The 115,343-nt window shown below is 45.4% G+C and carries 98 protein-coding genes and 1 other annotated feature (2 of these 99 cut by a window edge); of the genes, 60 read left to right on the top strand and 38 right to left on the bottom strand.

Annotated elements, in window-relative coordinates:
- Positions 1-943: the 3' portion of an ExeA family protein gene (locus L5L98_RS10465; protein WP_263140543.1), read on the top strand. The gene continues 731 nt to the left of window position 1, outside the view; only the last 943 of its 1,674 coding nucleotides appear in the window; its start codon lies beyond the left edge, outside the window; the stop codon is at positions 941-943.
- On the top strand, positions 943-2,025 hold the full coding sequence (locus L5L98_RS10460) for a general secretion pathway protein GspB (RefSeq protein WP_263140540.1): 1,083 nt from the start codon (positions 943-945) through the stop codon (positions 2,023-2,025). Before L5L98_RS10465 ends, L5L98_RS10460 begins: the two co-directional genes overlap by 1 nt.
- 107 nt (positions 2,026-2,132) lie before the next feature.
- Here the strand turns inward: L5L98_RS10460 and nhaD are convergent, their stop codons facing one another.
- From nhaD to L5L98_RS10440, 4 genes are all read right to left on the bottom strand, one after another.
- Positions 2,133-3,380, bottom strand: coding sequence for a sodium:proton antiporter NhaD (nhaD, locus tag L5L98_RS10455; protein ID WP_028760859.1), 1,248 nt, complete (start codon positions 3,378-3,380; stop codon positions 2,133-2,135).
- Between the two features lie 798 nt (positions 3,381-4,178).
- Positions 4,179-5,471, bottom strand: a complete 1,293-nt coding sequence (hemL, locus tag L5L98_RS10450; RefSeq protein WP_198572147.1) for a glutamate-1-semialdehyde 2,1-aminomutase — start codon at positions 5,469-5,471, stop codon at positions 4,179-4,181.
- A 26-nt stretch (positions 5,472-5,497) separates the two neighbouring features.
- Positions 5,498-6,517: an aspartate carbamoyltransferase gene (locus tag L5L98_RS10445; protein WP_105249881.1), complete on the bottom strand. Its 1,020-nt coding sequence runs from the start codon at positions 6,515-6,517 to the stop codon at positions 5,498-5,500.
- Between the two features lie 276 nt (positions 6,518-6,793).
- Positions 6,794-8,518 (bottom strand): chloride channel protein, encoded by a 1,725-nt coding sequence (locus L5L98_RS10440; RefSeq protein ID WP_263140535.1) that lies wholly within the window; start codon positions 8,516-8,518, stop codon positions 6,794-6,796.
- A 74-nt stretch (positions 8,519-8,592) separates the two neighbouring features.
- On the opposite strand from L5L98_RS10440, the gene L5L98_RS10435 reads away from it, so the two are divergent.
- Complete coding sequence (locus L5L98_RS10435) at positions 8,593-9,396, top strand: DUF6776 family protein (protein WP_105249880.1); 804 nt, start codon at positions 8,593-8,595, stop codon at positions 9,394-9,396.
- Positions 9,389-9,739: an iron-sulfur cluster insertion protein ErpA gene (gene erpA, locus L5L98_RS10430; RefSeq protein ID WP_263140531.1), complete on the top strand. Its 351-nt coding sequence runs from the start codon at positions 9,389-9,391 to the stop codon at positions 9,737-9,739. The genes L5L98_RS10435 and erpA overlap by 8 nt, the downstream gene beginning before the upstream one ends.
- 115 nt (positions 9,740-9,854) lie before the next feature.
- Here the strand turns inward: erpA and L5L98_RS10425 are convergent, their stop codons facing one another.
- The 3 genes from L5L98_RS10425 to aqpZ form a co-directional block, all read right to left on the bottom strand.
- The gene (locus L5L98_RS10425; protein ID WP_263140529.1) at positions 9,855-10,304 is read right to left on the bottom strand and encodes a hypothetical protein; all 450 of its coding nucleotides are present in this window, start codon (positions 10,302-10,304) and stop codon (positions 9,855-9,857) included.
- A gap of 25 nt (positions 10,305-10,329) precedes the next feature.
- Complete coding sequence (locus tag L5L98_RS10420; protein WP_028760853.1) at positions 10,330-10,710, bottom strand: DUF2750 domain-containing protein; 381 nt, start codon at positions 10,708-10,710, stop codon at positions 10,330-10,332.
- A gap of 164 nt (positions 10,711-10,874) precedes the next feature.
- On the bottom strand, positions 10,875-11,570 hold the full coding sequence (gene aqpZ, locus L5L98_RS10415) for an aquaporin Z (protein WP_263140527.1): 696 nt from the start codon (positions 11,568-11,570) through the stop codon (positions 10,875-10,877).
- Between the two features lie 690 nt (positions 11,571-12,260).
- On the opposite strand from aqpZ, the gene L5L98_RS10410 reads away from it, so the two are divergent.
- Positions 12,261-15,287: a TonB-dependent receptor domain-containing protein gene (locus tag L5L98_RS10410; RefSeq protein ID WP_219250076.1), complete on the top strand. Its 3,027-nt coding sequence runs from the start codon at positions 12,261-12,263 to the stop codon at positions 15,285-15,287.
- Positions 15,288-15,665: 378 nt separating this feature from the next.
- On the opposite strand, the gene L5L98_RS10405 is transcribed toward L5L98_RS10410, so the two are convergent.
- Complete coding sequence (locus tag L5L98_RS10405; protein WP_263140526.1) at positions 15,666-18,071, bottom strand: prolyl oligopeptidase family serine peptidase; 2,406 nt, start codon at positions 18,069-18,071, stop codon at positions 15,666-15,668.
- Between the two features lie 305 nt (positions 18,072-18,376).
- Between L5L98_RS10405 and L5L98_RS10400 the strand changes: the two genes are divergently transcribed.
- On the top strand, positions 18,377-20,524 hold the full coding sequence (locus tag L5L98_RS10400; RefSeq protein WP_263140525.1) for a winged helix-turn-helix domain-containing protein: 2,148 nt from the start codon (positions 18,377-18,379) through the stop codon (positions 20,522-20,524).
- A 15-nt stretch (positions 20,525-20,539) separates the two neighbouring features.
- Here L5L98_RS10400 and L5L98_RS10395 read toward each other — a convergent pair whose 3' ends face one another.
- Both L5L98_RS10395 and L5L98_RS10390 read right to left on the bottom strand, forming a co-directional pair.
- Positions 20,540-21,649, bottom strand: a complete 1,110-nt coding sequence (locus L5L98_RS10395) for an anhydro-N-acetylmuramic acid kinase (RefSeq protein WP_263140522.1) — start codon at positions 21,647-21,649, stop codon at positions 20,540-20,542.
- Between the two features lie 20 nt (positions 21,650-21,669).
- Positions 21,670-23,076, bottom strand: coding sequence for a peptidoglycan DD-metalloendopeptidase family protein (locus L5L98_RS10390; protein WP_263140521.1), 1,407 nt, complete (start codon positions 23,074-23,076; stop codon positions 21,670-21,672).
- A gap of 126 nt (positions 23,077-23,202) precedes the next feature.
- Here L5L98_RS10390 and tyrS point away from each other — a divergent pair, with 126 nt between their 5' ends.
- The gene (gene tyrS, locus L5L98_RS10385; RefSeq protein WP_212599974.1) at positions 23,203-24,396 is read left to right on the top strand and encodes a tyrosine--tRNA ligase; all 1,194 of its coding nucleotides are present in this window, start codon (positions 23,203-23,205) and stop codon (positions 24,394-24,396) included.
- A gap of 99 nt (positions 24,397-24,495) precedes the next feature.
- Here the strand turns inward: tyrS and L5L98_RS10380 are convergent, their stop codons facing one another.
- The 8 genes from L5L98_RS10380 to gltB form a co-directional block, all read right to left on the bottom strand.
- Positions 24,496-24,924 carry a hypothetical protein gene (locus tag L5L98_RS10380; protein WP_028760848.1) on the bottom strand — a complete coding sequence of 143 codons (429 nt, stop codon included), beginning with the start codon at positions 24,922-24,924 and terminating at the stop codon, positions 24,496-24,498.
- A 126-nt stretch (positions 24,925-25,050) separates the two neighbouring features.
- On the bottom strand, positions 25,051-25,542 hold the full coding sequence (locus L5L98_RS10375; protein WP_028760847.1) for a nuclear transport factor 2 family protein: 492 nt from the start codon (positions 25,540-25,542) through the stop codon (positions 25,051-25,053).
- 1 nt (position 25,543) lies between these two features.
- Positions 25,544-26,170: a trimeric intracellular cation channel family protein gene (locus L5L98_RS10370; RefSeq protein WP_105249873.1), complete on the bottom strand. Its 627-nt coding sequence runs from the start codon at positions 26,168-26,170 to the stop codon at positions 25,544-25,546.
- Positions 26,167-26,544 carry a DUF2721 domain-containing protein gene (locus tag L5L98_RS10365; protein WP_263140582.1) on the bottom strand — a complete coding sequence of 126 codons (378 nt, stop codon included), beginning with the start codon at positions 26,542-26,544 and terminating at the stop codon, positions 26,167-26,169. Before L5L98_RS10365 ends, L5L98_RS10370 begins: the two co-directional genes overlap by 4 nt.
- A 56-nt stretch (positions 26,545-26,600) precedes the next feature.
- Positions 26,601-27,590 carry a cobalamin biosynthesis protein gene (locus tag L5L98_RS10360; RefSeq protein ID WP_263140518.1) on the bottom strand — a complete coding sequence of 330 codons (990 nt, stop codon included), beginning with the start codon at positions 27,588-27,590 and terminating at the stop codon, positions 26,601-26,603.
- Between the two features lie 22 nt (positions 27,591-27,612).
- Positions 27,613-28,323: a 5'-methylthioadenosine/adenosylhomocysteine nucleosidase gene (locus L5L98_RS10355; protein WP_263140516.1), complete on the bottom strand. Its 711-nt coding sequence runs from the start codon at positions 28,321-28,323 to the stop codon at positions 27,613-27,615.
- A 321-nt stretch (positions 28,324-28,644) separates the two neighbouring features.
- A complete protein-coding gene (locus L5L98_RS10350) occupies positions 28,645-30,051 on the bottom strand; it encodes an FAD-dependent oxidoreductase (RefSeq protein ID WP_263140514.1) in 1,407 nt (468 codons plus the stop codon).
- A gap of 6 nt (positions 30,052-30,057) precedes the next feature.
- A complete protein-coding gene (gene gltB, locus L5L98_RS10345; RefSeq protein WP_263140511.1) occupies positions 30,058-34,506 on the bottom strand; it encodes a glutamate synthase large subunit in 4,449 nt (1,482 codons plus the stop codon).
- A gap of 588 nt (positions 34,507-35,094) precedes the next feature.
- Here gltB and L5L98_RS10340 point away from each other — a divergent pair.
- From L5L98_RS10340 to oxyR, 3 genes are all read left to right on the top strand, one after another.
- Positions 35,095-36,024, top strand: a complete 930-nt coding sequence (locus L5L98_RS10340) for a TIGR01212 family radical SAM protein (RefSeq protein WP_173246136.1) — start codon at positions 35,095-35,097, stop codon at positions 36,022-36,024.
- Between the two features lie 204 nt (positions 36,025-36,228).
- Complete coding sequence (locus tag L5L98_RS10335) at positions 36,229-36,594, top strand: Hpt domain-containing protein (RefSeq protein ID WP_028760840.1); 366 nt, start codon at positions 36,229-36,231, stop codon at positions 36,592-36,594.
- Positions 36,595-36,876: 282 nt separating this feature from the next.
- A complete protein-coding gene (gene oxyR / locus L5L98_RS10330) occupies positions 36,877-37,788 on the top strand; it encodes a hydrogen peroxide-inducible genes transcriptional activator OxyR (protein WP_028760839.1) in 912 nt (303 codons plus the stop codon).
- 55 nt (positions 37,789-37,843) lie between these two features.
- On the opposite strand, the gene L5L98_RS10325 is transcribed toward oxyR, so the two are convergent.
- Both L5L98_RS10325 and mutH read right to left on the bottom strand, forming a co-directional pair.
- Positions 37,844-38,911, bottom strand: a complete 1,068-nt coding sequence (locus L5L98_RS10325) for an adenylate/guanylate cyclase domain-containing protein (protein WP_263140505.1) — start codon at positions 38,909-38,911, stop codon at positions 37,844-37,846.
- 122 nt (positions 38,912-39,033) lie between these two features.
- On the bottom strand, positions 39,034-39,705 hold the full coding sequence (gene mutH / locus L5L98_RS10320; protein ID WP_131523041.1) for a DNA mismatch repair endonuclease MutH: 672 nt from the start codon (positions 39,703-39,705) through the stop codon (positions 39,034-39,036).
- 690 nt (positions 39,706-40,395) lie between these two features.
- On the opposite strand from mutH, the gene rppH reads away from it, so the two are divergent.
- From rppH to L5L98_RS10270, 10 genes are all read left to right on the top strand, one after another.
- Positions 40,396-40,920, top strand: a complete 525-nt coding sequence (rppH, locus tag L5L98_RS10315) for an RNA pyrophosphohydrolase (RefSeq protein ID WP_006080762.1) — start codon at positions 40,396-40,398, stop codon at positions 40,918-40,920.
- 22 nt (positions 40,921-40,942) lie between these two features.
- Positions 40,943-43,177, top strand: coding sequence for a phosphoenolpyruvate--protein phosphotransferase (gene ptsP / locus L5L98_RS10310; protein ID WP_263140500.1), 2,235 nt, complete (start codon positions 40,943-40,945; stop codon positions 43,175-43,177).
- A gap of 52 nt (positions 43,178-43,229) precedes the next feature.
- Positions 43,230-44,030: a sulfite exporter TauE/SafE family protein gene (locus tag L5L98_RS10305; protein WP_028760835.1), complete on the top strand. Its 801-nt coding sequence runs from the start codon at positions 43,230-43,232 to the stop codon at positions 44,028-44,030.
- A 42-nt stretch (positions 44,031-44,072) separates the two neighbouring features.
- Positions 44,073-44,882, top strand: coding sequence for a prolipoprotein diacylglyceryl transferase (lgt, locus tag L5L98_RS10300; RefSeq protein ID WP_263140496.1), 810 nt, complete (start codon positions 44,073-44,075; stop codon positions 44,880-44,882).
- The gene (gene thyA / locus L5L98_RS10295) at positions 44,879-45,673 is read left to right on the top strand and encodes a thymidylate synthase (RefSeq protein ID WP_105249861.1); all 795 of its coding nucleotides are present in this window, start codon (positions 44,879-44,881) and stop codon (positions 45,671-45,673) included. The genes lgt and thyA overlap by 4 nt, the downstream gene beginning before the upstream one ends.
- 117 nt (positions 45,674-45,790) lie before the next feature.
- Complete coding sequence (gene nhaA / locus L5L98_RS10290; protein WP_028760832.1) at positions 45,791-46,960, top strand: Na+/H+ antiporter NhaA; 1,170 nt, start codon at positions 45,791-45,793, stop codon at positions 46,958-46,960.
- 2 nt (positions 46,961-46,962) lie between these two features.
- On the top strand, positions 46,963-47,349 hold the full coding sequence (locus L5L98_RS10285) for a hypothetical protein (protein ID WP_212599984.1): 387 nt from the start codon (positions 46,963-46,965) through the stop codon (positions 47,347-47,349).
- A gap of 115 nt (positions 47,350-47,464) precedes the next feature.
- Complete coding sequence (gene nhaR / locus L5L98_RS10280) at positions 47,465-48,373, top strand: transcriptional activator NhaR (protein ID WP_028760830.1); 909 nt, start codon at positions 47,465-47,467, stop codon at positions 48,371-48,373.
- Positions 48,374-48,458: 85 nt separating this feature from the next.
- Entirely contained in the window at positions 48,459-48,707 is a 249-nt protein-coding gene (locus L5L98_RS10275; protein ID WP_173246130.1) for a succinate dehydrogenase assembly factor 2, read from the top strand.
- A complete protein-coding gene (locus tag L5L98_RS10270; protein ID WP_263140491.1) occupies positions 48,688-49,128 on the top strand; it encodes a protein YgfX in 441 nt (146 codons plus the stop codon). Before L5L98_RS10275 ends, L5L98_RS10270 begins: the two co-directional genes overlap by 20 nt.
- A gap of 34 nt (positions 49,129-49,162) precedes the next feature.
- On the opposite strand, the gene nadB is transcribed toward L5L98_RS10270, so the two are convergent.
- Complete coding sequence (nadB, locus tag L5L98_RS10265) at positions 49,163-50,776, bottom strand: L-aspartate oxidase (protein WP_168823426.1); 1,614 nt, start codon at positions 50,774-50,776, stop codon at positions 49,163-49,165.
- Between the two features lie 190 nt (positions 50,777-50,966).
- Between nadB and rpoE the strand changes: the two genes are divergently transcribed.
- From rpoE to L5L98_RS10205, 12 genes are all read left to right on the top strand, one after another.
- Complete coding sequence (gene rpoE, locus L5L98_RS10260) at positions 50,967-51,545, top strand: RNA polymerase sigma factor RpoE (RefSeq protein ID WP_028760826.1); 579 nt, start codon at positions 50,967-50,969, stop codon at positions 51,543-51,545.
- 41 nt (positions 51,546-51,586) lie between these two features.
- Entirely contained in the window at positions 51,587-52,213 is a 627-nt protein-coding gene (locus tag L5L98_RS10255; RefSeq protein ID WP_028760825.1) for a sigma-E factor negative regulatory protein, read from the top strand.
- A 12-nt stretch (positions 52,214-52,225) separates the two neighbouring features.
- A complete protein-coding gene (locus L5L98_RS10250) occupies positions 52,226-53,158 on the top strand; it encodes a MucB/RseB C-terminal domain-containing protein (protein ID WP_028760824.1) in 933 nt (310 codons plus the stop codon).
- Between the two features lie 10 nt (positions 53,159-53,168).
- Positions 53,169-53,642 carry a SoxR reducing system RseC family protein gene (locus L5L98_RS10245; RefSeq protein ID WP_105249858.1) on the top strand — a complete coding sequence of 158 codons (474 nt, stop codon included), beginning with the start codon at positions 53,169-53,171 and terminating at the stop codon, positions 53,640-53,642.
- A gap of 166 nt (positions 53,643-53,808) precedes the next feature.
- A complete protein-coding gene (lepA, locus tag L5L98_RS10240) occupies positions 53,809-55,599 on the top strand; it encodes a translation elongation factor 4 (protein ID WP_028760822.1) in 1,791 nt (596 codons plus the stop codon).
- A gap of 183 nt (positions 55,600-55,782) precedes the next feature.
- Positions 55,783-56,700 (top strand): signal peptidase I, encoded by a 918-nt coding sequence (gene lepB / locus L5L98_RS10235; protein ID WP_263140487.1) that lies wholly within the window; start codon positions 55,783-55,785, stop codon positions 56,698-56,700.
- A 1-nt stretch (position 56,701) separates the two neighbouring features.
- The gene (rnc, locus tag L5L98_RS10230; RefSeq protein WP_012088603.1) at positions 56,702-57,382 is read left to right on the top strand and encodes a ribonuclease III; all 681 of its coding nucleotides are present in this window, start codon (positions 56,702-56,704) and stop codon (positions 57,380-57,382) included.
- On the top strand, positions 57,379-58,395 hold the full coding sequence (era, locus tag L5L98_RS10225) for a GTPase Era (protein ID WP_028760819.1): 1,017 nt from the start codon (positions 57,379-57,381) through the stop codon (positions 58,393-58,395). The genes rnc and era overlap by 4 nt, the downstream gene beginning before the upstream one ends.
- Before the next feature lie 28 nt (positions 58,396-58,423).
- The gene (gene recO / locus L5L98_RS10220) at positions 58,424-59,134 is read left to right on the top strand and encodes a DNA repair protein RecO (protein ID WP_263140481.1); all 711 of its coding nucleotides are present in this window, start codon (positions 58,424-58,426) and stop codon (positions 59,132-59,134) included.
- A 70-nt stretch (positions 59,135-59,204) separates the two neighbouring features.
- The gene (gene pdxJ, locus L5L98_RS10215; RefSeq protein ID WP_263140478.1) at positions 59,205-59,942 is read left to right on the top strand and encodes a pyridoxine 5'-phosphate synthase; all 738 of its coding nucleotides are present in this window, start codon (positions 59,205-59,207) and stop codon (positions 59,940-59,942) included.
- On the top strand, positions 59,942-60,322 hold the full coding sequence (acpS, locus tag L5L98_RS10210; RefSeq protein ID WP_198572131.1) for a holo-ACP synthase: 381 nt from the start codon (positions 59,942-59,944) through the stop codon (positions 60,320-60,322). Before pdxJ ends, acpS begins: the two co-directional genes overlap by 1 nt.
- 212 nt (positions 60,323-60,534) lie before the next feature.
- Entirely contained in the window at positions 60,535-61,059 is a 525-nt protein-coding gene (locus L5L98_RS10205) for a DUF962 domain-containing protein (RefSeq protein WP_212599989.1), read from the top strand.
- A 130-nt stretch (positions 61,060-61,189) separates the two neighbouring features.
- Here L5L98_RS10205 and L5L98_RS10200 read toward each other — a convergent pair whose 3' ends face one another.
- Positions 61,190-62,464 (bottom strand): HlyC/CorC family transporter, encoded by a 1,275-nt coding sequence (locus L5L98_RS10200; protein ID WP_113940661.1) that lies wholly within the window; start codon positions 62,462-62,464, stop codon positions 61,190-61,192.
- Positions 62,465-62,563: 99 nt separating this feature from the next.
- The gene (locus L5L98_RS10195; RefSeq protein ID WP_028760813.1) at positions 62,564-63,352 is read right to left on the bottom strand and encodes an inner membrane protein YpjD; all 789 of its coding nucleotides are present in this window, start codon (positions 63,350-63,352) and stop codon (positions 62,564-62,566) included.
- A gap of 289 nt (positions 63,353-63,641) precedes the next feature.
- Between L5L98_RS10195 and ffh the strand changes: the two genes are divergently transcribed.
- From ffh to L5L98_RS10140, 11 genes are all read left to right on the top strand, one after another.
- Positions 63,642-65,015, top strand: a complete 1,374-nt coding sequence (ffh, locus tag L5L98_RS10190; protein WP_263140469.1) for a signal recognition particle protein — start codon at positions 63,642-63,644, stop codon at positions 65,013-65,015.
- Between the two features lie 217 nt (positions 65,016-65,232).
- Positions 65,233-65,484 carry a 30S ribosomal protein S16 gene (gene rpsP / locus L5L98_RS10185; RefSeq protein WP_006080788.1) on the top strand — a complete coding sequence of 84 codons (252 nt, stop codon included), beginning with the start codon at positions 65,233-65,235 and terminating at the stop codon, positions 65,482-65,484.
- Positions 65,485-65,504: 20 nt separating this feature from the next.
- On the top strand, positions 65,505-66,035 hold the full coding sequence (gene rimM, locus L5L98_RS10180) for a ribosome maturation factor RimM (RefSeq protein ID WP_006080789.1): 531 nt from the start codon (positions 65,505-65,507) through the stop codon (positions 66,033-66,035).
- Positions 66,036-66,050: 15 nt separating this feature from the next.
- Positions 66,051-66,797, top strand: coding sequence for a tRNA (guanosine(37)-N1)-methyltransferase TrmD (gene trmD / locus L5L98_RS10175; RefSeq protein ID WP_263140465.1), 747 nt, complete (start codon positions 66,051-66,053; stop codon positions 66,795-66,797).
- Positions 66,798-66,831: 34 nt separating this feature from the next.
- Positions 66,832-67,185 carry a 50S ribosomal protein L19 gene (gene rplS, locus L5L98_RS10170; RefSeq protein WP_006080791.1) on the top strand — a complete coding sequence of 118 codons (354 nt, stop codon included), beginning with the start codon at positions 66,832-66,834 and terminating at the stop codon, positions 67,183-67,185.
- Positions 67,186-67,445: 260 nt separating this feature from the next.
- Positions 67,446-68,537, top strand: a complete 1,092-nt coding sequence (locus L5L98_RS10165) for a 3-deoxy-7-phosphoheptulonate synthase (RefSeq protein WP_173246114.1) — start codon at positions 67,446-67,448, stop codon at positions 68,535-68,537.
- A 27-nt stretch (positions 68,538-68,564) separates the two neighbouring features.
- The gene (tyrA, locus tag L5L98_RS10160) at positions 68,565-69,704 is read left to right on the top strand and encodes a bifunctional chorismate mutase/prephenate dehydrogenase (protein ID WP_263140459.1); all 1,140 of its coding nucleotides are present in this window, start codon (positions 68,565-68,567) and stop codon (positions 69,702-69,704) included.
- 216 nt (positions 69,705-69,920) lie between these two features.
- Positions 69,921-71,585 (top strand): hydroxylamine reductase, encoded by a 1,665-nt coding sequence (gene hcp, locus L5L98_RS10155; protein ID WP_263140456.1) that lies wholly within the window; start codon positions 69,921-69,923, stop codon positions 71,583-71,585.
- 74 nt (positions 71,586-71,659) lie between these two features.
- Positions 71,660-72,835 carry a hybrid-cluster NAD(P)-dependent oxidoreductase gene (locus tag L5L98_RS10150; protein ID WP_173246109.1) on the top strand — a complete coding sequence of 392 codons (1,176 nt, stop codon included), beginning with the start codon at positions 71,660-71,662 and terminating at the stop codon, positions 72,833-72,835.
- Positions 72,836-72,991: 156 nt separating this feature from the next.
- The gene (locus tag L5L98_RS10145; protein ID WP_028760805.1) at positions 72,992-73,327 is read left to right on the top strand and encodes a hypothetical protein; all 336 of its coding nucleotides are present in this window, start codon (positions 72,992-72,994) and stop codon (positions 73,325-73,327) included.
- Between the two features lie 43 nt (positions 73,328-73,370).
- Positions 73,371-74,666 carry a cation:proton antiporter gene (locus L5L98_RS10140; RefSeq protein WP_173246106.1) on the top strand — a complete coding sequence of 432 codons (1,296 nt, stop codon included), beginning with the start codon at positions 73,371-73,373 and terminating at the stop codon, positions 74,664-74,666.
- Between the two features lie 174 nt (positions 74,667-74,840).
- On the opposite strand, the gene L5L98_RS10135 is transcribed toward L5L98_RS10140, so the two are convergent.
- Positions 74,841-76,835 (bottom strand): chorismate mutase, encoded by a 1,995-nt coding sequence (locus L5L98_RS10135; RefSeq protein ID WP_173246103.1) that lies wholly within the window; start codon positions 76,833-76,835, stop codon positions 74,841-74,843.
- Between the two features lie 41 nt (positions 76,836-76,876).
- Positions 76,877-76,993: a sequence feature (Phe leader region), on the bottom strand.
- A gap of 1,637 nt (positions 76,994-78,630) precedes the next feature.
- Positions 78,631-78,987 (bottom strand): ribosome hibernation-promoting factor, HPF/YfiA family, encoded by a 357-nt coding sequence (gene hpf / locus L5L98_RS10130; protein ID WP_173246100.1) that lies wholly within the window; start codon positions 78,985-78,987, stop codon positions 78,631-78,633.
- Between the two features lie 299 nt (positions 78,988-79,286).
- Between hpf (L5L98_RS10130) and L5L98_RS10125 the strand changes: the two genes are divergently transcribed.
- On the top strand, positions 79,287-79,979 hold the full coding sequence (locus L5L98_RS10125; protein ID WP_113940655.1) for a cytochrome b/b6 domain-containing protein: 693 nt from the start codon (positions 79,287-79,289) through the stop codon (positions 79,977-79,979).
- 73 nt (positions 79,980-80,052) lie between these two features.
- On the opposite strand, the gene L5L98_RS10120 is transcribed toward L5L98_RS10125, so the two are convergent.
- Complete coding sequence (locus L5L98_RS10120) at positions 80,053-80,502, bottom strand: c-type cytochrome (protein WP_028760800.1); 450 nt, start codon at positions 80,500-80,502, stop codon at positions 80,053-80,055.
- A gap of 190 nt (positions 80,503-80,692) precedes the next feature.
- Here L5L98_RS10120 and trpR point away from each other — a divergent pair, with 190 nt between their 5' ends.
- A complete protein-coding gene (trpR, locus tag L5L98_RS10115) occupies positions 80,693-80,968 on the top strand; it encodes a trp operon repressor (protein ID WP_028760799.1) in 276 nt (91 codons plus the stop codon).
- Positions 80,969-81,032: 64 nt separating this feature from the next.
- On the opposite strand, the gene L5L98_RS10110 is transcribed toward trpR, so the two are convergent.
- Together L5L98_RS10110 and slyD are read right to left on the bottom strand one after the other, a co-directional pair.
- Positions 81,033-81,404 carry a hypothetical protein gene (locus L5L98_RS10110; protein ID WP_028760798.1) on the bottom strand — a complete coding sequence of 124 codons (372 nt, stop codon included), beginning with the start codon at positions 81,402-81,404 and terminating at the stop codon, positions 81,033-81,035.
- A gap of 237 nt (positions 81,405-81,641) precedes the next feature.
- Complete coding sequence (slyD, locus tag L5L98_RS10105; RefSeq protein WP_028760797.1) at positions 81,642-82,298, bottom strand: peptidylprolyl isomerase; 657 nt, start codon at positions 82,296-82,298, stop codon at positions 81,642-81,644.
- Positions 82,299-82,939: 641 nt separating this feature from the next.
- Here slyD and thrA point away from each other — a divergent pair.
- From thrA to L5L98_RS10075, 6 genes are all read left to right on the top strand, one after another.
- Positions 82,940-85,408, top strand: coding sequence for a bifunctional aspartate kinase/homoserine dehydrogenase I (gene thrA, locus L5L98_RS10100; RefSeq protein WP_263140446.1), 2,469 nt, complete (start codon positions 82,940-82,942; stop codon positions 85,406-85,408).
- Positions 85,405-86,367, top strand: coding sequence for a homoserine kinase (thrB, locus tag L5L98_RS10095; protein ID WP_263140443.1), 963 nt, complete (start codon positions 85,405-85,407; stop codon positions 86,365-86,367). The genes thrA and thrB overlap by 4 nt, the downstream gene beginning before the upstream one ends.
- Before the next feature lie 71 nt (positions 86,368-86,438).
- Positions 86,439-87,722, top strand: a complete 1,284-nt coding sequence (gene thrC, locus L5L98_RS10090; RefSeq protein ID WP_028760794.1) for a threonine synthase — start codon at positions 86,439-86,441, stop codon at positions 87,720-87,722.
- Positions 87,723-88,006: 284 nt separating this feature from the next.
- Complete coding sequence (locus L5L98_RS10085) at positions 88,007-88,300, top strand: hypothetical protein (protein WP_028760793.1); 294 nt, start codon at positions 88,007-88,009, stop codon at positions 88,298-88,300.
- A gap of 280 nt (positions 88,301-88,580) precedes the next feature.
- Complete coding sequence (locus L5L98_RS10080) at positions 88,581-89,438, top strand: substrate-binding periplasmic protein (RefSeq protein ID WP_263140441.1); 858 nt, start codon at positions 88,581-88,583, stop codon at positions 89,436-89,438.
- A gap of 347 nt (positions 89,439-89,785) precedes the next feature.
- Positions 89,786-93,070, top strand: a complete 3,285-nt coding sequence (locus L5L98_RS10075) for a S41 family peptidase (protein WP_263140439.1) — start codon at positions 89,786-89,788, stop codon at positions 93,068-93,070.
- 106 nt (positions 93,071-93,176) lie between these two features.
- Here the strand turns inward: L5L98_RS10075 and L5L98_RS10070 are convergent, their stop codons facing one another.
- The 5 genes from L5L98_RS10070 to L5L98_RS10050 all read right to left on the bottom strand — a co-directional run bounded on the left by L5L98_RS10070 (position 93,177) and on the right by L5L98_RS10050 (position 96,760).
- A complete protein-coding gene (locus tag L5L98_RS10070; RefSeq protein ID WP_212600000.1) occupies positions 93,177-93,617 on the bottom strand; it encodes a hypothetical protein in 441 nt (146 codons plus the stop codon).
- A gap of 224 nt (positions 93,618-93,841) precedes the next feature.
- Positions 93,842-94,279, bottom strand: coding sequence for an OsmC family protein (locus tag L5L98_RS10065; RefSeq protein WP_263140434.1), 438 nt, complete (start codon positions 94,277-94,279; stop codon positions 93,842-93,844).
- A gap of 87 nt (positions 94,280-94,366) precedes the next feature.
- Positions 94,367-94,717, bottom strand: a complete 351-nt coding sequence (locus L5L98_RS10060; protein WP_113940646.1) for a DUF3325 domain-containing protein — start codon at positions 94,715-94,717, stop codon at positions 94,367-94,369.
- Positions 94,714-96,384, bottom strand: coding sequence for a PepSY-associated TM helix domain-containing protein (locus tag L5L98_RS10055; RefSeq protein WP_173246078.1), 1,671 nt, complete (start codon positions 96,382-96,384; stop codon positions 94,714-94,716). The genes L5L98_RS10060 and L5L98_RS10055 overlap by 4 nt, the downstream gene beginning before the upstream one ends.
- Before the next feature lies 1 nt (position 96,385).
- A complete protein-coding gene (locus tag L5L98_RS10050; RefSeq protein ID WP_131523016.1) occupies positions 96,386-96,760 on the bottom strand; it encodes a DUF3649 domain-containing protein in 375 nt (124 codons plus the stop codon).
- Positions 96,761-97,188: 428 nt separating this feature from the next.
- Here L5L98_RS10050 and L5L98_RS10045 point away from each other — a divergent pair, with 428 nt between their 5' ends.
- Positions 97,189-98,757, top strand: a complete 1,569-nt coding sequence (locus L5L98_RS10045) for a methyl-accepting chemotaxis protein (protein WP_105249832.1) — start codon at positions 97,189-97,191, stop codon at positions 98,755-98,757.
- Between the two features lie 248 nt (positions 98,758-99,005).
- A complete protein-coding gene (gene hpf, locus L5L98_RS10040) occupies positions 99,006-99,362 on the top strand; it encodes a ribosome hibernation-promoting factor, HPF/YfiA family (protein ID WP_028760784.1) in 357 nt (118 codons plus the stop codon).
- Positions 99,363-99,455: 93 nt separating this feature from the next.
- On the opposite strand, the gene L5L98_RS10035 is transcribed toward hpf (L5L98_RS10040), so the two are convergent.
- Together L5L98_RS10035 and L5L98_RS10030 are read right to left on the bottom strand one after the other, a co-directional pair.
- Complete coding sequence (locus L5L98_RS10035; RefSeq protein WP_263140430.1) at positions 99,456-100,106, bottom strand: response regulator transcription factor; 651 nt, start codon at positions 100,104-100,106, stop codon at positions 99,456-99,458.
- A 29-nt stretch (positions 100,107-100,135) separates the two neighbouring features.
- The gene (locus tag L5L98_RS10030) at positions 100,136-101,329 is read right to left on the bottom strand and encodes a sensor histidine kinase (protein ID WP_263140429.1); all 1,194 of its coding nucleotides are present in this window, start codon (positions 101,327-101,329) and stop codon (positions 100,136-100,138) included.
- A gap of 183 nt (positions 101,330-101,512) precedes the next feature.
- On the opposite strand from L5L98_RS10030, the gene L5L98_RS10025 reads away from it, so the two are divergent.
- On the top strand, positions 101,513-102,019 hold the full coding sequence (locus L5L98_RS10025) for a DUF2141 domain-containing protein (RefSeq protein WP_263140428.1): 507 nt from the start codon (positions 101,513-101,515) through the stop codon (positions 102,017-102,019).
- A gap of 18 nt (positions 102,020-102,037) precedes the next feature.
- Positions 102,038-103,690: a carotenoid oxygenase family protein gene (locus L5L98_RS10020; protein WP_263140425.1), complete on the top strand. Its 1,653-nt coding sequence runs from the start codon at positions 102,038-102,040 to the stop codon at positions 103,688-103,690.
- 65 nt (positions 103,691-103,755) lie between these two features.
- On the opposite strand, the gene L5L98_RS10015 is transcribed toward L5L98_RS10020, so the two are convergent.
- Positions 103,756-104,478, bottom strand: a complete 723-nt coding sequence (locus tag L5L98_RS10015; protein ID WP_028760779.1) for a YebC/PmpR family DNA-binding transcriptional regulator — start codon at positions 104,476-104,478, stop codon at positions 103,756-103,758.
- A gap of 435 nt (positions 104,479-104,913) precedes the next feature.
- On the opposite strand from L5L98_RS10015, the gene L5L98_RS10010 reads away from it, so the two are divergent.
- Both L5L98_RS10010 and L5L98_RS10005 read left to right on the top strand, forming a co-directional pair.
- Positions 104,914-106,482: a methyl-accepting chemotaxis protein gene (locus L5L98_RS10010; protein WP_263140424.1), complete on the top strand. Its 1,569-nt coding sequence runs from the start codon at positions 104,914-104,916 to the stop codon at positions 106,480-106,482.
- Between the two features lie 332 nt (positions 106,483-106,814).
- A complete protein-coding gene (locus L5L98_RS10005; RefSeq protein WP_028760777.1) occupies positions 106,815-107,039 on the top strand; it encodes a TIGR02922 family protein in 225 nt (74 codons plus the stop codon).
- 176 nt (positions 107,040-107,215) lie between these two features.
- Here the strand turns inward: L5L98_RS10005 and L5L98_RS10000 are convergent, their stop codons facing one another.
- Positions 107,216-107,797 carry a TetR/AcrR family transcriptional regulator gene (locus L5L98_RS10000; protein ID WP_263140422.1) on the bottom strand — a complete coding sequence of 194 codons (582 nt, stop codon included), beginning with the start codon at positions 107,795-107,797 and terminating at the stop codon, positions 107,216-107,218.
- 133 nt (positions 107,798-107,930) lie between these two features.
- Between L5L98_RS10000 and L5L98_RS09995 the strand changes: the two genes are divergently transcribed.
- Positions 107,931-108,998 (top strand): alkene reductase, encoded by a 1,068-nt coding sequence (locus L5L98_RS09995; RefSeq protein WP_263140421.1) that lies wholly within the window; start codon positions 107,931-107,933, stop codon positions 108,996-108,998.
- Between the two features lie 72 nt (positions 108,999-109,070).
- On the opposite strand, the gene L5L98_RS09990 is transcribed toward L5L98_RS09995, so the two are convergent.
- Positions 109,071-111,488, bottom strand: a complete 2,418-nt coding sequence (locus tag L5L98_RS09990) for a Lon protease family protein (protein WP_263140419.1) — start codon at positions 111,486-111,488, stop codon at positions 109,071-109,073.
- Between the two features lie 519 nt (positions 111,489-112,007).
- Between L5L98_RS09990 and L5L98_RS09985 the strand changes: the two genes are divergently transcribed.
- Both L5L98_RS09985 and L5L98_RS09980 read left to right on the top strand, forming a co-directional pair.
- Complete coding sequence (locus tag L5L98_RS09985) at positions 112,008-114,728, top strand: putative bifunctional diguanylate cyclase/phosphodiesterase (protein WP_263140418.1); 2,721 nt, start codon at positions 112,008-112,010, stop codon at positions 114,726-114,728.
- Positions 114,729-114,827: 99 nt separating this feature from the next.
- On the top strand, positions 114,828-115,343 hold the beginning of the coding sequence (locus L5L98_RS09980) for a DEAD/DEAH box helicase (protein ID WP_263140416.1). Its footprint extends 723 nt past the window's final position; the window shows 516 of its 1,239 coding nt (coding positions 1-516); it begins with the start codon at positions 114,828-114,830; its stop codon lies beyond the right edge, outside the window.

Genomic DNA, 115,343 nt, shown 5'->3' with positions numbered 1-115,343 from the left:
AGGCTATGCACAATCGCGGGTGCCCATAGATCATCATATGGTGCGGCAAGCCGCGGCTGAAGTATTAGGTGAAGAAGAACCGACTCAAAATAGGTATTTGTGGCCGACAGCAACCGCTGCGGCGTTATGTGTTGCGTTTGGTGTGTCTTATTGGTTATTTACTGATAAGTCAGTCAATACGGCGCCAGCGTCCAATTTGGTTACTGAGTCTGTGCCAACAAATGTGGCGTCATTAAATGCTCAAACCTTGGGTGGTGAAGGCGTCGCTGATAAGTCAGTAAAACCGACTAATCAACCAAGCGGTCAGACTTCCATTCCCGATCCTAATCAACGTCTGTTAAACGAGGCGATTAATCAGAGTCGCAATATCGATACTGCTTTTGCAGGTTTGTTTAGCGTGTGGGGCAAAGTGCCCTATAAAGGCTTGACGGCTTGCCAATCGGCGGTTGAGCAAGGATTAGCTTGCTATCAACAGCAGGGTAACTGGATGTCACTGACTCGGCTTAATTATCCGGCTGTCGTGTATTTGGTTGATGACAAGCAACAAGATTTTTATGGTGCAGTGCTTGCGGTAGAGGGGGAACAATTACTGATGCAACTGGGTGAGCAGCAACTTTGGGTTGATAGAGCTTGGTTTAATCAACATTTCAGTGGCACCTTCGAAATATTATGGCAAGCACCTAATTTGCCTATGATGGATATCAGTCAAAAATCGAGTCCTGGTCAATTACAGTGGTTAGAGAATGCGTTAGCCCATGTGAATGGTCGTAGCCCCCGTCGGGTTAATCAATTTGATGTGCAATTGGAAAATGATCTTAAAACCTTCCAAAGTCAGCATGGATTAAAAGCCGATGGTATTGCAGGGAATCAAACATTAGTGAGATTAAATTTGTATTTAAGTCAGCAAGGCCCACGGTTAACTGATGATGGGGCGCGCAGCTGATGTCCATTTTACTCGATGCCGTAACCCGCAATAAACAACAGCAACAATCACCGTTACCTGATGCTGTGATGACGCCAAGGGCGAATTATCCACAGCCACGTAAATCGGGTGTGCCGATAGGAAAACTGTCTATATTAGTCGTTGCAGTTGCCGCAGGAATTGGTGTGGCTTGGGGATTAAGCGTTTGGGATAAAACTCGACCTCCCCAAAGTGATACTGTGGCAGTGGCTAACGTACTACCATCAACTTCATCATTGCCCGCTTCGACTGCGATTAAAAATGAGCTTCAGTCTACGGTAGGAGCTGCCTCTGAGCTCCAAGTTGAGCCCAGGGCTGCTTCAGGTGTTCGGCTTGCTGGGAAAGTGGCGCTTCCTCGGACGCAGACTTTACCCGAGCTAACGGTATCGCCGCAATTTCAGGCTGAGACTGTAGTATCAAATGTGCCTCAAATGAATGCTAGCGCGAATATAACGACCAATTCTGTTGGCATGCCGGCTCAAAGGGATAGCAATTCGGGTTTTAGTGATTCAAGCTACGCAGATTATATGTCGACGTCAGCCCAAGTCGATGCGGCAAGTCAGGAAGCGGTTGTGCCAGCAGAGACGCAAGCACAGCAGCCTATGATGTTAGGTGCTAATGCCAATGAGTCTGGTCTAGCGAGTCTTGAAGCCCTGCGTCAGCAAGTCAGTGCCGCGGCGGAAGATGTCGGTTTAGAGACCAATAAAAGTCGCGATGAAGATAAGTTAGTGGCTTCCTTTCAAAATGCATTAAAGGATGTGGAATATGTTAATGCTGCAGAGACGAATGTCACTGAAGCTAAATTAGATCCTATTCCTAAAACTGCTGCGGATGAAATTCCGAAATACGGCCAATTACCTGCAGGTCTGCAATTGCAAGTGCCTGAATTTAATATCGTTGCTCATGTTTATTCCAGCGACCCTGCCCAGAGATGGCTGAATGTAGACGGTGCCGAGTTACAAGAAGGGGATATGATTGCTGGTAAGCTGAAAATCATCTCTATTCGTCCAAGGGACATAGTATTAGATATTCAAGGAACCCAGTTTAAGGTGCCCGCAATCTAATCAGGTATTACGATAAGTCATGCTAGCGGTTATTTGTGGTAACAATAAATAAGTCGTTGATAAAAAAGGCGCACTAGGCGCCTTTTTTGATCTTAGCCAATCTCAACTTAATCAAACAGTCTGTTGGCTAAGAATAGGGTCAGTGCGTAACCGACGCTGTAGCAGAGGAAAAGTGCAGGAACATATTTCAAGTAGCTCACAAAAGTCAGTTCTTTCACTTTACTCATGGCTACAATACCTGATGCTGAACCGATAATCAGCAGTGAACCACCGACTCCGACGCTGTAAGTCAAGCCAAGCCATTCAGGAGTACTCAGTACTGGATTGGCTTTTAACAATGCCGCCGTTAGCGGTACGTTATCAATTAAGGCTGAGCCCATACCCGTGACGAAGTTAGAGATGTTTGGATTAAACTGAGTATAAGCTTCAGTCAACATGTCTAAGGTGCCAATTTCTTTAAGCATACCAACGAGCAGTAAAATACCTAAGAAGAACAACAGGGTGTCGTATTCAACTTGGCGAATATACTCTAGGATCTTGATTTCTTCTTTATCACTGCGCGTGGTATGGCCAATCAGGAACATAATTGATAGACCCGTTAAGAAGGTTAACACTGGCGGGATACCAAACAATATGTTGAGTAGCATGGTCATTAAAATGGTGCAGAAGAAGACGAGGGCAATCAATACATCAACGGTTTGATAAGTATGTTTGATTGGCGTCGTGCTCACAACACCTTCGGCTTTGAGTGAGAATAGGGTTGCCAGTAAAATCACGCTGACGGCTGAAGGGATAAACAACATCAATAGTTCAGACATATGCACATGTCCAGCTAAGAAGATCATCAGTGTCGTCACATCGCCAGTGATCAGGGCTACACCGCCTGAGTTCACCGCGAAGATAATCAACACTGCCATTCTACGGCGCATTTGCTTATCGAGTTTAAAGGTGGTTAATAAACCTAAAGACACTAACGTCGCGGTGACGTTATCACAAAATGCTGAGAGCACGAGTGCAAATAGAGCGACTTGGATCATTAACATACGCACTGATACTTTCTGCGGAAACAGCTTTTGCACCATGATTTGGATCATACCCTTAGCATTCAAATATGCTACGAAGGTCATGGTCGACATCAGAAAGAGCCAAAGTGTGGCAATCTCGAGCAAATTTTCATTGAGCTGATGGGCAACGATTTTCTCATTAGCCGGTTCCCCTGCAGCCATAAACAGCGCTACCCAAGAGATACAACCAAAGAATAAGGTGGTTTTTGCTTTATTAAGGTGGGTCACTTCTTCGAAAATAATACTGAGCAATGCGAGCACGGCCAGTAAGATGAGAAAGGTATTTAACATAACTGCAATTCCAACTGCTGTTTTGATGTCGTAGGGCGACTTGAGTCAACCTAAAGATTGGGCATATCAAGGCTAAATTAAGCTAGCCGTGTTAGCGCGTGCGGATCAGAACATAATGGGCTAGAGAACGCAACTGTTAGCTGTAACTCAATTTAATGCTTCTTTGTGATGTCTATCTCATGCTTTTGGGTTGCTAATTAGTTTTATATATTGGTTATTGTGATTATTGTAGCGTTATTAACTGTATTGTTTGATTTGATTACCGCGTTAAAAGTGAGATCTACGATTAAAGTCTAATCAGTTAGTTTGCATATTCTTCAATTAATTTTTATTCAGGTCGTTATTCCTGAATTGTCATGCCTATGTAGGCAGGCATTTTTAATGCTTGCTTTTTGAATGAGTGCCACTCGGAAGTAGGGTGCTCTTAGCACTCAGTCCTGCAGAATTCTGCGTCTTGAGCTTGTTTGGGTATCAATACTGGATATTGTGTTTTTGAAGTAGAGGAAAATGAGATTTGTTATCTGGAGTCTTTTGCTTTTAGGCTCACTCGTTTGGTTAATATATTGTGGCAAGCAGCTTATTGCGCTGGGCGTGATGGGGTGGCCTTAGCACGTTATTGAGCATATCCACTTGACCTTACAATTCATGGAGGCTGGGATAATATTTAAATCGGCTTTAGGTTCTAAAAAGTCTGATCGTTATTAAAGCGACACAAAGCTAACTAAATCGAATAAAAGCAAAGGGACGCATTGGCGTCCCTTTGTTATGTTTAAACGGCTTAAATACTAAAGCTTAGGCTTAGCTTGCCGCTTTCATGCTAGCCAATACGCGATCAGCCGCTTCTAAGGTTAAGCGCATCTCTTCTTCGCCATGAGCCATTGACAGGAAGCCAGCTTCATAGGCACTTGGCGCTAAGTAAACACCTTCATCTAGCATGCCGTGATAGAAAATACGGAACTGTTCGATATTACATTGGGTCACTTGATCGAAACGAGTGATCTCGAGTTGTTCCGTGAAGAAGAAACCGAACATGCCACCAACATAGTTGATCGCCATTGGAATACCGTGCTTATCCGCAGCCGCTTTAAAGCCTTCTGCAATACGTTTGGTTTTCGCGCTCAGTGCTTCGTACAGACCTTCTTCACACAGGGCTTCCATTTGTGCCAGACCCGCTGACATCGCAATGGGGTTACCCGATAACGTACCCGCTTGGTAAACCGGACCCGTAGGGGCGATAAATTGCATCACATCTTTACGGCCACCGAAAGCCCCCACTGGCATACCGCCACCAATCACTTTACCAAGTGTGGTTAAGTCTGGTGTGACGCCGTAGTAACCTTGAGCACCACTTAGTGATACGCGAAACCCTGTCATCACTTCATCGATAATCAACAGCGCGCCAAACTCATCACACATATCACGCAGGCCTTGAAGGAAACCTGGGACAGGTGGAATGCAGTTCATGTTGCCAGCAACGGGCTCGATGATGATGCAAGAAATCTCAGTTGGATACTGTTCGAACAGGGTTCTAACTGAATCTAAATCGTTATACACAGCGGTTAAGGTGTGCTTGGCAAAATCTTCAGGAATACCGGGTGAGCTAGGTTGACCTAACGTTAACGCGCCAGAACCGGCTTTCACTAACAGGCAATCTGCGTGGCCGTGGTAGCAGCCTTCAAATTTTAAGATCTTGTCACGATTGGTAAAACCGCGTGCTAAACGAATGGCGCTCATAGTGGCTTCAGTGCCTGAACTCACCATACGCACTTGCTCGATAGAAGGCACCATAGAGATGACTTTTTCGGCCATTTGCACTTCAAGCTCAGTTGGCGCACCAAAAGATAAGCCATTTTCTACCGCTGCTAATACAGCTGCACGGATTTTAGGATGGTTGTGGCCGAGGATCATCGGGCCCCAAGAACCGACATAGTCGATATAAGCTTTGCCATCGGCATCGTAAATATAAGCGCCGTTAGCTTTTTCAATAAACAGGGGCGAACCGCCTACACCATTAAATGCACGAACCGGAGAGTTAACGCCGCCGGGGATGGTTTTTTTAGCCTGTTCAAATAGCGCTTCGGAACGGGTCATGTTTAGTCCTTAAAGTCTGTAGCCAATTAGCGATCGGCTTTACGTGAATACCAATTAACCGGACACTCATATTTTTCGAGTTGATTATCAACGCCGAGTGTCAATGCAAACAAAGCCATGCGAATTAACAGCCCATTATCTGCCTGTCTGAAGATGGCGAGATTGGGATGGCTGTTCAAATCATTATCTAACTCATTGGCTTGCGCGCGTGAATCCCTTGGAAGCGGATGCATAATGACAGTGTTAGATTTGCAATGCTGAGTGTAAATACTGCGATTTAAGCGGAACTTGCCGCGATACTTATTTGCTTCTTCCTGTGAAGGGAAGCGTTCTTCTTGAATGCGAGTGAGATACAAAATATCTGCTTGATCTAAATGGCCTTCAAGTTGGTCGGTTATTTTGATGCTATGGCCAGCATTTTCAATGTCGGAGATCACATAATCAGGCATAGCTAATTCAGCGGGTGAAATCAGTGTGAAACTGATGTTTTTATACATGCAGAGTAAGCGCGACAGTGAATGCACAGTACGGCCAAATTTTAAGTCGCCGACCATAGCGATGTGCATGCCATCGATACCGCGGCCAGCACACTTGAGTTCTTTTTGGATAGTGTATAAGTCGAGCAAGGCTTGGGTCGGATGCTCGTTCGAACCATCGCCGCCGTTGATCACTGGGACGCGGCTGCCTTCAGCAAACTCTTTGACCGAGTAAGAGTCTGGATGGCGCATGGCAATGACATCAGAATAGGTGGATAACACCCGCGCCGTATCGTACAGGGATTCACCTTTAGATAAAGACGATGAAGCCATGCCTGTGGTTTCACGTACATGGCCGCCGAGCAAGTTAAAGGCACAGCCAAAACTCACGCGGGTACGGGTACTCGGTTCGAAAAACAGGTTACCTAAAATGGCGCCATCGAGCACATTATTGCGCTTCTCTCGAAGTGCATAGGGCATCATGCGGCTAGCGACATTAAAAATAGTTTGGATTGAGTCAAGATCTAACTGGTTTACGGAGAGGATATGGGATCCTTCGAACTGATTCATCAGCCTGTTTTCCAATTTGCTAGGGGGCATTTTAAGCTGCGGTATCGCGCTTATCTGCCCTGATGTTATGTAGGGTGGCTGAGGCGCGATTGTAGCAGAAGCACAGGGGCAACGAAATAGCCACATTGCCACTGTGTTAGATTTTTGCGATGAAGCCCAAAGCTTTTAATCTGCCGCCTTAGGTTTGGCATCAAGGTTTGGCATCGATATTAGGTTTTGCATCACTATCAGATTTTAAATTGATATCAGGTTTTAAATTGATGTTATTAATTGGCATTAGGCTTGGCCTGAACGAATCTCCTGTTGTAGGTTCGACCAACTGATCACCCCAACCACATTGTCTGGTGTATCTTGATAGATAAACACCTCACCGCAGCGTTTGGGCGACAATAGTGAATAGACTTCATTGAGGGTGGTGCTGTCGCTTAGCCCTTGCATGGGATGGCGTGATAGCGTGGTACTGTCATCATAGGATTGCATTTCAAGACTAAGCATTTCGATAATGCCATCGGCATTGCGGACTAGCACAGGGCGACCTTCGGCGCGTTTTAGCACTTCGAGTAACAATTCATCGTTGTTATTGACGATAACAAAGCGTTTATCCATTAAGGCTCGCACGCCTTTTTTCTGCAGTGCTAAATTCACGGGGGCGACCTTATAACCTAGTCCCATAATTTCTAATTGCTTAAAGAAAATGGAGTCTGTCTTAAAACCCTGATAAGCAATTAAAAAAGCCGGAATTGTTACAAACATTGCCGGTAAAATAATGCTGGCGTCATTAGCCATTTCTAACAGGGCGACTAAGGCGGCCAGCGGCGCGCTTAAACACACGCCCATCATGGCTGTCATGCCGATTACAGTGTAAAGCCCTACATAAGGGGCGATGGAGGGAAATAAGATAGCGCTGATCAGCGCCAAAATCGCCCCGAGCAGCGCGCCGATACCATAAAGTGGACCAATCAAACCACCGGGAATACCTAAGCCAATCGCCGCAATAGTGGCGATGGTTTTGGCAAATAACAGGGCGATTAACAGCAACAGGCTTGGATGTTGGCTAATGGCTTCGCTAATGGCGAGATCGCCCGTGCCAAGGGCTTGCGGCAACACGAGACCGATTAGTGTGGTGACACTGCCCGCCAGTAATAGTCGGTAAATCAGTGGCCAGTTTTGCCCCGTCGCGGTAACTTTTAAGAGTGAGTAATTAAACAGCGCCGCAGCGCAGCCTAATACTACGCCGCCGATGGCGAGAATAGGGTAGTGATCTAAGGGAATGTGGATCACTTGAATACGGTCAAATTCGTGCACATTACCAAACACCAGTTGGCTTGAAACTGCGCCACAAATTGCTGATAGCATAATTGGGAAAAAGTAATGGATTTTGTATTCACGTACTATCACTTCGAGTACAAAAATCACCGCCGCCAAGGGCGCGTTAAACGTTGCGGCAATCCCTGCTGCAATGCCACTGGCACACATGATGCGTACGCTATTATCGGGAAGATTGAATTTTTCAGCAAGAAAACTGGCGCTGACAGCACCCAGATGAATGGCTGGACCTTCACGGCCGACTGAGAAATTTGTGCCAAGGGCAAAGAGTGCTTGAAAAAATTGCCCAGCGGCGGATTGTAGGGGGATTTTACCATAATGCAGTTTAACTCTATGTAACACATAGGCTATTCCCATACGTTTGTAGCGTTTGGAGCCTAATTTCGCCACTATCCAAATTAATATTGCGCCTAAAAGGGGTAACAGGGCTCGCCAGTCGGCGACGTTCCCCGTAAAATCCTGCGCCTGTATTTGGGTGTAATGATTAGCCCAAACGAGCAAGAGTCGAAACAGTAAGATCACACAGGATGCAAAAATAGCAAATAACAGTGCCAGTATGCACAGCTGTGCACTAATGCGGGCTTGAGATAAATGGTCACGTAGCTCATTGGTTAAATACTTTTTGGCTGTGACTATGGCATGTTGGATAGCGACTTTATTTATCGTTAATTGCACTACATTGGCCTGAGTTGTATTGTATCGAACTCGTTCTTGAGTTGATTGTATTTTATATAAGGGGCTGTTACCTAATGCCAAATTATCATCGTTGGCTAGATCGGCTGCAAGTGATGGATCTCAAGTATCGTCCATCTTCAGTGTATTTATCGCTTTTAGTGTTAGTTTCTATTCTTTTTGGGGCTTGGATAAGTTTTCTGCTATTAAGCAGCGATGAGCCTGTTGTTAAGCATATCAGCAGCAAGACTCAACGCTTGACCGCTGAGTTAGAGGCACAGACCCAACTACTTGCGACCCGAAATTTAGAGCTGTCCGTCGAGCGCGAAGCTAATACCCAAATGCAAGAAATGTTTGGCCAGCAAATGAAAAAGCAAAAAGAATTGGAGCATGAGCTGGCATTTTACCGCAGCATTATGACACCGGATGATAATGCTGAAGGTGTTGCTATTCACGGACTTGAAATGACGCCGGGCGCTTTGGCCGATGAATATCATCTCAAGTTGGTGTTGACTCAGTTGCAAAAGCGTAAGCAAGCTATTCAAGGTCGAACTGAATTGACGCTCATTGGTGTGCAAGATGGAAAATCTGTTAGCTTGAGTGTGAACAAACTCACGGGTTCTAAGTTGGAATTTGATTTTCGTTATTTTCAAGTCATAGATACCAAGGTCACTGTTCCTGCTGGCTTTAATTTACAACAAGTGAAAGTCAAAGTGCTGGTGCCTTCGAGCCGCTGGACTAAGAATTCGCAGACCGAACATGTCTATAGTGCCCCTGAGTTATTACAGGGTGAAAAAGAACCACGGGTAATACTTGAACAAAACAGTCAGGTAAAGGATAATTTGCCCCAGAAAACTGATGTAAGAGGTAGTAATGACTGATCAAGCTGATACAGCAATGCCAATCCAATTTACCGATGCGGCAGCCGCTAAGGTGAAAGGTTTGCTGGAAGAAGAGCAAAATCCTGAGCTTAAGCTACGAGTCTATGTGACTGGTGGTGGTTGTTCTGGATTTCAGTACGGCTTTACCTTTGATGAAAAGGTCAATGACGGCGATTTTACGATAGAAAAACAAGGCGTTCTCTTGGTTGTTGATCCTATGAGCCTACAATATTTAGTCGGTGGTGAAGTGGATTACACTTCAGGACTGGAAGGTTCTCGCTTCTTCGTGAAAAACCCTAACGCAACCACAACCTGTGGTTGTGGTGCCAGTTTCTCTGTGTAAAAAGTTTTTCTGTTTAATGATGACTAACTTTGCATCTTTTTAGGTGTGGAGTGAGATCAAAAAAGCCGTCGCAATGACGGCTTTTTGTTGGGCTAAATTTATTTTCTACAAGAGCTTAGCTCATGATGTTCAGGTTAAGCTTAGGTTTAAACCATGCCTTTACTTTTTTATCAAAGGCTATCCAAACTTGCAGTAATGACAAGACGATCAAAGCGATAAAAATCACATAGTCAGGCAGTTTTCCCTGCCATTCACCTAGGTACACTGTCGTTGGACCTACCACTAAGTTGCCCGGATCGTACATGATCACTGGCAGCAGGCTAATCAATCCAAGCTGCACGACTGTGTAGCCGCGCAGCATGATAAGCCCTGCTTTTTGCCGACCGATAATGGCAATCACCATCAGGAGGGTTAGCAGACAAAATAACCCCCCTTGTTTAGCGATTAAGCCACTCACTGACGCAACAACATACACTAGCAATAGGGCAATGAGTCGTTTCGGAAAGTGCTGACTCAGGGCTGTACTTGCCTCTGGTGTCGGTATCGCCGATTTTTGCTCGCTCATAGGCATTCTCGTTTAGCGATAGCGATTAGTGGCTTTGCTTAGGCGCTAATCTTTGATCTAACTCATAAGGCGGGATTACCACACCTAAATCATCTAATACTGGGAATACGGCGACAAAGAGGTCGTCATCTTCCATGCCTGGCACCCATCTTTCGTGAAATTCGTCGAGTGGAATCGCTAATGTTTGGCAATCACTCCATTCATCCACAGCCCAAGAATCAGCGGCTTCTTCGGTTGGCCACATTGGGATGCAATCTTCTTCTTCAGTGGTTAACATCACGCAACCGTCTTGATCTTGTAATGTCCAAAGTATTTTGTGTTCTTTAACTTGTTCAACGAGGTAATCGTAACGGGCTTCTGGCGTCATTGCTGCTGTCTCAGCGAGGTTTTTAACAGTCTTGCTCATGAAAAATATCTCTTTTGCTTGGATAGGGCGAAGCCTGTTGTGTCTCTAATGTAAAAACCTAGGGCACAGCAAAATTCGCCAGTTGGCTAAATGGTAACATTAGAGCGGGATTAGAAAAAGAACAACAGCGCCAAGAGAGCGCTGTTGTGTTAGATCTTTGGCTTTTATTCTACCGAGCGGAAGTAGCGATAGATAAAGCCTGCCAAAATGGCGCCGACAATCGGTGCTACCCAGAACAACCAGAGTTGTGATACCGCCCAGTCACCGACAAACAGTGCAGGGCCTGTGCTACGCGCTGGGTTTACTGAAGTATTGGACACAGGAATACTAATAAGGTGAATTAAGGTTAAACCTAACCCTATGGCAATTGGGGCAAATCCCTTAGGTGCTCGCTCATCGGTGGCGCCTAAAATAATAATCAAGAAGAACAGTGTCATAACGATTTCGCAAATCATCACCGACAGCATGCTATAGCCACCCGGTGAGTGCTCACCAAAACCGTTAGAGGCAAATCCGCCCGCGAGTGAAAATCCCTCTTGTCCTGAAGCGATGAGATACAAGATGCCAGCGCCCACAATTCCACCCGCGACTTGGGCTATGATATAGGGCAATAATTCTGCTGCCGGAAAACGTCCCCCAGCCCAAAGGCCGAATGACACTGCAGGGTTGAGATGACAACCTGAAATATGGCCAATCGCAAAGGCCATGGTTAATACAGTTAATCCAAAAGCTAAAGCGACGCCGAGTAAGCCTATGCCTACTTCTGGAAATGCGGCTGCAAGTACAGCACTACCACAGCCTCCAAGGACTAACCACAAGGTGCCGAGAAATTCTGCCGCCATTTTTTGTGACATGTTCATTGTTTGATTTCCTATTTAGTCGATTTATGTCTGTGTGGCTTTTTGACGCCATTACATAAACCCTTGTTTATCTGGCTGATTAAGTTTAGCTAGATAAATAACTATTCCCTTAATTGAAGTTTTGCACGCCCAGATTGTTCATGCCAAAGCTGGCCATAACAATCAGAGTGTTGTGTTTTTACTGCTTAGTTAACAATCACTTTAGTTCGTTTACATGGCACAACTGTGATCAAGCATAGATGGCTTTTTATATTGTGCATTTTTGATAATGCTTTATAGGGACAATTTGCTCCGTTTTTAGGGGAGGCTTCAAGCTTATCCTCTTACTCGCTTGGGGTTTCGTTGTAAAAAGGCGTTTATTTTTGAGTTAGGCACTATCAGTTTCTAAGCATTTCATAATCGATTTATTGTCTTTTTATTCTTTAATTATTTGAAAATAAAAGAATAGATATTTAATAGATATAAAACGGGGAAATAAACGAGGGTCATTTCGTTGCTGCTCTTCACTAAGCAAAGTAAAAGAAAAAGGTTACTTAAATGTTAATCATGTATTTGCGGTGTTGCTAACCCATGGTTAATCCAAAAACCTAGGAGATGAAAATCGCAGGCTAAGGCATTGGGCTAATTTAAGTAACCGCTCTACATAACAACAAAAATGGTTTGCGATGTCTAAAAGTGAAGGTGGGAAGGATGAAGAAGAAACTATTGACCTTAGCAATACAAGTATCGATGTTTGGTATTGTTCCTTCGGTAGCTTGGGCTGCCGATCCTATAGAAGTGAATACAGTTAACGAAAATGCAGCTCGAGTTGAGGTTGAAGGCGCGGATAAGAACGACGGTATAGAAAAAGTCACCGTAACGGGTTCGCGTATTAAGCGAGATAGTTTTTCCTTAAGTACGCCTTTACAGGGCCTTGACGCAAAGGATATTGCAGATAGTGGTATCGGCTCATTGGCGGATATTTTAGTTGATCAAATTCCGGCATTGGCTGAAGGGGTTAGCAGCACCAATAGCCAATCGAGTGTGCAAAATACCGGCTTATCAACCATTGATCTACGGAACTTAGGCACAGATCGTACCTTAACGCTTATTGATGGTCGTCGTGTTGTTTCTAACAGTTACAGTGGCAACTATGTCAGTTTAAGCACTATTCCTGCGGCCATGGTCGATAAGGTCGAAATCATCACCGGTGGTGCGTCAGCTGTGTATGGTTCGGATGCGATTGCAGGTGTGGTCAATATTATCACCCAGCAAAACAAGACTGGGTTTGAGATTAATGCCCGTGGTGGTGAAACGACTGAAGGTGGTGGCCGTGAAACCACAGTAGATGTGGGTTATGGAGCTGATTTCAATAGTGATAAGGGTTATATTTACGCAAGTGCCACCTATGACAAACAGCATGGATTATTCGCCACTGACAGGGAACGAGCCCTGTATGAGTCGAGCTTTGCTTACGATGAAAAGCAAATGTGTAACACCATGAATACCGTTGATGGCTATCAATGTATGCGGGATATTACGCGGGACGATTGGCGTGAGCGCAGCAATGACATCGTCGGCGGCCGCTTTAAGTCGAATGCTTGGTGGTACGATGGTACAGAACTTAAAACTGACTTTAAAGAAGAGCGTGATGGTTATAACGGCTATACCACTGGTCTGCTAAAGGTACCAGAGGATACTTTAGCCGCAGCGGTCAAAATGAACTATGACCTTAGTGAAGATGTGCGCGCCAATGTACAAGTACAATTCAGCCGTAATACCGCGTTTCGCCGTACCGACGCAGAAGGTCAAGACTATAACGATGCTGAGCTGTATATCGATCCAATCACTGGGTTACCAGGGATGATTGATGCGGGTAGTATTTTAGCCAATAACCCTTATATACCAGCTGAAATTGCAGCGACAGGAGGGGGTAAGAGTATTACCTGGGATCGTCGTTTCGAAGAAGTTGGGCCTGTTGAAAGTGATAACGAGCGTACCACGCTTCGTACTTGGGCGGGTTTACAGGGGGATTTGTTTGAAACTTGGACTTGGGATGCGTCAGTAGGTTACGGCCAGTTCGAGCAGCGTCAACGCCGTAGCAATGAGATCAGCATTCGTCGTTTAAGAAATGCTTTGAATGCTGTATATGCCGCTGATGGTGTCACTATTCAATGTGCCAGTGAAGCAGCCAGAGCTGAAGGCTGTGTGCCCGTCAATATTTTTGGTGAAGGCTCTATCAGCAAGGAAGGGGCTGACTATATTCGCGCTAATCCCTATATCAATACCGATATAACTCAATTCAATGCGTTAGGGTATATTTCTGGCGAGTTGTTTGAGCTACCCGCAGGTGGTGTGCAATCGGCATTCGGGATGGAGTATCGCCGTGATACTCAAGCTGTCGATACCGATAAGGCGATGCGTGGCGATGCGATTACCTTTAACGATGTTCCTCCCTTTGAAGGTAATGTCACAGTATGGGAAGCCTTTGGTGAGGCGAATCTGCCACTGTTAAGGGATATGGATTTCGCCAATAAGCTTGATGTGGATGTGTCCTTGCGTCTTGCGGATTACAGTCAGAAAAACATTGATTTAATGTCGAGCTACCGTACAGGCATACTGTGGGAACCCATTGCAAACTATGCTTTACGTGCCAACTACTCTCGTTCACAACGTGCGCCGAATATCACTGAGCTTATCTCTCCACCCCGTGGTGATTACGACAGTATTCGCGATATTTGTAATGGTGTGACGGCAACCTCAACAGGCGCTGGACATGATAGTTGTCGTCTCGATCCTGGGATTGCTGCTGCCATTGCGAGTACTGGCACCTTTAAGGCGGAAACGGGCTCTAAGTATTCTCCTAACGCAGGTAATGAAAACCTGACCGAAGAAACGGCGGATACCTACACCTTAGGCTTTACCATGGCGCCAGCCTTCCTTGAAGGCTTTAATCTGGCGGTTGATTACTACGATATCAAAGTCGCTGATGCTATTGGTTCATTAAGTAACGAGGATATTCTGGCTGAGTGTTATAACTCGAGTAATCCCTATGGAGCCGATAATGAGTACTGTCAGGCTATCACGCGCGATACCGAGGGCCAAATCACCCAGATTATTCAGCAGGAACTGAACCTGAATGACATAGTTACTCGTGGTATCGACTTCGCAATGGCCTACGAGTGGGAACTGGCTGATTACGGTGAACTGAGCTTAAACACTAACTGGACCCATGTGTTGGAATACAGCTCAAGTTACTACGGTGCTGATGGTATAGTGGAAGAGGATTATGTTGGTGAGCTTGCCAGTGGGATTTTTGAAGACAGAGGCACGCTTTCATTAACTTGGAGTAACGATGATTGGCGTGTGCGTTGGAGCGCGAAGTATAAGAGCGCTATGGTCGATAGTCACGACAGAGTCGAAGAATGGAACACCCTGCAAGCACTGAACCAAACTAAACTCGATGCCGGTGATGTAAGCGCTGTGGCGAATCCTGAAACACCAGCCTTCCTGTTCTATGGCTCGTATATCACTCATGATTTGTCAGTGTCTTACACCATGGACGTGAGTCAGGCTGAATTACGTTTATATGGCGGTTTACGCAATATTTTCGACAATCAAGGTCCTTGGGTAGCTGATGGTGGCGACTTAATTGAAACCGGTAATGGTAACTACAGCAGTGCCTACGGCGGTGGTGTAGGGCGTTATGCCTACCTAGGTGCAGAGCTTAAGTTCTAAAGGTCAGTTAACTTAAGTTGGTTAAACCGCATGTGGCTCCCTGCATGCGGTTTTTTTATTGGCAATTAAATGGCTTAAGCAAGAAAGGAACAGTTGTTGGCTATGGTTCCATCAGATAGTTAAGCGGTTTTAACGGGGAGTTTACGCAAAAGTTTTAGCTAAGCGAGTTCGGCTGGTCAGTTAAGTTGGGGCTGGGGGCAAAATGGTGTAGGTTCAACAATACACTTTAAGCTAATGTTTTTACAGGCTTGATGGTATGAACTGATATTACCCTTAGCGGCGAGTATGTATGCCGCCAGGGTATCGTTGGGAGCTATCTTGACAATATGTTAAGCGTTAATGCGAACTTATCGATTCATTACAGCATTGAATGACAAGTTACTTGGAGGGTAAATTCGCCTTTAAGAACTGGCTTTGTTCAAACAGTAGATGTTCTAGGGATTCCTTAGCCGTATAACTGTGCCCTTCAAATGCTAAGATAACTAATCTCGCTTTCCCTCCCAATCCTTGAATCGCATCAAACAGACGCTCAGATTGCAGCGGGAAAGTGCCCGAGTTTTGATCCATTTCGCCATGAATAAGCAGCAAAGGCGATTTGATCTTATCCGCATAATTAAATGGCGACATTTGTTGGTAAATATTATTGGCTTGCCAGTAGGTGCGTTCTTCATTTTGAAAACCAAATGGCGTTAGGCTGCGATTATAAGCTCCGCTACGGGCGATACCTGCATAGAATAAATCCGTATGCGCCAGTAAGTTGGCGACCATAAAGGCACCATAGGAATGCCCGCCAACGGCAATTTGCTTGCGATCAGCAATACCTAAATCGACTAAGGTATCGATAGCGGCTTGTGCGTTGGCCGTCAATTGCTCCCGAAAGGTGTCATTAGGCTCTTTATCCCCTTGGGCAATGATAGGCATTGAGACTTTATCAAACACCGCAAAGCCTTCAGCGACCAAAGGTATTGGGCCCCTTGGGCTGATGGTGGGATATTTATTGGCGCTAAAGCTAATTTGGCCGGCAACCTCGGGATCGTTAAATTCCCGCGGGTAAGCCCACATCAATACGGGTAAGGTTCCTTGTTCCTTGGTGTAATTGGCGGGTAGGTACAGCGTCCCTGAAAGAGGTACACCATCTGCTCTTTTGAAGGTTATAAGCTGTTTTTGCATGCCCAGATAAGAACTCAGTCCATCGGGTTGCTCGTAAAGTACGCTTTCTTTGGTGCCATTGAGTAGGACAAGGCTAGGGGGGGCTGTTGGGCTTTCACGATTGATGATGAGTTGTAATGGGTCAAGATTTAACACATAACGCACTGATTCTAATCTGTTGGATGCGGATTGCCATAGTAGTGATGACTCAGTTGTTATGAGTGAAGTGCGCTTTAAAAAAGGCTTGTCGCCCTGTGGGGTGGCACCTTGACCATAGTGAATTAGTCCTGTGGTTTTAGCCCCTTGTTGCAAACTAACGACTTGTCCTTTTCCTGGATAATAGTGTTTTGCAAAGAGTCCTAGGTCTTGGTACTTATCGCGCAGATTACGCTCGTTTAAGGTATGCAGTGAGCTTTCCCCAAGACGGGTGTTTAGACTGCTGAGTCTGATCTGTTGAGCTTTACTATTACGCTCAGTGATTAAGGTTAAGTGGTTTTCAGCCCAGTCAATATCTGTAATCCTCCACTGGGTTTGTGCAACGCGAGTGGCTTGTTGAGTAAAGGGGGCGTCGAGTAGCCAAAGGCTATCACGCAGTGGCGCATCTCGCTGGCTATCTCCCTGATCTAGGGCTTTGGTAAACGCTAAGGTTGCCGCTTGACCTTGTACCCAATGCAACATACGCGGACCAGGCAGGACTGAATCTTTTCCCTGTGGTCGAGATTCCCCTCCTTGGCTCTGGTGTAACAGGGTAATCAGTTGGCCATTAAGGTTATAAATCTCTGTTAAAGTTGGAAAATCATCATACTTTACCTGAGTTGAGAAGGGCGTTGTGATTTGGCGGCTCAAAATATACTGGCCATCGGGAGACACCGAGAAATCTTCAATAATCCCCGGCGCCCCGATTTTCGTGAGTTTGCCTTCTAAATCTACTAGCGCAAGTTGACTGGTAGTCAGGCTGCTAAATAACTGCTTATCTGCCGAGGTTTTCAGTAAGTCTTGATAGGTGCGCTGCGGACTATTTTTGCCTGATGTTTCCTTGGTTTTCGGGCTGATGGAAACGTGGGGCTGACTTGCGCTTATGTCTTGCGCTATTACAAAGCGAGCAAGCAGAGTTTTATTATTAGCCCATTGATAATCAAGACTAATAGTGCCGTTTAAACGCTCATTTGACAGCTGTTGATGACGATCTTTAGCGATATTATAAACACATAAATAGCCGCCCTCGGGCGTTAAACTTACGTAAGAGAGATTACGGCTATCGGGAGAAAACCTAAGTTCAGTAATATCATATCCACCTGGCAAGGTGATGACTCGGTGCCCGTTGTCTTTGATATTGATAAGCGTGAGCTGATGATAACGCTGGGTAATACGGCTCGGTAAAAATTGCTCTGCTGCGATACGTAGCCCCGCCAGTTTGTGCTCTGGCATAGCAAGGGTAGCAATGCTAGGGGCCGAAATGGGACTGAGCAATGCCAGCCATTGGTTATCGTTTGAGAGTCGAGTCGTGAGGCTGGTACTGTGGGTAATGGTTTGCTGCAATGCTGGGGAAGGTTTTTGGTAGTCCTGCGCTAAGGTTTTTGGCGTAAAAATAGGGCAGAGCATCATCCAGATGCAAATCAAGGCTAAACGAAGCATATATGGGTTCCTACAAAGGGCATATCCCCTGCTACATAAATGATCGGCAGGAGTAAGGCTTTGACTCTTATGTTTTTATTGGTCATGCAGTTGTAATCAATCTGTTGCTTAGTCGCAATCTTTCCTGGCTCGATTCTATATTGTTTAAATCTCTTTTTTAGATTTTTAACAAGCTAATATTTTGAATTTTAAATAATTACTTTAAATCATTAGATTGCCAACCTTGTTAAGTCTTAGGTAGTATTTAGCGACATGATGTACTCATTACCGTAACCATAAAATGAATAACAAGGGTGTGAGAAAATATGAAGGATAAGAGTAAGTTGAGTTTTTGTTTGGGGCGTTGTCGTATTGATCCTTCTGATAACTCAATTTCATTTCAAACGTCGGGCGATGAACTTCACCAAAACGAATTCGCTAAAGTCTCGCTTCAACCCAAGTTTATTGAAGTTCTTAGCTATCTTGCCCTTCGTTATCCTGATGTGGTTACCCGCGATGAGCTGATTGATAAAGTATGGGAGGGCAACGTCTACGTGGGAACTAAGGCGCTCACCAACGCGATTTGGCATTTACGGCAGCAATTATCCCCCTTCGCTCAGGAAAGCGGTGTGATTGAAACCGTGCGTAAAACCGGATATCGATTGTTATTGCCGCCTATTTACGACACCTTTGATGACGGTGAAGAGCAACGACAAACTACCGAGGCTAAATTGCTGCATACGACTCAGCGTATGCGCTTGATGGCGATGCTAATGGGAGCCGTTATTTTAGTCTCAGGCGTATTTATTAGTGTACATTTGTACCAAGATAAACAGAGGATGACGGATACTCAACTTACCGTGCTCACCCGAGACCCTGGGTCTGAACGTTACCCCCGACTATCTCACGATAGACGTTGGCTAATATATGGAGCGAGTCGACCTGGAGCCACCTCTAGCCTTTATCTTAAAGATTTTAAACGTGAAGATATTCCCGCTCGCCAGTTAACGCCTTCAACGTCCTCTGAGCTGCGCGCAGTTTGGAGCCTAGATGATACTGCATTATTTTTTGCATCCCGCAGTCATGCCACAGGAAAGTGCACCATCACTCAGCTGATTTTAGCGACCAATGAGATGTTGGCTTTAGCACCCTGTAGTTCGGATATGACAGCGATAGATATTTCACCCGACGGTCAATATCTTACTTATATCTCTGCCCATGAGTTAGATAAGATTGGCGGAATTTATCGTTTATCTCTTAAATCAAACGAAGCTACAGCAGAACGATTATCCTGCGATACCCCCTGTAACTATGAAGATCGGGATTTAGCGTACAGCCCCGATGGACGCTGGCTGGCGATAGCAAGGCGCTTTAGTAATATCTCGGAAGATATTTTTATTAGGGACTTAGCTAGTGCCCATGAAAAACGCCTCACACAAGGGTTAGAAGATATTCGTGGTTTAAGCTGGACACTCGACAGTCAGGCGTTAGTCTTCGCGACAGAAGATTCTGGCAGCCGCAATGGCTTTACCATTGATATTGACACTGCGCGTATTCGCCCACTTGATGTGGAAGGAATGAGTTATCCCAGTAGCGTGTCTGAAGAGGGAGAGCTGGTTTATCACCAATATCGTCGCCAATTCCAGATGGCCTATTTTTCCCTCGGCGATACTGTACCGGGGAGCTTGTTTCCGCTGCTGTATTCCAGCATCAGCCACCGTAATCCAGATTATTCTCCCGAGGCGAAACGGATAGTGTTTGTTTCTAGTGAGACGGGTTATAACGAGATTTGGACCTCAGATATCAATGGCCAAAAACTAGAACAACTTACTCAACTTAAGTCACGAGTCGCTTATCCACGCTGGTCACCCGATGGTTCTAAAATCGCATTTATTGCTCCAGATGATCGAAATGAAGGCAATCGAATTTTTATTTTAGATTTAGCCAATAAAAACATTACCGCGTTAGCCTCGAGTTATCACAACCATGGTCGTCCAAGCTGGAATTGGCAGGGGACTGCTGTGTTCGCCTCAACCTCTGATGGCATTACGGAGTTTTACTTAGACAATCGTGCACCTAGGGTGATTAGTTCATTGAGTATGGGGGTGGGGTTTGCAAAATCGGCCACCGAATTGGTCTTTAGCCGTGATGGTGAGAATGGACTGTGGCAGATTAATTTAGCGCATCCCGAGCACGTTGAGCAGTTAATATCAACCAAAGCGTTTCGCGCGGGTAATAACTGGGTGCTTACGGCAAGCGGGGTTTATTTTAAATCGAGTAATGGTAACGAGCAGTTATTGAATTATTGGGAGGCGAACAGTCAACAGGTGACACCACTCCTGAGGGTTCCACGTTCGAGCTTAAGCGGTTTTGGCTCCATGACGTATATTCCGGAGGCAAACCGCTTAGTGATGACGCTCGATGGATTCCCACAGCGTGATATCATCTTACTTAAACACAAGTTACTTAAATAACGTGCGTTCTGTGGATTACTTAGCGCTAAATCGTCCGCCGAGTACGGCTTCGCGGGAGGCGCCTGTTACTGCAGGGAGATTAGCGGGTAAACCTAAGTGATTGCGCATGGCGAGCCAGGCAAAGGCGATGCCTTCTGCCCACTTAGGATCGACGCCAAGGGCCGAGGTAGTATCCAGCTTATAACCTGGTAATAAGGCTGCAAGACGCTGCATCAGTTGACCATTAAATGCACCGCCGCCACAGACGAATAATTCTCCTTCATTGGATAGTTTTATAATGTCTTGGGCTATGCTGTGGCAGGTTAAATCCAATAAAGTTGATTGAATATCTTCTTCATCTAAATGATTAAAGGGTGATAATTGCTGCTCTAACCAAGCTTGGTTAAACAGTTCGCGACCGGTGCTTTTAGGGTAAGCAAGGGAGAAATACGGATGCGAAAGCAGCTGAGTTAATAAGCTTTGATCAGTTTTTCCGGATGCAGCCCATTCGCCATTTTTATCGAAGGGCTCACTTTTAACCTGTTGCATCCAGGCATCAATTAAGGTGTTGCCTGGCCCTGTATCAAAGCCTAAGACTTCTTCGCTATTGCCCGGCAGATAGGTGATATTGGCAATACCACCAATATTGAGGATGACACGTTTTTTACCGACTTGGGCAAAGGTTTGCTGGTGGAATGCGGGTACTAAGGGCGCGCCTTGCCCACCAAGGGCAATATCTTTGCGACGAAAATCGGCAATGACATCTATGCCTGTTTCGGTCGCAATAGTATTAGGATCGCCAATTTGTAAGGTAAAACCCACTTTGAGGTTTGGCATATGGCGCACAGTTTGACCATGGCTACCAATGGCGATGATATCTTCTTTCGCAATAGCACATTTAGCCATCAGATTATTGACTGCTAAGGCAAACAGCTGACCCACATTTCGATCTAAACGGCCGAGGCGATTAATTTCATCTGAGCTGGGTAAGCACAGGCGCTGTAGACCTTTGAGTAAATGGCTCGGAATAGCTTCGGTATGACTGGCGATAAGCTGCGGCTGTGCGCCTGAAAAGTCGACCAATACTGCATCGACACCGTCCATGCTGGTGCCTGACATAAGTCCAATATAATAAGCGTTTTTCATTGGGAGGAATCCATCCGTCGTTATTGCATTGCCAATTGCGTTTGCTTGTTTTGCGAAAGTGTAGTCATCAATTGCTTGCTAAGTGCATCGAATTGATTTTTTTCTTTTCTCGCAATTGATTCGGATTTCGGTAGCGTAATCGTTCTCGGGTTGCGGTGTACGCCATTGACGATAAATTCGTAATGTAAATGAGCCCCTGTGACACGGCCTGTTTTACCTAAAGTACCAATAATTTGTCCTTGCTTAACGTTGGCGCCTTTGCTGACATTACGTTTTGTGAGGTGTAGATATTTGGTGGTATAGGTATCGTTATGTTTGATAAACACATAGTTACCGTTGAATTGATTATAACCAGACTCAATAACGCGTCCACTACCCGCAGCTTTAATGGGCGTGCCAATGGCTGCGACATAGTCTACACCGCGATGGGCTTTGACTTGGCCTGTCACTGGGTGCAAACGTCTTGGGTTAAAGTTGGAGCTGACATACTTAAAATCGACCGGTGAGCGCAGGAAGGCTTTACGCATACTAGTGCCATTTTCGGAATAGTAGTTACCGTCGGTATAGCGAATGGCAGTATAGCGCTCATCTTGGTTAACAAATTCTGCAGCTAAGATATTGCCATTACGTAAAAATTCACCATCGGCATATTCTTGCTCGTAAATAATGGCGAAGCTGTCGCCTTCGCGTAAGTCTAAGGCAAAGTCGATATCCCAGCCGAATACGGTCGATAATTGTAATATCTGGTTGGCAGACATGCCCGCATCCACGGCGGCATTCCAGAAATTGCTCTTAATTTTGGCACTGGTGAAATGGTTGCGGATTTCCACATCCTTTTCGGAGATTTTTTCGTTGTATTGCTCTTGGCTTTTAGTGATGACTAGCGTGGAAATAGCATCGACCCGATAACGTACTTCAGTCAAATTACCGTTTGCATCCTTTGAAATCACAATTTCTTCGCCCGGCATTATCTTAAGTAAGTTTTGCTTGGCTAAAGGCAACTGAGTGATTTCATAAACGTCTTTGCTGGTTAAGCCAGCGCGGTCAAATACCGCGGCTAAAGTATCACCATTTTTGACGTTAAAATGCTCGACATCTCTGTGGAGAGCGCTTTCGTGGGATCCTGCGGCTTGATTATTAGCTCCACCTGCAGCGAGCGCATCGGGTGAGGATAACGGTTCAGCCGTTGTCGGAGCATTATCTGTTTGACCTTCTGGCAACTCAGGGCGTTCAGGCGAGCGAAAAGCTAAGGGCACATCATAACGGGTGTTGATTTGAGCTTGGTCATCAATGCTAGTGGTTTGTCTTGAAGCTTGCGCTTCTTCAGAAGGTAGAAGCATGGTTATCATTGTGATAACTGAAAGAATGCTAAGGAGAATTTGATGCTTTTTAGGCAACAATTTAAATAACGTTATAACCTTTCCCATTGACGCCGATACCAATAACCAGAGACTTAAATAATCCCGTTAGTGTACACACTTTCAATTGTGGTGGCTAACAAGTAACATAAGTCTCTTCATTTTATGATCATGGCCTTAGGAGTCCCTGCCGAGATGGCTGATTTAGACCAAGTATTAGCAGAAATTAGACGTGGTACCGATGAGATTTTACTCGAAGCGGATCTGCTGGAAAAACTCAAAGAAGGACGTCCACTCCGTATTAAGTTAGGCGCTGACCCTACCGCTCCGGATATCCATCTTGGACATACAGTAATCTTAAATAAATTAAGATTATTCCAAGAGTTAGGTCATGAAGTCATTTTTTTGATTGGTGACTTTACTGGTATGGTGGGGGACCCAAGTGGTAAAAATAGCACACGTCCGCCGCTCACCCGTGAACAAGTTTTAGCGAACGCAGAAACCTATAAAGAACAGGTTTACAAGATCCTCGATCCTGCTAAGACTCGTATCGAATTCAACTCTAGCTGGTTAGAGCCATTGGGCGCCGCTGGTATGATCCGTCTCGCGTCTAAGCAAACTGTGGCTCGTATGATGGAGCGCGATGACTTTAAGAAGCGATATGCTTCGGGTCAGTCGATTGCGATTCATGAGTTTATGTATCCTTTACTTCAGGGCTATGACTCAGTTGCGCTACAGGCCGATGTTGAGCTGGGTGGTACAGATCAAAAGTTCAACCTGTTAATGGGCCGTGAACTGCAAAAAGCCGAAGGCCAAAAGCCACAAGCTGTGATCATGATGCCGCTGCTTGAAGGTTTAGATGGCGTGAAGAAAATGTCTAAATCGGCGCATAACTATATTGGCGTGAGCGAACCTGCCAATGAAATGTTTGGCAAGCTGATGTCAATTTCGGACGACTTGATGTGGCGCTACTTTGAGCTGTTATCATTCCGCCCATTGGCTGAAATTGAACTGTTTAAGCAAGACGTGGCGAATGGGTCTAATCCACGTGATACTAAAATTGCCTTAGCTAAGGAAATTATCACACGTTTCCATGATGCAGCGTCTGCCGAAAGTGCGCATCAAGCCTTTGTCGATCGTTCTAAGGGCATGATCCCCGATGATATCGAAGAAATTGAGTTAGCTGCGGGTGAAGGTATTGCGATTGCCAATCTGTTGAAAGACGCTGACTTAGTGTCATCGACTTCAGAAGCGATGCGGATGATTAAGCAAGGCGCGGTGAAGATGGACGGCGAAAAGCTAGAAGATAGCCGTATGACTTTGTTCGCGGGTACTGTTGCTGTATTCCAAGTCGGTAAACGTAAGTTTGCCAAAGTGACTTTGGTATAGTGACGTTGGTTTAGTTAGGTTTACGCTACAGTAAGTTTAAACGAACAAAAAGAGCGCCTTAGGGCGCTCTTTGTTTTTGAATCTTTTCACAAAACAAGATTAAGGCGCTGTATTGGCCTCATGCTCGGCGATATTACATCTGTCGGTGCCAAAGTGTTGCCCACCACTGCATTTCCATGCCAATTGGGCCGAACTTACCTGCCAAAGTTTAGCGTTTTGTTTTAGTGAGATAATCAACAGCATCTGTGGATGCTGCTTGGAAAGCTCGCTCACTTGATAGGTTAAAATGCCGTCTTTATTGGTTTGAGTTCGCACTAAGGTAAATTTGTTGCCTGCATATTGGCTGCTGATTTTATTGGGATCTTCCGACCAAGGCTGATGTTGCGCCTGAGCGGTACGTAGTTGTTGATTAAAATGGCTTACTGGCTGAACAGCGTAGGAAACTATAATGGGCTGTAAGGCCTGTGCTTTGGGGGCCAGTATTAAGCCATTAAGGGCGAGTAGGGCTATCAATCCAAAAAACTTCATACAAACCTCATTGAAACGAAACGGCTCAGTCAATTTTTCAAAGGTGAAATACGCAGTGGTATTGACTCATTGTTAGTTTCGACTCGTTTTTAGGGATCAAGTTTCAAAGACGGATAAATTTTGTGACTACTGCATTGCTAATTGGTCTGACATGGTCTGGTAATCGATTAGGTCGACATGTTCCGTTACTCTGCGATTGAGCATGTCGATCTTAAGGCTTGTCACACCAGGTATCGCAACATCGATGATTTTCCCCGGTTTGCCAAATTGTTCACCTGGACCCTTGAAATGATAGTTACCTATCATCACTACTAAAGAGCCTGCGTTATACATATGTTCTATGTTGAAGTTGTACTCGAGCACGCCCTCGTGGGCGCGCTCAAGGAAGTCGATGATGAAGCGACCGCCAGTGTATTTACGGTTGGCTGTTTTGTCGAAGAAGACGCTTTCGCGGTTATAGAATTTTCGCAGTGTCTTATAGTCGTGTTCAGTCAGCGCATTCATATATTTTACGGCTAACTGCTGTTCTTGTGGCATTTCACCTGAGTTGGCTTGCGCCGCAGCAGGATTGAGGGCTGGAACAAAAATGAGGCACAAAATAAAACACAATATTCGCAAACTATTCCCTCTTGGTCTTGAGATCAAAGGCCGGTAATGAAAGATGCCACTTGATGGCACTTAAGCGGATTAACAGGGCACTGGCCATCGCCAGAAACAGCGCCATTTTTTCGCCCATACCGTAGGCTAAGCTCACGGTATAGCCGATACCACCTATGATCGAAGCTGTGGCATAGACTTCTGTGCGTAAGACCATAGGAACTTGTCTACACAGTAAGTCTCGAATAATGCCTCCTCCCACGCCAGTGATCAAGCCCATTACGACGGCAATCATCCCACTCAAGCCCATATTGAGGGCCTTTTCAGCACCTATCACGGTAAAGAGGGCCAATCCAAAGGCATCTGCGACGGGTAAAATATACTCGGGTACCTTACGAGGGCGACGGACTAATAGCAAACAGACGAGCACGGTCGCGAGGATCACTATGATGTAATTCGGGTCGCGGATCCAGAACACTGGCGTTGCACCAATTAAGGCATCACGAATACTGCCACCACCGACAGCGGTAACCGAGGCGAGCACGATAACGCCAAAGGGGTCCATTCTATGGCGTCCAGCGGCAAGTGCGCCGGATAATGCAAATACAGCGGTACCCCATAAATCAAAAAAGTAGATCCACTGGCTCATTTACTCATCTCTTTGATATGGATATTTAATGTGTCAACAGAGATGCGGATTTCAATCACAGATAAAATCAGTGAATAGAGCAAGAGCAGTAGGCTAGCGCCAAAAATCACTGAGCCGGTTTTATTAAAGCCGATATAGATAAAAATCATACACAGTACACATAGGGCAAAGCTTGACACGCCTGCTTCCTGCATTCGACGAATGATGGTAATACGCTGGCTCAGGTTCTTAATTTGATCTTTATGTACGGGTTTTTCACCATTGCTTAAATTTCGGATTAATGCGGCTAAGGCAAAAAAACGATTGGTATAAGCTAATAGTAACAATGAGATAGCAGGAAATAACAACGCAGGTGTTGTTAATGAAACATGCATGTTTTCGAGCAAGATGGTCAGCCTTTAACTTCACGTTGAGATAATGCGGCATCATATCACAGGCTTTGTAACCAACGTAAACTTGCCCATAACAAGGGCAGTATAATGATAAAGCTAAACCAGATAGCACAGGCACGTGAGGTCAGCTTAATTGCAGGCGTGATGTCATCACAGGTTGGCTGCGGACCGTAGCACAATTTATCCACATTGATACGCACGCCAGCAAACTTCTGTGGTCCACCGAGCTCGATTCTCAAAATACTGGCCACGAGATTCACACTGAGAACATAACCTCGAATAGCGTGATGATTTTTAGGGGCTCTAAAAAGTTTTGCAAACGCCTTAGGCCCGCCTTGAATGGCGAGCGACAGGCTCCACAACCAAGCCGGAATCGCCAGCAAGATAATGGATACACCATTCACAGTACTGCAGAAATGTTGATACTTTGGTTGAATGGGCGGCCAGCTCAATTCGAGTTGTTTGAGCATTCGCACAGCTAGCACTAGCGGTGCTCCAGCAATAGCGAAAAAGAAAATGGTCGATGCTGTGCCGTAAATAGGCGCTGTGGCGAGTTTTTCTATGGTGGCTTTGGCTAGGCCGATTTCCGACAAACTATCGGTATCGCGCACCACCCAAGGCTGTAAAAGCTTTTTTGCGCTGGCATTATCTCCACGTTTTAAGGCCTTAGCGATTTCATCGGCAACTTGGCTAAACCCTGCATCGGTTAAACACAGATAAAGCACCAAAAATTCGAAAAACCATGGAAAGGCAGCCAGTTCGAGCAAAAAGGTGATAATGGCCCAAAATGGAAACAGCAACAGCAACATAGCTAAAAAGCCTGCTGTGGCTTGTTGGCTTGGAGATCGTTCAGGGCGATTCACTTTGGCTGCGAGTTGCTTAGCTAAATGGCTAAACCAAATAAGCGGCTGCATTTCCCGTGGCAATGGCGCTAACCGCGCCAATAACAAAGCAAAAAAAAGTACCAAAAAGCCTTCAAACAAAGCGCCATCTATCTCGACAAGTTGTTGATAAAAAGAGGTGTGCATTCGGTACTATCCACTTAAGTGATTATTTTATTACGCTAGGATTCAGTTGCTCAAGCAGCAACATCACCATCAGAGCCGAGTGATAACCCGCTTTGACAATATAAGAGTCGAAATCCACTGGCGAGTCATTGTTGGCGTTATCCGATAAAGAGCGGATCACCACAAATGGCACTCCAAACTGATGACAAACTTGAGCGATTGCCGCACCTTCCATCTCACAGGCGGCCATAGTCGGGAAGTTTTTGAGCATGGCTTGGGTGCGAACAGGATCGCAAATAAAGCTGTCGCCAGTACAAATTAAACCTTCAATCGCTTTGACTTCACCCAGTTGAGCAATCGCTTTGTTGGCTGCTTTAACTAAATGTGCGGCAGGAATAAACGCAGCTGGTTGCTGCGCCATTTGGCCAATTTCATAACCAAAGGCGGTGACATCCACATCATGGTGACGCACTTCAGAAGAAATCACGATATCGCCAATGGCCAGCGAATCCACAAAACCACCGGCAGAACCAGTATTGATCACCGCATCCGGCGCATATTTTTCGATGAGTAGCGTGGTCGCAATACTTGCGGCGACTTTACCTATGCCTGAGCGAGTCACGACTACGTCTTTACCCGCGAGAGTACCAGCAATAAATTCAATACCAGCAATGGTTTGCGATGTCGCATTTGTCATGGCGGCGATCAGGTGAGCGACTTCTGGCTCCATTGCGCCAATAATTCCAATTTTCATGGGAGACCTTTTTGATTCAACACTTAAAGAGTGGGACACGGGAATGCTGGCTAATATACCACACAGTTTTATGCAGTCGTTATGGCGAGATTGGGATTGCTTGATAATCGCGGGGTAAAACGCGGGAGGGTTAACGGAAAAGTGCGCTCCTAAGATGCGCGCTTTATCTATCTATTTTATCCATCAACCGATTGCGATAAGCCACAAGCAAATGGCTGAACTCGTTTGCACGAGTCCAGCCATTGGAGTGCTTGTTAAAATGACAAGGGTAAAATATTTTTTACCTGTAAAACAAACACGTTGGCGCTTAATCTATAGCGCTTAGTCTAAGTAGTTAAGAATACCTTGGGCGGCATCGCGACCTTCGGCAATGGCTGTCACGACTAAGTCAGAACCACGCACCATATCACCACCGGCAAACACTTTCGGGTTTGTGGTTTGGAATGGGTTTTCGTCTAACTTGCTCGCTTTGACTCGGCCCCATTGATCGAGCTCGATACCGTGTTCGGCAAACCAAGGTGCTGGGCTAGGTTGGAAACCAAAGGCAATAATAATCGCATCGGCTTCGAGCAACTGTTCGCTACCGGCAATCGCTTCGGCCCGTTGACGACCACTTGCATCGGCCTTGCCCATGGCTGTTTCAACGCATTCAATGCCGATCACTTTGCCATCTTGGGTTTTAATCGCCACAGGTTGACGGTTAAACAGGAAGTTAACTCCTTCCTCCCGCGCATTTTGCACTTCGCGACGTGAGCCCGGCATGTTGGCCTCGTCCCGGCGGTAAGCACAGACTACGCTGCTGGCACCTTGTCTGACGGCTGTGCGCACACAATCCATCGCAGTATCACCACCGCCTAATACCACCACACGTTTACCTTCAAGGTTCAGATAGGGCGTTTCAGCATTCTGAGTGCCCATTAAATGATGGGTGTTACCAATCAAATAGGGCAGGGCTTGGTATACGCCTTGGGCATCTTCACCCTCAAGGCCTGCTTTCATCGCGGTATAGGTGCCCATACCGAGGAAGACGGCATCGTACTCTTCGAGCAGTTTAGTAAATGGGATGTCCTTACCTACAGTGACACCGAGTTTGAACTCAATGCCCATGCCTTCTAATACACTGCGACGGGTCGCCATAACGGCTTTGTCGAGTTTAAAAGACGGAATACCGTAGGTGAGTAGGCCACCAATTTGTGGATATTTATCAAAGACCACAGCTTTAACACCGTTGCGAGACAGAATATCCGCGCAGCCTAAACCTGCTGGACCCGCACCGACAATCGCCACTCGTTCAGGGCGTGGCGTGACCTTGCTCATATCGGGGCGCCAGCCTTGGGCGATCGCTGTGTCGGTAATGTATTTTTCGACATTACCGATAGTGACAGCGCCAAAGTCATCGTTCAGAGTACAAGCACCTTCACAGAGTCTGTCCTGTGGACAAACACGGCCGCAGATTTCGGGCAGAGTGTTGGTCTCATGCACTAAATCTGCCGCTTCCATGATGCGGCCTTGTTCCGCTAGCTTGAGCCAGTTAGGAATATAATTGTGTAGCGGGCACTTCCACTCACAATAAGGATTGCCGCAATCTAAACAGCGGTCCGCTTGCTCAGCTACTTGAGGCTGAGCAAAAGGCTGATAGATCTCAATAAACTGAGTCGCACGTTTAGCCGCAGGGTGTTTAGCGGGGTCTTTACGACCCACTTCAATAAATTGAAAATCGTTACTCATGCGCCATTACCCCGCTTTTACAACTAATTCTGGGCTCGATTTCTCTAATTTGAGCAGATCGGCCACGGCAATATTTTTAGGTTTTACTAATACGAAGCAATCTAACCAGTTACCAAAATCACTTAAGATCATCTTGGCATGTTCGCTGCCCGTTTCGGCCACGTGGGCTTCAATCAGACCTTTTAAATGTTGTTGATGGATCGGTGATTCGAGTTTTTGAGTATCGACAAGCTCAGTATTCACACGGCGATTGAAGCGGCCGAATTGATCGAACACATAGGCAAAACCACCTGTCATCCCAGCGCCGAAGTTCACCCCTGTTTTACCAAGGACAACCACAATGCCGCTGGTCATGTATTCGCAGCCGTTATCGCCAAGCCCTTCGACCACTGCAATCGCCCCAGAGTTACGGACTGCAAAACGCTCACCCGCTTGACCCGCGGCGAAGAACTTGCCGCCCGTCGCGCCGTAAAGACAGGTGTTACCGACAATGGCGCTACGCTCACTTTGGAACGGGCTGCCAATTGGCGGGTAGATGACGATTTGGCCGCCAGACATGCCTTTACCGACATAGTCGTTGGCATCGCCGCAGAGTTTTAACTCAAGGCCAGGGCTGTTCCACACGCCAAAGCTTTGGCCTGCACTGCCGTTAAAGCTCAGTTTGACAGGCGCTTTGGTGCCTTTCACGCCGAGCGTGCTCGCGATATAGCCTGACAAGGTCGCGCCAACGGAGCGGTCGGTGTTGTTGATGCTGTAAGCGGCATCGAAACACTCGCCCTTATCGACGGCGCTTTGGCACTCGTTTAATAAATGTTGGTTCAGCAGTCCTAAATCCGCCGGTGGATTGGTTTCTTGCCAAGTGCGTGAAGAGGTTGCAGGCACCTTGGGTTGATACAAAATCGGCGATAAGTCGAGCCCTTGTTGCTTAGCGGTTTGACCTTCGAGGGCATATAACCATTCGCTGCGACCGACTAAGTCTTCAAACTTGCTCACCCCTAAGGTCGCCATCCATTCACGTACTTCCTGTGCAACAAACTCAAAGTAAGTCATCACTCGCTCTGGCAGACCATGGTAATGGTTGTCACGCAGGTTTTTATCTTGAGTTGCTACGCCAGTCGCGCAGTTGTTCAAGTGGCAAATACGCAGGTATTTACAACCTAGGGCGATCATAGGCACAGTACCAAAACCAAAGCTTTCGGCGCCTAATAACGCGGCTTTAATCACATCGGTACCGGTTTTTAAGCCGCCATCGACTTGCAGGCGAATTTTATGGCGTAGACCGTTTTCCACTAGCGATTGATGCACTTCGGCTAACCCTAGCTCCCATGGACTGCCCGCATATTTCACTGAGGTAATTGGGCTAGCACCTGTGCCGCCGTCATACCCTGAAATCGTGATCATGTCCGCATAGGCTTTGGCCACACCAGTGGCGATCGTGCCGACACCGGGTTCTGATACGAGTTTCACTGAAATCAGTGCTTTAGTGTTGATTTGCTTCAAGTCGAAAATCAGCTGGGCTAAATCTTCGATAGAGTAAATATCGTGGTGCGGCGGCGGTGAAATCAAGGTCACACCAGGACGTGCATGACGCAGTCCGGCGATTTCAACACTCACTTTATGGCCGGGTAACTGACCACCTTCACCGGGTTTTGCCCCTTGGGCGACTTTAATCTGCAACACATCGGCATTAACTAGATAATGCGCCGTGACGCCAAAGCGTGCCGAGGCAATCTGTTTAATTGCTGAGTTGCGTTCAGTATTAAAGCGGCGTGCATCCTCACCACCTTCACCTGAGTTCGAGCGGCCACCTAAGCGGTTCATCGCGATAGCCAGTGCTTCATGGGCTTCAGGGCTCAAGGCGCCGATACTCATGGCGGCGCTGTCAAAACGTGAATATAGATTTGATGCCGCTTCTACATCGGCGACATCAATCGATGTTTGCGCGCCCTTAATACCGATTAAGTCACGCAGTGTGGCCACGGGACGATTGTCGACGAGTTCGGCGAATTTTTTATAGCTCGCGAAGTCTTTGTCAATCAATGACGCTTGCAAGGTGTTGACCACATCAGGGTTGAAGCAGTGATACTCGCCGCCCTCAACGTATTTCAGCAGGCCACCTTGCGGTAATGGCACATGGGCACGGTAGGCCGCTTTGTGCAGAATAGCTTGGTCTTGGGCGATGTCTGCAAAGCCTGCACCCTCGATGCGGCTAATTACGCCTTTAAAACACAGTTCGATCACTTCGCTGGCAATGCCTATGGCTTCAAATTGTTGGCTGCAACGATAGGAGCCGACAGTGCTGATGCCCATTTTGGACATGATCTTACGCAAGCCTTTTTCGATGCCGTAGCGGAAGTTCAACATCAATGCCGTGGTATCGGTTAAGTCATGGCGTTTTGCCAGTTCGGAAATTGACTCATACACTAAATACGGATAAATCGCCGTGGCACCAAAGCCAAGCAATACAGCAAAGTGATGCGGATCTCGCGCCGATGCGGTTTCAACAATAATGTTGGTGTCGCAGCGCAGGCTCTTATTCACCAGCATTTGTTGCACAGAACCGACCGCCATGGCCGCGGGGATCACTTGCGCCGTTTTACCTATGGCTCTATCCGAAAGGATCAACAAAGTCGTGCCGCTGCGGGCTAAACGCTCGGCTTCGGCTGTGATACGGCGAATGGCACTTTCTAAGCCTTCCTGTGGTTCGTAATTTAAATCGACAATATTGGCGCGATAGTAAGTGCTATCTAATCCCAGTAACTGGTTAAAATCACTGAATAATAAAATAGGTGAATTGAACATTACCCGGTAAGCATGCCCAGTCGTTTCATTGAAGAGGTTCTGTTCACGGCCAATACAAGTGGTCAACGACATGACGTGCTTTTCACGTAAGGGGTCGATAGGTGGATTCGTTACTTGAGCAAATTTCTGCCTAAAATAGTCATACAGTGAACGTGACTTTTTCGACAATACCGCCATAGGTGTGTCGTCGCCCATGGAGCCTGTGGCTTCTTCACCTTGCTTCGCCAATACCCAAATGACTTGTTCTAATTCCTCACGGGTATAGCCAAATTGTTTTTGGTATTGCAGCAATAGTTCAGGGCTTAACTCGCTGGCACCGTGCTGCTCTGAGGCTAAATCTTCCGCTGGCGTTAAAGTACGGCTGTTTTTCGCCATCCACTCTTTGTAAGGGTGGCGGCGTTTAAGATCGTTATCAATTTCAAAAGATTGGTACAGGCGGCCGTTCAAGGTATCTAATACCAGCAATTCGCCAGGCCCAACACGGCCTTTTTCAATCACTTCATCGGCGGCGTAATCCCAAATTCCGACTTCGGAAGCTAAGGTCAAAATACGATCTTTTGTGATCACATAACGTGATGGACGCAGACCGTTACGGTCTACGGCGCAGGCGGCATGGCGACCGTTGGTCATCACAATACCAGCCGGACCATCCCAAGGCTCCATGTGCATAGAGTTAAAGTCGTAGAAGGCTTTTAATTCGTCATCCATTTCTGGATTACTTTGCCAAGCAGGCGGGATCAATAGACGCATGGCACGGTATAAGTCCATGCCACCAGATAACAGCATTTCCAGCATGTTATCTAAAGATGAAGAGTCTGAGCCTGTTTCATTCACAAAGGGAGCGGCCTGCTGCAAATCTGGCAGTAGCGGCGAATTAAACTTATAGGCACGGGCGCGGGCCCATTGACGGTTACCCGTAATCGTATTGATTTCGCCGTTATGGGCTAAATATCTAAACGGCTGAGCTAATGGCCATTTAGGAGAAGTATTTGTTGAGAAACGCTGATGGAATAGGCAGATAGAGCTTTTTAAGCGAATGTCCGCGAGATCGGGATAAAACGCGGGCAAGTCTACAGGCATCATCAGACCTTTATAGACGATAACTTGGCCTGACAAACTCGCGACATAGAAGTCTTTGTCGTCGATGATCTGCTGCTCTAGGCGGCGACGCGCCATATAAAGGCGACGTTCCAAGTCTTTTTCACGCCAGCCAATGGGGGCGTTGATCAGCACTTGATAGATTTGTGGCAGGCTAGCCTTGCCAATTTCACCTAACACATCGGGATTGACAGGCACCTTGCGCCAGCCTGCAATACTTAAGGTTTCACGCTCGAGTTCGCGCTCAAGAATAAACTTGGCTTGGTCAGCCAGTTCATCATCTCGACTTAAAAACAGCATACCTACGGCAAATTTTCTGCTCAAATGCCAATCATTTTCCGCGGCAATCGCTTCAAAAAATTGCACGGGTAATTGCATTAATAAACCACAGCCGTCGCCAGTGCGACCGTCGGAGGCAATGCCCCCTCGGTGCTTCATGCGATCTAGACCATGGATTGCCGTGCGCACTATACGGTGGCTGGCTTCGCCATCCATCTGTGCTATCAACCCAAAACCACAATTGTCCCGCTCAAAACTGGGATGATATAAGCTCATACAAAAACCTCCCTAGACCTCAACTGATTACTACTCGGGGAGAAAATGTAAAGACTTTCTATAGATATGCACCCGAACCACCCAAATTAGCCTGAGATTCAATAAAGGTCAAACCAAAAATTTGCATAAAACATGGGTATTAATTCATGTTTCATACACAAATCACAATTGCCTTACGTTAACGTCAACAGTAAAATGTGCCGTATAACATTATGAATAAAAAGAATTTTAAAAACTATCAAACTCAATATTTACCAAGGTGTAACATGCTGGTGGGATTGTTTTTGATTTAGAAATAGTGATTTTTATTGCAAACACAGTAAATAGATAAAAAATTAAAATTGTTGAATTGTTATTCATTTTTGATGTGAGCAAGATCTCAGCGGTAAGCTGGCTAATTTGAGGATGCGCACATTTATGATAATAACGGTATGAGTCAGGCGGGAATTTGATGTAGCGCCAAGAAAACTCTCGCTACCTTATTTACACTAAGCTTTTTCTTCTATTTGTTCACGTATTTTCTTTTCTATTTGTGATTTTATCTTGGTTATTCTCAATGAAGCGATATGAAATTTGGTGGGTGCTCTGATGGGGCTTGATGCATATGTGAACACCTTTGGTGCCGTTTGTAAGGCGCGATATGGCACCCGACTGCGAAAACTCACTATAGATGCCAAGTTTACTTGCCCTAACCGTGACGGCACTTTAGGGCGCGGAGGTTGTACTTTCTGTAATGTGGCGTCATTTAGCCATCAAACCGCCGAACTATTGAGTATTACTGAGCAACTCGAACAGGGTAAGAGCCGCTATCGTGAGGCGAAGCCTCAGGCACAAGCCGATAAATTTATTGCTTATTTTCAAGCTTACACTAGCACTTATGATGAATATCAAGTGTTAATGGCTAAGTACGATGAAGCGGTTAAAGATGGCGAGATAGTCGGTTTATGTGTTGGAACTCGCCCCGATTGTGTGCCGAATAATGTACTGGATTTACTGGCGCGTTATCAGGCAAATGGTGTCGATGTGTGGTTAGAACTCGGGTTGCAAACAGCCAAAGATGAAACACTGCGTAGAATTAACCGTGGCCATGATTTCGCCTGTTATTGTGACACTGTGTCTAGGGCGAGAGCTCGCGGTCTTAAGGTGTGCACTCATCTCATTCTTGGTTTACCCGATGAAACCCATAGCGATTATATGGCGACTTTAGCTGCTGTATTGCAGCATGGCGTTGATGGCTTGAAGCTACATCCTTTGCATATCGTCGAAGGTAGCACTATGGCTAAGTCGTGGCGAAGTGGGCGCTTACCTTTATTGAGTCTTGAGGATTATGCCCACAGTGTCGGCGAGATGATCCGCCATACCCCCCTAGACGTGATTTTTCACCGTGTCACCGCTTATGCGAAAAAGCCTATGCTATTAGCACCCGATTGGTGTGCCTATCGTTGGGATGGATTGGTGGCGATTGTGGATAATTTGCAGCATTATGGTGGACAAGGGCACGCATTAGCGCAACGATAGAGGCAAGTTAGTGGGATAAATTTACTCCCTAAATGTTATGTCGTCGCTATTATTTCGTAAGCGTTTATTTACGACTATTAGTTTGTTTTTTGTTAATTTTAATCTGAATTAGACCATGAATATCGCTATAAGTTGCACTGACAATTTTAGTGGGTATCATGTGATAAATTCGTTTTAAGCATTGAACCACTTAAGGGAGGCCTTATGGCCACAGTTGAATTAGAAGCAATCCTAGATCTCAATACTCTCGAACAGTACTGCAGCGCCATTGGTGCCGGTACCTTACTCAAGAGTGTGGTGTTATTTGAGCAGTTAATGCCTGAATATGTTGGAAATCTAGTGAAAGCTAACGACGCAGCAGACAAAGATACCTTATGTTCAGAAGCACATAAATTTAAAGGTGCTGCAGGTTCTGTGGGGTTAAAACGTATTCAGCAGATCGCCCAGTTATTACAGCATGGCGAAGAAGCAAGATGGGATGCTGAACATGGCTCTTGGGTTGCTGACATCGTTGAACACGCGAGTGCAGATTTACAACAGTTAAAGTTATTCCTCCAAGCCAAAGCATAAAATATTACTTGCTAAGGTAAGTTAAGGCGCAGCGATAATGTCTATTGTTGCGCTCAATTGAGTGAATCTTGCATTGGTTTTACGATTAAGTTTATTGTTTTCGACATTTTCTTGTTAGCGCTTTTCCCATCTTATTTTGTTACTCCCACTTAAGTTTTACGGCGAACCGATTGAATATCGATTCGGGTCACAATCCTGATATCTTATGCCGCGTTATTGCTCATCACTTATGCTAAAGTAGATTTAATTTCTTAATTCATAACCTTCATGGCAATCGAGAAAATGAAAAGTTTACCTAGCTTAAAAAACTTATTCTATTTGGTGAATCTCCATCAAGAGCAGAATTTTAACCGCGCCGCTAAGGTGTGTTTCGTCAGTCAATCAACACTTTCAAGTGGGATCCAAAACCTAGAAGAGCAGTTAGGGCATCAGTTGATTGAGCGAGACCATAAGTCATTTATGTTTACCGCCATTGGTGAAGAAGTGGTGCAGCGCGCCCGTAAAATTCTCACTGATGTGGATGATTTGGTGGAATTAGTGAAAAATCAAGGTGAGCCGATGACGGGGGATATTCGCTTAGGCTGTATTCCAACCATAGCGCCTTTCCTATTGAGTCGTGTGATCCGCCAGTGTCAGCAATCTTATCCGGCGATGAGTTTATTATTGAAGGAAGATACCACTGAGCGTTTGTTAGATGCTTTGGGGAAAGGAGAGCTGGACTTATTAATCCTAGCGCTACCCGTTGATACTAGCGGTTACCACAGCATGAAAGTGGGCATAGATCCTTTCAAAATGGTGGCCCACAAAGATTTAGCGGGTGGCATACATCAACCTATTGATTATCAAACTCTGCCGGACGAGAGTATTTTTCTTCTGCAAAGTGAGCATTGCATCACAGGCCATGCTATTACTGCATGTCAGCTAGGTGATAGTGCGAAAGTCAATCCGTTTGCCGCCACCAGTTTGCATACTTTAGTGCAGATGGTGAACAGTAAACTGGGCACCACGTTTCTTCCGCAAATGGCCATTGACGCGGGTATTTTGAATGACACAGATTTAGTGGTGATGACGCCACCGGGTGAGGCACCTTACCGTGATATCGGCCTTGTCTGGCGTCAAACCACCAGTCGGATCTTAACTTTCCGCACTTTAGGTTTAATGATCCAAAAATTATTAGCTAAGGACGAGGAATAAACTGACTGTAACTGCAAAGCATTAATTCAAGCTAAAGCTTAAAGTCGATTACAAATCAGAGCGGGGAAACGCCAAACACTTCAATTGAGTGTTGTTTCCCTTTGAGTTTGACTGGGCCTAGATTTGATAGGTTATACTGAGTGTTGGGGTTATCTAAACGTCCCGCGAGTGCACCCGAAATCAACATGCGCTGTCCTAGTGGATTACATTGGTCTTGCAGTCTTGCTAAGGTATTGAGCACGTCACTAAAGAAACTAATTTCTTGTTTCTGTACACCAACAACTGCAGCGACGACTTGGCCACAATGGGCCGCCGCTTTAAATTTCGGCACAAAGCCATAATGCTCTTCAAAGTAGCGGCGTTGCCAGTTCAGTTGTTGGCTAAATTCAAAATAGATATTCATGCAGCGGTCGTGAACTATCCCTTCTTCTAATGGCCAGTGAAGCAGCACTGCATCTCCCATATAGCGGTAGATTTCAGCTTCGTTATTGGACACAGTATCTGAAAGTAAACTAAAGCTGTCTTGGATCAATCGACTAAAGCGGTAATCGCCAAGTGATTCGGCATGTGTGGTTGAGGCGACCATGTCTAAATAGAGGAATAAGCGCTGCTCGTATCTTGGCTTGTGGTATTTACCAAGGCCTATGTTAAGTAAAATACGCGGCCCGACTAATAATGCCATTTGCTCGACAAAAGCTAAGCTGACTCGTACAACGACCAAATATACGATCAATGCTTGGAATGAAGGACTATAGAGAATGTGCGCCGTCAGCATTTGTCTGAGGGTCGACATGTGATTTTCGATGGCCCACATATTTAAAAACTGAGTCATGTAAGCTAACGTCGTAGCACCCAGTAATAAAAACAAGCCCTTAAAGATGACTGAAAACACATAGGGGAGGCGATTGATTGCACTGAAATCGGCAATGACGTTCGACATCCAATGTAAGCTGCCGAAAATAATCCCCATGTAGATAGCAAGTGTTGCGAGATCAGCCGAACTTACCGCCCATTGGGGCAGCTCTGGTGATTGGGCATATCGAAAAAACACGAATGCAGCCATGGCAATCGCCCAAGCTAAAATCGCAAAAAGGAGTTTTTTCGCTTGTCTACGTGCTCTCACTGCTTGATTGGTATCCGAATACGGCTGTGATTTCAGGATGCCGTAGTTTATAGAAAAGAGTCACCTTAGTGCCAGTGAAATTTGTGATCTGGATCAATCCAAGTCCATATCGTTACTAAAAATTAACCAAATACCTTATTAAGTATCATAGCAGTGAAACTGGTCTTTAAATAAAAGCCCCTAGGGTTGGTCATTTTGAGGCTACCATCTTCGGCAATGCTTTGTGTTAACGCCTTACTATTCGCGGCCTTAGGGCGCAATTGCAGCACTTCTCCGTGGCGCGCTGTAAGCCTCTCTACTTTTCCGAGGGCGATAAGCTCCATGATCTCTTCCCAATCCTGTTGCAGTAATTGTAACTCGTGCGGATCCGGTTCCCACAATATTGGCGTACCTATACGGCGCTCACCCACAGGAATATGCCTCTCTCCTTCAACGGGTACCCAAAGTACTCGCTGTAACTTATGGCAGACTAAGCTGTTTTGCCAGGTTAATCCTTGGATATTCGATAGCGGCGCCACGCAGACATAAGTGGTCTCCAGCGGTCGCCCCTGTGTATCAATGGGGATAGTTTTAAGCTCGACCCCTAAATGCAGAAAATCTTGCTCAGGTTTAGAACCCGCCGTTGCGCCTAATTCCATTTCGATTAATTGACCGACCCAACCTTTATCGCGTTTAAGATCCTTGGGGACACGAATGCTTCTTTGGCTTGCTATCTGCGCCAAACTCACGCCCGCCATCATGTTGGCACGTTCGAGTAGTTCAGATAGATTTTCAGGGGGGATAATTCGATTCATGGCTGGATTTTACTTAAAAATAACCGCTTAGCAATGGCGGTTAAAAAATGAGCTCTACAGGGTGGATTAACTTGTACCGAATGTTTTTATTCTAAGTGACTGATTTTAAATTTTATATCCGTGTTAACCCCCGTTTTGCAAAAAAGTGTTCAAAGTTACTCTCTGCTTTCCCTTGCGTTCCCCACATACTTATCCACAGATATTATGGATAACTCAGTAAAGTGAGCCTCCTAACCTAATAAAAATCCTAAGTCAATGCGAATAAAGTGCATTTATTCTGGCTTTTGTGGACAGTTGTGGACACTATTTGTGTATAAAGTTGAGTAATATCGCGAGAATGATAGAAATACTTCTTGCTGGTCAAATAATGAGCTTTATTGGTTTCTTAGTCTAAAATAAATTATGGTTAACGTGCAAGGTTATGAATTTATTAATCATTAAGTTTTAACGCTAAATTTTAAAAACGATAGTAAATAGATGTTTTTTGAACGTTATAACAAGTTCACCTGAGTTTCAAACAGAGATATCCACAGAAAATGTGGATATCCCCGGATTCCATCCCCTAGCATTGTTGATAAATGTCTTTTAAGTCAGATGTTATCCAAAGCTTAGGATAAAATAGAGGTTTGCTGAGAGACTAGCTTTATGAAACAATCAGTTTATTAAAATTTAATGTGATTTGGAGTCCATGTGATTGATAGCGACGGCTTTCGCGCAAATGTGGGCATTATAATTTGTAACAGATATGGCCAAGTCATGTGGGCTAGACGTTTCGGTCAACACTCATGGCAATTTCCTCAAGGTGGCGTCGATGATGGCGAGACAGCAGAAGAGGCTATGTACCGTGAGTTGTATGAAGAAGTGGGCCTAAGACCTGAACACGTGCATATATTAACCTCGACCCGTTCTTGGTTACGCTATCGTTTGCCAAAGCGTTTAGTCAGGCAAGACAGTAAACCTGTGTGTATCGGGCAAAAACAAAAGTGGTTTCTGTTACAACTGAAAAGCCAAGATAGTGCGATTAATTTGAGTTCTTCTGGGCATCCTGAATTTGACGATTGGCGCTGGGTAAGTTATTGGTATCCTGTGCGGCAAGTTGTGTCATTTAAGCGTGATGTTTATCGTAAGGTGATGAAAGAGTTTGCGGTAACGGCATTGTCATTCCAAACCCTAGAAATACCTAGGAAACGGGGAAGACAAAAAACAACGGGCTGATTTCAAAAGAGGATTGAAAACAGTGTTAAATACGCTTAGGGATATTACTCAGGCTGTGGCATCTGCCCACAGTTTGGAAACCGCATTAGAAATCTTAGTTTCATCGACTAAAGCGGCGATGGAAACCCAATGTTGCTCCATCTATATCCTAGAAGAGCAAGAACTCGTGTTATCTGCAACCGATGGTCTTGAAAAAAGCGCCGTTGGTCGAGTACGTATGCCGCTGACTGAAGGTTTAGTTGGACTCGCTGCCCAGCGAGAAGAGGCCGTTAATTTAGCTGATGCTCGGCTTCATCCAAGGTTTAAGCTTTTTCCTGAAGTCGCCGAAGAAGAATACCGCGCTTTTTTAGCTGTACCTATTATCTACCAGAAGGCTGTGGTTGGGGTGATAGTGGTACAGCAGGCGAGTGCTCGCCAATTCAGTGAGGGTGAAGAAGCCTTCCTGATGACGCTCGCCGCCCAATTAGCGATGGCGGTGCGTGGCTTAAAACAAAAAGCACAAGTCAGCTCCCATCATCAACAAATTCTGTTTCAAGGTACTTCAGCGTCAAACGGTATCGCCATTGCGTATGCCTTCGTACTTGGTGGGGAAATCCCCCTTGAACAGCCTGAGGTACGTTCTGACGATATTGCCTATGAATCGAGTCGCTTAACCACGGCTATGGTGCGTTGTAAAGAAGCAATAGGTGCCTTATCTCAACGGTTTGATCGCGAGCAAGATGACGAAGTTGTCTCCATTTTCAATGCATTACAGTTACTGCTTGATGATGCTAGTTTAGGCGGCGAATATACCCGTGAAGTGCAATTAGGCTGGGCTGCTGAGTCGGCGGTGAGCCGAGTGTCTCTACGCTATATTCAACAGTTTTTAGCAATGGAAGACCCTTACCTTAAGGAGCGGGCTAGCGATATTCGCGACTTAGGTCAAAAAGTATTGCGCCAACTTATTGAGCCAGAACGTCTAGAGCTTGAGCCCGATAAACCCGTAATCCTCATTACCCGTGAAGCCGATGCGACTATGTTGGCTGAGTTCCCAAGGCAAAAGCTTGCGGGTATTGTCACTGAGCTAGGTGGCGTAAACTCCCATGCCGCCATTTTAGCCCGCGCCTTAGGTGTGCCTGCAATCACAGGTGTCGAGCAACTGTTATCTGCCAATATTGACCAAAAACTTTTAGTCGTAAACGCAAGCCGTGGTCAGTTATTGGTGTCGCCATCACCTGCGATTGTCGGTGAGTATCGTAGCCTGATTTCGGCACAAAAAGCCTTGCAACGCCAGTATGCCCAAGAATTAGCGCTGCCTTCTGTAACCTTAGATGGTTCACGTATTCGCTTGTATCTCAATGCGGGATTACTCAGTGGTGTGGCCTCTGAAATTGCAGAGGGCGCCGACGGTATTGGGCTTTATCGCACTGAAATTCCTTTTATGTTGCAACAGCGCTTCCCGAGTGAATCTGAGCAAGTCAAAGTCTATCAACAGGTCTTGTCGGCAGCGTCCGGTCGACCTGTGGTGATGCGTACTTTAGATGTGGGAGGTGATAAACCTTTACCGTATTTCCCGATTAAAGAAGACAATCCTTTCCTTGGATGGCGCGGTATTCGCTTGTCTCTGGATCATCCTGAGCTTTTTTTGGTGCAGTTACGGGCCATGCTACAGGCTGGGGGAGACGGTAAACAGTTAAGTATTTTGCTGCCTATGGTCAGCAACTTAGATGAAATCGATCAATCCTTAGAATATTTGCAACAAGCCTATGTCGAATTAAAAAACGATGTTAACAGCGACATAGTGATGCCACGAATAGGCATTATGCTCGAAGTGCCCGCCATGCTATATCAGTTGGATGATGTGGCAAAACGAGTGGATTTTGTCTCTGTTGGTAGTAATGATTTAACCCAATATTTATTGGCTGTTGACCGTAATAACCCGCGGGTAAGCTCGTTATTTGACAGTTATCATCCTGGAATATTGCGGGCTTTGCATCAGGCGCACCTAGATTGTCGATACCATAAACTCGATATTAGTATCTGTGGAGAGCTCGCGGGCGAACCTATGGGGGCCATTTTGCTGGTGGCTATGGGATACGATCAGTTGAGTATGAATCAGGGCAGTTTAGCGCGGATCAATTATCTATTGCGACGTGTTGCGCGGGCCGATTTAGATCAATTACTTGCTAAAGCGCTGAGCCTACCAAACGGCTTCCAAGTGCGTGAGCTGGTTAAAGAATATTTGACCCAGCAGGGTCTCGCAACAATTCTTAATTAACTAATGCCGTGTTAAGCTAAGGCCCTCAATTTATCACGCTGTAGGTACTCGTGTGGATAGTTTGTTGTTGGTGTTCTTTATTTGCTTGGCTTTAGGCGCATTTGTCGGCTTTATGGCTGGATTATTAGGTATCGGTGGCGGCTTGATTGTAGTGCCGGCACTGCTTTATATTTTGCCATCGGTCGGTATTAGCTCTACTCAGCTCCCCCATATTGCAATTGCCACTTCGCTAGCAGCCATTATTCTCACCTCTATTTCGTCGGCACGTGCCCACCATAAGCGTGGCAATGTGCCTTGGGATTTATTCAAATCAATGTTACCTGGCCTGATTATAGGCGCGCTGGCTTCAGGTTTTATTGCTGAGCGTATTCCCGCTGATAAGTTACAACAAGGTTTTGCCATCTTTGTGATTTTAATGACAATTCAAATGGCTTATCCCGTTAAGGCCGAATCAAATCGTCAATTACCTAATTCAGTAGTGCTTTTTGTTGTATCGGCTTTTGTTGCGGTTTTGGCAGGTTTGACCGGGATAGGTGGCGGTATACTGATAGTGCCATTTTTGACTTTTTATGGTTTACAGATGCGTCAAGCCGTGGGTTTTTCTGCTGCGATGGGCTTCTTAATCTCTCTTTCTGGCAGTTTCGGCTATATTATTGCAGGAATGAATGCCCCTGAGTTGCCCTATGGTACCTTAGGCTATATCTATTTACCTGCATTGTTTGGTTTAGTGATTACTTCTGTCTTGATGGCGCCTGTGGGGGTAAAAGCGGCGAGCACTTGGCCAACACCTGTACTTAAAAAGATATTTGCACTGTTACTTTTATGTGTCGGCCTTAAGTTAATTCTGACCTAGTTTTTATGTTTATCTCAGTTTGAGGCTGCTAATGGATTTGTTATGGCGTTGAGTTTCCCCAATATCGATCCCGTGATCGTTTCATTTGGACCGTTTAATCTTTTTGGACAAACCTTTGAACCGGCACTGCGTTGGTATGGTTTTACCTATTTAGTCGGATTTGTTGCGGCCATGTGGTTGTTGAACCGCCAAGCCGACCGTTCAAAGGGGATATGGACGCGGGAGCAAGTTTCAGATTTACTCTTTTATGGTTTTCTTGGGGTGATTTTAGGTGGCCGTATCGGTTACGTGCTTTTTTATCATTTCGATTATTTCCTCGCCAGTCCCCTCTATTTATTTAAAATCTCTGAAGGTGGCATGTCCTTCCACGGCGGTTTGATGGGCGTGATTACGGCGATGCTCTATATCGCGTGGAAACAAAAACGTACTTTTTTTGCTGTCGCCGATATGGTGGCACCTGTTGTGCCTATTGGTTTAGGCGCTGGTCGTATTGGTAACTTTATCAACGGCGAGCTTTGGGGACGAACCACTGATCTGCCTTGGGCTATGGTGTTTCCAACTGGTGGGCCTGACCCACGTCATCCATCCCAGTTGTATCAGTTCGCCCTTGAAGGCGTAGCATTATTCCTATTACTTTACTGGTTTAGCAAACGTACCGATAAAGTCGGTGCAGTCTCTGGTATGTTCTTAGTCGGTTACGGTATGTTCCGTATTATGGTTGAAACTGTGAGGCAACCCGACACACAGTTGGGACTTTACTGGGGATTTATGACTATGGGGCAGATACTCTCTGTGCCTATGGTGTTAATCGGTTTGTACTTGATTTTTCGTGAGCAAGGTAAGCAGCAATGAAACAGTATTTAGACTTAATGAAGCACATATTAGCCGAAGGCGTGGATAAATCGGATCGCACAGGTACTGGGACTCGCTCGGTATTTGGCTATCAAATGCGCTTCGATTTGAGCAAAGGTTTTCCTTTGGTGAGCACCAAAAAATGCCATATGCGCTCTATCATCCATGAATTGCTGTGGTTTCTGAAGGGGGAAACTAACGTTGCCTATTTACGCGAAAACAAGGTCAGCATTTGGGATGAATGGGCCGATGATAATGGCGATTTGGGCCCAGTTTATGGTGCCCAGTGGCGCAGTTGGCCAACCCAGAGTGGTGATGCTATCGATCAGATTTCGCAAGTTATCGCCCAGATAAAATCTCAGCCAGATTCTCGCCGTCTTATCGTTTCTGCGTGGAACGTGGGCGAACTGGATAAAATGGCTTTGGCACCGTGCCACGCGTTTTTTCAGTTCTATGTAGCCGATGGCAAATTATCTTGTCAGCTGTATCAGCGTAGTTGTGATGTGTTTCTTGGTTTGCCATTTAATATTGCCAGTTATGCTTTGTTAACTATGATGGTCGCCCAGCAATGTGACTTGGCCTTAGGTGATTTTGTGTGGACGGGTGGCGATACCCATTTATATTCTAATCATATGGAACAGACGGCACTGCAGTTAAGTCGTGATCCAAAACCGCTGCCGACCATGACTATTGTACGCAGACCTGAGTCGATTTTTGACTATCAATTCGATGATTTTGAATTAACAAACTACGCTCCACACCCTCATATTAAAGCCCCTGTTGCTGTGTGAAGTATGTTTTTTAGTCTAACACTTCGGGATAACCGAGGTGTTAGGTAGAAACTTACGATTATATTTGTTATTACAATTCGTCTACACTCAATTCATTATGATTTTTAGGAGTGCAAGATGGAAAAAGCAATTAGAAATTTTCTGAGCCAAGAGTCGGCTGGCGGTATCCTGTTATTGGTTGCTGTTGCCTTAGCCATGCTGATGGCCAATTCCCCCTTATCTGGACTTTATCAAGGCTTTTTAGGCACTGACGTTCAAGTCAAAATTGGCGAGCTCAACATACACAAGCCACTTATCCTGTGGATAAACGATGGCTTGATGGCCATATTCTTTTTGCTGATTGGTTTAGAAGTGAAACGTGAGTTACTTGAAGGCGCCTTATCAAGTGTCGCTCAAGCTTCCCTGCCTACCTTTGCAGCCATTGGTGGCATGTTAGTCCCTGCTGGTGTGTACTTACTGTTTAACTATGGTGATCCTGTCACACAAGCGGGCTGGGCGATTCCTGCCGCGACCGATATTGCCTTTGCCTTAGGTATTATGGCACTGCTCGGAAGCCGCGTTCCTGTTTCACTGAAAGTCTTCTTACTTGCTTTAGCTATCATCGATGACTTAGGCGTCATAGTGATTATCGCGCTGTTTTACAGTACTGACTTATCAACCATCAGTTTAGTGATTGCCAGTTTAGCGATTGCGGGCTTGGTCGGGTTAAACCGCAAAGGGGTTACTTCACTTTTACCCTATGGCATCTTAGGGTTAATTCTTTGGGTTGCCGTACTCAAGTCTGGAGTGCATGCGACTCTGGCTGGCGTCATCATTGCTTTTTGTATTCCATTGCGGGCAAAGGATGGCAGTTCACCCTCAGAAGGCTTAGAGCATAGTTTGCATCCTTGGAGTACTTTCCTCATTTTGCCAGTGTTTGCTTTTGCCAATGCGGGCGTTTATGTCGGCAATATGAATTTGGAGACGTTAATTTCTCCTGTTCCTGTTGGTATTGCATTGGGCCTGATGTTAGGTAAGCCAATCGGTGTAATGTTATTTAGCTTTATTGCGGTGAAACTAAAATTAGCGCAATTGCCCGATGGCGTAGGTTGGAAGCAAATTGCCCCCGTCGCTGCCATGTGCGGTATTGGTTTTACTATGTCTATGTTTATTGCGTCGTTAGCCTTTGAACATGCAGACCCTATGTACGGTGACTTAGCACGCCTAGGGACCTTAATCGGTTCGATTATGGCAGCGTTAGTCGGGTATTTCTGGTTATCAAAAGTGTTACCTAATAAAGGAGTATAACTATGATAAAGTTGAAATTAATGGGAATAGCAACGCTCTTATGTTTATCGACATCCGCGACGGCATCGCAAATTTCGGCCTGTAATCAGGATGCAAACTCGCAGACTTGCCAAAGCTATCTTGAAGGGATAGTGGATGGCGCTTTGATGTTTAAATCTGATTCCTTAGGGGCGAGATTAGAAACTAATGGTTATGAATCGAGGGCACTTAAGTATCGCGGTGGTAAACGTTTCCAAGAAGCGAATCGAACCTATTGCGCCGAACGTATTCCAGAACGTAACGTTTTAGTTTCAGGAGTCACTGAAGCGGTAAGTCTGGGGAATGCTGCCGATTTGGAGCAGTTACAAGGCATAGTTACTAACTTACTCGACTGCCAGCGTTTAAAGTAACTTGACTGGGAATCATCAGGTTTTTAATCATCTGATTTTAAACTAATCGAGTTTAAAATAACACAGTAACCCCTCAGCGCTTTGGCGTTTGAGGGAGCATTAACAGCGGGTTAGCATGCTGCACTTGAATTATAACCACTTGTATTATTTTTGGATGATTAAGAAAAAGGGCTCAGTCGCGAAGGCGGCCGAAGCCCTATGTTTAACGCCGCAAACGATAACGGGGCAAATTCGTGCCTTAGAAGATAGGTTAAACGGCAGTCTGTTCAAGCGAGTCGGTCGGACATTGGAGGCGACAGAGTTAGGTGAATTGGTGTTTCGCTACGCCGATAAGATGTTTAGCCTTAGCTATGAAATGCTCGATTTACTTAACTATCAAAAAGCGGATGCCATGTTATTCGAGGTGGGTATTGCCGATGCCTTATCTAAAGCTTTAGTCAGTCGAGTGTTATTATCTGTAGTGCCTAATGACAATTCTATGCACTTAGCCTGCTATGAGGCGACTCACGAGAGCCTAATGGCGCGTTTACGTGAGCATAAACTGGATATGATCCTTTCGGATTGTGCAGGTGAGTCACTGAAATACCCTGAAATTTTATCTAAAAAATTAGGTGAGTGTGGCGTGAGTTTTTTCTCCGCTGAGACTTATAGCGCAGATTTTCCGGCTTGTTTAGAGCAAGGCCAGCTATTAATCCCCGGCCGCAGAACCTCACTTGGACAACAGCTATATCGCTGGTTTGACGAGCAAAACCTTAAAGTCAGTATCTTAGGTGAGTTCGATGATGCGGCCATGATGAAAGCCTTTGGTTACCTTAAACGAGGTATTTTTGTCACACCGTCGATTTATCGCCAAGAAGTGATTTCCCATGGTATGAATTTGCTCGGTGAAACCACCGATGTGAAAGAGGAATACCATGTGATGTTTGCCGAACGTATGATCCAACATCCTGCGGTAAAGCGATTATTGGATACAGATTTTAGCGATCTCTTTGAGGGGCTCGATACGCAAGTACAACAATGCTAATTTTGTAAGTCAATATGAAGGGTTAATCGACACTTTAGTCAGTGAACTGATAGACTAATGCCAAATCTGTGTTGGGAGAAATACCTTGGAATTAATGAACATCGCAAGGGTTCGCTGGGCATGTCGCCGTGGGATGCTGGAATTAGACGTCTTGCTTCAACCTTTTGTTGAAAACTTCTATCAAGAAATGTCCGATGAAGATAAAACCGTGTTTATCCGTTTGTTGGAATGTGAAGATCCAGAATTGTTTGCTTGGTTTATGGGCCATGAAGTGTGCCCTGATATTGAACTGGCTCGTATGATAGTGAAAGTCCGTGGAAGACCGGCACCATAGTTTCAGTGTAAAAGCCTCTTTCGACCAACGACTCTCGTTGGTCGTTTTTATTGGCGTTTGTTCTAGCTCATTTCTGCTTTGGCCCCAAAGCGACATTATCGCCTTATCTCTGCTTAAATATTTGTTTATCGTACTTGTTAGTATTTTTTTGCTGTCGCAGTTGTGGCGACTGCAGCATTGGCGTTTAGATTTTGTGCTGAGTGATAAAGGCGAGGGACGTTTGTCAACGGGGGAGCACTTTCAGGTACTAAAACGCACTTGGGTCACGCCCTTTGTTTGCTTGATTTATATCGAAGTGGATACTCAATTGCGGCTCTTGCTGGTTTGGGCTGATATGTTAGACGATACTGACTATCGACATTTATGTCGGCTGTTGCTGCGGGCTAAAATGCAACAGACTAAACCTCATTCTAAGATTTAGTCTGTTTATGATGAAGTAATCTATGCGTATGCGGTTACTTTTCTGGTAGTAAAATTGTTGGGCGAGGCGCGTCTAATTTCTCTGGATGATCGATATTAAAATGCAGCCCACGGCTTTCTTTACGCTCCATGGCACAGCGAATAATTAATTCGGCCACTTGCACTAAGTTACGTAATTCGAGCAAGTTATTGCTAACCCTGAAGTTACTGTAATATTCCTGAATTTCTTGCTGTAACATCAGGCAGCGGCGCAGTGCTCGCTCCAGACGTTTATCAGAGCGTACAATTCCAACGTAGTCCCACATGAATAACCGCAGTTCGTGCCAGTTATGGGCGATGACCACTTCCTCATCCGAGTTCGACACTTTACTTTCATCCCATGCTGGAATTTGTCCCGGGATTTGAATTTTATGCAGTTGGCTTTCTATGTCCTGTGACGCCGCACGGGCAAACACTAAACATTCGAGTAACGAGTTACTCGCCAGACGATTGGCACCATGTAAGCCCGTATAGGCGACTTCACCAATAGCATAGAGACCATTGAGATCCGTCTGACCGTGCATATCTGTCATTACACCACCGCAGGTATAGTGTGCGGCGGGTACCACAGGAATCGCATCTTTAGTGATATCGATTCCCAGCTCTAAGCAACGGCTATAGATGGTCGGGAAATGCTTCATCACAAAGTCAGCATCTTTATGGCTGATATCGAGATAGACGCAATCGGCACCCAGACGTTTCATCTCATAGTCGATGGCGCGGGCAACGATGTCACGGGGAGCGAGTTCAGCGCGTTCATCAAAGTCCGGCATAAAGCGGCTGCCATCAGGACGACGCAGATAAGCACCTTCTCCACGCAGGGCTTCGGTGAGTAAGAAGTTGCGCGCATCTGCGTGGTACAAACACGTCGGATGGAATTGGTTGAACTCCATATTCGCCACGCGGCAACCTGCACGCCATGCCATGGCAATACCATCACCGCTAGCGACATCGGGGTTTGAGGTATATTGATAAACCTTAGAGCTACCGCCTGTTGCTAACGCAACAAACTTGGCCTTAACGGTTTCGACGTGTTCTTCATTACGATTCCACACATAAGCGCCTAACACACGATTACCTGGGCGATTTAACTTACGGGTGGTGATGAGGTCGATGGCGTTATAGCGTTCTAAAACTTGAATATTGGGGTGGGCGAGTGCGCGCTCTTGCAGTGTGGTTTGCACTTCCTTGCCTGTAGCATCGGCAGCGTGCAGAATGCGTCTGTGGCTATGGCCGCCTTCACGGGTTAAATGGTAAGGTGCATCTTTTGCGTTGCCGTCTGTGGTTTCTTCTTTATCGAAGGCGACGCCACATTCGATAAGCCATTGCATCGCACTCTTGGCATTTTCAGCCGTGAAAGTGACAACGTCTTTGTCACATAAACCCGCCCCTGCGATTAAGGTGTCTGCAACATGGGATTCGATAGTGTCACTTTCGTCGAAGACGGAGGCGATACCGCCTTGGGCGTAGTAAGTCGACCCTTCCGAGAGTGGGCCTTTTGAAAGCAGAATTACTTTTGCTTTTTCAGCAAGATGCAAAGCTAGTGTCAGACCTGCGGCACCGCTACCTATGACTAATATGTCAGATTGGTGTTCAACTACTTGTTTCATCGGGTATCATGATGTGACTGAAGAGTGCCAACTATGGTAAACCAACTCACCGATTATGGGTACTTTCCTTTTTACCTTACTTTTTTTGTATAATTTTTAGAACTTTTTCAAAGCCCGCGAGTCTACATAAGTGAATATGATTCGAGCGACTGAGAAATCAGCATTTTAGATTTAGGAGAAGTCGGCTCGGATGAGTGGACAATTAAGTGATCAACAATTAGTTGAGCGCGTACAACAAGGTGATAAAAACGCTTTTAACCTGTTAGTGCTTAAATATCAAAGTAAAGTCATTAGCTTGATATCCCGTTATGTACGGAACCAAGCGGACGTTGCTGATGTGGCACAGGAAGCGTTTATCAAAGCTTACAGAGCTTTGCCAAACTTTCGCGGTGAAAGTGCATTTTATACTTGGTTGTACCGCATCGCAGTAAACACTGCGAAGAATTATCTCGTATCACAGGGGCGTAGAACGCCTGCGAATGATGTTGATGCAGAAGATGCCGAATATTACGAAGGTAGTGACGCGCTGAAGGAGTTTGCCTCCCCAGAACGGCTAATGTTATCGGATGAAATTAAAAAAGTGATTTTCGATACATTAGAGACCTTACCTGAAGAATTACGAATGGCCATCTCATTGCGTGAACTCGATGGTATGAGTTACGAAGATATTGCCATAGTCATGGATTGTCCTGTCGGGACCGTAAGATCGCGTATCTTCCGAGCTCGAGAGGCAATCGATAAAAAGCTCCAGCCGTTGCTGGAAGCCTAAATTCTTATTTTAAGAAACCCTTATATTTAGACAGGTGAAAAATGGATAAATTAGGTCAAGAATGGGTATCTGCCGCAGTCGATGGAGAGACTGATGCGCAGACCATGGCAGAGTTATCTGCTGATACACATTCACATGATAAATGGCATAACTATCATATGATAGGCGATGCCATGCGTGGCGAATTGCCGCAGACTATTGTGTTAGATCTCTCTGCTAGCATTGCTGCCGCCATTGAACTTGAGCCAGCGATAGTTGCGCCTAAGCATCATGCGTCTAAAGTTACTGCACCTGTAACGCCACAAATTGCCGCCAATTCGGAGCAAAGCCGCGTCGTACCTTTATTTAAGCAATTTGGTCAATATGCCATTGCTGCGACGGTTGCTATGTTTGCGATTGTGGGTGTGCAGAATTACAATCAAACCGCCGATGATGCCGCGTCACCATCGCCCGTGTTAATTACAAGGCCGCTTATTGGTAGCGCATCACCTGTGAGCCTACAAACCGGTCCTGTACAACAGAATCAAGGCTATACCAATGATCAGGTGAATGAGCAACGTCGCCGAATTAATACTTATATCCAAGATCATATGTTGCAACAACGATTGAATACTGGTGCGGTTGTAGAGGACAATACCGAGGTCGTACCCGTTCCGGTCAATCAATAACGAGGAGTTAGCTTGCGTCTAATCCTGTTGGCTTTATTAGCCTTGGTCTTTCCTGCAACCGCGCAGGAGGACATGCCTGCCAAAGCTTGGCTCGAAAAAATGAGTCAGGCTTTACGAGAGAAAGAGTTTAAAGCATCGATTATTCAACTTCAGGCCGATCATATTCGGCCTTTGGTTTACCTGCATGGTAAGGTGAATAATCAAGAAGTTGCCTTTCTAGAATACCTTAACGGTCCACCCAAAAATGCAGTGCGTGTCGGTAATCGTGTCACCTTTATTGAGCACGATGAGCCTGCGTATAGTATCGTTTCTAATCATATTCAAGGTGTCTGGCCTGCTGCTTTCTCTGCCAATATGGCGGACTTAGAAGTGGGTTATCAGTTTGTGCTCGGTGGCCGTACCCGTATCGCTGGGCGTCCGGGGCAGATGATCCGCCTGTTGCCTAATGATGAATTCCGTTATGGCTTTCAAATTTGGCTTGATATGGAAACCTATCTGCCGCTGAGATACGACATGCTGACTCAAGATAAGCAATTACTTGAGCAGATCATGGTGATTGAACTCATTGAATTCAGCGAGCCGCCAGCCATTTTGCAAGAGGCCTATAAGCAAGAGTGGCCGGCAGTTATCGATCAAGCCGAGCGCCAAGACGGTCAAAATTGGCAATTTGCTTGGTTACCCGCAGGTTTTACTGTGGTAGTGCGCGACCACCATAGATTAATTGGCAGTCACGAAGCGGTGGAATACATAGCACTGACCGATGGACTGGCAAATATTTCTGTTTATGTGGCGCGTGCGGGCACGAGTCCATTGCCTGAAGAATTAATTACCCGTAATGGCTTGTCCTTAGTCTCAGAAAAAGTCGGTAATGCCGAAGTAGTTGCTGTGGGTAAAGTGCCGACAGAAACCTTAACGCGCATTGCTAAAAGTCTGACGCTAGAATAGGACGCCGATTATGATGGAAGAAATTGCCAGAGTCGTCTCCAGTGATAGTCAAGGTTGGTTGACGGTTGAAGTGGAACTTAAGAGTACCTGCAAGAGCTGCAGTAACAGTGAGTCTTGCGGGACCTCTGCTGTCGCTCAGGCTTTTTCCTCGAAAACCCAGCAATTTTCTATTCAGAGTGACCGCCGCTGTGAGGCTGGTGAATTACTCAAATTAGGCCTTCCCGAGAGCGTGATCCTCAAAGCCGCGGCATTAATCTATTTAATGCCGCTGTTTGGCCTGTTTGTCGGCGCAGCGTTAGGACAATTTTTAGGCCAGTTGCTTGAGTTTAATCCTAACCTAGGTGCCATGGGCTTTGCGGCCGTTGGTGCCTTGATTGCGTGGTCTTTTGGTAAGCAACAGGCTAAACGTTTAGAAGTTGATGCTCAGCCTGTGATTTTGGCCTATTTAGGTAGGAGCATCAATTTAAACGAATTAGCTCAATAATTTCAATGTGTTATTTTTTATCAAATAGCAGCTAACTGCGGTTTTGGGCGTTGTTTTATCGGCCTGTCTTAAGTAGGAGTGAATGTGATTGGTATTGAAACCGCAATCAGGTACAATTTCGCTCCTTTGAACCGTATCCATTTTCAGTATTAGTCATTGCAGCATAATGAAACAAATTAGAAACTTCTCAATTATTGCCCATATCGACCATGGTAAATCGACGCTATCAGATCGTCTTATTCAGGTTTGTGGCGGTTTAACCGACCGTGAAATGGATTCTCAAGTTTTAGATTCTATGGATCTAGAACGTGAGCGTGGTATTACGATTAAGGCACAAAGTGTCACTTTGGATTATAAAGCCAAAGATGGCCTTGTCTATCAACTCAACTTTATTGATACCCCAGGTCACGTTGACTTCTCCTACGAGGTCTCGCGCTCATTAGCTGCCTGTGAAGGTGCTTTGCTGGTGGTTGATGCGGGTCAGGGCGTTGAAGCTCAGACACTGGCAAACTGTTATACCGCGCTGGATATGAATCTAGATGTGGTACCCATTTTAAACAAGATTGACTTACCACAAGCCGATCCAGAACGTGTTGCTGCCGAGATTGAAGATATCGTTGGTATCGATGCGATGGATGCTGTGCGTTGTTCGGCTAAAACCGGTGTCGGTGTCGACGAGGTTTTAGAAGTCATTGTTGCCAAAATTCCACCGCCAGAAGGCGATCCTGACGCACCATTGCAAGCCTTGATTATCGATTCTTGGTTTGATAACTACTTAGGCGTAGTGTCGTTAGTGCGAATTAAACACGGTAGCCTGAAAAAAGGTGACAAGTTTAAGGTAATGTCTACAGGACAAAACCACACTGCGGATCGCGTCGGTATTTTCACCCCAAAACAAACTGATAAAACCGAACTTAAAACCGGTGAAGTCGGCTTTGTGATTGCGGGTCTGAAGGAAATTCACGGTGCGCCTGTAGGTGATACGTTAACTTTAGCCAAAAATGGTGCTGAAAAGCCGTTACCTGGTTTTAAGAAAGTGAAGCCACAGGTATACGCTGGCGTATTCCCAATTTCGACCGACGAATATGAAAACTTCCGTGATGCGCTGAACAAACTCAGCCTGAACGATGCGTCATTATTCTTTGAACCTGAAAGTTCTTCGGCACTCGGTTTTGGTTTCCGCATTGGCTATTTAGGCCTGCTCCACATGGAAATCGTACAAGAGCGTTTAGAGCGTGAATACAACCTAGAGTTGATCACCACTGCGCCAACCGTAGTGTACGAAGTCGTCATGACTAGCGGCGAAACGATTTACGTTGATAACCCGTCTGATCTGCCTGCGATTAACAACATTGAAGAAATGCGTGAGCCGATTGTTGAGGCCAACATTTTAGTGCCAAAAGAATACTTAGGTAACGTGATTACCCTGTGTATTGAAAAACGTGGCACCCAAGTGAACATGGTTTACCACGGTAACCAAGTGGCTGTAACTTACCATCTGCCAATGGCGGAAGTGGTCATGGACTTCTTCGACCGTTTGAAGTCCACTAGCCGTGGCTATGCATCACTCGAATATAACTTTATTCGTTTCGATCCTGCAGACATGGTGCGTTTAGATATTCTCATCAACGGCGACCGAGTCGACGCCTTGGCTATGGTTATCCATAGATCAAACATTCGTCACCGTGGTTTAGCTTTAGTGGATAAGATGAAAGAACTTATTCCACGTCAGATGTTTGATATTGCGATTCAAGCGGCGGTGGGCAGTCAAATTATTGCCCGTTCAACCGTGAAAGCCCTGCGTAAAGACGTAACGGCTAAGTGTTATGGCGGCGACGTTTCTCGTAAGAAAAAACTCTTAAATAAACAAAAAGAGGGTAAGAAACGGATGAAGCAAGTAGGTAACGTTGAGGTGCCACAAGAAGCATTCTTAGCGGTACTTAAGCTAAACGAGTAATCGTTAGCATAAGAAGTGACAATTTAGTTGACTATTGCGCCGCTGTTTGCGGCGCTTTAGTTAGGTTATCGCATTGGTTTATCACTTTGGTTTACCAAGGTCGAATACGGTAAGTTAACTAAAGTATTATATTCGCTGAGTTAGGCACCTTTAATTATTTTTAAGGCAGGAGTTCAATAAGCAATGGCAGCGTATTTTTCCATTATTCTAGTGCTAATCACCCTGATCTCAGGACTTATTTGGTTAGTCGATGTGCTCGTTTTCGCCCCAAAGCGTCGTGAGAGTTTAGCGTTAGCAAAGGCATCACAAGCGAATTTAACTGAAGAAGCTGAGTACCAAATCATTCGTGAGTCGACCATAGTCGAAACCGCGCACTCTATCTTCCCTGTGATTGCCTTTGTGTTGATCCTACGTTCATTCATTTATGAGCCATTTCAAATCCCATCGGGTTCTATGATGCCTACCCTCTTAGTGGGCGACTTCATTCTGGTGGAAAAATTTAGTTATGGGCTTAAAGATCCCGTATGGCGAACCAAGCTGGTTGAAACTGGCGAGCCCAAACGCGGTGATGTGGTGGTATTTAAATATCCTGAAAACCCCGCCATTGACTACATTAAACGTGTAGTCGGTTTGCCGGGTGATAGAATTATTTACCGTAATAAACAGTTGATGATCCAAAAGGCCTGTGGCGTTGAGCAAACAGCTTGCCCAGAACCGCAAGTTATCGCCCGCACAGAGATAAGTCGTGGTGATTACAACCAAGATGGTGTGCCGTTACTGCGTTATAAAGAGGAATTGGGCGAGGTCGCCCACGATATCTTGATCAACCCAAGTCGACCTGACATGCTGGGATATTTTAAACGCGAAGGTAATTTACCCGCGGGTGAGTTTTTAGTGCCAGAAGGCCATTACTTTGCCATGGGCGATAACCGCGATAACAGTACCGACAGTCGTTTCTGGGGCTTTGTGCCAGAAGAAAACCTGGTCGGTAAAGCGGTAGCGATTTGGATTAGTTTTGAATTTGACCGTTCAAAAGCCGACTTCCTCCCAACTTGGGTGCCTAGCGGTGTGCGTTTTGAGCGTGTAGGTGGAATTAAATAGCATGGAACCGATTAAAAATTTGCCACGTTTGTGTCGTACTTTAGGTTATGAGTTCAAGAATATTGAGCTTTTGACTCAAGCGCTGACCCACAGAAGTGCGGCAAATAAGCATAATGAGCGCTTAGAGTTTTTAGGTGATTCAATTTTATCTATCGTGATTTCTGATGCTTTGTATCATCAGTTTCCGAAGGCAACCGAAGGCGATTTAAGCCGGATGCGTGCCACCTTAGTTCGCGGTGATACCTTAACTATCATCGCCCAAGAGTTTAAGCTCGGCGATTATTTATATCTCGGTCCTGGCGAGTTGAAAAGTGGCGGATTTAGACGCGAGTCGATTCTTGCCGATGCGGTTGAAGCCATTATTGGCGCCGTTTACCTTGATTCCGATCTCGAAGTTTGCCGTGCATTACTGCTGAAATGGTATGCCGAGCGTTTGGCCGAAATCCAACCTGGGATCAGCCAGAAAGACGCTAAGACATTACTGCAAGAACATTTACAAGGGTTTAAAAAGCCGCTGCCTGATTACCAAGTAATCAACATAGAAGGCGATGCCCACGATCAGACATTTACCGTTGAATGTCGTATTGAAGACTTGAGTCAAAGCGTCATTGGTGTGGCGAGTTCACGCCGTAAAGCCGAGCAAATCGCGGCCGCTCAAGTATTGGAGTTACTAAAGAAATGACCAAAAAAACAGACTTGTCAGGTATCGATGCTGCAAAAGCGGCAACTGAGCCGAGTTTAGATGAATTACTGGCAAGGATGAATGCGGCCGCGCCAACGCCGTCGGCCCAATACGATGTCACTTATTGCGGCATGGTGGCGATCATTGGTCGCCCTAACGTCGGTAAATCAACGTTAATCAACCGTTTGCTTGGTCAGAAGGTAAGTATTACTTCTAAAAAGCCACAAACAACGCGCCACCGTATCATGGGTATTCATACCGATGGTCCGAAGCAAATCGTGTTCATCGATACACCAGGTTTACACATAGAAGAGCAGCGGGCGATTAACCGCCTGATGAACCGCGCTGCAGCCAGTTCGCTTGCCGATGTGGCTATGGTGATTTTCGTGGTTGATGGCATGACGTGGACCGCCGATGATGAGATGGTGTTGAGTAAATTACGCCGTGGCGGTGAAGAGCGTCAGACAATTCTGGCGATCAATAAAGTCGACAATATCAAAGACAAAGAATCGCTATTCCCGTATTTGGAAGAAGTCGCCAAAAAATATCCTTTCGATGAAATTTTGCCGATTTCTGCCAGTAAAGGCACTAACGTTAAGCGCATTTTAGAGCTAGCGGCGGCGTCTATTCCTGAAGGACCTTTCTTCTTCCCTGAAGACTATGTTACCGATCGTTCGCAACGTTTTATGGCGTCGGAAATTGTGCGTGAAAAACTGATGCGCTTCTTAGGTGATGAATTACCCTATGATGCGACAGTTGAGATTGAACAGTTCAAGATGATGGAAAATGGCGTTTATCAAATTAATGCCTTGATCCTTGTTGAGCGTGAAGGTCAAAAACGTATGGTGATTGGTAGCAAGGGCGAACGTATTCGTACTATCGCAACTCAAGCTCGCTTAGACATGGAGACCTTGTTTGATAATAAAGTTTTCCTCGAAGTGTGGGTGAAAGTGAAATCCGGTTGGGCCGATGATGAACGCGCCTTGCGTAGCTTAGGTTACGGCGACGATTAAGCATTAATTTCAGCGAGCGCGCTTACCGATGAAACGTGGTTACGTTTTACATCATCGCCCATATCGAGAGTCCAGTGTCTTAGTTAACCTCTTAGTTGACGGCATTGGACGGGTTGATGTGGTTGCCCGAACCGGCAGCGGTAAGCGCTCTATCAAGAGTATTCTCCAGCCCTTTCAACCGCTGATCTTCGAATTTAGCGGTAAGTCTGAATTAAAAACCTTAACTCAAGTCGAAGCCGCTGCGCCTGCTGTGCCTCTTTCTGGTCAAAGCTTGTTTGCTGGCATGTATATCAATGAGTTATTGGTTCGCACTTTGTCTCTACAGCACAATGCCGAAGAGTTGTTCCTCATTTATCATCAAGCCTTAGTCGGCCTTGCCGCGAAGTTTTGCCAATCCCAACTGCGTTATATTGAGCTTGCCTTGCTGCGGGAATTAGGTTTTATGCCTTCTCTTAGCCGCGATACTCAAGGTGAACCACTCGTGCCTGACTATTATTACCAGCTCGTGCCTGAGTTAGGTTTTCAATTTGTACTCAACTCCCGTGCTCGCAATGCCTATCAAGGGGCAATGTTGACGGCGCTTAACGATAACCAGCTCACCGACGCACATTTTTTGAGCGCTAAGTTGTTGATGCGCTCCCTGTTAACGCCATTACTCGGGACTAAACCTTTGTTGAGTCGACAATTGTTCGTCAGCACTGCCGTACCAACTAAGATTGATGGGAATAATTCGCCCTAGCTCCTGTTTTTTAGCGTGAGCCTAAGTACAATAGGCCGCAATATCAGCGTTAAACATTAAGGAGTTCCCGATGAGCCGTATCTTATTGGGCGTGAATATCGACCATATTGCTACTCTGCGCCAAGCCCGTGGCACCAGTTATCCTGATCCTGTGCATGCTGCTGCCGTTGCTGAACATGCTGGCGCCGATGGCATCACTATCCATTTGCGTGAAGACAGACGCCACATCATAGACCGCGATGTGTATCTGTTGGCAAAAACCTTGAAAACCCGCATGAATTTCGAATGTGCGGTGACCGAAGAAATGCTTAACATCGCCTGTGAAATTAAACCGACCTATGTCTGTTTAGTGCCAGAAAAACGTAAAGAAGTCACCACTGAAGGCGGTTTAGATGTGGCGGGGCAGTTAGATAAAATCACTGCCGCAGTGACTCGTTTAGCCGCTGAGGGCATTCAAGTCTCCTTATTTATCGATGCCGATAAAACCCAAATTGATGCCGCCGTTGCATCAGGCGCACCGCTTATTGAAATTCATACAGGCTGTTATGCCGATGCTAAAACTGAAGCGGAAGAAGCTATTGAGTTAGCGCGTATTAGCGAAATGGCAAAATACGCCCATGGCAAAGGTTTAGTGGTTAACGCGGGTCATGGTTTACATTATCACAACGTGAAACCCATCGCGGCGATTCCTGAGTTATATGAACTCAATATCGGCCATGCGATTGTCGCACGTGCCGCCATTGACGGTTTAGCGACAGCAGTGAAAGACATGAAAGTGTTAATGCTTGAAGGTCGTCGAGGCGAATAATGGCGATTGTCGGCCTAGGCACAGATATCGTCGAGATTGAGCGTATTCAGGTCCATGTGGCACGCGCAGGTGACAAGCTGGCGAAACGTGTGCTGACCGAGTCTGAGTTAGCCATTTATACTGCCCATAGTCAGCCAAGTCGTTATCTTGCCAAGCGTTTTGCTGCAAAAGAAGCCGCAGCCAAAGCCCTCGGTACGGGTATTGGCCGCGGCGTGTCGTTTCAGCATATTCACATTGGCAACAATGAGGATGGTGCACCGACGATTCACTTTACCGAGGGGGCGCTGACGCGCTTACAGCAGCTTAAAGCGACGGTTGGGCATATCTCTATTGCCGATGAAAAATCCTACGCGATTGCGACGGTAATCATAGAGTCTTAATAAACCCGAGTTTGTGTCTGTTGGCGGTAAAAAAGGAACCTTAGGGTTCCTTTTTTCATTTCTGGATGGGTATCCAAATCAGTGCCAAATTACTGAATGCAACAATTTATTTACTTTTACTGTTCAGCTTAATTGTTTTACGTTAGTTTATGGCTTGCGCGTCGCTCAATTTGGCGCACGTAAAATCAGGGGCAAATGAAGAGGAACCCGGCATGAAATCCGCCGCAGAGCAGTTATCGACCTACAAAAGTGTGCATTTAAATCAGCGTAATATTCAGACCCATTTTATTGGCATCCCACTGATTATTTGGTCTGCTTTCCTGTTGTTGGCCACAGTGCGTATTCCGCTGGGCAGTATGGGGGAGGCAAGTTTAGCAGTGATAGTCGGTATATTCGTGTTGGCCTATTATGTCCGTTTACACTTAAGGCTTTCAATGGGGCTCATCTTATTTATGGTACCTGTGCTGCTCACAACTGAGTGGGCGGCGCATATCGCTGGTGCCACTTGGCTTGCCTTAGGGGTATTTTTGGTGGGCTGGGTGTTCCAGCTAATCGGCCATCAATATGAAAAAGCCAAGCCTGCCTTTGTGGATGACTTAAATCAGCTATTAATTGGGCCATTTTTCTTAATGGCGGAAGTGTATTTTATGTTGGGCTTAGAAAAGGCGCTGAATGCCCAGATAACACCAATGGCGCTTGAGAAGCGTCGTATGCTTGAGGCGAAAAAGTCTGCATAGCTTGGCTAGATAGTGAATTAGAGTAGATAGATTTATAGCTTGGGGGAGCATCATCGCTTGGAGGAAATCGTCCGCCGGACCACATCTTAACTTGTGTGGTTCGGCCATTTTTTATGCTCAAAATTGAGGATTAAACTCTGGGGGGATGATAATACAGCGGGATAATTCTCACTGTATTAATCATATTCTCTGACACATCAATTATCTCTAATGGATAACCTGCTAAACGTAAACTGGTATTCGCAGAAGGAATTTCCTCCAGATACTCCAGAATCAGACCATTGAGGGTTTTAGGGCCATCGGTGGGAAAGTTCCACTTCATTTCTTTATTCAAATCGCGGATCGTAATGCCCGCATCGACTAAGTAGCTGCCATCTTGCTGCACCTTAATGTCTTCACTCGGGGTGGTCAACATAGAAGTGGTAAAGTCGCCGACAATTTCTTCGAGAATATCTTCGAGTGTTACTAGACCTTGAATATCACCATATTCATCAACGACTAAGCCGATGCGCTCTTTATTTTGTTGGAAGTTAGCTAGCTGCACATTGAGTGGCGTACCTTCTGGCACAAAGTAGAGTTCTTTCACTGCGCGCAGCAAAGATGACTTACTAAATTGCTCTTTAGATTGTAGACGCAGGGCATCGCGTAGATGAATAAAGCCCACTGCATCGTCTATGGTGTCGCGATACACTAACACTCGGGTATGTGGACTTTGGATCACCTGACGATTGATAACCTTAAATTCGTCATTGACGTTAATTCCGTAGATATCTGAGCGTGGCACCATAATATCTTCAACGGTGACTTTCTCTAAATCCAAGATAGATAACAGCATTTCTTGGTGGCGTCGGGGGATGAGTGCCCCTGCCTCATGCACCACAGTACGCAGCTCTTCTTGGCTTAGTGCATCGCTACTATTAACGGTTTTTATCCCCATCAAACGTAAGATACCTGTGGTTATCAAATTAACGCTTGAGACAACATAGGCAAAGGTAGAGGAAAGTATAAGTAGCAGTATGCTAGAGGGAAAAGCAATACGCTCAGGATTTAGCGCTGCGATGGTTTTTGGCGTGACTTCAGCAAAAACGAGCACGACTAACGTAAGCACGCCTGTTGCAACAGCGACCCCTAAGTCGCCCCAAAGACGCATCCCAATGATAGTCGCAATAGCCGATGCGGAAATATTGACTAAGTTATTGCCAATTAAGATCAATCCAATCAAACGGTCAGGACGCTCAAGCAACTTCAAGGCTCTAATCGCACCTTTATGGCCATTGTTGGCTAAGTGGCGTAGACGGTAACGGTTGAGAGTCATCATTGCGGTTTCTGAGCCTGAAAAATAGGCAGAGAATAGGATAAGCACTAGTAAAACGATCAGGAGTGCGCTTGTCGATATAGCGTCCAAAAAAGGCTCCAATGTGGCCAGTAAACTTAAGTAAATACCGACATTTAAAAAAAGTGTCAAGTCGGCCGCAGCAATAACTGCCCCAGCCGACTTAAATGTTTAGTTGAGGATTAATTCTTTGACAATGCGCGCGCCAAAATATGCGAGCGAAAGTAAGGATGCGCCAGTCAGAGTATAAATGACTGCGGTACGAATTTTACAACCGACCCAATACTGTTGCCACAGCATAGTAATGTATACAAACCAAGCCATTATCGACAGAATTGCCTTATGACCTTTACCATCGGCGAACATATCTTCAAGGAAGATAAAACCAGTCGCGAGCGACAAACTGAGCAAGATAACGCCGATAATCACTAGGTGATACAGTTGTTTTTCAACTGTCATCAGCGGCGGAATGCCAGGGCTCAGCATAAATTGTTTTTTCTTCAGTTTATTTTGGATCATCGCCAGTTGTATCGCATACAGGGCGGCAATCATCAGGGCGCTGTAGGCCATGAGTGACAATACGACGTGGGCTAATACTTCAGGATAAAGCTCAAAATGTGTGATGAATTTAGGCGGCAATAACCAGAGTAGGGCAACCGAAAGCACTGAGCAGGCATAAACCACGGGCACGACGACGATGACCTTCAGCCTGAACATCAATATCGTAAAAGTAAAAGCGATAATCCAGTTCACTAAGGAAATCACATTCGTCAGGCTAAAGTTTTGGCCATCTGTGGTGAAAATCACTTGTGATAATGCTGCAGCATGCAAAATAACCGCGATAGCGGCAAAGCCTGCGACAGCACGGCGATTCGGACCGTCTGGGTGAAACAATCTACTCGTCACTAGTACCAATGCAATGCAATAAAAAAACATGGCTGAGGCAGAAAAGATGACCATGGGTAATTAACCTATTTGTGTAGTTAAAGGTGCCTTAAAAACGGGGCATACAGATCAATATTTTCCCTAGAATAACATGAGCTGTCGGCAAATGGGCAGTGACATGAGTTGCAAAATTTAGCAGATTCTTATTGTTAGGGTTAAATAGTGTGTCGACGACAATAAAACATGACTCAGCGCAAGTAAAACACTTAACCACAATCAAGATGGGTGCAGCAGTAGCATAATGCGCATGCATCGTTATAATACAGCCCATCAATCGAGATTCTTAAAGGTATAGAACAGGACGATGTTTGAGAACCTAACCGACAGACTGTCACGCACACTGAAAAATATCAGTGGCCGTGGTCGCTTAACTGAAGAAAACGTTAAGGAAACCCTGCGCGAAGTGCGTATGGCACTGCTGGAGGCCGATGTTGCCCTGCCTGTGGTGCGCGAATTCGTTAATAACGTAAAAGAACGTGCCGTTGGCCAAGAAGTCTCTAAAAGCTTAAGCCCAGGTCAAGCCTTTATTAAGATAGTTCAAAGTGAACTTGAAAAATCCATGGGCGAGGCAAATGAAGCCCTAGATTTAGCCACTCAGCCGCCAGCTGTGATTATGATGGCGGGTCTGCAAGGTGCGGGTAAAACCACCAGTGTGGCCAAACTGGGTAAATTTTTACGTGAACGCCATAAAAAATCGGTATTAGTCGTCAGTGCTGACGTTTATCGCCCTGCGGCGATTAAACAGCTTGAGATGTTAGCGCAAGAAGTGGCGGTGGAGTTTTTCCCATCGGACGTTAGCCAAAAGCCAATCGACATTGCGAAAGCGGCGATTGCCCACGCTAAATTAAAGTTTATTGATGTGGTGATCCTCGATACCGCGGGTCGTCTGCACGTCGACGAAGCCATGATGGACGAGATCAAAGGCTTACACGCTGCGGTCAAGCCTATCGAGACCTTGTTCGTTGTTGATGCTATGACAGGTCAAGATGCGGCAAACACCGCTAAGGCGTTTAACGAAGCTTTACCACTGACAGGGGTGATCTTAACCAAAGTCGATGGTGATGCGCGCGGTGGTGCGGCGTTATCGATTCGCCACATTACGGGCAAGCCGATCAAATTCCTTGGTGTCGGTGAAAAGACCGACGCGCTAGAACCGTTCCATCCCGATCGTATCGCCTCACGCATTTTGGGCATGGGCGATGTGTTATCGCTTATCGAAGAAGTTGAGCGTGGCGTCGATAAAGAAAAGGCCATGAAGCTGGCTTCGAAAGTGAAGCAAGGTGGCAGTTTCGATTTAGAAGATTTCCGTGAGCAGTTACAGCAAATGAAAAATATGGGCGGCATGATGAATATGCTGGAAAAACTGCCCGGTGTCGGTCAATTGCCCCCAGAAGCCTTAGCGCAAATCCAAGACGGCAAGATGACAGGTCAAATGGAAGCCATCATTAATTCGATGACTTCCAAGGAGCGTAAGAACCCTGATTTAATCAAGGGCTCACGCAAACGTCGCATCGCAGCTGGTTCTGGCACGCAAATTCAAGATGTAAACCGTTTATTGAAACAGTTTACTCAAATGCAAAAGATGATGAAAAAAATGTCTGCTAAAGGCGGCATGCAAAAAATGATGCGCGGAATGCGTGGCATGATGCCGCCAGGAATGAAATTTCCGGGACGTTAATCGGGCATTTTTAGTTAAACTTAGCACTTTATCAGTCGGTTGAATCTGGCAACAATGAACCGCTTACTGAGGGCGCAGGCGTAATAATCGCCATCTTTGGTTGCATTCGTTGGAAAGTCAGGTAAAATCTTCCGGCTTTCTATCTGGGACTCTTCGCGAACACGGGGTTCCAGTTTTTATTTTTGCTTCAAGCAAATCATTAGAGGATTGAAAACGCATGGTTACCATTCGTTTAGCTCGTGGCGGCGCAAAAAAGCGTCCATTTTACAACATCGTTGTTGCTGATAGCCGTAACGCTCGTGACGGTCGTTTCATCGAGCGTGTTGGTTTCTTCAACCCATTGGCCCGTGGCCAAGAAGAAACTTTACGTTTAGACCTAGCTCGCGTTGAGCACTGGGTTTCTAACGGTGCAGCTGCTACAGAACGTGTAGCAAAACTGATCAAAGACGCTCGTAAAGCAACAGCTTAATAGCGTTAAGGTATAGATTGATGAGCAGTAACCAACAGCCAGTCGTACTGGGGAAATTAGGCTCCTGTCATGGCATTAAAGGTTGGCTGAAAATCACCGCCTATACCGATTCTGTTGAAGGTATCTTTGACTATTCACCTTGGCTTATTAAAGAAAATGGTGAATGGCGCGAAATAAAGGTCACCCAGTGGCGTTATCAAGGTAAGGCCGTTGTTGCCTTACTTGATGGCGTAGAAACACGGGAGCAAGCGCAAATGCTCACAAATTGTGAGATTGCGATTTTGCCGGAACAGATGAACGATTTGCCAGCAGATGAATTCTACTGGCGTGATCTCATCGGTTGCGAAGTGGTCAATACAACAGGCTATAACATGGGGATTGTCGATCAGATCGTGGAAACAGGATCGAACGACGTATTACTTGTTAAAGCCAACGCTAAAGATAGTTTCGGCAAAGTGGAACGTATGATCCCCTTTGTCCCTGAGCAGTTCATCAAAACGGTGGATCTGCAAGGTAAACAGATTTTAGTGGATTGGGATCCTGACTTCTAAGTCGAGGTACAACAGATGTGGTTAGGGGTAATAACCCTGTTCCCAGAGATGTTCCGTGCCGTGACAGACTTTGGAGTTACGGGTCGAGCCGTGAAAAACGGCCTGCTCGAGTTGCACACGTGGAATCCCCGTGATTTCACCCATGATAGACATAATACGGTAGATGACAGGCCTTACGGCGGTGGTCCCGGAATGTTGATGATGGTGCAACCCTTGCGCGATGCCATCCATGCAGCGAAAGCCGCAGCGGGTGAAGGTGCGAAGGTGATTTATTTGTCACCTCAAGGACGCAAGCTGGATCAGCAAGGCGTCACTGAGTTGGCTCAATCATCACGTTTGATTTTGGTCTGTGGTCGATACGAAGGTATTGACGAACGCATCATTCAAACGGAAGTGGATGAAGAGTGGTCGATAGGGGATTACGTGCTTTCGGGCGGCGAATTACCGGCGATGACTCTGATAGATTCAGTATCGAGATTGGTTCCTGGCGTGCTAGGAAAACAAGCTTCGGCGGAGCAAGATTCTTTCTCCGACGGTTTACTGGATTGTCCACATTACACTCGCCCTGAAAGCTTGGATGGTCTTGACGTACCGGCAGTGCTGCTAAGTGGCAACCACGAACAAATTAGACTCTGGCGTTTACAGCAAAGCCTTGGTAGGACTTTACTTAGACGGCCAGAATTATTGCAAAATCTAGCTCTGACTGACGAACAAACGACTCTATTAGCGCAGTTCGTTGAAGCAATGGACAAGCATGCTTAGTCGTAGCTCAGTTAATTCTAGAACGGAGTAAGTTATGAACAACATCATTAAAATGCTCAACGATGAGCAAATGAAACAAGACGTACCTGCGTTTGGTGCTGGTGATACAGTAGTCGTTCAGGTTCGTGTTAAAGAAGGCGATAAAGAGCGTTTACAGGCTTTTGAAGGCGTTGTAATTGCTAAGCGTAACCGTGGTCTGCACTCTGCATTCACAGTACGTAAAATCTCTAATGGCGAAGGTGTTGAGCGTGCTTTCCAAACGCACAGCCCGCTGATCGCTAGCATTGAAGTTAAGCGTCGTGGTCGCGTTCGTCGCGCCAAACTGTACTATCTGCGTGATCGTTCAGGTAAATCTGCACGTATCCGTGAGAAGCTGGCAACTAAGTAATAGTTACCGCTACAGAAAACAAGACGTAGTGTTCGCACAGAAAACCGCCCTAGTGGCGGTTTTTTGTTGCTGTTTTTTGAGTATTTATACTTGATCTAAAGAGAATGAACAGGCATAGTGGTCGCCTAGTTGTAATGGTGTAGCATTACAAAAGTACATTGCGATAGATTTACGCTATTTTATATCCGAAATGAATGCCCAAGCTGACTTGAAGTCCTGCTTCGACAACTGGGTTAAACACTAAGTCTTAGGTGGTAAGCATGCAACAAGATACGATTAACAACGTACACATCAGTTCAGAGAAAGTCTTAATCACGCCGCAAGAGCTTAAAAATGCCTTGCCACTCTCTGAGCATGCTTATCGCTATATCCTCAATGCTCGCAAAACCGTGGCTGATATTGTTCATAAGCGCGACAATCGAGTATTGATTGTCACTGGTCCTTGCTCCATCCATGATATCGCCGCTGCTAAGGAATACGCTTTAAGGCTTAAAACCCTGCACGATGAACTCAGTGATGAGTTTTATATCTTAATGCGAGTGTACTTTGAAAAGCCGCGTACCACGGTAGGTTGGAAGGGCATGATCAACGATCCCGATATGGATGAATCCTTCGATGTCGAAAAAGGCCTGAAAATGGCCCGTGAGCTAATGATTTGGTTGGCCGAGTTAGGACTGCCTGTTGCAACCGAAGCACTCGATCCTATCAGTCCTCAGTACATTTCTGAGCTTGTCACTTGGTCTGCCATTGGTGCTCGCACCACTGAATCGCAGACTCATAGGGAAATGGCATCGGGTCTTTCTATGCCGGTGGGCTTTAAAAATGGCACCGATGGTAAGCTCGATGTAGCGATTAATGCGCTAAAATCGGCGGCCAGTAGCCACAGATTTATGGGCATAAACCAACAGGGCCAAGTCGCATTATTGCAAACTGCAGGTAATCCCGATGGTCATGTGATTTTACGTGGAGGTGCAACGCCCAACTATGATGCGGCGAGTGTGGCAGAGTGTGAGGCGCAGCTTCATAAAGCCAAACTCAATGCACGTTTGATTATCGATTGCAGCCACGGCAATTCATCCAAAGACTACAGCCGCCAAAAGCCTGTGTGTGAAGATGTGTTCGAGCAGATTTATAACGGCAATAAGTCGATTATTGGCGTCATGCTAGAAAGTCATTTAAATGAAGGCAATCAAAGTTGTGATAGGCCATTAAGCGAGCTAGCTTACGGTGTTTCTGTAACAGATTCTTGTATTAATTGGGAAAAAACAGAAACCATTTTACGGGAAGGCGCAGCGAAGTTATCTTCAATACTTCCAACGCGTTTCAATATGCTTAAAGTAGCTAACGCTTAAATTAGTTACAGCTTAATGGACTCAGGTATGAATGAAAAAACAACGGCCGAATTAGAACACCTTCGCGGCCTGATTGATGGTGTTGATCAGCAATTACTACACTTACTGCGTAAGCGCTTGGATCTCGTGGCGCAAGTAGGCACGGTGAAACACGGCGCCGGTTTACCTATTTATGCGCCTCAGCGTGAAGCAGCCATGCTGGCTAAACGCCGTGAAGAAGCAAAAACTATGGGGATCGAGCCGCAGTTGATCGAAGATATTTTGCGTCGCTTGATGCGTGAGTCTTACCTCAATGAAAAAGATGTTGGTTTTAAGCAAGTTAAAAAAGATCTTGGCTCAGTGGTGATTATCGGCGGTAAAGGGCAACTCGGTGGACTATTTTCACAAATGCTGACTTTATCCGGCTACCAAGTGAATTTGCTCGATAAAGACGATTGGCAGCAAGCGGATAACCTATTTGCCGATGCGGGCATGGTGTTAGTGACTGTGCCGATTGCGATTACTTGCGAGCTTATTCGTGAAAAGCTGACCCAATTACCAGCCGACTGCATTCTGGCGGATTTGACCTCCATCAAGACTGAGCCAGTTAAAGCCATGCTTGAGGCGCATTCTGGTCCCGTCGTTGGTTTTCATCCTATGTTTGGTCCTGATGTGGGCAGTCTGGCGAAGCAAGTCGTGGTGGTGTGTCATGGTCGCTCGCCGGAAAAATACCAGTGGTTGCTTGAGCAGATCGCCATTTGGGGAGCGCGGATTGTCGAAGCAGAACCAGAGCGTCACGACAATGCGATGCAGCTAGTGCAGGCAATGCGTCACTTCTCGACCTTTGTGTATGGTTTGAATCTGTGTAAGGAAGAGGCCGATATTGATACTTTACTGCAATTTAGCTCGCCGATTTACCGATTAGAATTAGCTATGGTAGGGCGCTTATTCGCCCAAAGCCCAGAGCTTTACGCCGATATTATTTTTGCACAGCAAGATAGCCAGCATGCTATTGGTGATTATTTAGATAACTACCGTGAAGCGTTAGAACTGCTAAAACGGGGTGACAGGAACGAGTTTATTAAGCAGTTCCAAAGTGTCGCCAAATGGTTTGGGGATTTTGCCCCTCAATTCCAGCGCGAGAGTCGTATTATGCTGCAATCGGCAAATGATATGAAAACCAATTAATAAATAAACAGTTACTCTTTAAAACGCCCATCATTGATGGGCGTTTTTTTATGGATTTTTAACAGGTCACATTGTATTAATTAGCAATTGCTTAAGGTGATCTTTCTCTAACATTTAGCATCTCACTTTAGAAATGACTGTCGCTTATGGCACGTTTAGGTAGACTAGTTTTAAACATGTAAAAATAAAGCATGAATTTAAATTAGGAGTCTATCCATGTTCTGTATTCAGTGTGAGCAAACCATTCGTACACCCGCTGGCAATGGTTGTAGTTATTCCCAAGGTATGTGTGGCAAGTTGGCGGCAACGTCCGATCTGCAAGACTTGCTGATTTACATGCTACAAGGCGTGTCTGTATATGCGGTTAAAGCTCGCGAGCTGGGCATTATCGATGCTGAAATTGATAGTTTTGTGCCTAAAGCCTTTTTCGCGACCCTCACCAACGTCAACTTCGATGATGAGCGCATTATGGCCTATACCCAGCAGGCGGCTAAGTATCGTGCTCAGTTAAAAGCTTCTTACGAAGCGGCTTGTGAACAAGCCGGTATTGCTGCTGAGCAAGTGCCGCAAGTCGCTCAGTTAGTGCTGGGGACCAGTAAGATTGAAATGCTAGCGCAGGCGCCGATTGCACTGCTGAATAAAGATAAGCATGAAGTTCATGAAGACATCATGGGATTGAGGTTATTGTGTTTATATGGCCTTAAGGGTGCGGCTGCTTATATGGAGCATGCTCGCGTGTTGAGTCAGACTGATGCTGATGTGGCAGGGCGCTTCCATGAAATCATGTCTTTCTTAGGTGAGCCGAGTGTTGATGGCGATAAGCTGTTTACTACTGCTATGGACATAGGTCAGTTGAACTACCGCATAATGGCAATGCTGGATGCGGGGGAAACTCAAGCCTTTGGTCATCCTGAGCCAACTGTGGTCAACACTAAGTCAGTTAAGGGCAAAGCCATACTAGTCTCTGGCCATGACATGAAGGATTTAGAGCTTATTCTCGAGCAGACTGTAGGCAAGGGTATCAATGTGTTTACCCACGGTGAAATGCTTCCTGCACTAGCGTATCCAGCCTTTAAAAAATATGCACATCTTGTCGGAAATTACGGCAGTGCTTGGCAGAATCAACAGCAAGAATTTGCCAATTTCCCTGGCGCTGTAGTGATGACATCTAACTGTATTATCGATCCAAATGTGGGTAGTTATAGTGATCGTATCTTTACTCGCAGCATAGTGGGCTGGCCTGGTGTGGTGCATATCGAAGGAGATGATTTCTCGGCTGTCATTGATAAAGCGTTAGCCTTAGAAGGCTTTATCTATGATGAAATCCCACACACTATCACTATTGGTTTTGCCCGCAATGCCTTGATGGCCGCAGCGCCCGCCGTGGTTGAAAATGTGAAAAGTGGTGCGATTAAGCATTTCTTCCTTGTTGGCGGTTGCGATGGCGACAAAGCCGACAGAAGCTACTTCACTGAACTTGCTAAATCCACACCTAAGGATTCAATAATCCTGACGCTAGGCTGTGGTAAGTACAAATTCAATAAGCTCGAATTTGGTGACATTAACGGTATTCCACGTTTGCTCGATGTGGGCCAATGTAACGATGCCTATTCAGCGATTCAGTTGGCGATTGCATTAGCTGAAGTGTTTGAATGTGATATCAATGAATTACCTCTGAGCTTAGTGCTTTCTTGGTTTGAGCAAAAAGCCATTGTAGTACTGCTGACGCTGTTGTCACTTGGCGTTAAAAATATTCGAACAGGCCCGACGCCACCTGCGTTCCTGACGGCCAATTTAGCCAAAATTTTAGAAGATAAGTTTGGCTTGCGTAATACCACGACAGTCGAAGCCGATTTAAAAAATATGTTAAACGTGGCTTAAATCAACCAAGAATTGTTGCTGAACTGCGGTTTTGGCTTGTTTACTGAGGCCGCAGTGTTTTGTGGGTAAATGCTATGAACATGAGTGTGATAGCGGGAGCGCGGGCATTATCGGTTTCGCCCCATAAACCCGGAAGTGTTAATCAATTAGTGTGCGTCGAACGCTGGAATGAAACCTCGGATGTCGTGAGTTTTCGTTTTCAAGCGGGCGAGCCGATGAAGTTTGACTATAAACCCGGTCAGTTTATGACCTTTGTGCTTGAGATTAATGGCGAGCAAGTGTGCCGCAGTTATACCTTGTCATCATCGCCATCTAGGCCCTATTCCTTGATGGTGACGATTAAGCGTGTTGCGGGTGGACTCGTATCTAATTATCTTATCGACAATCTATTACTCGGCCAGAGTGTGCGAGTGCTACCGCCCGCGGGGCAATTTAATCTGTTTGATATTGCTCGGCTAAGCCATAAACAGCCAGAGACTGAAAAGTTAGATGCTAATCTGTTAGCTATAACGGCGCAGAAATACCTTTTTTTGAGTGCTGGTTGCGGTATTACCCCCATGTACTCTATGTTGCGTTATCTGACTGATACGCAAATTGATGCCGATATTGCCTTTGTGCACAGTGCGCGATCAGAGAATGATATTATTTTTAAGTCATCATTGGCGACTATGGCCAACCGTTTTAATGCATTTAAGCTCAGATACGTACTTGAGACTGTCACTGAAACACTGGGGTGTTCACCAAAGATAGCATTCGATTTCGGGCGGTTAAGTGCACAGATGCTACAAACCTTAGTACCTGATTTTGCAGAGCGTACTATCTACCTTTGTGGGCCAGAACCTTATATGCAAGCGGTAAAAACCTTATTAGTCGAACTCAATTTTGATATGAGTCGGTTATACCATGAGAGTTTTGCCACGGCCGAGAAAGTTGCTCGCAGTCAGCTTATGCAAGCAAACTCGTCAGATGGAACGAGTGAAAACACACCAGAAGTGGCTTTCGCCTTGTCTATTGGCGATCGAAGCACGACGCTAAATCAAGGGCAAAGTCTGCTGGAGGGAATTGAGGCCGAAGGTTTGCCGATTATTGCGGCCTGTCGTTCGGGCGTTTGCGGCGCGTGTAAGTGTCAAGTCTTGGAGGGAGAAACGGTATCGACAAGCATGATGACACTGACTGCTGCAGAAATTGAGGCCGGTTTTGTACTCGCTTGCTCCACAACATTAGCATCCGACGTGATACTTAAACTTTAACGTGCTGCTAATTAGCGTCATTTACTTGTGACTTATTTTTAAATGGATGGAAATATTTCTAATCCTTAGTTGCGCTTATCTCAGTGAGAACGTAAGGTTAATGACAAGGGCGTATGATGTTTGCGCCCAGTCTATTAGTCTGGCTGGAGTCTCTCAATGACAATGACAACCACTTATGCCGCAAAAATTGAAGACCGTACTCTGGGACATTTGTTGTACGCCTTGATGTCGGGTTTTCCCTTATTATTACTTCCTGTGCTGCTAAGTTTGTTCATTAATCTTTCCCAACGCCAATTCCATGGTAATCCATTATTGGCGTCGCATTTGCGTTGGCAACGGCATTCTAATCTCGCCTTTCTTGGCTTGCTAGTGCTCGGCTATTGCGTTCCACTGACTTGGCTCAGTCTTTCGATTTATCTCTTTGGGATCATTTGGTTTTGCCACAGGATCATTAAAGGGTGGTTAAGTCTATTGGATGGTTTAGAAATCTAAACTTGTGCTAGAGTCTCTAAATTGATGATTTTTAGAGGCTCTTATGTCCAGCTACCAAATTCTGTGTGTCCTCTGCGCGTTGGCGCTAGTGACTTCGGTTATCTCCTCTCGCGTCCATAAACTGCAGGAAACTGTGGCAATTACTGCTATTGCCCTAGGAATGAGTTTGTTGTTGCTCCTTGGGGGGAAGGCTTTAGGTGGGGACGTTTATGTTTATTTTGTCTCTGGCTTAGAGAAACTCGATTTTCAAGCTTTACTGCTCAATGGCATGCTTGGTTTTTTACTCTTTGCCGGCGCATTACAAATCCGCTTAAAAATACTGAGGCATCAAAAGTGGGAGATCCTAATCCTTGCTTTTATAAGCACCTTATTGTCGACATTTATTATAGGTGGGCTGTTATTTTGGTTCGCGCCTATGCTGGGTCTCCCGCTACAATTCAGCCACTGCTTACTGTTCGGCGCCTTGATTTCGCCCACCGATCCTATCGCTGTTTTGGCTATTTTAAAGAAAATGGGTGCGCCGGAAGATATTGCGATTCAAGTAGAAGGTGAATCTTTATTTAACGATGGCATAGGGTTAGTGATTTTTGTGGCAATATCGCAATTGGCTTTCTCCACCGAGCCACTGACGTTTATCCATATCTCTGAGTTATTTATTCGTGAGGCGGTAGGTGGGGTTATTTACGGTAGCGTGCTTGGTTTTCTGCTGCATCATTTTTTCCGCTACTGCGAGGAAGAAACGCAATTAATGCTGGTTACCCTGCTGATCCCAACCGCGGGATATGTCATGGCGGATGTGCTTGGTGTTTCTGGTCCTTTAGCTATGGTGAGTGCGGGGATCATCATAGGAAATTTCAGTGTGCCTAAGTTTTTTGCTCGCAACGAGCGAGTGAAACTATTTACTTTTTGGTCGCTGATTGAATCCTTCTTTAATGCCTTACTCTTCCTATTGCTTGGTTTATTACTTTTGTTAGTCACTTTCAAAGCGCCATTATGGTGGTTTATGTTTGTGGCTATACCAATAGTCTTGTTGGCGCGTGCAATGAGTGTGTTATTACCTTATTTAGGCTTTCGATTGTTTAAGTCATACAACCCCTATGCAGAGACGATTTTGATTTGGGGTGGCTTAAGGGGAGGATTAGCCCTCGCTATGGCGATGAGTTTGCCAGAGGGTATCGTCATAGATGCTATTGGTGGTGTGGAGCTGCGGGAGTTGTTGTTAGTGATGACCTATGCCGTCGTCGTATTTTCGATTCTAGTGCAGGGCTCTACTATGACAGGGCTTATCCGTAGGAGTAATGCCGTTACTGAACCATCGAGTGCTGTTGGCTCTTCTTAAAATGCATAAAGGCTCACTGCGCTGCAATACTAAACAATATTAAGCCTGCTAGTCATCACACTGGCTAGCAAGCTTGTCTGAGTCAATTAGGGATAAAAGATGTCTTATTTATCCCTTAACACACTTCGAACTAACCACATTTCACTTTAAATTAAATCAATCAAGATCAAAGCTTTAGTTCGCCCGATATAATTCCCGTACCACAGCGCTTATTAAGTTAAGCGACTCATGGTCATCATGGCTAGCTAGTGGACAATTGAGTATCAATCCATCCACTTTAAGCTGTTTAATACCTTGTGTTTGAACCAATAGGGCATCATCTGATACGGCATAACTTGGGTTGATCAAAATCGGCAAATGGCTCGTGGCTTTAATCTGGATCAGACTCGCTAAATCGAGTGAAGGTAGATTGGCGTTATTTAAGGTTCTAATGCCTGAGTCACACAGAACCAGTTGCTGATTGCCTTGGCTTAAAATGACTTCTGTTGCCGTGAGTAATTCTTCAAAACTTGCCATATCGTTACGCTCAAGTATTAAAGGTACCGGTAGGGTTCCTACTTGAGTCAGTAAAGTTTGGTTAAACATCTGCTTGCCTGCGAGGAATAACATATCGGCGTGCTGGACTGCTAATGGCATATCAGCTTCTTGCGCTATGGCAATAATGCACACTAGGCCATATTGATGCAGGATTTGGCGTAGTTTAGCGAGAGTAACTTCTGCCATAGTCAGTTGATTAACAGAGCTGAGCAAAACGGCTTGGAATCCCGCTTCTTTAAGCTGCTTCACTTGTTGCTCGAAAGCCGATAATGCTAAATGTGAAATGTCATTATTCAGTGTGATTTGGGCTATGGCACAGACATGCCCTGCACCGATTGTCATTGCGCCGCAGTTGATTTCACTGGCTTGCTCTTTATAGGCTTTGCTATATCGAACTGGACTGGCATTAGCACCATTTTCGCTGATGACTTGATCCTTAGAGGTGCTGGGCTCAATCAGTAGCTGGCTGTTGCTCAGCTGTGTGGGTTTGACTGTTTCACAAGGATAACAGCCTAATACTTTGATAAAACGGGTGATCCGCTCTAGTTGCTTTAAACCTGCCAGCATAGATTCACTGGAGATATTTGCGTCGATATCTAAATAGAACATTTCTTCCCAAGGTGTTCCTGGAATCGGGCGTGACTCTAATTTGCTCATGTTTAACTGATGCGCTTTTAGAACCAGTAAGGCTTCCACTAAAGCACCGGCTTTTTGGCCTGTTGCCATGATCAATGTAGTCTTAGCGGGTAACTGCTCTGGTACGGCAACGGCTTTGCGAGCAACAACGATAAAGCGACTTTGGTTGATCTTCTGATTAGCTAAACCTGCTTCTATGGACTCAAGTTGATAGAGTGCACCACCTTCGGCGCTGCCAATCGCTGCTGCACTGTTATCTGGACTTTGGTTTACCTTTTCCATTGCTTCTGCGCTGCTTGAGCAGTATTCCAGTCTCAAGTCTTTGTGTTGAGTTAAATATCTGCTGCATTGGCTAATAGGCTGAGGGTGGGCATAGACAGTTTTGATCTCAGCTAATTTACTGCCAGCTTTTCCTAGTAGGCAATGGCTGACTTCAATCGTCGTTTCACCAACAATCGACAGACTGGTGTGCTGTAGCACGTCGTAGACTTCGTTAATTGAACCTGAAGATGTGTTCTCAATCGGTAGGAAACCATAATCAGCATGTCCAGACTCAACGGCTTGCACTATTTCATCGAAACTTTGGCAACCTAAGTCCAGCATTTCAACTTGGCGACGTTGGCAATAGCGTGTAGCTGCGAGATAAGAGTATGAACCTCTAGCACCGAGGTAAGCGATACAATACTGTTGTTTTTGTGTCTCTGGATTGGCGCGGCCGTGAAGGTAAGCTTGTTGATTCAATACTGAATCTTCAATGATGCTCTGGTAAAGGGAGATAACATAGTGGGCATCTAATCCTTTCTCTCTGCCTTCTTTCACGAGTCGAGCGAGCAGTTCTTTTTCCCTTTGAGTATCTCTGATGGGTCTGACATCTACTTCTTTGCTACGGGCTACTTCTAAACTTAAGCGACGGCGCTCAGCGAGTAATGCCAGCAGTTCATTATCCAGATGGGTGATCTGCTCTCGGGTTTGATTTAAAGGCTGTGGTGTATGCATTCTGACCTCAATTGCCGCCATGTATTTTATCAATCGTTTAAGACAAAAAAGCCTCCCAGTTGGGAGGCTTTGGATTTTTACTTTCGTTTTTACACAGTAAATCCGCCTCCTAGAGTGGGGGTGTAAAAAAGAAAGTAAAAAAAGCTGCTGTTATCATTTTCATGGTCTTAAAACTAAAGGGCTAGGGCTTAGCTGTCAATCAAAACTTTCTTAAAGGTAATCTAAAAAAAGCGCACCCGAGGGTGCGCTGGTTTGGTTCAAGTATATATATGGTCAAGCGAGTTTATCCTCCCTATGGTCAGTGTGGGACAAGGTAACACATTCGTTTATCTTACATTTACGTGTAACAGTAAAACGTTGACAACTCACTCGATAACGACTTGCATTTACAATGAACATTAACAAGTACTTTATGCGGCATAGCGTATAACCTTGAAACTATGCAGTTTGCAGTACCAGCGAACTTACGTTGACATGTCTTGCACTTATATTTTAACAATTAACACTTGCATGGAGCTATAACATTAAAAACTAACACTAACAAAACGAACATTTAAAAATAAACGATTTACGGCTCATTGGTTGTACTAGGTACATTTTGCTGTAAGAACAGCTTAGCCTTGTCACGCGTTTAGGTCTTGCTACTTACATTATTACCATTATTACTTTTTACTTTAAAACCTAACATGTTAATACATGGAGAGTATAAAAAGCTTTCATTTACTGTTATTACAATTTTCGTCAAGTCTAGATTTCCTCCTTTTTAGTTGATAAGTAAACATTATTTAAGGTGTCTATAAATATCAAAACTCAACTAATGGTAAACGTTAACACATTACATAAATAAACATTTATACGATTTACAGTTTTTACTATAAAGATAACACTAAGTAAACTAATGACTTTTAATTAAACCAACGTATTGTACTTACATTAAACACTTACATTAAATCACACGCTAAAAACGCTAACTAACATATCAGTGTAAATATGACTCTCTTCATATAACTAATCTATATCTAACTAAACGTGACAGTTGTTACCTCATTTATCTCAGTGTTTAGCACGCATTGGTGCTGACCCGTTTTACAATAAACGCTTTTATTCATGTAGCTTTTGTAAATGTGATTTTTGTTTATGTTTACCTGAGCCTCCATTGTGGATATAAAAAGTTTGATAGTTAAAGGTTTTGCTAATGTACTCGTTGTACTGTACTCGGCTCCTTATGTTAACTCTGGTATTCAGCAATGCCGCCTGTTTCTGGTGGGCATCCTGATATTGGGTCAAAATTGAGTACTGCTTTTAGTGAATGCCAACATACTTGATTGTTTCTAAAATCAAATTGTTCGCTCTTGTGTTGCCTCCTTTCCAAACTTGCTATTGAAAGTGGAACCTAGTTGAAAATAAAAATTGAACTTTTAAACGTAGAAATTATAAGTAAAATTAATCATTAACAGTAAACCTTAGTACTTAAAACCTTAGTGCTTAAAACTATAAGGCTTAGATTGGTCGTGCTCCTTAGTTATATCCAGTAACGTTACTTAGAACTTAAGATCTGTTAATCAATATTTGTAAATCAAAATTTAAAGTAAATCAACATTTGAAACGATTTAAATCCGCACCACTTCGATTCTTGCTGTCACTTTGTAAAGTGTAGTAGGTATTTAGTCAAAAGAACTGTTTTTTTCATCATTAAAATGATTGCACTAAGCTTTTGTAAAAACTGTGATCTGATTAAATATTTCTACTTTATTGCTCTCAAAGTGATGCGTTTCTCGCACTCACTAGATTTAAATTATGCCGCATCTTCCTCCTCGTACTCGTCGTCAATTTCAGCAACATTATTAGTCGGTGTTAGTGATGTGGAGCGTTGAGCTTCAGGTTTGTGTGTTATGCGATTGAGCTGCTTCTCTAATTTTTGGCCCATAGCGTTAATCGCAGTATATAAATTTTCATGTTTTGCTTGAGCGAAGAGTTCTCCATTTGGGATGCCAACCGATGCTTCAATTTTGAAACCAGGTTTCTCCTCCGTAATGATTACATGGGGATTTATCATTTGCACATCATGCCTTGAAAGTTTTTCAAAACGGCTTTCAATGCGTTCGCGAATAGGAGATGTGACTTCAAGTTGCTTGCTAGTAATCTTTAGCATATTTCGAACCTTCTGTTGTTTCCTTGGATTTCAGATTACCAAGGTTCGCACTATAAAACGAGATGTAGATCACGTTTTTGTGCCCATTAGATACTGTTCGTTGGATATTTGATCACTTAGACAAATATCAATAATTCTTGGCCCAAAAGCCTTGTATTGCCAGCTAAATGGGGTCATATTCGATGGGATAACTCCGCAGTCTTTGCCCTTATTTACTTATATTTACTTTAAGTTTCATCCCGAATCCCGATAAAATACCTCTACTTATTCCATTCGGTCACTTTGAGTTTGCCCATTTTATGAATACTGAACACGTTAAAATTAAGGTCTGGGATTTACCCACGCGAATTTTCCATTGGGGCATGGTGTGTCTGTTGGCACTTTTATGGTGGAGTGCCGATGCGGGCGAAATGCAGTGGCATCAAATTTTTGCTTATAGTTTGCTGATCCTTATTGGATTTAGGATCCTCTGGGGGCTGATTGGTAGCGATACGGCAAGGTTTAGTCACTTTGTTCATCACCCCAAAGTTGTACTCGATTACTTGAGATCGATTCGAACTAAAGGGATGTCTGTGGTACTTGGACACAATCCTATCGGTGGCTATATGGTCATCGCGTTGATTGGGATCATTAGCCTTCAATTAGTTACAGGCCTTTTTGCGACCGATGATATTTTTACCGAAGGTCCGCTATATAGCTATGTCAGTTCAGATACCAGTGGGTTTTTGACTTGGTTACACAAAACGAACTTTAACCTTATTCTCTTGCTGAGTGCCATTCATGTACTGGCTGTGATTATTCATGCCATGAAAGGGGATAAGTTAGTTGGTGCTATGATCAGTGGCTACAAGAAAGTCTCGAAGGTTGCTTTTTCATCAAGTGCGAAGAGCGAGCTTCGATTCAAGTCTGAGTGGCTTGCTTTAGTGCTGTTCACAGTATGCGCTGCTGTGGTCTTTGGCTATTTAATGTGGCCAATAGTGCAAGTTCTGTAGATTTATACTTAGTTTTGGAACAACAAAAAGCCTGCTATTTAGCAGGCTTTTTGATGGGAAAAACAACGTCAAACTAATCTTTCTTATAAATGTCGTGACAACTTTTACAGCTTTTTCCAGTGTCCATAAAGGCTTGTTTGATTTCAGCTTGATTACCTTTTTGAGCTACAGTAGCCAGAATGGCAGCATTCTCTTGGAAGGTTTTCATTTTTGCATCAAAATCAGCTCTGTCTTGCCAAACTTTGGCTAGGGCTTCGGTATCACCTTTGTCTGAGCCATCAATAAAACCTTCGAAAGGAATTTTGGATAATGCAGCAACATTCGTTGCGCGCATTGCGAAGGTTTCTGCTTCGAAAGGTTTTTTGCCTTTCATCATGGCAGCCATATCGCCGAAGTTATAAGCAATAAGACCAAATGCAGATTGGCGGTATTCAATTGCATCTTTAGAGTCTTCGAAATTGTGTGCTTGAGCAGTTGAAGCCAATAAGGTACTGGCAACGAGAGTAAGTAGTAATTTTTTCATCGTATTCTCACAAATTAGCGTCGAAGTGTGACATTGCACTCCTATTGTACACAAATTAACTTGATGTACTAGAAGCAATTTTGTCAGTTTTTGTCTGGATAAGACGGCTAAACGTAACAATTTATTTGTAAGTAGGCTAAATCTGTTAGACTGCTAATGTAATGCTTGAACAGTACTTATGAGGGTGATTATGCGAGCTAACTGGGATCTAGTATTAGAAAAAATTTTGAGCCACAGCAATTATGAAGATCTTTCTGTGTTGTTTCATTTACTGTTAACCGAAGAAGAACGTAGTGCCGTTGCCGGACGTTTGAAGGTCTTTCAATTGCTGCTAGACGGGGAAATGAGTCAAAGGCATATCGCTGCGGAATATGAAGTCAGTATTGCAACGATTACACGTTGTTCTAATTATTTGAAGAATATGTCTTCTGAGCATAGGGCGAAAGTTCAAAAACTAATTGGTTAGTGTTCACGTGGATACAACTCTTATGAATATCATCTGCTCCTATTGTGGTGAATAGAACTAAGTCTTAAGGCGTGATGGGAAGCTTATGACGACGATAGAGGGAACGACGAACCAGAATGTATAAGCCGTAGCTGAGTAAACAGATAGCCAGAATTGGGTAAAGATCCTTGGGAAGGAATTTAAAGATAGCCAGCGCCGCTAAGAGATAGATAAAAGGTAGAAAGTTATAAATTATCTCGGGAAGATAACCCGATTTACGCCGCTTAGCCGAGTCTGTTCGACGGTTTTGAGAACGCATAACGTAGATCCTCGCACCTAATACAAATACCACAGTTGCCGCTATCAAGGCATAGTTGATGTCGAGTGCAATAAAACTCGAACTACCGAGCGCCATGTAGCCAAAAGGCAAAATTTCGTAAAGGGGTTTGGTTAACATAAGCACTCCGTCGCTTAACTTAGGTTGATATCAATATCTAATTGAAACTATTCATATAAAATTTGAATACTTCAATTTACCAGTTAGTTATTTATCTATTACGAATATTATAAACGCTTGTGTATAAAAAATGCACGACCTTAAATTAAGGGCGTGCATTTTAAAAGGTTAAACAATGGCAGTTTAATCACTTACGGATAAATAACTTCTCGTTTAACTGCTGGTATCAGGCTTTGTTTAGCCGCGGCAACCACAGCCGCCATTGCCGTCACAGCCAGTTTTAGGTGTGTCGCAGGCTTCGTGTTCTTCATGGTGGTGTCCATGATCGTGGTCTGAACCACCACAACAGCCGCCCGCTTCTTGTTTGCCTGAACCGCCACAGCATCCACCACCGTGGTCGTGATCATGTCCATGGCTTCCACAACCACCTTGGGCATGAATGTGGCCATGAGCGATTTCTTCGGCTGAGGCTTCACGAACGTCAACGATTTCGACGCTGAAATTGAGCGATTGGCCCGCTAAAGGATGGTTGCCATCGACGATAACCACATCGTCTTTCACTTCCATGACTTGAACTGGGCGCTGACCCATTTCAGTTTCAGCGATGAAGCGCATACCTGGGACGATATCTTCGATATCACCAAAGGCTTCTAATGGCACGGCTTGACGTAGGCCATCGTGATAAGGCCCATAGGCTTCTTCGGCGCTAATAGTGACATCGAGTTTTTCGCCTTTGCTTTTACCATCTAATGCGGCTTCTAAACCTGGGATCAGGTTTTCAGTGCCGTGTAGATATAGCATAGGTTCAGAGTCGAAAGAGTCTTCTAATAGTCTGCCTTCTTGATCTGATAAACGGTAATGAATGGTTACCGCGCTGTGTTGAGTGATCTTCATATCGCCTCCAATTCGTAATGTGCGCGCATAATAACGTGCTTTTTTAGTGCTGGCGATAATTTGAAGTGGCTTATGTTAGATATCGCACAGGTTTTTTTTAGGCAAATTTGTCGGTGCTTTACGGTAGAAAGGATGAGTAATGTGATTTTTGCTCGTTAGCCTGTTAATTTAGCCTGAGTGATGAGGTAGAACAAATAACGCATTATTTTAAAATGCATTATAAATAATCAGATGTAAAACAAGTGATTATCTAATGTTTTTCGTACCGTGTTACGTTGACGTCAACAGTTATCTGTTGCGTAAATCGCATTTTTACCCCTAGAAAACTTCATATTAACGAATCTTGATGCAGTATTTTATCGAGCGTTAATATTTGCCTATAAATAATCCATTTTAGGGGTTGACAAGCGCGGGTAAAAAAAGCAATTCTGTTTATCAAGAAATTAACATGGATTAGCCCAAACACATGCATAGCCTAGGTTTCGTAGTAACTACCATTATTACAACCACCACTACAACAACAGTGGGGGCGGGCTGATACACCCTAAAGAATTTTAACGATGAGCCCGCTTCCCACAAAGAAGCGGGCTTTTTTGTTTCTAGCTCTTATTTCTAAGTCGGGCGCGGTACAGGAGAACAAGATGAAAGTAATGAAATTTGGTGGTACCTCGCTTGCAAATTGGCAGCGATTCTCGATGGCGGCGGATATCGTTGCTAAGTCATCTAAGCTTGAACCCATAGCCACTGTGCTATCGGCCCCGGCGACTGTGACAAATGCGTTACTAGAAATGGTTGATGTAGCCGTTAAAGGTGAAGATTATTCGTCTGTGCTGCAGCATGTTGAGCGGGTATTTACCTCGCTATACCAAGATGCTGTTACTTCAATGTTGTCGAGTGAGCAGAGTGAACAGCTCTTTTCTGGACTTAATGCGCAGCTGGTGATTTGGCAGGATAGATTACGTGGCATTAGCTTACTGCAAGAGTGTCCCGATGGCATACGTGCTGAAATCGTGGTGGCAGGTGAGCGTTTATCTGCAGCCTTGATGGAACAAGTGATGCTATCTAAGGGGATCACGTCTGCTCAACTCGATCCTCGCGCCTTGTTTCTGGGTCGTGGTCGGCCGTTAGAATCCGTGGTCGATATCGCTGTGAGTAAGCCAAGGTTTCGTGCGTTGGCATTAGGTGAAAAGCGCGTATGGGTAATGCCGGGATTCACCGCCGCCGATGAACAGGGCAAAGTGGTGACGTTAGGCCGTAATGGTTCTGACTATTCTGCTGCCGTGCTCGCCGCCTGTTTAGATGCTTCGAGCTGTGAAATCTGGACCGATGTTGACGGTGTTTATAATACCGATCCCCGTGTGGTTGCCGATGCTAAGCTATTATCACAACTCAGCTATCAAGAGGCGATGGAACTCTCCTATTTTGGCGCTAAGGTGCTGCATCCTAAGACGATTGCGCCTATCGCCCAGTTCCATATTCCCTGTTATATCAAAAACAGTTTTAACCCCGATGCGCCCGGCACTCTGGTATCAAACCAAGCCGATGAAACCGGCTTGCAGGTTAAAGCTATCTCCAATTTAGATAACCAGACCATGTTCGATATATCAGGCCCGGGCATGAAAGGCATGGTTGGCATGGCGAGCCGTACTCTCGCGGCGATTTCCCGCAGCGGCGTGTCTGTGTCTTTAATCACTCAAAGTTCTTCTGAATACAGTATTAGTTTCTGTGTGGCGACGTCTGACTCGGCCAAAGTGAAATGGGCCTTAGAGCAAGAGTTTGAATTAGAAATAAAAAGTGATTTGCTTGAGCCTATCGCTATGCGCCATGAACTGGCAATTGTGTCCTTGATTGGTGATGGCATGCGCACCCATAAAGGAGTGGCGGCGCGTTTCTTCCAAGCGTTAGCGCAGGCAAGCGTGAACATTATCGCCATCGCCCAAGGTTCGTCCGAGCGCTCGATTTCGACTGTGATCGAGCAGCGTAAGACTAAGCATGCGGTGGCGGCTTGTCATCAAGGCTTTTTCGATGTGCAGCAGTATTTAGATGTGTTTTTAGTGGGTTGCGGCAATGTGGGCGCAGGCCTGCTCGAGCAGATAAAACAACAGTCCGCCATGCTTAAAGAGCAGCACATCAGTATCCGTGTTTGCGGTATAGTGAATTCGAACAAGATGTTACTCGACAGTGCGGGCATCGATTTAAGCAACTGGTCTAGTTTGCTTTCCGATAGTCAGCAAGCCTGTGATATTCCAGCGTTACTTGCATGGGTGAAAGAGCAACAATTACTGAATCCTGTGCTGGTGGATTGCACTTCGAGCGAGCAAGTATCGGATCTGTATTTGGATGTGATGAACTCTGGTTTGCATGTGGTCACGCCCAATAAAAAGTCGAACACTCGCGATTATGCTTATTATCAAGCACTGCGCCAAACGGCATTAAAACAGCGTCGCCAATTCTTATACGAAACCACAGTCGGTGCGGGTTTACCTGTGATCGATAACCTGAAAAAACTGTTATTTGCGGGTGACAAACTGCATAAATTTAACGGTATTTTATCGGGCTCTTTATCCTTTATCTTCGGCATGCTCGATGAAGGTATGACGCTTTCTGAAGCGACTGGTCTGGCACGGGAAAAATGTTTTACTGAGCCCGATCCCCGTGATGATTTGAGTGGTATGGATGTGGCGCGTAAGGTGCTCATTCTTGCCCGTGAAGTGGGACTAAAGTTAGATCTCAGTGATGTGCAGGTTGAATCTGTATTGCCAGCCGAGTTTGATGATTCAGGTGATGTTGAAAGCTTTATGGCACGATTACCGCAAGTTGATGCTGCAATTGCCGCAAAAGTGGCGCAGGCCAAAGCTCAAGGTAAAGTGTTGCGTTATGTTGGGCAAATTGAGGATGGTGTGTGCCGTGTGCGTATCGCCGAAGTGGATGCACAGGATCCGCTTTATAGCGTTAAAGGCGGTGAAAATGCCTTGGCGTTCTATAGCCGCTATTATCAGCCCATTCCCTTTGTGCTACGCGGCTATGGCGCAGGGACTGAAGTGACCGCTGCTGGTGCCTTTGCCGATGTATTAAGAACCTTGAATTGGACTCGTGAGGTGAGTGTATGAGTTTGACCGTTTACGCTCCAGCCTCTATGGGTAATGTGGGCGTCGGATTTGATTTACTCGGTGCAGCATTAGCGCCGATTGATGGTAGTTTACTGGGCGACAGAGTGACTATCGCCGCGGCAGCGTCGGGTGTGAGTTTGGCGCAGACTGGTGCTTGGGCCCATAAACTGCCTGAAAATCCGAAAGACAATATAGTGTACCAATGTGCCGAATTCTTCTTAACAGCCATGAGTAAGGAGTTTTTAACTGCGCAGGGTAAAGCAGATGAAGGCGTGGCACTCACACTGGAAAAGAACCTGCCCGTCGGTAGTGGGTTAGGGTCGAGTGCCAGCTCTGTCGTGGCGGCGTTATATGCCTTGAATGAACATTTTGATAGACCCTATAACGAGCAAGCACTGCTGGAACTGATGGGCGAGTTTGAAGGGAAGATCAGCGGCAGTGTGCATTATGACAACGTCGCTCCTTGTTACTTGGGCGGCATGCAATTGATGCTCAATGTGCCGGGTACAGTTTGCGAAGCAATACCCAGCTTTAAAGAATGGTATTGGGTTGTGGCCTATCCTGGGATTTCACTTTCAACGGCAATGATGCGCAAACTCATGCCAGATCAATATGATAAAAGTGTCACTATCGATTTTGGCCGTTATTTAAGCGCCTTTGTTCATGCGTCTTACCAGCAGAATGCCAAGCTTGCGATCAGCGTATTAAAGGATGTGTTAGCCGAGCCCTATCGCGCCGCCGCGATTCCGGGTTACGACAAGGCCAGAGCCGCTTTAGCCGATTTAGGCATGTTGACTACGGGGATTTCGGGCAGCGGCCCAACGCTGTTTTCGATTACCGATGATTTAGCCACGGCAAATACCGCTAAAGCTTGGTTAGAGGCGCATTATCTCACCGAGGTGGGTGGCTTTGCCCACGTGTGTCGCCTCGATGAGCAAGGCACGCGTAGAGTCGATTAATAGTTAATTTAGCTAAGACTAAGTACCCCAAATTAGCATTTAAGGTTTAGCATCAAAAGGTTGAGTTGAGCATGGAACTATATAATTTAAAACACCCTTCGCAGAAAGTGAGCTTTAAAGAAGCGGTACAACTGGGGTTAGGTAAAGACAGAGGTTTGTTCTTTCCTAGTCAAATACCCGTACTAGACGATATTGAAGGACTGCTGGCGTTACCATTCGTTGAGCGCAGTAAAAAAGTACTCGGCGCATGGCTTGCCTCTGAGTTAGGCCAAGATGCGGTCGATGAATTAGTTGAGCGTGCCTTTAACTTTGATTTACCTTTGGTTGCCGTCGATGAGCAGCGCGCTTGCCTCGAATTATTCCACGGTCCAACACTGGCGTTTAAAGATTTTGGGGCGCGTTTTATGGCGCAATGCGTTAATGCTTTTGTGGGCGACACGCGCTTAACCATTCTGACTGCGACCTCGGGCGACACTGGCGCAGCGGTTGCCGATGCCTTCTATGGGCTTGAGAAAGTCAATGTGGTGGTGCTCTATCCTAAGGGTAAGATCAGTGAACTACAGGAAAAGATGTTCACGACGTTGGGCAAGAATATCCATACAGTCGCCGTCTCGTCCGATTTCGATGCCTGCCAAGATCTGGTTAAGCGCGCCTTTGATGATCCCGAAGTCCGCGATGGGCTGAGCTTAAACTCGGCAAATTCTATCAACATCAGCCGCTTACTCGCGCAAATTTGCTATTACTTTGAAGCGGTTGCCCAATCTAAACAACGCCATGAAGCCGATCCTGTGATTTCAGTGCCAAGTGGTAACTTTGGCAACCTCACCGCAGGTTTATTCGCTAAAGCAATGGGATTACCAGTTAAACGCTTTATTGCCGCGACCAATGCCAACGATACTGTGCCGCGTTATTTAGACAATGGCCAATGGCAGCCCAATCCGACTCAAGCGACTATGTCCAATGCTATGGATGTGAGTGAACCCAGTAACTGGCCGCGTGTGGAAGCCATTTGTGAGAAATTAGGCTGGCCACTGAGTAGCTTAGTGGGTATTCGCTTATCGGAGGAGCAAACGTCACAGGCGCTGGCCGAGTTACACGCTCACGGTTATGTGTCTGAGCCCCACGCGGCGATTGCGGCTAAGGCCTTATCTTTAACCTTAGTGCCCGATGAAGTGGGTATATTTTTGGGGACGGCGCATCCCGCTAAATTTAAGGATGTTGTGGATAGAGAGTTAACGCTTAACTTACCCTTGCCGCCTGAGCTTGAAGCTGTTGCGAGTAAGCCCATCTTATCTGCGGAATTAGCGGCAGATTTTGCTGCATTAAAAGTGCATTTATTCAAAATATTAGCTTAAGGGCTTTAGCCCTACTGATGTCTGCCTAGCAGTGGAATAACATGGCGTAAAAGCAGGAAGGGAGCTTGGCTCCCTTTTTTTACAAGTGTGAGTTTTATGGTGAGGAATTGATGAGCTTGTGTTACCAGTGAACATAAAACAACCCTTAGTTAACTACATGATATTTAATTAATATTTGTAACTTTCTGTATTATCCTTGGTTTCTTATATGTGACATTGTTCACAATTTTATCTATTGCAATTAGTTATGTTCACCCGCGTGTTTAATCTGTGGGTTAATTGATTTGTCTAAATTTTTTCTGTTAAGTACATGTTTTTGCGTTTTAATATCTGGATGTGCGACCAAGCAGCATGAACTATATCGTCGCATTAACGTGGCCTACGATTTTGAAGTCACCCACTGCGATAGTTTTGCTTTAGTCACTGGGGTGAGCCGCCATGAAAACCGGCTTGATGAAGCTAAAGAGTCCGCCACGGCTCAGGGTGAGGAATTGGGGGGAACACACATAGTTTGGTTACAAGTCGATATGGGGGATCCCACTAAAGTTGTTGCTATTATTTATAAGTGTCTGATTTAAATTTATAAAACTTTATTTTATCCCCTGCGTTCAGGCTTAGCCTTTATCGCAGCATAGTGAGTCGTTTAGATCTCACTCTTGGCTGTTGTGCTTTTTTGTTATAATTCCTCGCCCTTTTTTAGGCTAATTACTGTGATCTCGCCGGTGTTTATGGCGCGCTATCTAAGTGACAACTACGCTTACTGAGGTAGAACTCCCTCGCGGAAGTCTGACGCTGAATCGTTATACTTCATCTTAATCAAGAGAGGATCATCAACTTAAGAGGCAAGTAACTTAGCCTATGCCATGGTTTAAATACGTTCCTGTCTTATTTATGTTTTTTTTAGTCTTGCCCGCTGTAAGTGCGTCGCAGGTCAATAGTTCTTTACCTTGTAAGAACACGATTAAAGTCGGTTACAACGATTGGCCTCCCTATGCTTGGCAAGATCCTCAAGGAGAAGCCCAAGGCTTAGATGTGGATCTGATGCGGGCATTTGCAGTGTATCTTGGTTGTGAAGTTCATTTTATTAATGTGCCCGCTAAGCGCTCGCATCAGATGTTGCGAGCAGGACAGTTAGATGTGTTGATGGGAGCGACTATGACGGATGAACGTCAAAACTATGCTCTTTTTTCAACCTATTACCGGGATGAAGAGCTGCGCTTATTTGTACTCGATGAGCAAAAAGATCAGATTAATATCGATAAATGGGAGGACATTTTTACCCAAAAATTGCGTCTACTTGTCCCTTCTAGCGGTTGGTATGGTGCAGATTATCAAGAATCTCAATATCGATTAGAGCAGGAGCACTTGTTAGTATTAAGTCCCGACTCAGATAAGTCTGTGCAAATGCTTATCTACGGTAGGGGAGATATGATCGTCGGAGATACCTTAGCTATGCCCTATATCGCCAGCCAGCATCAACGCATCAAGCTAGTACCACTTAAGTTAGTGTTAGATCAAAACCATATTCATTTAATGTTCAGTAAAGCGAGTATCAAGATAAGCCAGTTAGAGCAGTTTAATCATGCGATTAAGGCATTGATGGATAACGGTGAAATTGCACGAGTGATCAATAAATGGCAACAAATGACACTGGTGAAACAGTCTAATATGAGCCGCCTAAACAGTCCGCTAAAGACGCTGTATGTCAGCCCTTAACATTAGCCCTTCACGTTAGCCACTCATGTCCGACTCTGGTATATTTTTATCCTAGTGCAATATGGTAACGCTATGATCTTTGATGTTTTCCTCTAAAGAATCTTGTCTTTTATTCAGTTGTTCCTCCGCGATTTAAGATGTGACACATTTGCTAAAACTTCTCTGACTTGAAGTTACTGAACTCTCTATCAAATTCTGCTAGCTTGTTGGGCTCAATTGTCATGCTTTGGACTTGATTGTGGTTTTTTACAAAAGCCCATGGCAAGAATTTCTTCGCTAAATCTGCTAGCAAAATCTCGTAGTAAAGAGTCTATTGCTAAAAAATAACAATAGGATAGAGGTCATACATGAAACTTCGCCATTCTGTCGCCTGCTGTATGCTTGCCCTAGGCACATTAACAGCGTTCCAAACCATCGCTGCCGATGCGGTGAGCAATCAAGGGTATTACCGTGCGCCCGCGTTGCACGATCAAACCTTAGTCTTTACTGCAGAAGGGGATTTATGGACTCAGACCTTAGGTCAAAAAGCGGCTACTCGCTTAACGAGTTTACCTGCGGAAGAGCTAGGGGCGACTATTTCGGCCGACGGTAAGTGGGTTGCTTATGTTGCCAACTATGAAGGCGCGAGCGAAGTGTATGTGATCCCCATTACGGGCGGTGTGGCTAAACGGGTGAGTTTTGAGAATAGCCGTGTACGAGTTCAGGGCTGGACTGCCAAAGGTGAGATTTTATATTCCACCGACACGGGCTTTGGTCCTGCTAATAATTGGATGCTGCGCAGCGTCGATCCTCAAACCCTCACCACCACAGATTTACCCTTAGCCGATGCAGTTGAAGGTGTGATTGATGATCGCAATGAATACGTGTACTTCACCCGCTTTGGTCTGCAAGTGACTGGCGATAATGCCAAAGTGTACCGTGGCGGTGCAAAAGGTGAATTATGGCGCTTTAAACTCGGCAGCAAAACCGAAGCACAGTTGCTCAGCGGCCAACACGACGGCTCAGTGCGCCAACCTATGCTATGGCAGGACAGACTCTATTTTATTAGCGACAGCGATGGCAACGACAACCTCTGGTCGAGTGCGCTCGATGGTTCAGGTGCAAAACAGTTGACTCAATTTAAAGATTGGCAAGTCCGCGGTGCGCGGATGGACCAAGGCAAAGTGGTATTCCAGTTAGGTGCGGACATCCATGTGTTTGATATTGCGGCCGCTAAAGACTCGTTACTCAATATTGAACTCATTTCCGATTTTGCCGAGCGCCGTGAGCATTGGGTGACAGAGCCTATGGATTACGCTTCTTCGACTAATTTGGCCCCCGCTGGCGATAAAGTGGTGATCACCGCCCGCAGCCACGTGGCGATCGCGGGTATTGATGGCTCGCGTTTAGTTCAAGTTGCACTGCCGGGGACTTATCGCGTAAGGGAAGCGGTGTTGAGCCAAGATGGCAAGTCGGTTTATGCGATTAGCGACATAACAGGTCAGCAGGAAATTTGGCAATTCCCTGCTGATGGCAGCAGTGGCGCTAAACAGTTAACCAAAGACGGTCATACTTTAAGAATGAGTCTTAATTTGTCTAGTGACGGTCGATTTATCGCCCACGACGATAACGATGGTAACGTTTGGCTGCTCGACTTAAAGAAAAATACCAATCAAAAAATCATCACTAACGGCGAGGGACTTGGGCCTTACGCCGATATCCGCTGGTCCGGTGACAGCCGTTTTATTGCATTAACTAAGTCGGAAATAGGTAAACAACGTCCGCAAGTCGTCCTGTATTCTGTGGATGAAAATAAGGCCGAGACGCTCACCAGCGACAAATACGAGTCCTATTCGCCAACCTTTAGCAGTGACGGCCAGTGGCTATATTTCCTATCGAATCGCCAATTCAGCGCAACACCAAGTTCACCTTGGGGCGATAGAAACATGGGCCCTGTGTTTGATAAACGCAGCCAAATTTTTGCCATCGCACTGGTCAAAAATGCCAAATTCCCCTTTAGTAAACCCAATGAACTCGAATCTAATCAAGTTGAAAAAACCGATGCTAAGGATAAACCGAGTCCAGTGAAAATCGATTGGGCAGGGATCTCCCAGCGTTTATGGCAGGTGCCTGTCGATTCAGGCAATTACAGTAAGCTGCGCGTCGTCGATGATAGACTTTATTTGTTAGATCAAGCTATTGGCGACGATGTCGCACCTAATTTAATGACCATCAAATTTGACCGATTAAGCCCCAAAGCCGAGGTCTTTGCCGAGGACATTGGCCAATATGAGGTTTCTGCCGATGGTAAAAAGCTGATGCTACGTAAGCACAGTAATGAGAAATCACTCCTGATTGTTGATGGCGGCGATAAATTAGGCGATACGGATAATGCCAAAGTGCAAACGGAACAATGGCAGTTAGCGATTTCTCCGCAGCTTGAATGGCAGCAAATGTTTGAAGATGCGTGGTTGATGCACCGAGAATCTTTCTTCGACAAAAAAATGCGCGGCCTCGATTGGCAAGTGATCAAAGCTAAGTATCAGCCTTTGCTCGACCGTCTGACCGATCGTAACGAACTGAACGACATCTTCATGCAAATGATGGGCGAGTTAGATTCTTTGCACTCACAGGTGCGCGGTGGTGATTTACCTCAAGATCCCGATGCGGCTAAAGCGGCAAGTCTTGGCGCCCGTCTACAACAAACTGCAGATGGCGTTAAAATTGCGCACATTTACAGTAACGATCCTGAGTTACCGGCTAATGCATCACCGTTAAATCGTATCGAAGTCGATGCTAAAGAAGGCGATATGCTGTTGGCTATTAATGGCACGCCAGTGGTGAATGTGGCCGACGTCACGCGTCTTCTGCGCAATCAACAGGATAAGCAAGTATTACTACAGCTTAAGCGTGGTAGCCAAACCCATAAAACCATCGTCATGCCCGTTAGCGCTGTGGTGGACAGCCAATTACGTTACTTAGATTGGGTGAGCCATAACGCGGCTGTGGTCGAGGATGCAAGTCAGGGCAAGATGGGTTATTTGCACTTATATGCCATGGGCGGTGGTGATATTGAAAGTTTCGCCCGTGAGTTTTATGCCAACTACGATAAAGAGGGTTTGATTATCGATGTTCGCCGTAACCGCGGTGGCAATATTGACAGTTGGATTATCGAGAAGTTACTACGCCGCGCTTGGGCGTTTTGGCAACCGACCCACGGCACGCCAAACACCAATATGCAACAAACTTTCCGTGGTCATTTAGTGGTGTTAACCGATGAACTGACCTATTCCGACGGCGAAACCTTCTCCGCAGGGATTAAAGCGCTCGGTATTGCGCCCTTAATTGGTAAGCAAACGGCAGGGGCGGGCGTGTGGTTATCTGGGCGAAATGCGTTGACTGATAAAGGGATGGCGCGGGTGGCCGAGTATCCACAGTATGCAATGGATGGCCGCTGGGTGCTTGAAGGCCATGGCGTAACGCCGGATATTGAAGTCGATAACTTACCTTTTGCTACCTTTAATGGAAAAGATACGCAGCTTGAAACTGCAATAAGTTATTTAAAGGATGAGTTGGTTAAACAGCCAATCCCAGCCTTAAAAGTGCAACCTTTGCCTGTAAAAGGTATGGCACAGGATATTAAAGCTAAGTAATTGATATTTAAATTCAGTATTTAACCGAAATTTAAGGTATCTCGGCTAGCATATCCGCGTACAAAGTTAGGGTGTTGTCTCTTGGTTCCCGAGACAACACCCATTTTTATGCCCATTCATTAATACTTCTATTCCCATTTTTACTTGTTTCCGCATAGGTTTGCATAGTGTTCACTTGCTGTTGTTGGGCAAGGTGATTAACTGTCATTGCTCTCGCGTCTTCGTTATGGCTTAGATAATAGGCCGTTGGCGCTGAAATTCCTTGGCTCGTTCCTGTCGCTAAATTGGTCATGTCGGCGATCACTTGATACTTCATCTTCGCGTGTTTCAATTCGACTAAGGTTTCTATGTTGTCCCTCAGTGCTGGCATTTCTGCTGGTTTTTGCGCATTTGCCGCCAATTGTTTTGCATCGCTAGAAAGCGTTACTGTATCAGTTGATGCTGGTGCGCTGGTTTGAACTGGATTTTTAACCTGTGCAAATTCAGCATTAGAGACATTTTTTTGTGGGCTGACAGACGGGGAATTTCGCAGTGGTTGAATGTGCATCTTTTAACTCCAACAGATGATACCAAGCTAAGATTGGCTTATATCGTACTGTTTAAAAGCTGGACCTGAGCTGAATAATGGTGAAAAGTTAGACTCTGTGGATGGTTAGGTGGCGCGGATAATTCGGTGATAGCAATGATTCGGACAGGTATTGAGTTACGGTGCGGCAATAAAAAAGCCCGCTTAGGAAAACCATCAGCGGGCCATAAAGATCTGCTCAAATCCTAAAACTTGATTTGAATATCTGTTGCTAAACTATTAGCGATAAAGCAATTTGCATGTGCTTTCTCGTGAATTTTCTCAAGGGTTTCTTGGCTGACTTCGGCCCCTTCAGCGAAAATGACCTTAGGATTGAGCACCATCTTTGTCACGGCCAACTTGCCCGCCTCGTTTTTACCCAGCTCTGCAGTGGCATTATCCACATAGGAGGTTACAGGTAAGCGCTTAAGATGCGCAATTGCTAGAAAGGTCAACATATGGCATGAGGATAATGCAGCCAACAGGCTTTCCTCTGGATTGACATTTTGCCCATTGCCTTTGTATTCCGGTGCCGACGAGGCTTGAATCGTCTGGCCGCTGCCAAAGGTAATACTGTGGTCTCGACAAAATTCGCCTTCTTCGGCGGGCGAGGTTTGCCAGTTAACCGTTAAGTTAAAGCCCATTATTTTCTCCTATCTGAAGGACATCAGGGCACTATAGCCTAGCGGTGCTCACTTAGCCATGATCGCCATGCCAGTGTTAGCTGGACATTAGATCCCAGCACTCAGTAATAGAGTGCCAGTGAGCACGCTGCCAGTGACGATTCCTATCGGTAAATGGCGCGGGCTGTAGCTTAACGTTAGGATGACCAGCATTGCCGCGAGGGAAATTATTCCCATAAACAAAATGCTCCCGTAGGCCCAGCCCTGATCGCTCGCGCAGGCACTTAAGCTAAATGCTAGTAGTAACCAAGCAAACAAGGTTAGCAAACGACTTTGCCATTGTGCTGGTGGACGATTGAACACATCTTTGAAGTGACCAAATTTAGCTAAGGCAAACAGGGCGAGGGAAAGATAACTCAAACCTAAGATCCCAAGTAGGGGAATAAATTCTGGCATCATGATTTGGCTTCCTCCAATGAAGATGATGAACTAAGGTCGCTGGCAAGGGATGTTTGGGATTCGCTTCTACGTGCATTTTTTGCTTTTGCTGGGCGTTTAGCGGGGGCCTTAGCAATCAAAGTCACTCTTTTACTGGCAAATAGCATAGCGCCACCAAGTAGCACTGCGAGCACGTCAAATCCGACTAAAGCCCATTGGTGGGATTGGATATTGTCGATGATATTGCTTGGTGATGTGAAGGCATTGAGCACGGGCAGCGCACAGCACAAGGTCCCTGTGAGTCGTAATGCGGTTTGCCACTGGCGACGTGAACGACCCAAGAAAGCCCAAACTCCCATTGCCGCTAACGCGAGAAAGAAACTGTGAACTTCCCATTCAGAGCGGCTTGCAAAACTTGTCGATAAGAGACGATTGGCGTAAAAGAAGGCTACAGTGCCTAAGGGTAGTCCTAAGATAAACATGAAGTTTAACCCTTCAACTAAACGTAATCCAAAGCTTGGTTTCTCGCCTTTATCGATCAATTTTTGCTGTTTTTGACGTAGACGAATGGCCCACATCAAAGTGCCTGTCGCGATCATAGCGCAGCCTAATAAACCGCAGAAAAAGAATAAAAATCTTAGCAGCGGGGCGGCAAAACGTGCCGTGTGCAGCGACATCATAGTATCGTAAGTCGCGGAGGCTCCTGAGGCTTCGTGCGGGCTGGTATATTTAAGCTCACCATTTACCCCGTTGAATATCAAAATATTGGCTTCATCGGTCACATCTTTACCTGTGTTTTGGTAAAAGGTCACTTGGCTATTTTGATCTTTAGGGTATGACACTATCACTTGCTTAATTGGCGCATCGCCCCATGCGGCTTTCACTTGAGGTAATAATTGGCTTAGTTGCACCTGTGGCGCACTAATCCCTGCAGCTTTCTCGGTTTGTCTGGCGGGATTAAGTTCTTTTAAAAAAGCTTGGTTATCACCCGAATAGGCGGTATTAACCGTCCATGGGATATAGATAAGCATTAGGGTAATAAGCCCTGTATAAGTGATCATCAAATGATAGGGCAGGGCGATGACAGAGCTCACATTGTGCGCGTCTAGCCAAGAGCGAGCGCCTTTATCCCGTCTAAAACTGAACAAATCTTTGAAGATCCGTTTGTGGATCACTATGCCACTGATAAGGGCGATCAGCATAAACATAGTGCAAACGCCGACGATATAACGCGCTGTAATAGCGGACATATAGTGCAAGTCAAAGTGCAGACGATAGAAGAAATCACCGCCGCGACTCTCACGCACTTCAGAGATCATGCCGCTGCCATCTGCTAAGGCTACATGTTCTTCAGTCTTGCCACGACGCTGACCTTTTTCTGGTGGCAGTTGCCAGCTAACGCTTTGAAAGGGGGTTCGTTCAGTTGGAAAACCTATCATCCAGCGCTGCGCTGTTGCCGGCGAATGCGCTTCTATGTAACTTTGACCTTTATCTAATTGGTTTTCGAGTGTATCGGCTCGGTAGTCTTGATAAACCCCTTTGTGTAATTCGGGTTCATTCCAAAGGCTGATCTCATGGCGAAAATAACTCAAGCTACCCGCAAAAAAGATCAACAATAATACCCAACATACCAGCAAGCCTGCCCAGGTATGTAGCCAAGATAAAGTTCTAAAAAATGTCTCTTTCATCTTATTGCCCACATACCTTGATCAATCCAAAACATAACAAACTCACTAAGCCTAAATCTCGCCACGCATGCCAGGTTTTACGCACACAAAAGGCATAAATAATAGCAATGGCATAAAACAGGAAAGCTAACATATTGGCTGTTATCGTGCTTTCAAAGCGCGGCATAGGTAGCACTAATGTCAGCAGGCAAGCCAAGGTTGCTGCCGCAACATAACCCGCCAGTAGAGCGGCACTCGCACGCGCAAAGACTTTGAAGGCAAACTGCGATTGCTCTTGCTTAAACCATTGCACAATTCCCCGCGAAATCAGCGAGAACGAGCGCATTTGGGTTGTAGAAGATTGCGTTGAGGTTTCAAACGCGGGTGTATTAGACATAAGTGCCACTTCTCATTTCGAGCCAATATGGGTCTGTTATGGCTATCCGTTACTGTTGATTCTGCAAAGTGTGCTTGAGCTTTTTGGCTTAACGACGAATGCATTTCTATAGCAGTAGATAGCTAACCGCGAGAAGTATAACTTAGTTAATTCAAATGATAAACAATATCATTTAGATTCGAATGTGAATTTGTGATCTTAAGCTGATCTGCTTTAGCGAGTGTAGGGTGACGAGTTTAACGTATGTAGCGTAACGAGCGCCCTGTCACAATTGTTTGTTTTTATTTGTTGATATGTGTTTAGTGGTTACTGCTTGTTTAGTATTAGGTTAATTTTTATGCTGCCAATGTGAGCTTTATCAATTTTGATAGACGACGGTTTTGGCAGAATGCGTTATCTTTTTTACCGAGACCTAGCCTGATAACCCTATGCATAAAAATTCTACAAATGGTGAAACACACCTGTCAGATAATGCGATTTTACTATCAACGACGGATCTGAAGGGAAATATTAAATATGTGAATCAGACCTTTTCGCAGATCAGTGGGTTTAGTGTTGCTGAGTTGCAAGGGAATCCACATAACATAGTGCGCCATCAAGATATGCCTGCGGCTGCATTTAAGATCCTCTGGGAGCGAATTAAGCAGGGCAAGCCTTGGATGGGGATAGTTAAAAATCGCACCAAAACGGGCGGCTATTATTGGGTGAATGCCTACGTCGCGCCTGTGTATGAAGATGGTAAAGTTCATGAGTATCAATCTGTTCGTCGCCAAGCTACCCCTGAGCAGATTAAAGCCGCTGAGAGTATTTACAGTGATATTAATCAGGGCAAGCAACCTAAAGTATTGCGTAAAGATAGGTTAGGTTTCAGTGGTAAAATACTGCTGGCCATGTTGGTTTCGATTACGGCTACGGCGATGATTGCCAGTTATTCCCCCATAGTTGCCGCGATGGTGGGAATGAGTCTCGCGTGCCTAGCATGGTATTACTTGATGCAGCCGCTGCAAAAGCTTGTGTCTATGGCAACCAACATTATTGACGATCCCGTCGCTACGGGCGTGTACACCGGCCGCCAAGATGAGATCGGTAAATTAGACCTCGCCCTACGTTTTTTGATCACTGAAATTGGTGGCGTTGTTGGCCGTATGGCTGATTCTGCCAGTGAGATCCAAGCACAAAGTGTCAGCCTTAAACAAACCATTACAAACACTTGGGAGCACGCTGATAGTCAGAGTGAACAAACCACGCAAGCTGCGACTGCGATGGAGCAGATGAGTGCCAGTTTTGCTGAAGTAACGGGAAACATTCATCGCACTGCCTCGGAAATGGTGTCGAGCCATGAGGCGGCTCAACGCGGGCATTCTCGTTTAGAAACGGTTATTGATGCGATACATCAGTTAAGTGTACAAGTGAGCCACTTTTCCGATGTTGTACAAGCTATTGAACAAGATAGCAGTGCGATTCACCAAGTGCTCGAAGTCATACGTGCCATTGCCGACCAAACTAACTTATTAGCCTTAAATGCGGCAATTGAAGCGGCGCGGGCTGGGGAGAGTGGTCGTGGTTTTGCCGTGGTGGCCGATGAGGTCAGACAATTATCGAGCCGTACTAGCCAATCAACCTCACAAATTGAGTTAATTGTTAGTCGTTTTAGGGAAAGCACTCAAAGGGCAACCTCGACCATGATGGCAGGGCAGGAACAGGTAAAACGTTCGGTAAGCTTAGCGCAAGATGCGAGTGTGGCTTTTGGCGAGTTGCTTTCATCTATTTCGCGAATTAATTCTTTGAGTGATGATAATGCGGCGGCGATGACGCAGCAGACTTCGGTGGCCGCAGAAATTAGCCGAGCCATCCATGTGATCAGCGACTTGGCTCAGCAGAGTTTAGAGCAGACGCTCGATGCGGCGGCGCGGGGTGATCAAGTGTCGCGTTTATCGACCAAGACGCATCATTTGTCCCAACAGTTTTGGCAGCAGAGTGTGCAACGTAAATATTAAGCGTATTTACCTTATGTCGTATTGCATTTTGTGATTGATTTATTATTAATGCCTGTTTATAAATCAATCACTTAATCATGTTTTTCTTGCTGTTTTATTTTTGACTTCTTGATGGAGGTCACATTTAGGAGATGCTAATACCTGAGTTGACCGAAATATTTGCCAATAACCCTTGTGTTTTATCCTGCATGCCCCAAGCTCTATTAGTGAAGCAAAAATAAAAGTAATGACACTAAAAGGGACAACCTATGAAAATAAATATTTCTGGTCACCACGTCGATGTTACTGATTCTATTAGAGAAGATGTTAACGAAAAATTTGCAAAAATCGCCACCCATTTCCCCTCTCTGATCGCACTGGACATTATTATTGCGAAAGAGCATGGCGAGTATCAGGTTGAGCTTCGTACGAATTATGAAGGAAGCCGTATTTCTGCTTCAGGTACTGATGAGGTTATGTACCCAGCAATCAAAGCCGCATCGAAAAAATTAGATGCAGCACTTAAGCACCGTAAAGGTCAGCTAAAAGCGGATTTGCATGAAACCCCGAGCTGTACAACGCCAGCTATTGCCCATGAAATTATCCAAGAGATGGATCTTCGTTAGGTTTTAGTCATAACTCATCGCTTTAGATGAGCACAAAAAGGGCCTTAAATGGCCCTTTTTGTTGGCAATCGGGTTTGGTTTAATGCTAATGGGTTAAATCAATGCCAGTTGTAATCCCTTGAGCACAGCTTGGGTACGGTCTCGGCAATCGAGTTTAGTGAGTATGTTAGAGACATGATTCTTCACTGTGCCCTCGGCTAAAAATACCGCATTGGCGATTTCCTTGTTGGAGAAGCCGCCCGCCATAAAACTGAGAATTTCCCGCTCCCGTTCCGACAATAATTCATTTCTAGTTACCCCAACGCTAGGTGCAGGTTTAGGCTCACTCATCTGTTTGAGCACCGAAGGCTCTATCAAGTAGCCGCCTTTGGCGACGGTTTCGATGGCGTGCAGTAACTTGTCGAGTGACACGTCCTTGAGCAAAAAGCCGTTGGCTCCCGCCTGTAAACTATTGAGGAATAACTCACTGTCGTCGAAGGTGGTTAACATGATGACAGGTAAGCGATTGGCACTTTGCCGTATCTGTTTGAGCATGGCGATACCATCAAGATTTGGCATGCAGATATCACTGAGCAGTACATCGACGGGATTGCTGGCAAGCTTTTTGAGTGCATCTTGGCCGTCTTCGGCCTGCCATAACACGCGAATGTTGTCGGAAATGGCGAGCAGGCTGGCGATACCTTGGCGAACCAATTGTTGATCTTCTACTAAACCGACACTGATAATGTTGTTTTGCGTATCCATAGAGATCCCAAAGCGTTTTTAATAAAAAGTTAAGCGAGTGCAGGGAGTGTGAGGGTGAGTTGGCAACCGGACGCCGAGTCATTTGCCCTTAACTCCAAGGTGCCATTAAAGGGTTGTAGCCTTTCCTGCATGCCGCCGAGCCCAGTACCGAACTGCCTAGTGCCGAACTGTCCTGGACCGTTTAGCTCTGTGCCGCTTTTAGCTGATGCGTTTCGCGCGGCTCCCCGTGTTAGCCCCACGCCGTTGTCGCTTAGTTGCAATACCAGCGCGCTTTGGGAGTCTTGCATGCTCAATTGCAGTTGATTCGCCTTGCCGTGACGAACGGCGTTGCTGATGCCTTCCTGCAGCACTAACAGTAGTGCCTGAGTCAGTTCGGCTGATTGCAGTGGCTTCATCCCTTTGCAGTTAAGAGTCACGTTGGGTAAGCGGGTCATCAGTGCCTCTAAAGGTGGGACTAAATCCAATCCCACTTGCACTCTTTGAGCCCTGACGACGGCGCGAATACTTTCAAGTAGCTCTTTAGCTAAGGATTTACTTTGGTTAACTTGAGGTTTGAGCTCCTCGGGCGCGGTATGGCTTAGTACTTCCAATTGCAGGGAAAGCGCTGTGAGTTGGTGGCCGAGAATGTCGTGCAAATCGCGTGATATCCTTAATCTTTCTTGCTGTTCGCTGGCTTGGCTCAGTAGGGCGCGAGTGGCAATAAGCTGTTGGTTTAGCTGTTCTTGTATCAAACGTGATTTACGTTCAGAAAGCCTTGCTTGGCTACTGCTGTAGGCAAAGAATTGAAAGCCAAGATAAATCAAAATATTGAACACATTGCTTTGTTCATGCAATTGCCATTGCAGCAGCGCGTAATAAACAAGGTTGGCTAGCAGCAGCTGTGAAATGGCTTGGCGACGACTAAAAAACTCAGGCAACAGTGACGCCCAAATGACGAAGAGGATCGGCAGCAATGCATGGTTTGCCGTGAGTAATAAGCTCAGTACGATCAAGGGCATTGCTAGCGTGGTTATGCGGCGAAGTCGAATATTATTATGCGCAACTTTATCGGTAGCTATCAGTATAAATTGCACTACAAACAGCCCATACAGTACGGCATTTAGCATGCCTTGCCATGTATGCAATGCGGCTTGATTTATCCCAACCCAAGCGACTAATGCCCAAGTGAGCACTCCTGCAGCAATCAACATGTTTTCTTCTTTCGCTAATCGATTTTCTAGCACGAATGACGATTCCTTAATCCAATTCTGCCGACCATTCTAAGGTATCTGCGCCAGATGTCACTATGCCAAAAGTCATCTTGTTATCATTTTGTTTCATGACTTTTGGCACCTGTTTTTCGTCCTGCGATTTTTTAAGCTAACTCCATCGCAGTTACTTATGAGCGCAAATAACAGGAGTAAGACATGAAACACGTGAACTCGGCTATGACAACTCAGATTCGCCAAGCAAATATGACCAAAAGGACGTTATCAGCGATTTGGGGCGCAGGCTTAGCTTGCTCGCTCTTGTCGGCTGGAAGTGTGTCGGCAGGAAGCATGTCGGCTGAGAGCCAGACACATACCCTGACTGTGGATATCAATAATATTCAAGTACAAACCGGCGCCTTGATGGTTGAGCTTTATGCTAATGCCGAGGATTACGCTGCAGGTCATAATCCTAGCGCTTCTATGATAAAGCCCGTCACTAAGACAGAGCATAGGCTGGTATTTAGCGATCTCGCCGATGGCCAATACGCGGTAAAGGTCTTTCATGATGAAAACAACAATCACAGTTTAGATACCAATATGTTAGGTGTGCCGAGTGAAGGTTATGGCTTTAGCAATAACGCTGGCAGTTTTGGACCTGCGAGCTTTAAAGACGCCAGCTTTAGTTTGCAGGCCGATGCGCAAATCACTATACACATTCGCTAAGAGGGGGGGGGCTGCACCATGGATAGACGTCAATTTCTAGCAGGCTCAGCCGCCCTCATGACGAGTGCTGTTTGGGCCAGTTCGGTTGATAAATTATTGGCGCTGGATAACGCACAAGCGGTCGCACGTGAGCCATGGGCGATTGGATTTAGTGGTGCTGAAGGCGACTATCAGCCACTGACTATGCAGGTTTCGGGCGAGTGGCCAGCGCAGTTGAGTGGCAATCTATATCGTAATGGGCCAGCGAAAATGTCTCGGGCAGGTAAGGCATATCAGCATTGGTTTGATGGTGATGGCATGGTGCAACAGTTTAGTGTGAGCAATGGGCAAATTCAGCATCAGGCTAAGTTTATCCAAACAAAGAAGTTTAAAGTCGAAGAGGCCGCTGGCGCGTTTAAGTACACGACCGCAGGCACAGTGATCCCCAATGCTTTACCTATTCGAAATAACGATGATTTGAATGTGGCTAATACTAGTTTATTGCCGCGCCACGGCGAGTTGCTTGCCTTGTGGGAGGCGGGTTCACCCTATCGACTTGATGCCCAGACCTTAACCACGCTTGGCGTGAAAAGCTTTGGTGACAAATTTAAGGGCTTGCCCTTTTCTGCTCACCCGCTCGATGACGGACAAGGTGGACTATGGAATTTTGGCGTCTGGTATGTCGGTGGTGAGAAGCAATTACTTGTGTATCAAGTGGCACCCGATGACAGCGTTGCCAGAATGGAAGTGATTGAATTACCTCAAGCTAGCTATTTACATGCCTTCGCGCAGAGTGAGAATAAGCTGGTGTTTTACATTTCATCCTGCGTGTATGAAGAGGGCGAAACCTATATTGATGCCTTTAAATGGCGCCCCGAATTGCCATCGCAATTACTGGTTATCGACAAAGCCGACTTTAAAACGCGGCAGTTACACCAACTGCCTGCAGGATTTGTGTTTCACTTTGGTCAAGCCATTGAGAGGAATGACGAACTTTCTGTGCAGCTTTGTCTCTATCCCAATTCAGCGATTTTAACCCAAGGGATGAAGGGGTTACTGACGGGGGAGCGTAAAACTAAGACACCTCATGCAGAGTTAGTGACTATCACTGTACCGCTCACAGTAGCACTTACAGCAGCTAGCAAAGCGCAGTTTGCGGAGACCTTGTCTTCCTCTGCACGTATTAACCGCAGCGGCGTGATGATGGAGTTTCCCCAGTTTTCGCAGCACATTATGGGTAAAAAACAAACTAGCGGTGAAAAAGCGTTTGCAGAGAAAACAGGCGGGGCTTCGGCGTTTGTCCCGTTATTTGGCGTTGGAGCAAGATCAGATTCTGCTGCTAATTCTAACTTTAAATATGAAGCAGAATCTGACTCTGAATCAGGGCTAAGTAACACTCTGTATTGTATTCATAATGCAAAAGACAGCAGCAAGCACAGTGTGGATACACTTGGTGGCGCGAGCTATAGCGCGTTTTATCTTGGCAAAGGCAAAATTGCTGAAGAGCCGCTCTATATCTCCGCCACTGAGCAGCACGAAGCCTATTTACTGATGACTTGGCTCGATTACCATAATGCACAGTCTGGTTTGTCTTTGTTTCGTGCCAGTGATATCAGTGCGGGCCCCATCGCTTCGGCTCAAATGAACAGAGTATTGCCACTAGGATTTCATGGTTGCTTTATTGAAGCTTAATATTTTGATCTATAAATAAAAAACGCAGCTCTTAGCTGCGCTTTTGTTTCAGGCGAAAGAAACGTTTAGTCATCAATTTCCGCATTGTGATAGACGTTTTGTACGTCGTCACAATCTTCAAGTGCGGCAATAAACTTTTCAAACATAACGACATCTTCACCTTCAACTTTAGTCATGTCCTGCGGTACGAAGGTGATATTGTCAAATTCAAAGTTAACCTCTGGCATCGCTTCGGTCAGCGCAGTTTTGACTTTAAAGTATTCAGTGTGCGGCGCGTAAACTGTGATTAAGCCATCTTCAAGCTCAACATCGCTTACATCAACGTCAGCCATCATCAGCAGTTCTAAAATCGCATCTTCGTCATCACCCGCAAACACGAACACGGCTTGATGATCAAACATGTGGCCAACTGTACCTGGGCCGCCGAGTTTGGCATCGTTTTTCACGAAGGCTTGACGCACTTCGGTGAAGGTACGTTTTACGTTATCGGTTAAGCAGTCAACAATGACCATGCAGTTGCCAGGACCAAAACCTTCGTAACGGGCGGTATCGTAATCTTCACCACCGCCGCCTTTGGCTTTTTCAATTGCGCGTTCAATAACATGCGCAGGCACTTGGTCTTTCTTAGCGCGTTCAATTAAGCGACGCAGTGATAAGTTTCCATCGGGCTCAACGCCGCCTTGCTTAGCGACAACGTAAATCTCTTTACCGTAGCGTGAATAAATGCGGGTTTTTTGACCGGCTGTTTTCGCCATGGATTCTTTCTTGTTTTGATATGCTCTGCCCATCTTGATCTCGTTAGCTCAAAAAAATTGCGCCGATATTAGCAGTTTTCTTGGCATAAGTGCAGTCGTCCCTATGTGATTTATTACCTAGAAGGCGACGGGGCACGCATTTCAGGGCAAAGTTGGTTTTATCAAGGAAGATCCGCTTTTAGATAGGCTAGGACTATATCGCGATAGATTAATACTAATGTCTAATGCCATACGCTCGTGAGACTGTTGATGATAGCTAACTTCTACTTTGTTTATCTAGCGAGATAAATTATCTAGCTTATTCAGAGAAATAGACTAAAACTATAAATCTTGAGCGCTATCATAGTTAGCCCTCCCTCGTCAGTTGTAAGCAATAGCCGCTGTAATTGATAGCAGCTGAACTAAGGCTAATGATTCGACTCTTAGCATTTCCCTTTCATTTTTACCTTGCGCAGTTACGGGAAGTATATGGAAATACAGCACAAAATTTTAATTTTCATCAGTTTCACGCTGGTCACTCTGGGGAGTTTATTACTTGAGGGACTGCATCTTCCGAGTATTGTGCAGGCGTTGATCTTGGGCGTTCTTGCCTGTGGCTTAGTGGTGTGGGTGTGTTTGCGCGCATCTAAGGCTAAGCTCGACACCGATGAGGCAAACATTAAGGCATTACAAGAGCAAAGTATTCCCGCCCACGACATTAGTGTGCAAACCAGTAAAATGGCTATCGGTTCGGCTGAGGTGTCGCATTTTATTGATTTATTGAATAAATCAATTGAATCAAATGGCGAGCATGCCAGTGCCATTGCGGTTGCTGCGGGGCAATTGAGTCACACTACGGCCCAACTTGGCGATAATGCCGCCGATATTTTAGGCCAAGCTCAAGAGGCTGAGCGCGTTAGCGTGCAGGGACGAAGTCAAGCTCAGAAAGGTGTTGCAGCCATTCGTTCACTGAGTACGGATATTGATACCGCCGCTGAGCAAGTGCAGGCGCTTAAATCAAGAGCCGAAGAAATCCAAAAAATTACCGAGGTGATTAACTCTGTTGCCGAGCAAACGAATCTGTTGGCCTTAAATGCGGCTATCGAAGCGGCTCGTGCGGGAGAGCAGGGTCGAGGTTTTGCGGTAGTGGCTGACGAAGTACGTAGCCTTGCGGGGAAAACGGCGGGTGCAACCCAAGATATTGGCAAAATGCTATTAGAAATCCGCAGTGAAACGGATAAAACTTCTGGGCTGATGGAGCGAGTCGTGACTCAAACAGCCGATGTGGTCGCCGCCATGGGCGAGTTAGACGCGCACTTCACTGAGATTTCAGCTTCTGTGACCCAATCGGCCCATGCCTTAGGTGATATGGAAGATTCACTCAAACAATATAACAGCACTACTAACGATATTAGCCGCTCGGTGACTCAAATTCGTGACTCGTTAAATTCGACGGGTAAACAGAGTCATAGCGTATCCGAGCAGGCCTTTACTTTATCCTTGACCACTGAGGGTATTTTTAAAGCGCTGTCTAAATGGGATACACAAACCTTCGATCAGCAGGTTCTGCAATTGGCGAATGTTGCCGCTAAAGCGTGCGGTGACAAGTTAGCACAAGGTTTAGCCAGTGGCAGTTTTAGCGAGGCTGATTTGTTTAATCCTAAATACCAACCTATTACCAATACTCAGCCGCAGAAATACAGCACGGCTTTCGATCGTTATACCGATCAGCATTTTCCAACGATTCAAGAGCCCATTCTGGCAAAACACAGCGAAATTATTTATGCGGGAGCCGTTGATAGGAAAGGTTATTTTCCTACCCATAATAAACGCTTTAGCCAAGCGCTGACAGGAAAAGTTGAGGTTGATATGGTGCACAACCGAACCAAACGCTTATTTAATGATCCGACAGGGATCCGTTGCGGCGCCCATACTGAACCTGTGCTATTGCAAACTTATAAACGCGATACGGGCGAAGTGATGCACGACTTGTCGGTGCCCATTTTTGTAAACGGTAAACATTGGGGCGGATTTCGAGTGGGATTTAAAGCTAAGTAGATTACTGATAACTCAAATTTAGGTTATTTACTCTAAAAAATGCATAAAAACGCATCTTTATTTGTGTCTTATATGTGATCGATAGTGGGTAATTGATTAACATAATAGAAATAGATTGGCATCTTTTTGCCGAAGTGCTTAAATAGCCCAAGGTGTACAGTATAAGACAGTATTGTATCCAATAAAAAATCATAAAATTTGAATAAGACCTTAAGCAATTTATTTAAAATGTTTAAAATATCTTTCTGGATATTTTAAAATGTTGAGGACAGGGAGCTCTCTTGCGACGTAAATATAACGCAGTAGATGCTGCTTAATGTGAGTTAAATGTGATGCAAGCAAATCAAGCGACTGTAACTGTTTTATATTATGATGCGCCCGTAGGGTTAATTATGCACAACGCCGTATTAGGTAATTTGCCAGTGAGTGAAGCTGGGCGTGTGATGATACCTGCAAGTTTCCGCAAGGGAAAATCTATCATTGCTGTACTTGAAGGTGAGTGTAAGATATTGAATTCATTAGGCGAGCGAGTGTTTGCTCAAGCTAATATAGGTTAACATTTTAAACTAATCGTCATTCTTGGGACGAATAATTCGCTTTGCTAAATTATCGTCCCGACATCTTCTGCAAAAATTCTATTCAATACATCTATTTCTATTAATGTTAGCGCTTGTTCGCCTAATCATATTCGGTTAGTCATTCAGATATTTACTGTCCCACAAATTAACGCACTTTAATGGCAGACTTCTGCCATTAATTGGTCTGCAAGGTACTGTAAGGTTTCGGCATTAGGATTGGTGTGGGCGAAGGTTCTTAAACCATAAATTCCCATCATTAAATATTGGGCTCTTTGCTCGCAGCTGCGATTGCCTTGGAGGAGTCCTTGTAACGTTGCAGTGGCAAATTGTAGCGTGAGTGCTTGCTGCCAAGATTGTAGATACTGATTGATGATGTCTCGGATCTCAACATCTTGCTCTGCAATTTCATTTAACGCTTTTGTCAGTAAGCAAGCTTGGGCGCTATCGCAACTCAGACATTCAATAACGAGATGATCTAAGTAGGTTTTCAAATTAGTCAGCACATTCTCGCCATTGCCGAATAGATTGTTGAATTGCTCGTTTCTGTCGAGTTGATATTGCTCAATGGCCGCGATTAATAACCCGCGTTTATTGGTGAAGGCACAGTAAATCGACCCCGGATGTAATCCCGTGGCTTGAGTAAGATCTTGCATGCTCGTTTTGGTGTAACCCTTGTGCATGAAGGCGGCCATAGCGCCGCGAAGTACCTGTTCTCGGTCGAACTCTGCATTACGCATCGAATTTCATTCACTTGTATAGAAACGCTTAGGCCAGATTCTACCTAAATTTGAACAAACATTCAAAAATTAACTTGAATGATCGTTCAAATAATAATATCTTGAATGCATATTCAAGAATGGAACTGAGAAAATGACCACACAAACCACGCTAAATTCATTGGTAAATCTGTTCGATACCTACTCACTTAATGACACTATTACCTTAAATAATCGTATTTTAATGGCACCTTTAACCCGTTGTATGGCGGATGCCGATTTAGTGCCGACCGATGATATGGTCGCCTATTATGCACGCCGCGCCGAAGCGGGTTTGATCATCACAGAGGCGACGATTATTCGTCCCGATGCTCAAGGTTATCCAAATACCCCTGGTATTTTTACTCAAGCGCAAATTGCTGGCTGGCGTAAAGTGACCGATGCTGTACATGCCAATGGCGGTAAGATTTTTGTGCAGTTATGGCATACGGGCCGTGTTGCTCATCCACACTTTTTCGGTGGTGGTGATGTGCTTGCGGCATCAGCACAGAAGATTGAAGGCAGTGTGCCAAGAATGCGCGAACTGACTTATGTCACGCCAAAACCTGCCACACTTGAGGATATTCAAGGCCTAGTGCGTGATTACGCCAAAGCGGCGGAAAATGCCATTGAAGCTGGGTTCGATGGCGTAGAAATCCACGGTGCAAATGGTTATTTAATTGATACCTTCTTACACCATGACAGCAATCGCCGCACCGATGAATACGGTGGCACTCCAGCCAATATGTCCCGCTTTGCGCTTGAAGTTGTCGATGCTGTTGTGGCTCGTATCGGCAAAGACAGAACCGGTTTACGGATTTCTCCAGGGGCTTATTTCAATATGGCGGCAGATAGTCGTGACCGCGAAGTATTCGATTACTTCTTGCCAGAGCTGGAATCCCGCGATATCGCTTTTGTGCATATTGGGATTTTCGATGACAGTATGGAATTCGACTATCTAGGCGGCAGAGCTTCAAGCTATGTGCGCGCACACTATGGCAAAACCTTAGTGGGAGTTGGAAGCTACAGCGCTGAAACCGCCAGTGAAGCGATTGCGGCGAATAAGTTTGATTTGATTGCTATTGGTCGCCCATTCATTGCCAATCCTGACTATGTTGCTCGCGTTCGTGATGGCGTTGAACTGGTTCCTTACAGCGAAGAAATGCTAGCAAGCTTAGTGTAATTTCGCTTAATAGCTTTATAAAGAAAGGGTTAGCATGTGCTAACCCTTTTCGTTTGTCTCTCTCGTTTTTATTTAATCCGCTTTAACTAAGGATCTGAGTGCGGTGAGTTTTTGCTGAGCGATGCCGAAAATGCTCTCGGGAGAATATTGCCCTTGGCTAGGTGCGGCCGTTTGCGGCAAACTTCCTGCGGTTTTACCGAGCAGTAATTCCATTGCTTGAGTCACATGGGTAATAGCCCAAATATGGAATTCCCCCTGTGCCACTGCATCGACAATGTCTTTGCGCAGCATAAGGTTGGCCATGTTCGAGGCCGGAATAATCACCCCTTGCTCCGGTGTACGGCCTTTTATTTTACAAACATCGAAGAAGCCTTCAATTTTTTCATTCACGCCGCCAATGGGTTGAGCCTCACCAAATTGGTTCATCGAACCTGTGATGGCAATATCTTGCCTTAGTGCTTGCTCGCTAATGGCCGAGATAATTGCGCAACATTCGGCCATTGAGGCGCTGTCACCGTCCACACCGCTGTATGATTGTTCGAAGGTGAGGTAAGTGGTGAGCGGGATTTGCGCCGTCTTACCTAAAACTGAGGCTAAATAAGCGGTTAAGATCAACACGCCCTTAGAATGGATCCGGCCTCCAAGTTTGACTCTGTGCTCGATATCCATCACTTCACCCTTACCAAACGCTGTGGTTGCTGTGATGCGATTGGGCATACCAAACTGATGATCTGAGGTCGAGATTACGGATAAGGCATTGATTTGCCCAACCACTTTGCCCTGAGTGCTAATCAAGGTCGTGCCGTTGGTAAAGCTTTGCATTATGTTGTCGTGCAGACGCGAGACTCTTTGCTCTTGATTTCGCAGTGCTTGCTCAACGTGCGGCACTAAAATTTGCTGACTGCCTGCCGATTTAGCGCAGTAGTTTGATTCCCGCAGTAGGTTGGCAATATTGGCTGAGTGTAGCGACAGTTTTTGTTGATCTTCGGCTTCCCGCGAGCTGTATTCGATGATGCGTGCTATAGCCGCACGGTCGCAATGTAGCATGTTGTTGTCGTGAACTATGCTCGAAATAAAGCGGGCATAGTGCGCCTCAGAAGTTGAGGTTCTGTCCATCACATCTTCAAAATCGGCGGTAACGCGGAATAACTCACTGAAGTCAGGATCATAGTGCTGTAACAGCTGATAAGTTTCGTGATCGCCAAACAGAATAATTTTCACATCTAAGGGGATAGGCTCAGGCGCCAATGAAATCGTGCCCGACAGTGACACTTCACGCTCGAGCGAACTTAAATCGAGTTTGCGTGAACGCAGGGCGCGTTTTAACCCGTCCCACACGTAAGGGCGTTCTAACACTTTTACCGCATCCATCAATAACACGCCGCCGTTAGCTTTGTGCAGACTGCCAGAGCGGATAAGTGAGAAGTCGGTGAACACTGTCCCCCTGAATGTGGCGTTTTCCACATAGCCAAATAGGCTGTGATAACTTGGGCTTTCTTCTACGACAATAGGGAATTTTTGAGTCCCTTGAGCGACCAAAACGTTAACTTGGTAGCGGCGGGGCATTTTCTTTTCAAGGGAAGCGTAGGCTAGGCCCAGTTGTTCTTCACTTTCTTCTAAAAAGATATCTAAATTGTCTAAGATATCCGCCTGCATACCGGTTAGGAAAGTCCGCGCTTCGGGCTGGTGCTTGAACTTATCTTTGAGTGGCTTAATAAAATGAATTAACACTTCTTTGGCGACTTGTTCGTCATGCTCTTGCTGCTTGTCGCTGAATTCTTCTTCCCATTCAGTGATTTGGCGAATAATACCCCGTAGTTTAACCTCTAGGCCATTGATATTACTTTCAAATTGACTACGTTCAGTCTCTGTCAATGCTTCGAATGAAGCTTCGTCATGGGGTTCTTCACCATTGAGCGCTACCATTTGATAGTCGCCCTGCATGGTTAAACTGAGGCTGATGCCTTTCTGTTTCGCTTCTTCGGTTAATTCAGTGAGTGCGACTTCTTGCTTCTGTGATAATTGGCTTTTGAGCTTTTCGGTGCGGGCATAATACATTTCATTATCAAAGGCTAAAGGCATAGCTTTGACAAGTTTAAGCATCAACTTTTCGACGGCTTTTTTAAATTCAAGCCCAGTCCCTGCGCTCAGTTTCAGTACTTTAGGGCAACGGGTATCATCGAAATTAACCACATAGCACCAATCGTGCAGGGAATGGTCGTTTGGCTCGTGACGGCTTAGGTAACGCAGCATCATGGTCCGTTTGCCGAGGCCGTTCTGACCTATGGCGTAGATGTTGTAACCCTTTTCTTTAATTCCCATTGCAAATTCTACCGCTTGCTGGGCGCGTTCTTGGCCGACAATGTCATTGAGAGGTGTGAGTTCTGCTGTCGATTGGCAATCTGTGCTTAATTGGTCGAGTTCGCAAATGCGATATAATTGTTTACTGTTGAGCAGGGTAGCTTGGCTTGATACGACGTCAGTGGGCATAAATATCCTTGGTTTTTCAGCCTTATTATTTCCATTGTAGACAATAAGATAGCATTTTTGTCAATCAAAACTCTGTTATTGCTGATATATGTCTTTAGGGATGGTTTTCTCTCGCTAAGAAAGTGCTGAATTATCGGGGGAAGACTTAATTGATTAAGTCTAACTAATTGTTACTCAATAAACTTATCGCGATACTGACACTAAAATTTTGTGCTAAAGTAGCAAATGCAATGTTAGTTGGATTTACCCGTGCAAGCAGTCTGCTGAGTGTGAGTAAGTTAGTGTGAATTTTGATGGTTTGACCTCTACCACCCTAAAAGGTGGATATGATGGAGTAAGTTTTAGATCCAACCTTAGTGCCAATTGAGATGTATTGATTTGATGTTAAACGTAAAATTTTATGAGATTTTACTGCTTGGTTAACGTTTTCCCTCTGTAGCAATATTGGGCATGTGTTTAAGGTCTTACGGTATTCTCGCCGTAGGCCGATTGAGCAGTAACGAGATCTGAGTTGGCAAGATGATGATAGATGTACCTATTACGCAGCAACAGCTGGATAACTGGTTGAGTGACTTAAATTTAGTCGCTGAGATATCAAGCAGTAAAGCAATGTTATTAGCATGGAATGCTGCGGGTGAACTTAGCAGCATGTTAAGTTCAGACTCTGCGGCTGAAAGTGAAATACAGGCAATACTCAGCCACCTAAGTGGCAATCATTTGGCTAACACCCAGCCTGTTATAAGCCAGTCCGTTGCGATGCCGTCAATGGTCACACCATCTGAAATCGTTCCTAATCCCTTTGATATTATTGATAAACCTACTACTCCCCCGATAAGCAATGCTAAGTTGTCCAGCTTGAGTGAGCCGATTTCAGCATTGCCCCGATTAGGCAGTCATCAAATCACGGCTGCATTATCTGTATCACAGCTAACTGAGCAGGTACGTGAGCCTCTGTTAATTATGGATACTCGGCAGCACTCAGATTGGCACACTTGTAGCGCAATCGGCAGCGTGATTTGTTTGTCTCTCGCTTGGCCATCTGGGGCACATTTTGGCTTTTTATGCTTCTATCACAACGAGGCTCACGGCGTAGATTCAAAAACGCTACAATTTGCCAAGCTTATCAGCGATAGCATTCAACACCAGTTAGGCGAGATATTGAGCCAACATAATGCGGCTGAAACATTAAGCCGAGGTTCACCGAGTCGTGTCGATACGGTCGATTTACAAACTTTTATCGATAGTTTTGACGAACATATTTGGATGAAAAATGCCGCTGGCATTTACACTCTTTGCAATCGTAGTGTTGAGAATGCGTGGGAAATGCCCCGCAGTGAGATTGTTGGTAAATCCGATGTTGAACTCTTTGGTGCTGATATTGCAGAGATTTTTCTAGAGGGTGATAGGCTCGCTATCGAGTCAGGTACGCCTATCATTGTCGCTGAGTGTTTAGATGGCAGTGAAGCTAAAAATCATCTTTGGCTAGAAACGCTAAAACTCCCAACACTCAATGCCCTGGGTGAGCTCGTGGGCGTTATCGGTATGACTCGCAACATCTCCAAGCATAAAGCAGTTGAAGAACAACTGACACTGGCGACCAATGTGTTTAAAAACTCGGTTGAAGGTGTGGTTGTGACCGACCGGCATGGCAATATTACCGACGTTAACGGTGCATTTTTTGAGATCACAGGTTATGTGAGGGAAGAGTTACTCGGCCAGAATCCTCGGATTTTTAGTTCGGGTCGGCATGATAAAGATTTTTTCGATAAACTCTGGAATGCCTTGCTTACTCAAGGTAAATGGAATGGCGAAATTTGGAATCGGCGTAAAAATGGCACGATTTTTCCGCAAAATATCACCATAAGCACTATTTATGATGACGTTGGAGATGTGCGTTATTTTGTCGCTGTATTTGCCGATATTTCAGCCCAGAAAGAGAATGAAGCACAACTCACGCACTTAGCGTATTTTGACCCGCTAACGCATTTGCCCAATCGCATGAAGTTCATGATGCAGCTTAAGCAAGAAGTGCGACAAGCTAAGCGGCTGAATTTGCAATTAGCGACTGTGATGATTGATGTCGATCTGTTCAAGCATATCAACGACAGTTTTGGCCACAGTATAGGCGATGAAATGTTGGTCGAGCTTGCCAAGCGTTTACGCAGCCAAGTAGGCGATCAGGATGTGTTATCACGGATTGGTGGCGATGAGTTTGTGGCATTGATTTCAGGGATCGACAATAGTGCCGATGCCGCAGTTGCCATAAATCAATTGCGCCAAGTGTTTGAGCAACCTTTTATTGTGAGCACGGGCGACCACTTACGTTTAACGGCGAGTATGGGCGTTTCTTTGTATCCGAATGATGGAACCGATGCGGACACTTTACTGCGTAACGCCGATGCGGCCATGTATCGTGCCAAAAATGATGGCCGCAATAATTATGCTTTTTATACAGAGTCCTTAACTCAACAGTCTTTTGAACATCTTAAGCTGCAAAGTGCCCTCTATGGCGCGATTGAGCAAAATGCCTTGTACTTAATGTACCAGCCAAAATTTGATTTAGTGACTCGACAAACCGTGGGATTTGAAGCGCTACTGCGTTGGTACGATCCTCAACTGGGTTTGATTTCGCCCGCGGTATTTATACCTGTGGCAGAAAAAATTGGTCTTATCCATGAGATAGGTTTATGGGTGTTAGAAACCGCTTGCCTTCAGGGAATGCGTTGGCTTAGTGAAGGCAAACATTTTGGCCGTATTGCCGTGAACGTGGCAGGACAACAGTTACAGCGTAGTTCCTTTGTGGATGATGTGAAACGTGTCTTAGCTGAAACGGGTTTGCCCGCCAAGCATTTAGAGCTTGAAGTGACCGAAAGTGTGATGATGCAGAATCCAGATCTTGCTATCCGTGACTTAAAGCGACTTGGCGATCTGGGTATCGAATTATCGGTTGATGATTTTGGTACTGGCTATTCATCGCTCAACTATTTGAAAAAACTGCCTATTCATAAATTGAAAATTGATCAATCTTTTGTGCGGGACATTCCCTTCGATACCAACAATACCGCTATCGCTAAGGCTGTGATTGCGCTTGGACATGCGTTGAAGCTGGAAATTATCGCTGAAGGGGTTGAAACTAAAGAGCAAGCTGATTTTCTGCAACAAAACCAGTGCGATCAAGCCCAAGGTTATCTCTTTAGTCGTCCGCAGCTAGCTGAAGATCTCGACGCATTTCTATCGTAAAACAAGTTTGCATATAACAATAGGACTAGCGCTATGCCGCTAGTCGCTTAGGGTTGTGTCTGCTAAAATTCTAGCCATTATTTTCAGTGGTTAACCGCAATGTCTTTTAGTGCCTTATCCTTAAACTCCACGTTAGTGAATACCTTAGCGGTTCTTGGCTATGAATCGCCAACGCCAATCCAGTTAGAAGCGATCCCTGCCATCTTAGCTAAACGGGATGTGATGGCTGGCGCCCAAACGGGTACAGGCAAAACCGCTGCGTTCGCCTTGCCTATCTTGCATCATTTGATGACACTCAGCCCTTCGCAAGAGTTAACGGCTGTGAGACCCGTACGTGGATTAGTCTTAGTGCCGACACGTGAACTGGCGGTGCAGGTACAGCAGAGTTTTGTTAAGTACGCTAAAGGGACTGATATTCGTATCGGTATCGCCTACGGCGGCGTGAGTATCGATGCGCAGGTCGCTGTGTTTAATGCAGGGATTGATGTGTTAATCGCAACTCCGGGTCGCTTACTTGATCACCTTAGACAAGGTGCATTAAATCTTAAGCAATTGAGTGTGCTTGTTTTCGATGAAGCTGACCGTATGCTCGACATGGGGTTTATGGATGAGATC

Source organism: Shewanella sp. SM23 (genome assembly GCF_025654295.1).
Classification (GTDB): domain Bacteria; phylum Pseudomonadota; class Gammaproteobacteria; order Enterobacterales; family Shewanellaceae; genus Shewanella; species Shewanella oncorhynchi.
Note: the sequence above shows the minus strand (reverse complement) of the source record. Positions and strands in the feature narration are given on the sequence as shown.

What these genes read in the sequence shown, in the direction of transcription:
- L5L98_RS10425 (WP_263140529.1), bottom strand. Translation starts at nt 10,304, where the DNA reads ATGAGCGAGCAAAAATCGGCGATACCGACACCAGAGGCAAGTACAGCC.
- lepB (WP_263140487.1), top strand. Translation starts at nt 55,783, where the DNA reads ATGGCAGCGTATTTTTCCATTATTCTAGTGCTAATCACCCTGATCTCA.
- pdxJ (WP_263140478.1), top strand. Translation starts at nt 59,205, where the DNA reads ATGAGCCGTATCTTATTGGGCGTGAATATCGACCATATTGCTACTCTG.
- oxyR (WP_028760839.1), top strand. Translation starts at nt 36,877, where the DNA reads ATGAAAAGTTTACCTAGCTTAAAAAACTTATTCTATTTGGTGAATCTC.
- L5L98_RS10205 (WP_212599989.1), top strand. Translation starts at nt 60,535, where the DNA reads ATGAAATCCGCCGCAGAGCAGTTATCGACCTACAAAAGTGTGCATTTA.
- L5L98_RS10410 (WP_219250076.1), top strand. Translation starts at nt 12,261, where the DNA reads ATGAAGAAGAAACTATTGACCTTAGCAATACAAGTATCGATGTTTGGT.
- L5L98_RS10285 (WP_212599984.1), top strand. Translation starts at nt 46,963, where the DNA reads ATGATAAAGTTGAAATTAATGGGAATAGCAACGCTCTTATGTTTATCG.
- rpoE (WP_028760826.1), top strand. Translation starts at nt 50,967, where the DNA reads ATGAGTGGACAATTAAGTGATCAACAATTAGTTGAGCGCGTACAACAA.
- L5L98_RS10060 (WP_113940646.1), bottom strand. Translation starts at nt 94,717, where the DNA reads ATGATGCCAGAATTTATTCCCCTACTTGGGATCTTAGGTTTGAGTTAT.
- erpA (WP_263140531.1), top strand. Translation starts at nt 9,389, where the DNA reads ATGACTGATCAAGCTGATACAGCAATGCCAATCCAATTTACCGATGCG.
- L5L98_RS10335 (WP_028760840.1), top strand. Translation starts at nt 36,229, where the DNA reads ATGGCCACAGTTGAATTAGAAGCAATCCTAGATCTCAATACTCTCGAA.
- nhaR (WP_028760830.1), top strand. Translation starts at nt 47,465, where the DNA reads ATGCTGCACTTGAATTATAACCACTTGTATTATTTTTGGATGATTAAG.
- gltB (WP_263140511.1), bottom strand. Translation starts at nt 34,506, where the DNA reads ATGAGCTTATATCATCCCAGTTTTGAGCGGGACAATTGTGGTTTTGGG.
- ffh (WP_263140469.1), top strand. Translation starts at nt 63,642, where the DNA reads ATGTTTGAGAACCTAACCGACAGACTGTCACGCACACTGAAAAATATC.
- L5L98_RS10245 (WP_105249858.1), top strand. Translation starts at nt 53,169, where the DNA reads ATGATGGAAGAAATTGCCAGAGTCGTCTCCAGTGATAGTCAAGGTTGG.
- tyrS (WP_212599974.1), top strand. Translation starts at nt 23,203, where the DNA reads ATGGCTGATTTAGACCAAGTATTAGCAGAAATTAGACGTGGTACCGAT.
- acpS (WP_198572131.1), top strand. Translation starts at nt 59,942, where the DNA reads ATGGCGATTGTCGGCCTAGGCACAGATATCGTCGAGATTGAGCGTATT.
- L5L98_RS10145 (WP_028760805.1), top strand. Translation starts at nt 72,992, where the DNA reads ATGACAATGACAACCACTTATGCCGCAAAAATTGAAGACCGTACTCTG.
- L5L98_RS10460 (WP_263140540.1), top strand. Translation starts at nt 943, where the DNA reads ATGTCCATTTTACTCGATGCCGTAACCCGCAATAAACAACAGCAACAA.
- L5L98_RS10025 (WP_263140428.1), top strand. Translation starts at nt 101,513, where the DNA reads ATGAAACACGTGAACTCGGCTATGACAACTCAGATTCGCCAAGCAAAT.
- L5L98_RS10125 (WP_113940655.1), top strand. Translation starts at nt 79,287, where the DNA reads ATGAATACTGAACACGTTAAAATTAAGGTCTGGGATTTACCCACGCGA.
- thrB (WP_263140443.1), top strand. Translation starts at nt 85,405, where the DNA reads ATGAGTTTGACCGTTTACGCTCCAGCCTCTATGGGTAATGTGGGCGTC.
- lepA (WP_028760822.1), top strand. Translation starts at nt 53,809, where the DNA reads ATGAAACAAATTAGAAACTTCTCAATTATTGCCCATATCGACCATGGT.
- nhaD (WP_028760859.1), bottom strand. Translation starts at nt 3,380, where the DNA reads ATGTTAAATACCTTTCTCATCTTACTGGCCGTGCTCGCATTGCTCAGT.
- L5L98_RS10445 (WP_105249881.1), bottom strand. Translation starts at nt 6,517, where the DNA reads ATGAATCAGTTCGAAGGATCCCATATCCTCTCCGTAAACCAGTTAGAT.
- hpf (WP_028760784.1), top strand. Translation starts at nt 99,006, where the DNA reads ATGAAAATAAATATTTCTGGTCACCACGTCGATGTTACTGATTCTATT.
- L5L98_RS09985 (WP_263140418.1), top strand. Translation starts at nt 112,008, where the DNA reads ATGATGATAGATGTACCTATTACGCAGCAACAGCTGGATAACTGGTTG.
- recO (WP_263140481.1), top strand. Translation starts at nt 58,424, where the DNA reads ATGAAACGTGGTTACGTTTTACATCATCGCCCATATCGAGAGTCCAGT.
- L5L98_RS10055 (WP_173246078.1), bottom strand. Translation starts at nt 96,384, where the DNA reads ATGAAAGAGACATTTTTTAGAACTTTATCTTGGCTACATACCTGGGCA.
- L5L98_RS10165 (WP_173246114.1), top strand. Translation starts at nt 67,446, where the DNA reads ATGCAACAAGATACGATTAACAACGTACACATCAGTTCAGAGAAAGTC.
- era (WP_028760819.1), top strand. Translation starts at nt 57,379, where the DNA reads ATGACCAAAAAAACAGACTTGTCAGGTATCGATGCTGCAAAAGCGGCA.
- slyD (WP_028760797.1), bottom strand. Translation starts at nt 82,298, where the DNA reads ATGAAGATCACTCAACACAGCGCGGTAACCATTCATTACCGTTTATCA.
- L5L98_RS10045 (WP_105249832.1), top strand. Translation starts at nt 97,189, where the DNA reads ATGCATAAAAATTCTACAAATGGTGAAACACACCTGTCAGATAATGCG.
- L5L98_RS10355 (WP_263140516.1), bottom strand. Translation starts at nt 28,323, where the DNA reads ATGAAAATTGGAATTATTGGCGCAATGGAGCCAGAAGTCGCTCACCTG.
- L5L98_RS10070 (WP_212600000.1), bottom strand. Translation starts at nt 93,617, where the DNA reads ATGCACATTCAACCACTGCGAAATTCCCCGTCTGTCAGCCCACAAAAA.
- L5L98_RS10390 (WP_263140521.1), bottom strand. Translation starts at nt 23,076, where the DNA reads ATGGGAAAGGTTATAACGTTATTTAAATTGTTGCCTAAAAAGCATCAA.
- L5L98_RS10020 (WP_263140425.1), top strand. Translation starts at nt 102,038, where the DNA reads ATGGATAGACGTCAATTTCTAGCAGGCTCAGCCGCCCTCATGACGAGT.
- lgt (WP_263140496.1), top strand. Translation starts at nt 44,073, where the DNA reads ATGGCGTTGAGTTTCCCCAATATCGATCCCGTGATCGTTTCATTTGGA.
- L5L98_RS10350 (WP_263140514.1), bottom strand. Translation starts at nt 30,051, where the DNA reads ATGAGTAACGATTTTCAATTTATTGAAGTGGGTCGTAAAGACCCCGCT.
- L5L98_RS10135 (WP_173246103.1), bottom strand. Translation starts at nt 76,835, where the DNA reads ATGCATACACCACAGCCTTTAAATCAAACCCGAGAGCAGATCACCCAT.
- hemL (WP_198572147.1), bottom strand. Translation starts at nt 5,471, where the DNA reads ATGACCCGTTCCGAAGCGCTATTTGAACAGGCTAAAAAAACCATCCCC.
- L5L98_RS10420 (WP_028760853.1), bottom strand. Translation starts at nt 10,710, where the DNA reads ATGAGCAAGACTGTTAAAAACCTCGCTGAGACAGCAGCAATGACGCCA.
- thrA (WP_263140446.1), top strand. Translation starts at nt 82,940, where the DNA reads ATGAAAGTAATGAAATTTGGTGGTACCTCGCTTGCAAATTGGCAGCGA.
- L5L98_RS10065 (WP_263140434.1), bottom strand. Translation starts at nt 94,279, where the DNA reads ATGGGCTTTAACTTAACGGTTAACTGGCAAACCTCGCCCGCCGAAGAA.
- mutH (WP_131523041.1), bottom strand. Translation starts at nt 39,705, where the DNA reads ATGAATCGAATTATCCCCCCTGAAAATCTATCTGAACTACTCGAACGT.
- L5L98_RS10015 (WP_028760779.1), bottom strand. Translation starts at nt 104,478, where the DNA reads ATGGGCAGAGCATATCAAAACAAGAAAGAATCCATGGCGAAAACAGCC.
- thyA (WP_105249861.1), top strand. Translation starts at nt 44,879, where the DNA reads ATGAAACAGTATTTAGACTTAATGAAGCACATATTAGCCGAAGGCGTG.
- L5L98_RS10435 (WP_105249880.1), top strand. Translation starts at nt 8,593, where the DNA reads ATGCCAAATTATCATCGTTGGCTAGATCGGCTGCAAGTGATGGATCTC.
- L5L98_RS10395 (WP_263140522.1), bottom strand. Translation starts at nt 21,649, where the DNA reads ATGAAAAACGCTTATTATATTGGACTTATGTCAGGCACCAGCATGGAC.
- tyrA (WP_263140459.1), top strand. Translation starts at nt 68,565, where the DNA reads ATGAATGAAAAAACAACGGCCGAATTAGAACACCTTCGCGGCCTGATT.
- trmD (WP_263140465.1), top strand. Translation starts at nt 66,051, where the DNA reads ATGTGGTTAGGGGTAATAACCCTGTTCCCAGAGATGTTCCGTGCCGTG.
- trpR (WP_028760799.1), top strand. Translation starts at nt 80,693, where the DNA reads ATGCGAGCTAACTGGGATCTAGTATTAGAAAAAATTTTGAGCCACAGC.
- L5L98_RS10010 (WP_263140424.1), top strand. Translation starts at nt 104,914, where the DNA reads ATGGAAATACAGCACAAAATTTTAATTTTCATCAGTTTCACGCTGGTC.
- rnc (WP_012088603.1), top strand. Translation starts at nt 56,702, where the DNA reads ATGGAACCGATTAAAAATTTGCCACGTTTGTGTCGTACTTTAGGTTAT.
- L5L98_RS10035 (WP_263140430.1), bottom strand. Translation starts at nt 100,106, where the DNA reads ATGGATACGCAAAACAACATTATCAGTGTCGGTTTAGTAGAAGATCAA.
- rplS (WP_006080791.1), top strand. Translation starts at nt 66,832, where the DNA reads ATGAACAACATCATTAAAATGCTCAACGATGAGCAAATGAAACAAGAC.
- L5L98_RS10120 (WP_028760800.1), bottom strand. Translation starts at nt 80,502, where the DNA reads ATGAAAAAATTACTACTTACTCTCGTTGCCAGTACCTTATTGGCTTCA.
- L5L98_RS10075 (WP_263140439.1), top strand. Translation starts at nt 89,786, where the DNA reads ATGAAACTTCGCCATTCTGTCGCCTGCTGTATGCTTGCCCTAGGCACA.
- L5L98_RS10370 (WP_105249873.1), bottom strand. Translation starts at nt 26,170, where the DNA reads ATGAGCCAGTGGATCTACTTTTTTGATTTATGGGGTACCGCTGTATTT.
- L5L98_RS10195 (WP_028760813.1), bottom strand. Translation starts at nt 63,352, where the DNA reads ATGGTCATCTTTTCTGCCTCAGCCATGTTTTTTTATTGCATTGCATTG.
- L5L98_RS09995 (WP_263140421.1), top strand. Translation starts at nt 107,931, where the DNA reads ATGACCACACAAACCACGCTAAATTCATTGGTAAATCTGTTCGATACC.
- L5L98_RS10380 (WP_028760848.1), bottom strand. Translation starts at nt 24,924, where the DNA reads ATGAAGTTTTTTGGATTGATAGCCCTACTCGCCCTTAATGGCTTAATA.
- L5L98_RS10255 (WP_028760825.1), top strand. Translation starts at nt 51,587, where the DNA reads ATGGATAAATTAGGTCAAGAATGGGTATCTGCCGCAGTCGATGGAGAG.
- L5L98_RS10405 (WP_263140526.1), bottom strand. Translation starts at nt 18,071, where the DNA reads ATGCTTCGTTTAGCCTTGATTTGCATCTGGATGATGCTCTGCCCTATT.
- L5L98_RS10340 (WP_173246136.1), top strand. Translation starts at nt 35,095, where the DNA reads ATGGGGCTTGATGCATATGTGAACACCTTTGGTGCCGTTTGTAAGGCG.
- L5L98_RS10050 (WP_131523016.1), bottom strand. Translation starts at nt 96,760, where the DNA reads ATGTCTAATACACCCGCGTTTGAAACCTCAACGCAATCTTCTACAACC.
- L5L98_RS10080 (WP_263140441.1), top strand. Translation starts at nt 88,581, where the DNA reads ATGCCATGGTTTAAATACGTTCCTGTCTTATTTATGTTTTTTTTAGTC.
- L5L98_RS10000 (WP_263140422.1), bottom strand. Translation starts at nt 107,797, where the DNA reads ATGCGTAATGCAGAGTTCGACCGAGAACAGGTACTTCGCGGCGCTATG.
- L5L98_RS10360 (WP_263140518.1), bottom strand. Translation starts at nt 27,590, where the DNA reads ATGCACACCTCTTTTTATCAACAACTTGTCGAGATAGATGGCGCTTTG.
- L5L98_RS10140 (WP_173246106.1), top strand. Translation starts at nt 73,371, where the DNA reads ATGTCCAGCTACCAAATTCTGTGTGTCCTCTGCGCGTTGGCGCTAGTG.
- thrC (WP_028760794.1), top strand. Translation starts at nt 86,439, where the DNA reads ATGGAACTATATAATTTAAAACACCCTTCGCAGAAAGTGAGCTTTAAA.
- L5L98_RS10005 (WP_028760777.1), top strand. Translation starts at nt 106,815, where the DNA reads ATGCAAGCAAATCAAGCGACTGTAACTGTTTTATATTATGATGCGCCC.
- L5L98_RS10365 (WP_263140582.1), bottom strand. Translation starts at nt 26,544, where the DNA reads ATGCATGTTTCATTAACAACACCTGCGTTGTTATTTCCTGCTATCTCA.
- nadB (WP_168823426.1), bottom strand. Translation starts at nt 50,776, where the DNA reads ATGAAACAAGTAGTTGAACACCAATCTGACATATTAGTCATAGGTAGC.
- rimM (WP_006080789.1), top strand. Translation starts at nt 65,505, where the DNA reads ATGAGCAGTAACCAACAGCCAGTCGTACTGGGGAAATTAGGCTCCTGT.
- aqpZ (WP_263140527.1), bottom strand. Translation starts at nt 11,570, where the DNA reads ATGAACATGTCACAAAAAATGGCGGCAGAATTTCTCGGCACCTTGTGG.
- hcp (WP_263140456.1), top strand. Translation starts at nt 69,921, where the DNA reads ATGTTCTGTATTCAGTGTGAGCAAACCATTCGTACACCCGCTGGCAAT.
- L5L98_RS10150 (WP_173246109.1), top strand. Translation starts at nt 71,660, where the DNA reads ATGAACATGAGTGTGATAGCGGGAGCGCGGGCATTATCGGTTTCGCCC.
- L5L98_RS10110 (WP_028760798.1), bottom strand. Translation starts at nt 81,404, where the DNA reads ATGTTAACCAAACCCCTTTACGAAATTTTGCCTTTTGGCTACATGGCG.
- hpf (WP_173246100.1), bottom strand. Translation starts at nt 78,987, where the DNA reads ATGCTAAAGATTACTAGCAAGCAACTTGAAGTCACATCTCCTATTCGC.
- L5L98_RS09990 (WP_263140419.1), bottom strand. Translation starts at nt 111,488, where the DNA reads ATGCCCACTGACGTCGTATCAAGCCAAGCTACCCTGCTCAACAGTAAA.
- nhaA (WP_028760832.1), top strand. Translation starts at nt 45,791, where the DNA reads ATGGAAAAAGCAATTAGAAATTTTCTGAGCCAAGAGTCGGCTGGCGGT.
- rpsP (WP_006080788.1), top strand. Translation starts at nt 65,233, where the DNA reads ATGGTTACCATTCGTTTAGCTCGTGGCGGCGCAAAAAAGCGTCCATTT.
- L5L98_RS10400 (WP_263140525.1), top strand. Translation starts at nt 18,377, where the DNA reads ATGAAGGATAAGAGTAAGTTGAGTTTTTGTTTGGGGCGTTGTCGTATT.